Source organism: Deinococcus maricopensis DSM 21211 (assembly GCF_000186385.1).
GTDB classification, from domain to species: Bacteria; Deinococcota; Deinococci; order Deinococcales; family Deinococcaceae; genus Deinococcus_B; species Deinococcus_B maricopensis.
Window position 1 is genome coordinate 1282501 of sequence record NC_014958.1, and the last position, 111909, is coordinate 1394409.

A 111909-nucleotide genomic window follows, 5' to 3' on the forward strand; every position below is an offset into this window, starting at 1 on the left:
GCGCTGAGGGCCGCGCCGCCGCGCGCGTCGCCGTCCATCTTCGTGATGATCAGGCCGGACAGGCCGATGCGGCTCTCGAACGTTTCGGCGACGTTCAGGGCCTCCTGGCCGGTCATGGCGTCCACGACGAGGAGCGTTTCAGTGGGGGAGAGGGCGCCCTTGAGGTCCGCGAGCTGGTCCATGAGCGCTTCGTCGATCTGGAGGCGGCCGGCGGTGTCCACGATGATGAGGTCGCGGTAGTCACTCTGGAGGTGCGCCTCGAGTTTGCGTTTGGTTTCGGCGGGGGTTTCGCCGTTGGCGACCTCAAGGACGGGCACGCCGACCTGCTGGCCGAGGATCTTCAGCTGGTCGCGCGCTGCGGGACGCTGGGTATCGGCGGCGACGAGCAGGACGCGGCGGCCTTTGCTTTTGTAGTACTGCGCGAGCTTGCCGGTGCTGGTGGTTTTGCCGGCGCCCTGCAGGCCGACCATGAAGAAGATGTTCCCTTCGTTCTTCAGGGTGGGTTGCTTGGCCTGCCCGCCGAGCGTTTCGATCAGTTCGTCGTTGACGATCTTCACGACCATCTGGCCGGCGTTGAGGCTGCCCATGACTTCCTGCCCGACGGCCTTTTCAGTGACGCGCGCGACGAAGTCCTTGGCGACGCTGAAGTTCACGTCCGCTTCGAGGAGCGCCATGCGGATTTCGCGCATGGCCGCTTTGACCTGCGCTTCGGTGAGTTTGCTTTCGTGGCGGAGTTTATCGAGGATGTCTTGCAGTTTGTTGCCGAGCGATTCGAACATCGTCACGCTTTCGTGCCTCCACGGGCCCGGGGGCCCTTGATGTTGGTGCTGCGGCCCGTGCGGGCCTATCTCTCTACGCTAGCACGGGGGGATTTTGCGCACTGAGCGGGTCGTCACTCGCCTTTGCGGGGGCGGCTGGCGAGCAGGCGCGCGAGGGCCGCTTCGGCGCGCGTGAGGCCCTCCAGCGAAGTGGGGAGTCGGTTGGCGCGCGGCTCGAAATCGTCCAGCACCCGCCCTTCGGCGTAGCGGTCGAAGATGACCGGGCAGACGTAGTGCGCGCGGACCACGGCGGGCGTGTTGCCGAGGTCCTCCGCGACGGCTTTCACGCACTCGACGATGCCTTTGCGGGCGTCTCGTTCCGTGGCGGGCGCGCCGAGTTCCGCGAGGTACTCCGCGGCGAGCAGCGTGCCGCCCCACGTCCGGAAGTCCTTCGCGGTGAACGGGCCCATGACGTCTCGCAGATAGGCGTTCACCTCGGGCGCGTGAATGCGGCAGGGCGTGCCGTCCGCCTGCACGGCCTGGAAGAGGTGCGGGCCAGGCAGCTCCAGCAGGCGCTCGACGGCGCTCGCCACCGTGCGGTCGGTGATGAAGCGGTGCTGCTGCACGCCGTGTTTGCCCTTGAAGTTGAATTCCACGGTGGTGCCGTCCACGCGGACGTGGCGTTTGAGCAGTGTCGAGAGGCCGTACGTGCGGTGCGCGCGCGCGTACGCCTCGCTGCCCACCCGGAAGCGCGCGACGTGCAGCACGCGCGTCATGATGGCTAACACCTTGCGTTCCGGCAGGCCGGTGCGGCGCAGGTCCGTGGTCGTGGCGGTCCGGAAGGCCGGCAGGGCCCGCGCGAAGCGGCCCAGGCGCGCCCACTTGCGGCCGGCGCGGGCCTGCAGGAAGTCTGCGTGGTACCGGTACTGCAGGCGCCCGGCGGCGTCCCGCCCAAACGCCTGCAGGTCCGCGTCCGCGTCGGGGCTGACGTACACGTCCTGGTAGCCGGGCGGAATGGCGAGCTTCGCGATGCGCGCGAGGCCGGCCTCGTCGGTGTATGGGGTGCCGTCGGGGTGGGTGTAACGGAAGCGGCAGGGGTGATCGCCTGCGCGGCGCAGGTAGGTGTCTTGCAGCAGGGTGGTGGCGGACGCGCTCATGCCTGCAAGGTACGGGCGGCGGACATGAAGGACCGTGCTTTCTGGTGCGAAAGGGCGTCACGTTACCCTGAGCGCATGTTCATGAATCTGCTGCTGCTGTTCGTACCAGTGTCACTGGTGCTGGAGTACGTCGTGCACGCGCCGCCGCTGTGGGTGTTCATCACGTCCACGCTGGCGGTCGTGCCGCTCGCGGACTGGTTGCGCAAGGCAACGGAGCACGTCGCGCATCACGCGGGCCCGACCATCGGGGGCCTGCTGAATGTGACGTTCGGGAACCTGGCGGAGCTGATCATCGCTATTTTCGTGTTGATCGAGGGGCAGCAGGCGGTCGTGAAGGCGCAGATCACCGGCAGCCTGATCGGCAACGCGCTGCTGGGCCTGGGCCTCGCGATTGTGGTGGGCAGCTTCGGGCGGCACAAGCAGACGTTCAGCCGCGAGAACGCCGGGCAGCTGAGCGGCATGCTGTTTCTGCTGGTGGTGGCGTTACTGCTCCCGGCGTTTTTCGATTACACGGAGCGCCTGCCGGGGTTCACGCCGAGTGACGCGGCGGAGCGCGCGCGCCTGAACGACGCGCTGAGCCTGGGCGTGGCGGTCGTGCTGATCGCCGTGTACCTGCTGAACCTCGTGTACACGCTTGTCACGCACCGCGACGTGTTCGCGTTGGACGGCGGCGAGGAGATGCACGGCAGGCCGTGGCCGCTCGCGCGTGCCCTCGCGGTCCTGGTGGGCGGCACGGCCCTGATCGCCCTGGAATCCGAGATGCTGTCCGGCGCGCTGGAGGCGACGAGCAGCACGCTGGGCCTCAGCCCGTTCTTCTTGGGGATCATCGTGCTCGCGGTCGTGGGGAACTTCGCGGAGTACCTGGGCGCCACGTACTTCGCCCGCAAAGGCCAGATCGGCCTCGCGGTGAGCATCGCCGTGGGCGCGACCGTCCAGGTGGCGCTGCTGACCGCGCCGCTGCTGGTGCTGATCAGCCATCTGCTCGGGAAGCCCATGAACCTGATCTTCACCAGTCCGCTGGAGTTGGTGGCGATCGTGGCGGTCGCGTTGATCGTCACGGCGGTCACGAAGGACGGCGAGACGACCTGGTTCGAGGGCGTCATGCTGATCGCCGTGTATATCCTGCTGGCCATCGCGTTCTATTTCGTCACGCCGCACGAGGCGCCTGACCACCGTACGGGCGCCGTTCTGGCGCCGCCCGCTGTGACGCAGCGGGCCTGAACGAACAGGGAGGAGGGCGGGACACTTGGTCCCGCCCTCCTCCTTGCCAGGGGGCGGCGCCCTCAGTACGTGTAGAAGCCGCGGCCGCTCTTGCGGCCCAGCAGGCCCGCCTGGACCATCTTGCGCAGCAGCGGGCTGGGGCGGTACTTGTCGTCGCCGAGGCCGCGGTGCAGCACCTCCATGATCGCGAGGCACGTGTCGAGGCCGATGAAGTCCGCGAGCGTGAGCGGCCCCATCGGGTGGTTCATGCCGAGCTTCATGATCCCGTCGATCGCTTCGGGCTCCGCGACGCCCTCCATCACGCACTGGATGGCCTCGTTCAGCATGGGCATCAGGATGCGGTTGCTCACGAACCCCGGGAAGTCGTTGCACGACAGGGGCGTCTTGCCCATCTTGCGGGCGGTGCTCTCCACGAACGCGGCGGTGTCGTCGCTGGTGCTGTACCCGCGGATGACTTCCACGAGCTGCATCAGCGGCACGGGGTTCATGAAGTGCATCCCGATGAACCGCTCCGGGCGGCCGCTGGCGGTGGCGAGACTCGTGATGGGGATGCTGCTGGTGTTGCTCGCCAGGATGCCTTCCGGCTTCACGATGCCGCCCAGGTCCCGGAACAGCTGCGCCTTCACCCCCTCGTTCTCCACGATGGCCTCCACGACGAGGTCGCAGTCCGCGAACGCCGCGAGGTCCGTCGTGAATGTCATGCGGCCCAGCACCTCCTCGGGCGTGCCGTCCAGTTTGCCTTTCTCGCTGAGTTTCGCGAGGCTCCGCTCGATCACCTGACGGCCGCGTTCCAGGAAGCGGTCCTCCATGTCGCGCAGCACGACCGTGAAGCCACTCTGCGCCGCCACCTGCGCGATGCCCGCGCCCATCTGCCCTGCACCGATTACACCGAACTTCATGCGTTGCTCCTTACCGTGCGGAGGCGCCCCGCGGGGCGCCTCCGCGTCACTGTTACTGAACGAGAGGAATGTCGTCGAGGTGCACGGCCGCGCCGCGCTTCACGGGCGTGAATGCCGTGATGGTGTACGCCGCGCAGCCTTCCAGCACGAACGGGTCGTTCGCCATGAGCGCTTCGAGCGCCTCGCGGCTCTGCGCGCGCGCCACGATGACGCCGCCCGTGGGCGGGTCCTGGCGGCCTGACACGAGGAACGTGCCGGAGCGGTAGTGGTCGTCCAGCCACGCGCGGTGGCGGGGCGTGACCACGTCGACGTCGGCCTGGGGTTTCAGGTACTGGCTGATCAGCACGAACAGGTTCATGCGCGCACCTTACCCCAGGCGCCGCACGGCGAGCGCGAGGCCGTTGCCGCCGCCCATGCACAGCGTCGCCACGCCTGTTTCCTGCCCGCGCGCCTGCAGGGCGTGAAGGAGCGTCACGAGGATACGCGAGCCGCTGTTGCCGATGGCGTGCCCGAGCGCGACGGCGCCGCCGTTCACGTTCACGCGGGCGGCATCGAGGTCCAGTTCGCGCATGACGGCGAGGGCCTGCACACTGAACGCCTCGTTTAGCTCCCACAGGTCTACGTCGGCGGCAGTCCACCCGAGGTTCTTCAGGAGCTTCTGGGTGGCTGCGACGGGCGTCATCATCACCCATTCGGGGTCGAGGCCGCCCGTGGCGTACCCGACGACTTCCGCGAGGGGCGTGAGGCCGTGCGCGCGCGCGGCGTCCTGACTCATGATCAGCAGGCTGCTCGCGCCGTCGTTCAGGCCGGGGGCGTTCCCAGCGGTGACGCTGCCGTCCGCCTTGAAGGCCGGTTTGAGTTTCGCGAGGGCCTCGGCGGTGGTGTCCGCGCGGATCGCTTCGTCCTGCGTGACGACCAGGTCGCCCTTGCGGCCAGGGACGGTGACGGGCACGATTTCCGCGTCGAACGCGCCGCTCGCCTGCGCGGCGGCAGCTTTGCGGTGCGAGTCGGCGGCGTACGCGTCCTGCTCCGCGCGGGTGATGCCGTACTTGTCGGCGACGCGCTCGCCGGTCAGGCCCATGCCTTCGTTGTTGATGCTGCACCACAGGCCGTCGAGGGTGTTCGCGTCGAGGACTTCCGCGTGTCCCAGGCGGTAGCCGAAGCGTGCGCGGGGCAGCAGGTGCGGGCTGTTGCTCATGCTTTCCATGCCGCCGGCGAGCACGGCCGTCTGGTCGCCCGCGCGGATGCTCTGCGCGCCGAGGATCACGGCCTTGAGGCCGCTGCCGCACACCTTGTTCACGGTGAGGGCGCCGGCGCTGCTGGGGACGCCCGCGTGGATGGCGGCCTGGCGGGCGGGGTTCTGGCCGCTGCCGGCCTGAACGACCTGACCCATGATGACGTCGTCGATGAGGTCGCCGTTCAGGCCGGCGCGCTGGAGGGTTTCGCGGAGGGTGAGGGCGCCGAGTTGCACGGCGCTCACGGGGGCGAGGGCGCCCATGAATTTTCCGACGGGCGTCCGGGAGGCGGACACGATGACTGCCTTCATGCGTGCAGTCTACCGTGAGCGAACAAACGAGCGTTAGGGTGTCCCGTCCGCTGGTAACACCGACAGGAACGCCGGCGGCACAGTGTCCGTCAACCACACGCCGTTCTCGCTGCAGTAAAACCGGTGCCCGGCCGCGTGCATGCCGGCGGCGTCAACCCGCAGCACCACAGGGCGGCCCCGGCGCGCGCCCACCCGCACCGCTGTCGCCGTGTCCGGCGACAGGTGCACGTGATGCCGCGCCATCGGCCGCAGCCCCTCCCGAAAAATGTCCCCTGTCGCCGCGCGCACCGTGCCGTGGTACAGCGCGTCGGGCGGCACGCTGGGCGTCAGCTCCAGGTCCACCGGCACGCTGTGCCCCTGATTCGCGCGGATCCGCTCGCCCGCGCCGTCCAGGCTGAACCGCCGCTTGTCGTTCGTGCGCACCACTGTCTCCACAGCCTCGCGGGTCGCCGCGACGCCCAGGCGCCGCAACCCCGCCAGCAGGTCATCCACGCGCACCCACCCGCCCGGCTCCAGCGTCAATCCCGCCTCGTGCGGCGCGTGCCGCAACAGGTACGACAGGCGCCGACTCAATTTCGTCTGCAGATCGTTCATGCCTCCAGCCTGCCGCGCCACCCCACACCCCCGCATCCGCCGCGTGGCGGAACGCCGCCGCGCATCACCGCGTACCGTAAAGCGTATGTCCCTGGCGTTCCTGGTCTTTCTGGTGGTGTGGCTGATCGGGCTGGTCGCCACCTTTATTCCCGTCCTGCCCGCCACCTTCATCATCTTCGTCGGCAGCGTCGTCGCCACCTTCCTTGACGGCTTCCAGGTCTGGCCGGACCTGCCGTTCCTGATCACGCTTGGCGTCGTCACCATCCTTGTCGGCTTCGTCGACAACCTCGCGTCCGCGTGGGGCGCGCGCCGCTACGGCGGCAGCAAACAGGCCATCTGGGGCGCCTTGATCGGCGGCCTGGTCGGCATCCTGCCCATCATTCCGTTCGGCCTGATCATCGGCCCGTTGCTGGGCGCCCTCATCGCCGAACTGTTCATCGTCCGCAAGCCGTTCCCGGAAGCGCTCCGCAGCGCCTGGGGCACCCTCATCGGCCTGCTCGCCGGCATCGCCGCGAAGTTCGTCCTGCACGTCCTGATCGGCCTGTTTGAACTGTGGCGCCTGTACGACCCGGCCAAGAGCGTGTTCGCATGACCGCCGCGCCCACGCTCACGCTCTACACCCGCGCCGGCTGCCACCTCTGCGAGGACGCCGAGGCGACCCTCACGCGCCTCGGCGTGCCCTACACGCCCGTGGACGTGACCGGCCACGCCGACCTCGAAGCGCGCTACGGCTGGGACGTCCCCGTCCTCGCGCGCGGCGATCAGGTGCTCCTCAAAGGCGTCCTGAGCGCCGCGCGCATCACCGCGAAACTGCGCGTGCACCGTCTCACCTGAACCTCGCCCGCGCGCGCCGTGCGCCCGGTTACACTGGGGCCAACCTATGGACCCCGTTGCATTTCAGATCGGCAGCTTCACCGTTGCCTGGTACGGCATTCTCATCACAGCCGGCATCCTCCTCGGCAGCTTCGTCGGCACGCGCCTTGCCCGGCAACGCGGCCTGAACGCCGACCTGCTGCAGGACATGATCCTGTGGGCGGTCGTGTGGGGCGTCATCGGCGCGCGCATCGTGTTCGTCGCCACGTCCTGGCACCTGTTCGCCGGGAAGAGCGGCGTGCCGCTGCTGGTGGACATCATCAACATCCGCCAGGGCGGCATCAGCATCCACGGCGGCCTGATCGCCGGGATTCTCGTGCTGATCTACTACACCCGCCGCTACCGCCTGAACTTCTACCAGTACGCGGACCTGTTCGTGCCGGGCGTGGCCTTCGGCATCATCGGCGGGCGCATCGGCAACATCATGAACGGCAGCGACACCGTCGGCCGCGTCACCGGCTGGCCCGTCGGGTACGTCTGGCCGGACAGCGCCCGCGCGTTCCACGACGCCATGTGCAACCCGCAGACCGCGCTGAACCTCGCGCAGTACTGCGTGAACAAAGGCGGGCAGATGGTCATGACCGCGCCCGTGCACTTCACGCAGATGTACGGCGTGATCATCGGCATCATGCTGTCCGTCGCGGCGTTCTTCTGGCTGCGCTCCCGCATTCCCGGCTGGACGTTCTGGCAGTTCTGGCTGTGGTACAGCCTGCTGCGCGCCGGCTGGGAGGAAACCTTCCGCCTGAACCCGCTGCCGCTCAAGTCGTACCTCAGCGAAGGCCTCGACAAACCCGGCATCGGCCTGTGGACCGAAACGCAGCTCATCAGCATCCCCCTGATCCTCGTCAGCATCTACTTCCTCATCACGCTGCGCCGCAAAGCCAGAACGGCTCCCGCCGACAGCGGCCCCACCGATCAGCTCGCCGCGCAGCAGTAACGTGACGCCGCCAGAGGGGGGTGAACGCCGCGCGTTCACCCCCCTCTGCGCACACCGGGCGTTTGTGCCTTGTCTCGCTTTGGGACGCGCCGCCCACCCGCACCCCGCTACACTGAAACCGTACACGCTCACTTGTACGCAGGTAACCCATGACTGAACCCCAACCCAGCACGCGGCGCGTGCCGCTGGACGTCGTGATTCTCGCGGCGGGCCAGGGCACGCGCATGAGAAGCAAACTCCCCAAAATGCTCCACCCCGTCGCCGGCCGCCCCATGGTCGGCTGGAGCGTGAACGCCGCCAAAACGCTCGGCGCGCGCGACATTATCGTCGTTACCGGACACGGCGCGGACCAGATTGAAACGGCCCTCGCGCCCGAAGGGGTCCGCTTCGTCCGCCAGGACCGCCAGCTCGGCACCGGCCATGCGTTCCTCGTCGCCGCGCGCGCCTTGCAGGGCGGCGCGGACGTGCTGCTGCTGTACGGCGACACGCCCATGCTCCCCCCGGAAACGCTCGCGCGCATGCTCGAACAGCACCGCACGCACGGCAGCGCCCTGACGGTCCTCACCAGCGAACTGCCGGACGCCACCGGGTACGGCCGCATCATCCGCGACGAGAACGGCGAAGTGGCGCGCATCGTGGAGGAAAAAGCCGCGAACCCCGAAGAGAAACGCGTGCGGGAATTCAACAGCGGCGTGTACGTCATGGACGACCGCGCGCCCGCCCTCGCGGAACGCATCACCGACGACAACCCCGCCGGCGAGTACTACATCACCGACCTGATCGCCCTGTACCGCGGCGAGGGCGCGCCCGTGCAGGCCTTCCGCATTCCCGACGCGGGCGAGGTCATGGGCGCCAACGACCGCGCGCAGCTCGCTGTGCTGGAGCGCCTGATGCGCGAACGCATCAACGCGCGCCACATGCGCGACGGCGTGACCATCACCGACCCGGCCAGCACGTACATCGAGGACACCGTCCGCATCGCCCGTGACGCCACCATCCAGCCCGGCGTGATCCTGCGCGGCCGCACCGTCATCGGCGAGGACGCCGTCATCGGCGCGTACAGCGTCATCGAGGACAGCGAGATCGGCGCGGGCGCCGTCATCAAGCCGCACAGCATGCTGGAAGGCGCCGTGGTCGGCAGCGGCAGCGACGTCGGGCCGTTCGCGCGCCTCCGCGCCGGCGCGAACCTCGCGGGCGGCGTGCACATCGGCAACTTCGTGGAAGTCAAGAACGCCACCCTGCACGAGGGCGTCAAGGCCGGGCACCTCGCGTACCTCGGCGACGTCACCATCGGCGCAGAAACGAACGTCGGCGCGGGCACCATCATCGCCAACTTCGACGGCGTCAACAAGCACCGCACCGACATCGGCGCGGGCGTGTTCATCGGCAGCAACAGCACCCTGATCGCCCCGCGCGCCGTGGGCGACGCCGCGTTCATCGCGGCGGGCAGCACCGTCCACGAGGACGTCCCCGAAGGCGCCCTCGCCGTCGCCCGCGGGAAGCAGCGGACCGTCACCGGCTGGAGCCGCCGCTACTGGAACGGCGTGCGCGCCCAAGTGGAACGCAAACTTCCGTGGCTGGCCGGTTGGCTCGCCCGCCAGAGCGAGTAACCACCCAGGTGGGGGAGGGGCGGGCACGCGCGCGTGCCCGCCCCTCCCCGCGCCCGTCCGGGCGCGGAGGTTCAGGAACGGCCAGGGTCCGTGCCTCGCGGCACATCCGTCCGGCGAGCCCGCGCGTATAACTTGAACACAAGCGAGCGCGCGGCAAGGCGCTCACGTAAGGAGAACCCCATGGGCATTCTGGAAATTGGTCTGATCATTCTGGTGCTGGTCCTGCTGTTCGGCGCGAAGAAAATCCCGGAAATCGGCCGGGGCCTCGGGCAGGGCATCAAAGGCTTCCGTGAGGAAACCCGCGACGGGCGCGGCGACACCACCGTCGTGACCCGCGAAGACGGCACGCCGCGCGCCTGAACCGGGAGGCGAGTATGGCCAAGGACACCACCGCGCCCCTCCTCGACCACCTGGAGGAGCTGCGTTCACGCATCATCTACGCACTCATCTTCCTGGTGATCGGCGCGGGCGCAGCGTGGACGTACCGCACGCAACTCATCGAACTCCTCAAAGAGCCGCTCACGCACACGCAGCTGTACCAGTCCGGGAAACTGCAACTCGTCGTGATGCAACTCACGGACCAGTTCATCCTCAGCTTCAACGTCGCCCTGTGGGGCGGCCTCGCGCTCGCGCTGCCGTTCATCCTGCATCAGGTGTGGCTGTTCATCGCGCCGGGCCTGTACCCGGAAGAGCGCCGGTGGGCCGCCCCGTTCGTGATGGGCGCGGGCCTGTCGTTCCTGGCGGGCGGCGTGTTCTGCTACTTCGTGATTCTCCCGCCCATGGTCAAGTTCCTCGCGGACTTCCTCGGCGGGCAGGTGGCGGGCATGTTCAACCTCAGCGCGTACCTCTCGCAGATCGTCACGTTCCTCGTGGCGTTCGGGATCTTCTTCGAACTGCCGATCCTCGCCGTGGTCCTCACGAAAATCGGCATCGTGAACCACACCCTGCTCGGCCGCGCCCGCAAGGTCGCGTTCATGGCGATCCTCGTGCTGGCCGCGGTCATCACGCCCACGCCCGACCCGTGGAACATGATGCTCGTCGCCCTGCCCATCTACGCCCTGTACGAACTCGGCGTGGTCCTGTCCCGCATGAGCGCCCCCCGCGAAGCCGCCACCGGCGCCCTCGAGTAACCCATCACCCCCCACGAAAAACGCGGCTCCGAGCCGCGTTTTTCGTGGGGCTGTTAGACATTCTGGCTAGTTCACGCGGACGCGCGCCCCAGCGCAATCACTACACTGTCTCAATGACCAGGATTGATGACCTTCGTCGCCAAGTTGACGACATCAACAAAGAACTGCTGAAGCTGCTGAGTCAGCGCGGCGAGATCGTCGCCGAGATCGGCCGCGCCAAAACGCAGGAGGGCCGACCTAACCACTACGACCCCGCCCGCGAGGAACAGCAGCTCAAAGAGATCGAAGCGCTCAACCGCGGCCCGTTCACGACCGCTGCCGTAAAAGCCATCTTCAAGGAAATCTTCAAAGCCAGCCTCGACCTCGAGGAAAGCAACGACAAGAAGCAGCTCCTCGTGTCCCGCAAGGTGCAGCGCGACGACACCGTCCTGAACATCCGCGGCGTGACCGTCGGCGGCGGCGGCGCGCCCATCATCATCGCCGGGCCGTGCAGCATCGAAAGCGAAACGCAGATGGACACCACCGCCGCGTTCCTCGCCGGGAAGGGCGTGCGCATCCTGCGCGGCGGCGCGTACAAGCCCCGTACCAGCCCGTACGGGTTCCAGGGCATGGGCGTTGACGGCCTGATCCTCGGCGCGGGCGCCGCCAAGGAAAACAACCAGCTGTTCGTCACCGAAGTGATGGACACGCGCGACGTGGAAATCGTCGCAGAATACGCGGACATCCTGCAGGTCGGCGCGCGCAACATGCACAACTTCAGCCTGCTGCGCGAAGTGGGCCGTGCCGGGAAGCCCGTGCTGCTCAAGCGCGGCTTGTCCGCCACCATTGAGGAATGGCTGTACGCCGCGGAGTACATCCTCGCCGAAGGCAACAAGAACGTGATCCTGTGCGAGCGGGGTATCCGCACGTTCGAGAAGTGGACGCGCAACACCCTCGACCTGTCCGCCGTGGCACTCGCGAAGCAGGAAACGCACCTGCCCGTGATCGTCGACGTGACGCACGCCGCGGGCCGCCGTGACCTGCTGATCCCGCTCGCGAAAGCGGCCCTGGCGGTCGGCGCGGACGGCATTCACGTGGAGGTGCACCCCAGCCCCGCCACGGCCCTGAGCGACAACGAGCAGCAACTGGACTTTGCCGGGTTCGAGAAGTTCATGGCCGCGCTCGAACCGATGCTGCGCGCGCCCGTCCGCGCGGGCTGACCAGCACTGAAGCAGGGGGCGCCCGTTTGGGCGCCCCCTGCTCCGTGTATACACTGCATACACGAAGCGGCCGAACGAAGTCACTCCCGTTGAGCAGAACGCTCATGCCCCCTGTGGGTGTGAGCGTTTCTGCATAAATAACGGCCCCGCGTGAGGAACCTAACCGCTTTTCTGGAGCGGTTTTCCTACCATAAGAGCATGTCCCCCCGCCACCTCCTGCCCATCGCCCTGACGGCTGCACTCGCCGCCTGCAGCGCCACCCCCACCCCGGCTCCCTCCGACACCACACATAACGCCGGCGGCACCCCCGCGCAAACCACGCCCGCCACCGCCGAAGCGCAGGCCATCCTGAACCTCGTGAACGCCGTCCGCAAAACCGGCGCCACCTGCCCCACCGACAGCGAACACACCCAGGCGAACTTCGGCCCGGCCACCCCCCTCACCCTCAACGCCAAACTGACGATCGCCGCGCAGCAGCACAGCGACGACATGGCCACGCGCAACTACTTCAGCCACAACAGCCTCGAAGGCGTCACGCCGCAGCAGCGCATGGTCGCCGCGGGCTACACCAACTGGAGCGTCCTCGGCGAGAACATCGCCGCCGGATACGGCGGCGCCCAGGCCACCTTCAAGGCGTGGATGGGCAGCCCCAGCCACTGCCCGAACATCATGGACCCCGACTACCGCGAACTCGGCGTCGGCTACGGTATCGGGCTGACCAGCAGCGGCAATCAACGCGACTACTGGACGCAGGACTTCGGCGCCCGGCAGTAACACCCCAAGAGAAGGGACCGCGTGCATACACGCGGTCCCTTCTCTCCTGCATTTACCTCGCGGCGCGCTGCTGCGCCACGAACGCCAGGAACGCCTCCCGGTCCAGGCTGTTCACCACATCCTCCGGCGTGAGGCCCGCCTTGCGCGCCACCATCACGCCGTACCGCGCGTCCCCCAGCCCCGCCGGCACGTGCGCGTCCGTGTTGATCGCGAACCGCACCCGACCGCGCCACGCCAGCGCCACGCGCCAGTCCACGTCCAGCCGGTACGGACTCGCATTGATCTCCACCACCGTTCCCGCCGCGGCGCACGCCGCCATCACCGCGTCCAGGTCGAGCGCGTACCCGGGCCGGCGCACCAGCAGCCGCCCCGTCGGGTGCCCGAGGATTGTCACGAGCGGATGCTGCGCCGCCCGCACGATCCGCGCCGTCTGCGCGTCCGCCGGCAGGTCAAAGCGCGAATGCACGCTCGCCACCACGTAATCCAGCTCCGCGAGCACGTCATCCGGGAAGTCGAGCGTCCCGTCCTCCAGGATGTCCACCTCGGAGCCCGCGACCAGCGGCACGCCCGCCCGCTGCAGCTCCCGCACCTCCCGCAGCTGCTCGCGCAGGCGCGCGATACTCAGCCCGTTCGCGTAATGCGCGCTCACCGAGTGGTCCCCCGTCCCCAGGAATGCGTGCCCGCGCCGCACGGCCTCCTCCGCCATCTCCCGGATGCCTGCGGTGCCGTCCGACCACGTGCTGTGCGTGTGCAGCATCCCGCGGATGTCCCGCACCGTGATCAGCGCCTCCGCGCCCGGCAGGGCGTCCAGCAGGCCCTCGTGTTCCGGCTCTCGGTACTCCGCGGGTGGGCACGTGCGCCCGAGCGTAGCGAATACGTCCGCCTCCGCGGGCGTGGGCGTCAGCGCGTCCCCGCGCCGCAGGCCGGTGGCGGTCAGCGCGAAGCCCTGGCGGGCAGCGTCCTGCACCAACTTCTCGCGGAACACCCGTCCACCGCCATACAGAACGTCCAGCGCACCCCGCGCGTCCGAAGCCGCGTACCCGACCTCCACCGGCACGCCATCCAGGCGCCCCGTAAGGGCTGGCAGGTCCGGGTGATCGGCCACGTCACTTAGTAGGCCCGTCAGGCGCGCCCGCACGGCCTCGGCGGTGCCCGTCACCGTCACCTGCGCGTCCTCGATCGTCTCCGCCGCGCGCCGCACGCCCCCGGCCGCGCGCGGCTCAAGGCCCGCCAGCGCCTCCGTAAGCGTTTCCACGATCCGGACGCCCACCGACAGGTGCTGCCGCGCCTGCATCGCCAGCGCGAACTCCGCACCTTCCAGCAGCTTCACGGCGGTTTTCGCGCCGAAGCCCTTCAGGGCCGCCAGGCGCCCATCGCGCGCCGCCTCCCGCAACGCCTCCAGCGAATCGATGCCGGCGTCCCACAGGGCCCGCACCTTCTTCGGCCCCAGGCCACGCACGCGCAGCAGCGTCAGCACGCCCGGCGGAATCAAGGCGGCCGCCTCCTCGAACGGCATGAACACGCCCGTCTCCGCGAGCGCCTGCAGTTCTGCGCGCGTGCCCGGCCCGACGCCCCGCACCCCCGCGAACCCCGACGCCAGCAGCGCCGCCCAGTCCTCCTCGGTCGCCTCCAGGCCCCGCACCGCCCCACGGTACGCCCGCACGCGGAACTCCGACTCGCCCAGCAGCTCCAGCACCTCCGCCGTCGCCTCCAGCACGCCCAGCACCTGCTTCTTATCCATCCTGCCGCTCCCGCCCGCGGTACGTCACAACCCGCGCGCCCGCACCACCCAGAATCTCCAGCGCCTCCGCGAACCGGTGCCCGACCTCGCCGGGCGCGTGCGCGTCACTGCCCAGCACGAACGGCACACCGCGCGCTGCTGCGGCCTGCACGAGGTTCACCGCCGGGTACGCCTCCGCCACCGGCTTCCGCCACCCCGCCGTGTTGAAGTCCAGACTCAAGCCGCGCTCCGCCACGACGTCCAGCGCCCGCAGCGCCGCCGTCCCGCCCGGGTCGCGGTGCCCGAACTTCTTCGGGAGGTCCAGGTGCCCGATGCTGTCGAACAGCCCCGACCGGGCCGCGCCCTCCACCAGCGCGTAATACTGCCCGTACAGCTCTCCCAGATCGCGCGCCGCGTACTCCGACTGGAACTCCGGATTATCGAAACCCCACGCGCCCAGGTAATGCACGCTGCCGATCACGTAATCCCACGGATGCGCCGCCAGCACCTCCGCCACGTACCGCTCCGTGCCCGGGTGGAAATCCGCTTCCAACCCCAGACGCACCTCCACGCGCCCCGCGAACGCCGCGCGCGCCTCCAGCACCAACGCCACGTACTCGTCGAGCTGATCGCGGCGCATCCGCCACGGCGCGTCATACCACGCGGGCATCGGCATGTGATCCGTGAACACCACGCCTGCCAGGCCCGCCTCCAGCGCCGCTTGCACGTACGCACGCGGCGACCCGCTCGCGTGCCCGCACAGCGGCGTGTGCAGATGCGAATCGAACAACCCAGCCCGTAACGAATCAGTTCCCATCAGGTGTACTCCATTGGCAGGTCCGGTGCGCCAGGCCCACGGTGCCTGCGCTGACTTGAGCGCGCATGATCGCCATTCCAACACTTCCGCGACATCTGCGAAAGCCTCAGAAGCTCAGACGTAAAGCTCATCAAACGCCGCGTCATCACCCCTCCCACTATCCGCGCCCACCGCAGGGACGAACGCTGCCTGAGCTTCACGCCCGACGGTCGTCACCGATCGCTCCCGCCAGAGCGTCCAGAACTGTCGCCTCAAACTCAGCCGAGATGAGGGCCAGCCCAGGGTAACGCGCGTAGAACGGACGCTGAACCCCATACGGGTTGCGTGGCTGACCCGCCCGCAACGGGTATTCGAGGTACCACGGGTGCTCCGGAACGCGCACCCACCCCACCCGAAACTCCACGAACTGTACACCATGCCAGGTGAGCCGCAACTGATGGAACCACTCCTGCCCCTCCGTGCCGGACGTGATAATTTCGTGCGTCACGCCGAGCGCGTCAAGCCGGGACGCATGAGTTGCGAGGCACCGCTCGAGATCCCTGCGGCTGCGATCTTGTTTCGACTCCCAGAAAAACATGTACTGCCCAGTCTGACGCGTGCACCGGTAGGGTGTCACGAAACAGCCCTCCACCGTGAGCGCCCGCACCGACGCCCCGCCGGGCGAACCGCGGAACACCGTGGTCAGCCCGGCGCCAGTGATCAAGAGCCGCAGCCACCAGCGAGGCGCCGACCACGACTGGCCATCACCCGTCTGCCCAGGACTCCAGGTGCGCCACATCACTGAACGTCACGAGGTCCCACCCGTGCGGCGTGCGGTGCAGCCGCGTGAGGCTCGCATGCGCGATGCGCAGCGGGAACGGGAACGCCGCGCCGCCCCGCGCCGGCACCGGAATGCCCAGCGCCGTGCAGATCAACGCCCGAATGAACACACTGTGCGCGAACGCGATCACACGCTGCCCGGACGGCAGCTCATTCGCCCACGCCAGCGCCCGCGCGCCCACCTCCTCGAAACTCTCACCGTCCGGCATGCGCTCCCGCCAGGGGTCCGCGAGCCACGCCGCCCACCCGGCATGCGCCTCATTCTCCGCCTGCGTGCGCGCATCGAACGCCCCGAAATGCCCCTCGCGCAGGCGCGGGTCCAGGATGATCGGTGCCCCCGGCAGCGCGAGATTCGCCGTGCGCACCGCGCGCTGTAGGTCACTGCAATGCACCTCGTCGAAATCCGACGCGCGCAGGCGCCGCGCGAGCAGCCGCGCCTGCGCCTCACCCTCCGCCGACAGGGGCGTATCGCTGTGACCCTGCCAGCGGCCCTCGGTGTTCCACGCGGTCACGCCATGCCGCACCAGCGTCAGGTGCAGCGGCGCGCCCTCGCCCGCGGACGTCACTGCGCCGCGTCCGCCAGGGGCGCGAGCGGCGGCACCGGCACGGGCCGCCCCTGCGCGTCCACCGCCACGAACACGAAACTCCCACTCGTGGCGAGCTGCTGCTCCCCGCTCGCCAGGTGCTCACGGTACACGTCCACGCGGATCGTCATGCTCGTCCGCCCGACCTTCACGACGTGCGCCTCCAGCGCCACCGCGTCACCGACGCGAATCGGCACGTGGAAATCCACCGCGTCCATCCGCGCCGTCACCACGCCACTCTTGCTGTGCCGAATCGCCGCGACCGACGCGACCTTATCCATCAGGCTCAGCACGAACCCGCCAAACGCCGTCCCGTGGTAATTCGTGTCCTTCGGAAAGACCAATTCCATCATCCGCGCCGTCGCGGGACGCTGTTGTTCCTGCTGTTCAACCATCTCGTTACCCCTGTTTCACCCCTACGCAATGTCGGGGATCAAGTGTTCGAAGCCTGTTGCCACTTGCATCAGGGCCGCTTTGCGGCCTTCCGCGCGACTGTGAGTGTATAGCCTCAACGTAATGGTCGGGTCGGCGTGCCCTACGATGGCCACCACCGTGCGCGGGCCTGCGCCGCTCTCAAGCAGTGGCGTGATGGCTGTGCAGCCCAAGGCTTGCATGCGGCATAGAGAGGGGCTGGGGCAGCGTTCGAGTGCACACTGCCAAGTGCCGCGGACAACGGGTTGCCGTTGCGACGGGGAACGTCCAGGCGCCCCAATAGTGCGCGGGCCGTCATCGGAAGCGTGCTGCTGGTCGAGCGGAGGTACAGGGTGCAGCTCGCGTTGACGGTCTTCCCGCGCATTGAGAAGAGGCAGCTGTTGATCAGCATGAGACCGCCAGCGACAGTGCTAGTGCCCGGGTTGAGGTTCAAGTCACTCTATTGCAAGCCAAGCGCTTCGCCGTGCCACAGGTCCAGCAGGACGATGATGGCAAAGTTGTGCCTGACGCGCCCTTCCGTTCGAGCGGGCGCGGGAGCTTCGGCGACGAAGGCAGGATGGTTTCACTCCACGCCGTCTCCCTGAAGACCCTAGTGATGAAGACGCGCAGGTGCCGGACGGTGGCGGGCACTTAAGTGACGCTGAAGCCCCGGGACCCGTGAGGGGTTCAACCCCACATGAACCTCCCATGCTTTCCTCCAGCACCCTGTCCTGCTGCATGATCTGCCGCCACATCAACGCAACCAGCACCGGCCTTCCACCACGCGCGCACGGACCAGCGTGGGCAGCGCAGGAATCAGGAAGTGCCAGCTCGCGAATCCGGGCCATAGAACCTTCCACCACGACTTCCACCACGAGCGGAACACGGCCGCCTTCATGACGCCTCCAGCAGTTCAGGCAGGAGCATATAACTGCCCATCAACGCCATGGCGCCAATGAAAATGCCCCACGCTTTCCAGGCGGGCAGGGGTCTTTCTCCATGAGGTCATATTGGAGGAGTAGCACACGCCCCCACCAGAGGGGAGCACCTCTGCGCCCACCTTGGGCCCAGGGAGTGGTATGCCCGCTGATGCCGACCACACTGCCGCCCATGACGTGCGCGGGGCCTTACTCGCCCAGCGTGAACGACCATTGGCACAGTCGCCTGCTCATCCCTGCAGACCCCGCACCAGGATAGTTGCTGGGCCGCGCTCACGTTGGGGCGCGCCTCGCCACCCTGGTACACGCTGTGGCTGGAGACAGCACCGTGAGCAGGACATCCGGAACGTACCGTTCGAGATTCGCTGCGTCAATGGCGACGAGTTGACCTGGGAAACCGTCTGCAGGGTGCTCACTCATGACGATGACTTCCAGTGTATGGATTGATAGATCGCGGACCGGCGCCAGCAGGAGAACAGGACTTGACCCCTACCGCTCCGGAACTCTTCAGGGATCGATGGCCCGCTCATGCAGACTGAACCACGCGTGCGTAGGCAATCACGCGGTGCGCACTCCCGCGATGGTGAAGCCCACGTATGCGGAGGTGAGTGGGGCGGTCGGGTTATTCAAGGAGGTTCTGTACCTGCTGGGGCGGAGCTATGGCCTCACGGTGGTTACGCACTCAACATCATTGAGAGGCAACGCCGATCCGCCCTGAGGTTTCACGCGCTCGCTAGCAGGAGTGTGGCCTGCCCTGGGAGGGACTGAGCCGCCCATGAACATGATGGCGTTCGAGCATTGCTGTACGCGGGCGTGCGCAGGGGACACCGCAGGATCCAGGAGGAAGCTCAGCGCGAAGGGGATGCGGAGCAGGCTAGGCCCCAAATAAACAAGGCCCGGTCGCCGGGCTGTGCCATTCGTTGAATTTTCCACAGGTGAGCGGAATTTAAGGTTACGCTGAGCGGGTAATGAAGAAACGGTGGCTTGTCGTGGTCAGCGCAGCACTTCTCCTCACGTCCTGCGCCAACTTCACCCTTCCGTCTCCCACCAGCGTCTGGAACAGCAGTACCTGGAACACCGCCACCTGGCAATAAGGCACCCCATGACCAAAACCCCCTGGATCAACTTCCGCTCCGTCGCGCTCGGCCTGACCCTCGGCCTGGCCGGCGCCTACGCCGCCGGCGAAGCCCCTGCCTTCATCGCGCACGTCTTCAAACCCCTGACACCCATCAGGGCCGACGAAGTCAACCAGAACTTCGCCAACCTCAGCGCCGCCCTCCAAGACACCCGCAACGCGCCCATCACCACCGAGCGTCTCGCGGACGGCAGCGTCACCACCAGCAAACTTGCTGCCACCGCCCCGCAGGACGGCCAGATGCTCGCCTACAGCAACGGCAAACTCCTCTGGCTGCCTGCCGGCTCCGGCGCGCCCGGACCGCAAGGGCCACAAGGTCCGCAGGGTGCCACCGGTCCCCAAGGGGCACCGGGCGACACCGGCCCGGCAGGACCGCAAGGGCCGAAAGGTGACACCGGCGCGCAAGGCCCGGTGGGCCCAGGTGGGACCGGCTCGGTCGGCCCACAAGGGCCCCAGGGCGAAAAAGGCGAAACTGGCCCCCAGGGCGTTCCTGGCCTTCAGGGCCTGATGGGCGCCCAAGGCCCCCAAGGTGAAAAAGGCGAAATTGGGGCTCAAGGCCCGCAAGGTGAAAAAGGGGAGACGGGCGCGCAAGGCCCCATGGGCCTGCCTGGACCAATGGGCATGGCTGGACCCGCCGGCCCGGCTGGCCCCGTTGGTCCAGTCGGCCCACAAGGCCTTCAGGGCCAGGCGGGCGCCGCAGGGCCGCAAGGCCTCAAAGGCGACACGGGCGCGGCGGGAGCCACGGGGCCCGCTGGTGCAACCGGACCGCAAGGCGCCAAGGGGGACACGGGCGCGACCGGACCGCAGGGGCCGAAGGGTGACACCGGCGCGACGGGCGCCACTGGCCCGCAAGGCCTCAAGGGCGATACGGGCGCACAAGGCCCGATGGGCGCCACGGGCTCTACAGGCGCACAGGGTCTCAAAGGCGACACCGGCGCGGCGGGAGCCACAGGGCCCGCTGGTGCAACCGGCCCGCAAGGCGCCAAAGGGGACACGGGCGCGACCGGACCGCAGGGGCCCAAGGGTGACACCGGTGCGACGGGGGCCACTGGCCCGCAGGGCCCCCAAGGCGCGACTGGCCCGCAAGGACCGCAGGGCGCCTCCGGACTGACGGAGCTGAACTCTCGATTCGGCGATGGTGGCGGCCTTCAACCCGGACGGTCCTCGAGCGACTGTGTCCTGGGCGACGTGCGCCTGAGCGCTGCCTCGTACGGTTCGGGTCTGCCCGCCGAAGGTCAGCTGATGAGCATCGCGCAGAACACCGCGCTGTTCTCGCTGCTGGGCACACAGTACGGCGGGAATGGGCAGACGACGTTCCGCCTGCCGGATCTGCGCAACGCCGCGCCGAAATCCGCCACGGGGGGCGTTGTGCGGTATTACATCTGCACGGAAGGCATCTACCCCAGCCGGGACTGACACCCGTCAAACCGAACTGACCGCCCTCAGGGGCGGTTTTTTCATGCTCCGAAAGGCCGCCCACTTGAAATGAGGCGAGATCGCCAGACCCGAAGCCGACGGTCGCTGGAGAAAGACTGGGGCGTTCCTACCCTGTACCAGCCTGCTCTTGGAGAGGCGTTCCATGTGCTGCCGCAAGCTTCCGCGCAAGTGCTCTAGGTCGCGAAGGTGAGCGACCCTGACGCCTAGAGCGTGACCCGAACAGTCCGGGGAACCGGCGGTCCCGACGGCTGAAGCCTGCCGAGGGGGCAGCCCAGAGATCTCCTATCGGTACACCGTCAATGCGGTGGAGTACATCAGCAACGTCATCGGGCCCATCCCATCGACGTATAGCCTGAACGCCAAACGTGACCGTGATCGACGGATGGGCTGCTGAACGAGTTCAAGGTCGGATTAAGGGTGCGTGCCCGATCTAATCCGCTGCTGCCGTCGAGGGCGTATCGGATCTCTGGTTTGAGCGTGCTGTAGTCGGTGGGCCGATTGCTGCTGGCGGTGCTGGACTTCTCGGTACTGCCTTAACTGTCTGGCAAGCCAGGCAGGTTAGAGGCGATTCTGACTGCTCCCGGGGCGGTTTTTCATGCCCGTAAGGACGTGTGCATGCCCAGCGCGCGCTGGGCAACGTGGCGGACGCGCACTGCGGTACGGGTGCCTACGACTGCCGGGTGGAAGCACCCGTGCCTCCATCGTCATAGCTGCGTCCTTCGAAATCTACCGCCAGGATGCGCGCACCTGACCGCCTCGGAACGGGAACACCTAATGCATGGCCTGGGCCGTTTTAATGGGAAGCTCGCGTCACACTGCGTGCGCATCCATAGGCGGCGTACAACGCTCGGATCGTTGCGTGGAGGCTGTCGGTACAGCGCTCTGCACGCATCACCCCTGGCGGGCTGAGAGCCCTGGCTGGGGGCTCATCAGGCGTCAGCGGGCCATGGTTATCAGGCCAGCGCGTGCTACATCACCACGCATGACGAAGGCCCGCCTGGATGGCGGGCCTCGCTGTTGACCACGACCGCGTGAGGGGAACGTCCAGCGCGTCCCTGCGTTCGCGTACCCGCAGGATAGGCACGCGCGCGTCAGTGCCGCATATGCCTTAAGGCTTGCCCAACGCTCAAGGATGCCTCACGGCGCCCCATAGATGTGCACAGCGCATCACCAAGGACATGAGTGTCGGAAAGTCCAACAGCAACGCGGTGGGCGTGCACCGTCTGAGGCTGCCGCAAATCCGTCAGCGCGAGCTTCGCAAAGCCCGCATGGTGGATCCGCGCGGGCACCCCACTCAGCCGCCACAGGCTCCTCAAGCACCATGGTCAGGTCCCCAGGTGATCCCGCGTGTACGTCCGGGCGTGCTACCCGCGAGGGGTGCCCGCGCAAACAAATCATCCGCTGCCGACCCTACTGCGCCAGCGACGTCATGAGGCAAGGTCGGCTTCATCTGCATGAACCGCGTGGCAAGCACATAACGACCAACCAGATGCGTCACCAGTGCTCACGAGCGCAGCGCCGCTCACTTCTGTACCCCCAACTCCGACAACGCGAGGCCAGACCCACCAAAACGCAGGCGCCTTCCGTTCACCCTAAACGTCGTCTACAGCGAAATTCCAGCGTGAGTTTCAGCAGGCCGCACCGTCATGAACTGCATCCTCCGGAAAGACCAGAACCATCATCCGCGCCGTTGTGGGACGCGTGCCCATTGGGTTCTTGCCCGTAGCGGCGCTCCTATAAGGGCCTCGCCCATGGGGGCGCCCCCGGCGTGAGGGGCATGTCCCGCCTGGCCGCTCAGGCGTGCGGGGGGCGGCGCAGGGCGCCGTGCAGGAGCATGTCGAGGTTCAGGCGCCACGCATCGCGGAAGCTCAGGGCGCTGGTGTCGGGGTTCCAGCGCAGGACCGTGATGAGGTAGGAGTCCATCATGGCGGTGCTGACCTGGCGGGGTGAGACGTGCTCTCGCAGCAGTCCCCGTTCGTGGAGGGCGTCGGCGACGACGTTCAGGACGTTCATGAGGGGGGAAGTGGCAGCGCGGCGGAAGGTGTCGCCGGCGTCGGTGGCGAGGACTTCCTGCACGAGCGGGGCGATCAGGGTGCGTTCGCGTTCGCTCGCGGCGGATACCTGGTTGCACAGGGCGTCGAGCACGTCGGGCGGCGCGACGCCCTCGTGGAGCAGGCGTTCTACATGGCGGCGGAGGTCGGCGATGAGCGGCTGCACGTGCGCGAGGATCACGGCGGCTTTGCTCGGGAAGTACTTGTAGAACGTTCCGCGGGACACGTACGCGGCGCGGGCGATGTCCAGGGTGGTGGTCGCGTGGTAACCGAACTGCTGGAAGAGGTTCAGGGCAACGCGGTGAATGCGTTCTCGGCGTTGCGAGATGGCCGCTCGGTACGGGGAGACGTCCAGGTCGCGCATGACGTTCAGTGTGCCTGCGTTTGAGCTTCACGCTCAAGTGTTGTTTGGCCCGGTCGTCCTGAATGACCCTTTACGTGCGCAACATCCCGCGCTCGCGCGCGGCGGGTATCACTGGGGCACAAGGAGGCACCATGACGGACCACGATGCACGCAACGACGACGCGAAAACGCAGGACCTGATCGATCCGAACGGCACGGGCGAGGAGGTGGACCGCGCGCGCGGCGGGAATGGCGCGAACACCGCTGTCGGCGATACCAGCCGTGGGGTGCTGCCGGACGAGGACGCGGTCGAGAATCAGGAGGAGTTCCGGGGCAGCCACTGAGGGCGCGCTCCGCGGGGCCCCGGGCATGCCTTGCCCGGGGCCCCGCGCGTGCGGCCCGGGAAGCTGTTAGGGTGAGCGCATTCGCAGAGGAAGTGACGTGCGCGCCTGCACGGGTGCGCGGGGGGTGACGCATGACGACGGACGGCGCGGACGCCATCGTGGTGGGGGCGGGGCTGGCGGGGTTGGTGGCCGCCGCGGAACTCGCGGATGCCGGGCGGCGGGTGCTGCTGCTCGATCAGGAGGGCGAGGCGAACCTGGGTGGCCAGGCGTTCTGGTCGTTCGGCGGGTTGTTCCTAGTGGATTCGCCGGAGCAGCGGCGCCTGCGCGTGCGTGATTCGCGGGACCTGGCGTGGCAGGACTGGGTGAACACGGCCGGGTTCGACCGGGCCGAGGACCACTGGCCGCGCCGCTGGGCGGAAGCGTACGTGGATTTCGCGGCGGGCGAGAAGGGCCCGTGGTTGCGCGGCATGGGCGTGCAGTTCTTCCCGGTGGTCGGGTGGGCGGAGCGTGGCGGCGCGCTCGCGGGCGGGCCGGGGAACAGCGTCCCGCGGTTTCACATTACGTGGGGGACGGGGCCGGGCGTGGTCGCGCCGTTCGAGTGGCGGGTGCGCGCGCACGCGCTGGCGGGCCGCATTCAGTTGCGGTTCCGGCACCGCGTGACGGGCCTGAGCGTCACGAACGGGGTCGTGGATGGCGTGCATGGGGAGGTGCTGGAGCCGGACGGTGCGGCGCGCGGAGAACGGAGTTCCCGGGTGGTCGTCGGTGAGTTCGCGTTCGGGGCGGGCGCCGTGATCGTCACGAGTGGCGGCATCGGCGGGAATCATGACCTGGTGCGCCGCGTGTGGCCTACGGAGCGGCTCGGGCCTGCGCCGTCGTTCATGGTGTCGGGCGTGCCGGCGCACGTGGACGGCGCGATGCAGGGCGTGGCCGAGCGGGCGGGCGGGCACGTCATCAACCCGGACCGCATGTGGCATTACACGGAGGGTCTGCGGAACCACACGCCGATCTGGGCGAACCACGGGATCCGCATTCTGCCCGGGCCTTCGTCGCTGTGGCTCGATCCGAGCGGGCAGCGGCTGCCCGCGCCGCTCTTCCCGGGGTTCGATACGTTGGGCACGCTGGCGCACATCACACGGCAGGGCTTCGCGCACACGTGGTTCCTGCTGAACGAGCGGATCATCGAGAAGGAGTTCGCGTTGTCCGGGTCGGAGCAGAACCCGGACCTGACGGGCCGGGACGTGCGGGGCGTGCTGGCGCGCGCGCTGCCGGGCGTGGGCGCGCCCGTGCGGGCGTTCATGGAGCGCGGGCCGGACTTCGTGGTCCGCGATGACCTGCGCGCGCTGGTGCGCGGCATGAACGACCTGATCGGCGATGAGGCCGTGCAGTATGAGGTGGTGGAGCGGGAGGTGCGCGCGCGTGACGCGCAGCTCATCAACGGGTTCGGGAAGGATGCGCAGCTGGCGGCGATTCGCTCGGCGCGGGCGTACCTGGGTGACAGGCTGGTCCGTGTGGCGAAACCGCACGCGCTGCTCGACCCGGCAGCGGGGCCCCTGATTGCGGTGAAGTTGAACATCCTGACGCGCAAGTCGCTGGGGGGCCTGGAGACGGACCTTCAGGGGCGGGTGCTGCGGGCGGGCGGGGCGGTGCTGCCGGGCCTGTACGCGGCAGGGGAGGTGGCGGGCTTTGGCGGGGGGGGGATGCACGGGTACCGTGCGCTGGAGGGCACCTTCCTGGGCGGGTGCCTGTTCAGTGGGCGCGTGGCGGGCCGCGCCGCGGCAGCGGCGGTGTCCTGAACCGCAGGGGGGGCAGGGGAGGGGCGAGGCGCACCGGTCCGCAAGGGGGGTGCGCCTCGCCTATGGTTTGCTCGGTGCCCTGATCGCATGAGGTTCTTCTGCATAGGCAAACACGGAAAATCTGCCGAATGAGGTCGAAAATTCGTTACTTGTCGGGCGAAAGTATCCATTTTTGCAGTGAAAGGAAGCAAATGGAAGGTTCAGAAATACATCTAGATGTATAACTTTGAACTTTCGTGTGGGCCCTCAATACTCCACTCGTCAGACCACAACTTCACCTGCGTCAGACCTGGCCTGAACACCACGTGTCCTTGGGAGGGAACACGCATGCACAAACAGCTCACCATGACCGCAATCCTCGGCCTCACGCTCGTCCTCGCCGGCTGCCAGAACACCACCAGCCAGGCGCCCACCGCGACCACCCCGGCGCCCACCACGAACGCCGCAGCCATCCCCGGGCAGTACATCGTCGTCCTGAAGGACGGCGCGAGCAGCGTCCGCGCGCAGAGCGCCGGGCAGCTGGTCAGCGACCTGGGCCTGGAGGCTGCGGGCGTGAGCGTCCTGCAGGTGTACAGCACGGCGCTCAACGGCTTCGCCGCGAAACTCAGCGACGCCAACCTCGCCAAGCTCAAGAGCAACTCCGCCGTCGCCTACGTCGAGCAGGATCAGGTCGTCAAAGCCACCGCCACCCAGACCGGCGCCACCTGGGGCCTCGACCGCATCGATCAGCGCAACCTGCCGCTGAACGGCACGTACACCTACAACTACACCGGCAGTGGCGTCACGGCGTACATCATCGACACGGGGATTCGCACGACGCACAGTGAGTTTGGCGGCCGCGCCTCGTGGGGCACGAACACCAGCGGGGACGGGCAGAACACCGACTGTGCTGGTCACGGGACGCACGTGGCCGGCACGGTCGGTGGCAGCACGTACGGCGTGGCGAAGGGCGTGAAGCTCGTGGCGGTGAAGGTCCTGAACTGCCAGGGCAGCGGGAGCAACAGCGGCGTGATCGCGGGGATCGACTGGGTCGCGCGGAACCACAGCGGTCCCAGCGTGGCCAACATGAGCCTCGGCGGTGGGGCCAGCAGCGCCGTCGACACCGCTGTGAACAATCTGGCGACCGGCGGGGTGACGGTGGCGGTCGCGGCCGGCAACGAGAGCCAGAACGCCTGTAACGTCAGCCCCGCCCGCGCTGCGAACGTCATCACGGTGGGGAACAGTACGCGCACGGATGGCCGGTCGACCAGCTCGAACTACGGCAGCTGCGTGGAGTTGTTCGCGCCGGGGAGCAGCATCACCAGCGCGTGGAATACCGGTGATACGGCCACGAACACCATCAGCGGCACCAGCATGGCCAGCCCGCACGTGGCGGGCACGGCCGCGCTGTACCTGCAGCGCAACCCGGGGGCCAGCTTCAGCGCGGTGCGTAGCGCCATCGTGAACGGCGCCACCAATAACGTGCTCAGCAACATCGGTACTGGCAGCCCGAACAAGCTCCTCTACACCCTTTTCTTCTGAGCGTCATGCGGAGCGGCCCCGGAGTGTTCCGGGACCGCTCCGCTGTGGGGTGGGTTCAGGCGGCGCTTTGGTGCGGGTGGGGGAGGGCGCGGCGTGCCTCGATGGCCTGAATGGCGCGTTCGGCTTCGTCCCAGGCGCGCTGGGTGTCGGGGGTAGGGGCGGTGAGGTGGTCGAATTCGGCGCGCGCGGCGCGCAGGTAGGCGAGCAGCAGTTCGGCGTCCATACCGTATTATGTCTTTTGCATAATAAAAGCGGATGAGTCTGCATAAAGGACAGGTAGGCTGGCACGGTCCCCACCGTCCCACCCTGCTAGCCTGAACAGGTGATCGACCTGTCCACCCGCACGCCGAGCGTTACCCCCGAGGACCTCCTGACCTCGTTCGTGCCCAGCCGCCGCTTCCAGGACGTACGCTTCAGCACGTACCGCCCCAACCCGGCGTTCCCGTCGCAGGCCGCCGCCCGCGACCACCTCACGCAGTTCGTGGACAGCCTGCGCGCCGCCCGCGCCGAACCGCGCGGCCTGCTGAGCTTCCTGCGCCGCCCCCGCCCACCCGAAGGCCGCGGCGTGTACCTCGACGGCGGTTTCGGCGTCGGCAAAACCCACCTGCTCGCCAGCACCTGGTACGCCTTCGAAGGCAAAAAAGCCTTCATGAGCTTCCAGGAACTCCTGTACGCCCTCGGCCTGCTCGGCATGGAACGCGCCCAGGCCGCCTTCGGCGAATTCGAGCTGCTGTGCATCGACGAGTTCGAACTCGACGACCCCGGCAACACGCACATGGTCAACACCTTCCTGGGCGCCCTCATGCCGAACGGGCTGAACGTCGTCACCACCAGCAACACCGAACCTGGCGCTCTCGGGCAGGGGCGCTTCAACGCCCGCGATTTCGCCCGCCAGATTCAGGAAATCGCTTCGCGCTTCGAGACGCTGCGCGTCGACGGCCCCGACTACCGCCAGCGCAGCAGCACCCCCGAAGGCCCCCTCGACCCACCCACCTACGCCGCGTGGAGCGGCGCCCAGGACCCTGCCACGTTCACGGAAAGCAGCGCGAGCGACCTGAACCGCCTGATGCTCACCGTGCACCCCGCCCGCTTCGGCAAGTGGCTGGAGGGCGTGCAGGCCCTCGGCGTCACCGACGTGCAGCCCATGCGCGACCAGAACGTCGCGCTGCGCTTCGTGCACCTGGTCGACAAGGCCTACGACCTGGGGTTGCAGGTGGCGTTCACCGGGGCCCCGCTGGGCACCCTGTTTGCCGAGGAGTACCGGCACGGGGCGTTCGCCAAGAAGTACGCGCGCTGCCTGTCGAGAATGTCGGAGCTGTTGGTGGAGGCGCGGCAGGCTCTGCCCACAACCACCCGCTAAACCCTCGGTGCGCGCCGCACGCTGCCCCTCCTGAAGGGCAGCGTGCGGCGCGGCCACCTATCATTCCTCCTGTAATCCAGGTTACGCTCCCTAAAGACCCGAACGTGACCTGTATCGTTTTTTTGCGTCCTGGTGGGAGCGGTTCCGTATGAGTACATGAAGGGTCCCCCAAGCGGACTGACATGCGCGCATCATCAGACCCCCGTAAGCTTTGATTGTCGCGGTGTAGCACCGAAGCAGGACAGCCGCGCGATACGCCATCGCGCCATCCCACCCTGGAATCCCACACCCAGGGCTGTCCCGCTCCGCCGCGCGGGGGAAACGAACATGAAAAACTGGCAATGCTCCTGGGTGCCCGGCACGATGAACCGCGTTCAGATCAAAGGCGAAAACGCCAGCACCGAAACCACCATCGACAAACTCGTCCGCGCCTTCGGCGCGCCGATCCTCACGGACCTGTACCTCCGGGGCCGCGCGGTCATCAGCACCGAACGCGACCTCCTCAAGATCCTCGCGTAAGCCAAGACCCCACGCCGCCCCGGCCCGCGCCGGGGCGGCGTCGTCATTCCCGCGCGGTACGATGCCCAGCATGACCCGCCCCGACACGTTCGACGTGCCCGCCATGCTCCGCGACCTGCAGACCCTCGTGGAACTCGAATCGCCCAGCGACGACCTCGACGCCGTCATGCGCGTGCAGGACCACGTGGACGCCTGGATGCGCGACCTCGGCGCCGACGTCCACACCCTGCCTGGCAGCACCCGCCGCTACACCCTCGGCCCGCAGGACCGGCCCGTGCTGATCCTCATGCACGCCGACACCGTCTGGCCGCACGGCACGCTCGGCCGCCTCCCGTTCCGCATTGAGGACGACCGCGCGTACGGCCCCGGCACGTACGACATGAAAGGCGGCATCGTCATGGCCGTCCACGCGCTGCGCGCCGTGCGCGGCCAGCTGCCGCACGGCATCGAGGTGCTGCTCACGCCCGACGAGGAAACCGGCTCGGCCAGCAGCCGCGCCCACATCGAGGACGCTGCCGGGCACGCCCGCGCCGTCCTCGTCGTCGAGCCGCCTGTCGCGGACACGCACGCCCTCAAGACCGGCCGCAAAGGCGTCGGCGACTACACCCTGCACCTGCACGGCGTCGCCTCGCACGCCGGCAACCAGCCGAAACTCGGCGCGAGCGCCGTCGCCGAAGCCGCCCGCCTGATCCTGCAGGTCAACGACCTCGGCAACGACGACCTCGGCACCACCGTCAACGCCACCGTCATCCGGGGCGGCACCGCCCGCAACGTCATCCCCGCCGACGCCACCGTCGACATTGACGTGCGCGTGCAGCGCATGAGCGAAGCCGAACGCGTCCACGCCGCCCTGCACAACTTGAAAACCACCGACCCGCGCGTCACGCTCAGCGTCGCCGGTGACATCAACCGCCCCCCCTTCGAGCGCACCGACGGCACGGCCCGCCTGTACAGCCGCGCGCAGGCCGCCGCCCGCGACCTCGGCTTCGAGGTGAGTGAAGCGTTCGTCGGCGGCGGCAGCGACGGCAACTTCACGGCGCCCATCGCTCCTACCCTCGACGGCCTCGGCGCGCCCGGCGACGGCGCCCACGCCGACCACGAGCACGTCCGCATCGACCGCCTCGCCCTGCACACCGCGCTGCTCGCGCGCCTCATCCTCGACCCCGGCGTCGAATCCGCCTGAGGTCCACACCATGTTCTTCAAACGCACCCCCAAAAACCCGTACGTCAAACAAGACGACCAGAACACCTTCCGCGTGCGCCTCCGCACCGCCCGCCACGGCGACCCCATCGAGGTGCGCTTCACCAAAAGCGCCCACATCGGCATCGACGACGACGGCACGTACGTCTTCCGCAAGGGCTTCGTGAGCGACCCGCACTTCGACCGTGGCGAGTTGACGGTCCGTTTCGACCGCAAGTACAACGTCACCAGCGCCGACGCGGACGGCGCGGAACTGCTGCCCATCAGCGACTGGGCCTGACCCTCTCCGGGCGGGCCGATGAGCAACGGATACTCGGCCTGCCCCGCCCCGTACGATCACCGCGGTATGCGAAAACACGCCTCTCTGCTGGCCGCCCTGCCGGTCCTGCTCGCCGCGTGCGGCACGACCACCTCGACCCTCACCACGCCCGCCGTGACGCCCCAGACGCTGAGCGGCGCCGCCACCAACCCGTACGAACGCGGCCCCGCTCCCACCACCGCCCTGCTCGAAGCGGCCCGCGGACCGTACGCCACCGCCTCCACCACCGTGCCGCGCAGCAGCGTCAGCGACTTCGGCGGCGCCACCATCTACTACCCGACTAGCACCGCCGACGGCACCTTCGGCGGCGTCGCCATCTCGCCCGGGTACACCGGCACGCAGGCGAGCGTCGCGTGGCTCGGGCCGCGCCTCGCGTCGCACGGGTTCGTGGTCATCGTCATCGACACCCTCTCCCGCTACGACTACCCCTCCTCACGCGGGGACCAGCTGCGCGCCGCGCTGCGCTACCTCACGACCAGCAGTGCCGTGCGCACGCGCGTGGACGCCACCCGCCTCGCCGTCATGGGCCACAGCATGGGCGGCGGCGGCGCCCTCGAAGCCGCCAAGGATAACCCCGCCCTCAAAGCCGCCATTCCGCTCACGCCCTGGAACACCGACAAGTCCTGGCCGGAACTCACCACGCCGACCCTGATCTTCGGCGCGCAGAACGACAGCGTCGCGCCCGTCAGCTCGCACGCCATCCCGTTCTATACCAGCCTCGCCAGCACGCTTCCCAAGGCGTACCTGGAACTGCGCGGCGCCAGCCACGGCGCCCCCACCAGCACGAACACCACCATCGCCAAGTACGCTGTCGCGTGGCTCAAGCGCTTTGAGGACGCCGACCGCCGCTACGACCCGTTCCTGTGCCCCACGCCCGCCGTCAGCACCCTGCTGTCCGACGCGCGCAGCACCTGCCCGTTCAACTGAGCGGCACCAGGCGCGCGGCCGCCCACCCGGGCGGCCGCGCGGTCCATGACGGGCCACTCCCCGGGTTCACGGCGCGGCCGCGACGGCCTCCACCTCGATCAGCAGCGCCTCGTGCACCAGCCGCGACACCTGCACAGCGCTGCTCGCCGGCGGCGCCGCCGTGTTCACGAACTCGTCGCGCACCTCCCGCATCGCCGCGAGGTGCGCGAAATCCGTCAGGAAGAACGTCAGCTTCACGACCGCGTCGAACGTCAGGCCCACCGCCGCGAGCGCCACGCGGAGGTTCTCGAACACCTGCCGCGCCTGCGCGCGGAAGTCGCCCTCACCCACCACGCGGCCCTGCGCGTCCACCGCGATCTGACCGGACACGTACACCGTGCGCCCACCGCGCACCTCCGCCACGTGCGAGTACCCGGGCGCGCGCCCCAGCGCGGGCACCTGCACCAACCGAACGACCGGCCCTTCAGACGTCATGCTGCATCCTACCCGTCCGCGCCCGCCCCTGCTCTAGCCAACCCACCGGCCCGCTCGGGCGCGCGTGGTACACAGGGGCATGCGCGCGAGCTTCGTGTATTTCGCCTGGTGGTTTACCTGACCGCCGGGAACTGATCCGCGTACCTCGCCTGATCAACGCCGCCCGGACCCACCCCCGGGCGGCGCGTTCTTTTCCTCGCCCTCACCCCAGGAAGGACCCCGCCATGACCACACCGGGAACGCCCACCGAGAACCTCCACGTCACCACCTTCGAACCCGTCATCACGCCGCGGGAACTGAAGACGGCGCTGCCGCTGACGGCGCGCGCGGAACGCACGGTGCTCGCCGCGCGCGACGCCATCCGCGCGATCCTGCACGGCCACGACGACCGCCTGCTGCTGATCCTCGGACCGTGCAGCATCCACGACGAGCACGCCGCCCTCGACTACGCTCACCGCCTCGCGCACCTCCGCGAACGCACCCGTGACCGCCTTGAGCTCGTCATGCGCGTGTACGTCGAGAAGCCCCGCACCACCGTCGGCTGGCGCGGCTTCCTCACCGACCCTCACATGAACGGCGCCTACGACCTCAGCACCGGCCTGCACCGCACGCGCGCACTGATGGGCCGCATCAACGAACTGGGGCTGCCCGTCGCCACGGAACTGCTCGACCCGTTCGTGCCGCAGTACCTGTTCGACCTGCTCGCGTGGGGGTGCCTGGGGGCGCGCACCGTCGAGAGCCAGACGCACCGCGTCATGGCGAGCGCCGTGAGTGCCCCCATGGGCTTCAAGAACGGCACGGGCGGCAGCGTCAAGCTCGCGGTGGACGCCATCACCGCCGCGAAGCACCCGCACGCATTCTTCACCATCACCGAGGACGCCCGCGCGTGCATCGTGCACACCAGCGGCAACCCGGACGGGCACGTGATCCTGCGGGGCGGCACGCCGGGCCCCAACTTCGACGCCCACAGCGTCGCCGACACCGAAGCCCTGCTGCGCGCTGCCGGGCATCACCCCGCCATCCTCGTCGACTGCTCCCACGCCAACAGCCGCAGCGACCACACCCGCCAGGCCCACGTCTGGCGCGACGTCCTTCAGCAGCGCGCCCGTGGCACCACCAGCCTCAAGGGCCTCATGCTCGAAAGTCACCTCCACCCCGGCAAGCAGCCCCTCACCCCCGCCGGTCAACCCCTCCAGTACGGCGTCAGCGTCACCGACGCCTGCCTCGGCTGGACCGACACCGAAGCCCTCGTCTGGGACGCCTACGAAACCCTCCAATAACGGCTACGCGAGAAGGCCCCGCCACTTCTGGCGGGGCCTTCTCGCGCCGGTCAGGGGCGCTCGACGAACAGCGGCCGGTCGCTCGCGCGCGCCACGCCCGCCTGCACCGCGCGGCGGTACAGTTCACGCACGGCCCGCTCCCCCTCCGCGCCCACATCCAGGCTGAAATCGTTCACGTACAGGTCGATGTGCGCCTGCATCACGTCGTCACTCATCTCCAGCGCGTGCTGACGAATGTACCCCTTGGGCTCCTGTGGATGCGCGTACGCGTACTCCAAGCTGGCGCGCACCGCCTCGTTCAGCGCCCACTGCGTCGCGCGCGGCAGGTCGCGGCGTACCAGGATCGCGCCCAGCGGCAACGGCAGGCCCGTCTCGCCCTCCCACCACGCGCCCAGGTCCACGAGCCGCACCAGGCCGTACTCGTGGAACGTGAAACGCGACTCGTGAATGATCAGGCCCGCATCCACCTCGCCGCGCGCGACGGCGGGCATCACCTCGTCGTAGCGCATGCGGACCACGCGCACGTCCGGGTGCCGCACGCGCAGCAGCATCTCCGCCGTCGTGAGCGACCCCGGCGACGCCACCAGCTTCCCGTTCAGGTCGCCGAGCTGCTCGCGCGCCACGATCAGGGGCCCCACGCCCCGCCCGAGCGCCCCGCCCGCCCGCAGTGCCACGTACTGATCCATCACCTCGAAGTACGCGCGGTAGCTGATCTTCGTGATGGGCAGGCGGCCCTCGCGCGCCCAGTCGTTCAGGGTCTGCACGTCCTCCAGCACCTCCCGGACGGGCATGGGCGCCGGCACGCGGCCGTGCGCGAGCGCGTAGAAGATAAACGTGTCGTTCGGGCAAAACGAGTACCCCAGGTCGAGGGACGGTGTGGCGTGCGTCATGGTGTGGTGGGTCCTTTCTGACGGGCGGCGGGCGGCAGGGCCGGCGGGGCGGCGTGACGACGTTCCAGCGTCTGCACGAACGCCGTGACTTCCCGCGCGAGGTCCGCCGTGAAGTGCGCGCCGCCCAGGTGCGCGCCCGTGAGGGTCACGAGGCGGCTGGTGGCGGGCTGCGCCGCGCGCAGGTACAGGCGCAGCCCGTTTTCGGTGAACGGCACGGTGCGGTCGTCGTGACTGCCGATGATGAACAGCGGCAGGCGCTCCTGCGCTTCCGCCTGCACTTCCGCCGTGATGAGCGGGTCGAGGTCCGGCGTGGGTGGGCCGCTCAGGCCGTACGCCGCCTCGATTTCCGCGCGGCGCCCGCCCGGCGCGCCCCACGCGCCCAGCAGGTCCACGCGCCCGTCCAGCAGGATCACGCCGCTCACTGCATACGGGCCGCGCTGCGCGCTGCGCAGCGCCATCAGGCCGCCCATGCTCAGCCCGAACGCGTATGTGCGCCCGTTGAAGCGGAAGTGCGTGACGCTGTCGGCGTGCAGCGCGCCCAGCTCCGCCAGGGCGGCCGGGCTGCCCCATGGGTTCGGGCCGCCGTCGTTGCTGAGCAGCACGGCCATGTTCGCGTTCGTGAGCGCGAGGGTGTACTGACTGACGTACGGGCTGGCGTGCAGCCGCTCCGCACTCTGCCCGCGCGGGTGCGACACGACCACCAGCGGGCACGCGACGTCCCGCACGCACGCCTTGGGCACCAGCAGGAAGGACAAACCGTCCGGGCGGTCCAGGCGGACGGTCTGCACGCGCTCCCACGGCCACGCGAATGCGGGCGCGGCGAGCAGGACAGTGAGCAGCAGAGCGAGGGCGCGGCGCATGCCCGCCCAATGTAGCGACTCGCCCGCGCCCGAAACGGGTCCCCGCTCACTGCCCGCGCGCGCTCACCGGCCGAACAGCAGGGTGCTGACGCGCGTGCCGCGCAGCAGCCGCCCGAACGCCGCCGGCAGCGCCAGCGCCATCAGCGCGTACCCGGCCACGCGCAGCAGGAACGGCGCCGTGCCGCTCGGGAACCCCTCGCGCTCCAGCAGCTGCAGCAGCATGGGGTGAATGAGGTACACCTGAAGGCTGACCGTACCGAGCAGCGCGAGCGGGGCCGTCAGCCATTTCGGGAAGCGCGCGGCGCTCGTGGCCACACCCAGCAGCGTCACCGCCCACAGGGCCGTGTACACCCACGTGAGGCCGCTGTACACAACCGGCGTGACGCTCTCGCCGCGCACGTACGCGAGCGCCACCGGCAGGTACAGCGCGTACGTGACGGCCAGCAGCGGCAGCAGCACCACGCGCCGACGACGCCACCAGCCCGCGAACTCGTCGAACCGCGCACCCACCGCGACGCCCAGCACCACCGGCAGCGCGTACCACAGCAGCGTGCTCGCCGGGAATGGCAGGCGCAGCACCTCGCGGTTCAGGGTGTACAGCGCCAGCTGGAGGGCCAGGCCCGCCACGAGCGCCACGCTGATGCGGGGTCGGCGCCGCGCGAGCGGCAGCAGCAGCGGCAGCACCACGTACAGTTCCAGCGCCACCAGCAGGAAGTACAGGTGGTAGCTGGCCTTGCCGTACAGCAGCCACGTCTCCCAGCGTTTCGGGTCGCTGAGCGTCGCTTCGGGCCGCAACTCCAGCCACACGTACCACGCGGCGTACAGCGCGCTCCACAGCAGGTACGGCCAGCCGCCCCGCACGAGGCGGCGCGGGAAGTACCGCGCGGGCTCGAAGCGTTTCAGGAGGCTGCGCGTGAGCACCACGGCGCTCAGGAACACGAACGCCGGCACGGCGAAGTGCAGCGTGCGGTTCAGGACCGTGAGGAGTTCGTGCGTGGTGCTGCCGGGCGTGACGTGCCGCAGGGCCATGCCGCTGACATGGTGCCCGATGACCTCCAGAATCGTGAGGCCACGGAAAATGTCGATGGTGTTGAGGCGTGCCGGCGCGGGAGTGTGAATCGTCATTGAAGCGCGTCCACTCTAGCCCGCGCTCCCTGAAGGTCGTCTTGGCCTGATGCTCATGTCGGGCGCTTGCACGCGCGCGCCCCGGCGGGAGTATGTTTAGACCGAGATCAAAAACAAGGGCCGGGCGCGCTCGGCCCGCGCAAAGGAGCGCCATGAGCTTCGTCCACGCCGCCCGCACCCCGCACCCCGCATGACGCCGTTCCTGAACCGACGCGACCTGCGCTTCCAGCTGTTCGAGGTTCTGCGCGCGCAGGACCTCACCGCCCGCGAACGCTACCGCGACCACGACCAGGCAACCTTCGACGCCGTGCTCACCCTCGCCGCCGACCTCGCCGAAACGCACTTCCTGCCGCACCGCCGCGACACCGACACCTTCGAGCCGCACATCGTGAACGGCCGCGTGCAGCTCGTCCCCGACGTGCAGAAAGCCATCCACGCCTTCCGCGACGCCGGGTTCTTCAGCGCCCATCACGACGAGGCGCTCGGCGGCCTGCAACTCCCCTGGCTCATCACGCAGGCCGCGCTCGCGTGCTTCCAGGCGGCGAACATTGCCACCAGCGCCTACCCCTTCCTGACCATCGGCAACGCCAACCTCCTGCGCGCCTTCGGCACGCCCGAACAGCAGGAGAAGTACCTGCGGCCCCTGCTCGAAGGCCGCTGGTTCGGCACCATGGCCCTCAGCGAACCGCACGCCGGGTCCGGCCTCGCGGACATCACCACCCTCGCCACCCCCCGCGACGACGGCACGTACACCGTCGCCGGCACCAAAATGTGGATCAGCGGCGGCGAACACGAACTCAGCGAGAACATCCTGCACCTCGTGCTCGCGCGCACGCCCGGCGCGCCCCCCGGCGTGAAAGGCATCAGCCTCTTCCTGGTGCCCCGCTACCGCGTGACCGACGACGGCCGCGCCGGGGCGAGCAACCACGTCGTCCTCGCCGGCCTGAACCACAAACTCGGGTACCGCGGCACCACCAACACCCTGCTGAACTTCGGCGAGGGCGGCGACAGCCTCGGCGAGCTCGTCGGCACGCTCGGCGGCGGCCTGAACGCCATGTTCCACATGATGAACGAGGCCCGCATCGGCGTCGGCCTGGGCGCCACCATGCTCGGCGTCGCCGGGTACCAGTACAGCCTCGCGTACGCCCGCGAACGCACCCAGGGCCGCGCCGCCAGCACCCGCGACCCCAGCAGCCCGCCCGTGCCGATCATCGCGCACGCCGACGTGCGCCGCATGCTCCTCGCCCAGAAGGCCACCGTCGAAGGTGCGCTCGCGCTTGGCCTGTACGCCGCGCGCCTCGTCGACGACGAACGCACCGCCGACACGCCCGAAGAACGCGCGACCGCCACCCTGCTCCTCGACCTGCTCACGCCCCTCGCGAAAGCCTGGCCGAGCAGCCACGTGCAGACCGCCCTCGACCACGCCCTCCAGATTCTCGGCGGCGCCGGGTACACCCGCGACCACCCCGTCGAGCAGCTCTGGCGCGACAACCGCCTCAATCCCATCCACGAAGGCACCAACGGCATCCAGGGCCTCGACCTGCTCGGCCGCAAGGTCACCGCGCACGGCGGCCGCAGCCTCCAGCTGCTCGCGCAGGCCGTCACGCAGGACCTCGCCGCCGCCGAAGGTCTCCCCGACGTGCAGGTCATCCGCGACGCCGTACGCCACGCGCTGACCACCAGCGCCCAGGCCCTCCAGGCGATTCTCACGCAGGCGCCGGACCTCGGCCCGGACCGCTTCCTCGCCAACGCCGACAGCGCCCTCGAAATGCTCGGCGGGACTGTCATCGGCTGGATGTGGCTCCGCCAGGCGACCGTCGCCGCCCGCGCCCTCCCGGACGCCACCGGCCCCGACGCGGACTTTTACCGCGGGAAGCTGCACGCCGCGCAGTACTTCGCGCGCTTCGAACTTCCCCGCGTCGACCACCACGCCCGCCTCCTCGCGAGCGCCGACCCCACCACCTACGACATGCAGGACGCCTGGTACTGAACCCCCAGCCCGACAAGGAGCACCCATGACCACCCCCACCCTCCCCGCCCCGCAGTACGTCACCCTCCCGGACGGCCGCCGCCTCGCGTACGACGAGGTCCGCCCCGACGCGCCACGCGGCACGGTCCTGTTCCTCACCGGCCTGGGCGGCACGCGCCTCGCCTGGCTCCGCCAGCTGCCCGTCCTTGGCCGCACGTACCGCGCCCTTGCCCTCGACCACCGCGACGTCGGCCACAGCGACCCCTACACCGCCGACTACGCCATCACCGACCTCGCTGACGACGCCGCCGACGCCCTGCGCGCCCTGAACGCCGCGCCCGCCTTCGTGGTCGGCATCAGCATGGGCGGCGCGGTCGCCCAGCACCTCGCACTGCGCCACCCGGACCTCGTGCGCGGCCTCGTCCTGCTGTCCACGTCCGGCAGCTTCGTGCGCGGCGAACGCCCCACCCCCGAAGCGCAAGCCGCCCTCGTCCCGGACTTCACCCTCACCCCCGAGGACCGCGCGCGCCGCATGTACGCCGTCCTCAGCGGCCCCGGCTTCGTGGACGCCCACCCGGAAGTCGTCGCGCAGATCGCCGCGCTCGGCGAGCTGCTCCCCGTCCGCCCCGACAGCTTCGTGCGGCAGTACCGCGCCGTCGGCACGCACGACGCCCTCGACGACCTCCACCGCCTTCAGGTGCCCACCCTCATCCTGCACGGCGACGCCGACGCACTGATCCCCCACGCGAACGCCGAAACGCTCGCTGAGCGCATTCCCGGTGCGCGCCTCGAAACGTACCCGCGCGTCGGGCACCTGGCGCCCATCGAGGTGCCCGACCGCCTCACCAGCGACCTCCAGACCTTCCTCGACACCCTCACGGAGACCCCGCAATGACCCTCAACAAGCTCTTCGACCTTACCGGCCGCGTTGCCCTCATCACCGGCGGCAGCCGCGGCCTCGGCCTCCAGATCGCCGAAGCGCTCGGCGAGGCCGGCGCGCAGGTCATCCTCACCGCCCGCAAACAAGACGAACTCGACGCTGCCAAAGCGCACCTCACGGACCTCGGCATGATCGCGCACGTGTACGCCCACGACCTCGGGCAGCTCGACACCATCACCCCGCTCGTCGAAGGCCTCGTCGCCAAGCACGGCCGCATCGACATCCTCGTGAACAACGCTGGCGCCACCTGGGGCGCCCCCAGCGAGGACCACCCCCTCGACGCGTGGCTCAAGGTCGTGAACCTCAACCTCAACGCCGTGTTCGCCCTCACGCAGGCGGTGGGCCGACTCAGCATGATTCCCCGCCAGCAGGGCCGCGTCGTGAACATCGCGTCCGTCGCGGGCCTGCAGGGCAACGACCCCAAAATGATGCCCACCCTCGCGTACAACACCAGCAAGGGCGGCGTCGTGAACCTGACCCGCGCGCTCGCCGGCGAATGGGCGAAGTACGGCATCACCGTGAACAGCATCTGCCCCGGCTACTTCCCCACCAAAATGACCAAAGGCACCCTCGCGTACGCCGAGCAGCGCATCCTCGAACACACCCCCCTCGGGCGGCTCGGCGGGGACCAGGACCTCAAAGGCCTCGCCCTGCTGCTCGCCAGCGACGCCAGCGCCTTCATGACCGGGCAGAACATCGCCGTGGACGGCGGAGCCAGCATCATATGACGCCCCTCACGCCCGCCGACCTGCGCGCCCGCCTCGGCCAGGAGATCGCCACCAGCGACTGGGTCACCGTCACGCAGGACATGGTGAACACCTTCGCGGACGCCACCGGCGACCACCAGTTCATCCACGTTGACCCCGACCGCGCCCGCCAGGGCCCCTTCGGCGGCCCCATCGCGCACGGCTTCCTCACGCTCAGCCTCCTCGCCGGCACCTTCCTGAATGCCGGCGGGTTCCCCACCCTCCAAACGCGCGTCCTGCTGAACTACGGCCTGAACCGCGTGCGCTTCCTCACGCCCGTCCCGGTCGGCGCGCGCCTCCGCAACCACGCCGTCCTCCAGGCCCTCGACGAAGGTGACGGGTACGTGCAGCTCACCGTCCTGAACACCATCGAACTCGAAGGCGCCCCGAAACCCGCCGTGATCGCCGAGAGCATCTTCCGGGCGTACCTGTGACGCCCGCCCGCGCCCTGCCCACGCACGCCCCGGAGGCCCCGCATGTTTGACCACTCGCCGCGCACGCAGGACCTGCTCGGGCGCCTCACGGCGTTCATGGATGAGCACATCTACCCGAACGAGGCGGAATTCCGCCGTCAGGTGAACGCCGGGGAGCGCTGGGCGCACGTGCCACTCCTCGACGATCTCAAGCCCAAAGCGCAGGCGGCGGGCCTGTGGAACCTGTTCCTGCCGCCCCTCACCGACCCCGAGGCGCGCTTCGGCGCGGGCCTCACGAACCGGGAGTACGCGCCGCTGTGCGAGGTGATGGGCCGCGTGTGGTGGGCGCCGGAGGTGTTCAACTGCAACGCGCCCGACACCGGCAACATGGAAGTCCTCGCGAAGTACGGCACGCCCGAACAGCAGGAGACGTGGCTGCGCCCCCTCCTGAACGGCGAGATCCGCTCCGCGTTCGCCATGACCGAACCCGACGTGGCCAGCAGCGACGCCACCAACATCGAATCCAGCGTCGCGCGGGACGGCGACGAGTACGTCATCAACGGCCGGAAGTGGTGGACTTCGGGCGCGGGCGACCCGCGCTGCACAGTGGCGATCTTCATGGGCAAAACCGACCCGGACGCCCCCCGGCACCTGCAGCAGAGCATGATCCTCGTGCCCATGGACGCGCCCGGCGTGACGGTGCAGCGCATGCTGACCGTGTTCGGGTACGACGACGCGCCGCACGGCCACGCGGAAATCACCTTCGAGAACGTGCGCGTGCCCGCCGCGAACCTGCTGCTCGGTGAGGGGCGCGGGTTCGAGATCGCGCAGGGCCGCCTCGGGCCGGGCCGCATTCACCACTGCATGCGCCTGATCGGGCAGGCGGAACGCGCCCTCGAACTGATGGTGCAGCGCGCGGCGGGGCGCGTGGCGTTCGGGAAGCCGCTCGCCGGGCACCAGCACGTCCGCGACCTCATCGCGCAGAGCCGCATCGAGATCGATCAGGCGCGCCTGCTCACGCTGCACGCCGCGCACATGATGGACACCGTCGGCAACAAGGCCGCGCGCGCCGAGATCGCCGCGATCAAGGTGGTGGCGCCGAACGTCGCGCTCGCCGTGATCGACCGCGCCATTCAGGTGCACGGCGGCGCGGGCGTGAGCGGCGACACGCCCCTCGCGGAGATGTACGCGCAGGCACGCACGCTGCGCCTCGCGGACGGCCCGGACATCGTGCACCTCGAAACGGTCGCAAAAGAAGAACTCAGGCGGCAGGGCGTGGACCTGCGCGGAGGGCAACGTGGACGTTAACGGCAAAGTGGTTGTGGTGACGGGCGCAGCGAGCGGCATCGGCCTCGCGCTCGCCACGCGATTCGTGCGGGAAGGCGCCACCGTGATCGCGTCCGACCTGAATGCGGAGGCCGGCGCAGCCAGGGCCGGGGAGATCGGCGCGCGCTTCGTGCCCGCGAACGTGCGCCGCGAAGCGGACATCCAGGGCCTCATTGACGACGTGCTCGCGCGTGAAGGCCGCATTGACCTGTTCTGCTCGAATGCCGGCATTGGTGTTGGCGCGGGCCCGGAAACGCCGGATGAGGTGTGGGCGAAAATCAATGATGTGAACGTCATGAGTCACGTGTGGGCCGCGCGGCACGCGCTGCCGCACATGCTCGCGCGCGGCGAGGGGTACCTGCTGAACACTGCGTCGGCGGCGGGCCTGCTCACGGAACTGCACAGCGCGCCGTACGCCGTCACGAAGCACGCGGCGGTGGCGTTTGCGGAGTGGCTTGCCGTCACGTACGGGGACCGCGGCATCCGCGTGTCGTGCCTGTGCCCGGAAGGCGTGTGGACGCCCATGATTGAGCACACGCCCATCCTGCAGGCGACCGCCATCACCACGGATCAACTCGTGGAGACTGTTCTGGCAGCGCTGCGTGAGGAGCGGTTCCTGATCACCACGCACGAGACGACGCTCGCGTCGTTCCGCGCGAAAGCGAACGACTACGACACCTGGATCAGCAAGCTGCGGCACCTGCGCAAGAAGGCCATGGCGCTGCTGGGCGGCGGGCACGCGTGACCCGCGCCGACACCGCCCCCGTGCGCGCCGGGGAGGAACTCGACCTCGCGGCGCTGCGCGCGTACCTGCACGGCAAGGTCCCCGGTGACGTGAGCGCCCTGGAGGCGGAGCAGTTCCCGGGCGGTTTCTCGAACCTGACGTACCTGCTGCGGCTCGGGACGGCGGAGTACGTGCTGCGCCGCGCGCCGCTCGGCCCAGTCGCCGCGAAAGCGCACGACATGGCCCGCGAGTACCACCTGCTGGGGCGCGTCGCGCCGGTGTTCCCCGCCGCGCCCACGCCGGTGCTGCTGTGCGAGGACGCGGCCGTCATCGGCGCGACGTTCTACCTGATGGAGCGCCGCCGGGGCGTCATCATCCGCACGAAGATGCCACGCGAGTACGCGGACGTTCCCCACGCGGCCCGCAAGGCCAGCGAAACCCTCGTGGACACCCTCGCGGACCTGCACGCCGTGGACATCCACGCCACCGGCCTGAGTGCCCTCGGGAAGCCCGAGGGGTTCAACGCGCGTCAGGTGGAAGGCTGGGCGGGCCGCTGGCGCCGCGCCCGCACCGACGACACCCCGGGCACCGAGGTGCTCGGCGATGAAGCCGTCATCGCGTGGCTCACCGCGCACACGCCCGCCGAGAGCGCGCACACGCTCGTGCACAACGACTACAAGCTCGACAACCTCATGCTGGACGCGCACGACCCCGCACGCGTCGTGGCGCTGCTCGACTGGGAGATGACCACCGTCGGCGACCCCCTCGTGGACCTCGGGCTGACCCTGTGCTACTGGACGCAGCGCGGCTTCCCGGACGGGTTCCGCACCCCCATCGGCGAGCCGGGCGCGGCAATGGGCTTCCTCACGCGCGCGCAGTTCCTGGACCGCTACGCGCAGCGCAGCGGCCGCGACCTCGGGAACATCGTGTGGTACGAGGTGCTGGGCGTATTCAAGCTCGCGGTGATCGTGCAGCAGATCTACGCCCGCTACCACGCCGGGCAGACCAACGACCCGCGCTTTGCGCACCTCGGCCGGCAGGCGCAGGCACTCATCCGCGAGGCGCAGCGGCAGCTGGAGACCTTCTGAGCACGCTGCTGCTGATCCGGCACGGACAGGCCACCCCATTCGAGGCGGACACCGACCGACTCTCGGCGCTGGGGGAGGCGCAGGCGCGCGCCATCGGGACAGGCCTGCGCGCGGAGGGCGTGCGGCCCACGCACGTCCTCGCGGGGCCCCTCGTGCGGCAGGCGAGCACGGCCGCGCTCGCCCGCGAGGGGAACGACTGGCCGGAAATCACCATTGACGCGCGCCTCGCCGAGTACGACGGCGACGGCCTCGTGCGGACCCTCGCGCCGCTCCTCGCGCAGCACGACCCGCACTTCGCGGCCCTCGCGCGGGACTTCAGGGATCGACGTCACGCGCCGGACCGCAACAAACCCTTCCAGGCGATGCTCGAAGCCCTCGCGGACGCGTGGCAGCGCGGCGTCGTCATGCACGACACCGTGGAGCCGTGGGCAGCGTACCGCGCCCGCGTGCAGGCCGCCCTGCACGACCTGCTGACCCTCCCGTCCGGCAGCACCGTCCTCGCGTTCACGTCCGGCGGCGTCATCGGCCTCGCCGTCGCGCTCGCCCTGGACGCCCCGGACGCGTCCGCCCTCAAGCTCAACTGGCGCGTCCGGAACGGCAGCCTCACCCGCTTCACGTTCGGCGCGGGCCGCGTGAGCCTCGACCGCTTCAACGACACCGCACACCTCACCCCCGACCTCAACAGCTGGCGCTGACCCCACCAGGAGGCCCCTATGCCACTCGACCCGCACCTCGTCCCCTTCGTCGGCCTCGCCGCCGCGAACGAGGACGCCGCCCGAAACCTCACCCCGCAGCAGACCCGGCAGGCCGTGGCCGCCGCGAGCGCCCGCCTGCCCGTGCGCCCCACCCGCATTGCCGGCACGCGCAACCTCACCATCCCCGGGCCGGGCGGGGCCCTCCCCGCCCGCGCGTACACGCCCGCAGGGGACGGGCCGTTCCCGGTCGTGGTGTTCTTCCACGGCGGTGGGTTCGTCGCGTACGACATCGACACGCACGACCACGTCTGCCGCGAGCTGTGCCAGGGGGCCGGCGCGCTCGTCGTGAGCGTCGCGTACCGCCTCGCGCCCGAGCATAAGTTCCCCGCCGCCACCGACGACGCCCTCGCCGCCGTCCGCTGGGTGGGCGACCACGCGCGCGACCTGGGCGGCGACCCCGCCCGCCTCGGCGTCGCGGGCGACAGCGCCGGCGCGAACCTCGCGACCGTCACGGCCCTGCGCGTCCGCGACGAGGGCGGCCCGCGCCTGAGCGCGCAGCTGCTCATCTACCCAGCGGTGGATATGGCCGACGAAACGTCCCCCAGCATGCGCGAGAACGCCAACGGGTACTTCCTGACCGAGGAGCGCCTGCGCTCCTTCGGCGACGCGTACCTCCGCACGCCCGACGACGCCCGCCACCCACACGCGTCACCGCTGCGCGCCCCCAGCCTGCACGGCCTCCCACCCGCCCTGATCGTGACCGCAGAGTTCGATCCGCTGCGCGACCAGGGCCGCGCGTACGCGGACGCGCTCAACGCCGCGGGCGTGCCCGCCCGGTACCTGCCCGGCCCGGGCCTGATCCACGGCTTCGCGAACCTCACCGGGTTCGTGCCCGCCGCCGCGCAGGTCATGGACGCCGCAGCCGCGTGGCTGCACACCGCTCTGCACGAGCAGGTCAGCGCGTGAGCACCGCGCTGGACGGCACGCATTACCGCGCGTGTAACCTGTGCGAGGCCATCTGCGGCCTGATCCTCACCGTGCAGGACGGACGCGTCACGAGCGTGCGCGGCGACCCGGACGATCCCCTGTCGCGCGGGCACATCTGCCCGAAAGGCGCGGCGCTGCCGGACATTCACGCCGACCCGCGCCGCCTGAAAAGACCCCTGCGGCGCGACGGCGACACCTGGACGGAACTCGGCTGGGACGAAGCGCTGGACTACGTCGCCACCCGCCTGCGCGACGTGCAGACCCAACACGGGCAGGACAGCGTCGCGGTCTACCAGGGCAACCCGAGCGTGCACAACAGCGGCACCATGCTGAGTTCCGGCGGGCTGTGGCGTGCGCTCGGCACCCGCCAGCGCTACAGCGCCACCAGCGTGGATCAACTGCCGCACCACTACGCGGCGTGGCAGATGTTCGGGCACCCACTGCTGCTGCCCATCCCGGACGTGGACCGCACGCACTTCTTCCTGATTCTGGGCGGGAACCCGCTCGCCTCCAACGGAAGCATCATGACGGCGCCCGGCATGCGCGCCCGCCTCAAGGCGCTCCGCGCCCGCGGCGGACGCGTGGTCGTCGTGGACCCCCGCCGCACCGAAACGGCAGACGTGGCGGACCTGCACGTGCCCATCCGCCCGGGCACGGACGCGCTGCTGCTCCTCGCGCTGCTGCACGTGATCTTCGAGGAAAACCTCGACCAGGGGGGCCGGACCGCCGCCTTCACCGATGGCCTTCCGGAGCTGCGCCGCGCCAGCGCCCCCTTCACGCCGGAACGCGTCGCCGACCGCACCGGCGTGGACGCCGCCACCATCCGTAATCTCGCGCGGGACTTTGCCGCAGCCTCGCACGCCGTGGCGTACGGCCGCATGGGCGTCAGCACGCAGGCCTTCGGCGGGTTGTGCCAGTGGCTTGTGAACGCCCTCAACGTCGTGACCGGCAACTTGGACCGCGAGGGCGGCGCGATGTTCCCCACCCCCGCGTTCGACACGCTCGCCCGCGTCCGCAAAGGCGAGCAGGTCATGGGCCGCTGGCACACCCGCGTCCGCGCCCTGCCTGAATTCGACGGGGAACTGCCCGTCGCGGCCCTCGCGGAAGAAATCCTCACGCCCGGCGAAGGCCAGGTCCACGCGGTCATCACGAGCTGCGGCAACCCGGTGCTCAGCACCCCGAACGGCGCCCAGCTCAAGCGGGCGCTCGGCACGCTCGACTTCATGGTGAGCATCGACATCTACCTGAATGAAACGACCCGCCACGCGCACGTCATCCTGCCGCCCGCGACCGGCCTGGAAACCGAACACTACGACGTGATCTTCCACCACTTCGCGGTCCGGAACACCGCCCGCTTCAACGCGCCCGTGCTGCCCATCGGGGAAGACCAGCGCTTCGACCACCAGATTTTCGAGGGCCTACGCACCCGTCTCGCCGGCAACGATGCCCGCCCCGCCAGCACGCCCACCGAACGCCTCGACTTCGGCCTGCGGCACGGCCCGTACCGCACCAGCCTGGAGGAACTGCGCACCCATCCACACGGCATCGACTACGGCCCGCTGCAACCACGCCTGCCTGAACGGCTCGCCACGACGGACGGCCGCGTGCACCTCGCGCCCCCGCCCCTCCTCGCGGACCTCGCCCGCCTGGAAGTCACCCTCCACAACGACCCCCCGGAACTGCTGCTGATCGGGCGGCGGCAACTGCGCCGCAACAACTCCTGGATGCACGGCGTGCAGCGCCTCACCCGCGGACCAGCCACCTGCACCCTGCAACTCCACCCGCACGACGCCGCGCGGCTGGGCGTGCATAACGGACAGCACGTGCGCGTCGCGTCACGCGTGGGTGCCGTGACCGTCCCGGCCGAAATCACCGACCGCGTGATGCCGGGTGTGGTCAGTCTGCCCCACGGGTACGGACCGGCACACGGCCAGCAAAGCGGCGCGAGTGCCAACGACCTGACCGACCCGGACACCCTCGACACCCTGACCGGCAACGCCGTACTGAACGGCCTGCCCGTGCAGCTCACGGCACTCGCACCAACCTGACCCAAAAGACCGCAGGCGTAACTGCGTGGGGAACGTCTGAAACGGTTCACGTTCCTGCGCGCGCCTGCCGCCTATCCTGCGCTGTTGCGACCGCCCCGCACGCAAAGGAGCCCCCTTGACCGTCCGCGCTGACCCATACGCCGCCCTCCGTTTCCCCGAATTCCGCGCCTTGCTCGCCTCCGGCGTCGCGTCCAGCTTCGCCAGCCGCGCACTCGCCGTCGTCATCGGCTACCAGATCTACCAGCTCACCAAAAGTCCCCTGGCGCTCGGCTGGCTGGGCCTCGTCGAGGCGGCCCCCGCCCTCGGCCTCGCCCTGATCGGCGGGCACGTCGCGGACCGCCGCGACCGAAGGCGCATCCTGCTCATCACCCGCGTCATCATGCTCGTCACCGCCCTCATGATGGCCTTCGTGGGCGGCACCAGCCTCGCCGCGCTCTACACCCTGGTGTTCATCACCGGTCTCGCCCGCGGCTTCGGCGACCCCGCCAGCAGCGCCTTCGAAACGCAGGTCGTCCCCATGGGCGCGTTCGTGAACGCTGGCTCATGGCTGGGCAGTGCCGGTCAGGCCGCCGCCATGGTCGGCCCCGCCGTCGGCGGTTTCGCGTTCGACCTGATGGGCGCGCGCGGCGCGTACCTCATGATTGCCGTCCTGCACGCCGTCTCCCTGGTCACCCTCGCGCTCATCGCCCCGAAACCCCTTCCCGTCATGCCCGGCGACCCTGAACCCATCGGCCAGAGCATCCGCACCGGCGTGCAGTTCGTCGCCCGCGACCGCGTGCTCGTCGGCAGCATGGCCCTCGACTTGTTCGCCGTGCTGTTCGGCGGCGCCGTCGCGCTGCTCCCCGTGTTCGCGCACGACATCCTGAAGGTCGGCGCCACCGGCCTGGGTTTCCTGGTGGCCGCCCCGAGCGTCGGCGCGCTCCTCGCCATGCTGTGGGCCACGCGCCACCCGCCGCTCGCCCGCGCGGGCCTGTCGCTGCTGCTCAACATCGCCGGATTCGGCGTGAGCATCATCGTGTTCGCACTCTCCCGCTCCCTGTGGCTGAGCCTGGTCGCCCTCGCGCTGAGCGGCGCGTTCGACGGTGTCAGCATGGTCATCCGCCGCGCCATCGTCCGCCTGCGCACCCCCGACCACCTGCGCGGCCGCGTCGCCGCCGTGAGCCTGCTGTTTATCGGCAGCAGCAACGAAATCGGCGCGTTCGAGAGTGGCGTCGCCGCGAACCTGCTCGGCACGGCCCGCAGCGTCTGGGCGGGCGGCATCGTCACGCTGCTCGTCGTGGCCGCCACCGCCGGGCTCGTTCCGGAATTGCGGCACCTCAGCCTGATAGAACCCCAGGATGACTAAGCGCTTGCGGACAACACGCGCAGCGTTTCGGAGCGTCAGCGTCAACAACGGTCCATTTTGACGCCGCCGACCGTGTTGTTCGCAGGCGCGAAGACCCACCCTCGGGCCCACGGCTGCGCACGCTGCTGAGACTCGCCCGGCCCTGGCCGCGGGAGGCTGCGCGCTCATGACAGCCACCACTAACCCCCGCAGGCGGTGCTGGACGCTTTGATGGAAGCAGCCATCCGCCATGACGTCAACGCCATGGCCTCCTGCTGGGTGAAACGGCAGGGGGGAGGGAGTGATCGAACAGACATTCGGCTCGCTGTTCAGGGAGGCCCTGCCGGGACAGGCGCGTACGCAGGCGCAGGACGCGCGGCGCTTCAAGTGGACGGTCACGGACCTGAAAACCAGTGGGGCCTTCGCCCACGCGACGGTGCCCCTGCACGTCCCAGCGTCCGGGGGATGGCGCGGCGCGCCGATGAGCTGATGGGGGTGGAGTCCGCGGCGGACGGCTCCGCGCACCTGCCGGAGCGGCGGGCCATGGGCGAGGACGAAGCAGACCGGCGCGGCGGCGGACCCCAGCATGCCTCCACGGAAGTGCCGGGCGCGCGTCGAATGGGTGCAGCGGCATGGGCGGTGGATCATCAACCCGAACGTGCCGCAGAATCTCGCGCTGGTTCGGATCCTGCAGGCGGGGAACACGCGGGCGGAGAACGGGCAGTACCGGCAGCGGCCGTAGAGTGATCGGATGTCCCTTTCCTCGCCGCTGGTGGTGTACGTCGATGTGGATGAGACGCTGGTCCGGAATTACGGCACGGCGCGGATTCCGGTGCTGGCGGTGATCGCGCACGTCCGCGCCCTGTTCGAGGGCGGCGCGGAACGGTACTGCTGGAGTTCCGGCGGGGCGGCGTACGCGCGGGCGAGCGCGCAGGAGGCGGGCCTCGCGGAGTGTTTTGTGGCGTTCCTGCCGAAGCCGCAGCTGCTGTTGGATGATCAGCACGTGCGGGCGTGGCGGCGTCTGCTGCACGTGCATCCGGCGTCGTGTGACGCGGCCGCCACCGTGGAGACGTACCGGGCGGCGCTCAGGCCGGGGAGAGGGGAAGCGGAGAGGGGCGGGCGATGATCGCCCGCCCCTCCTTGGTGTTGTGGTTCAGAAGTTGAAGATGGCTTCGTCGACGGCGAGGGCGTCGTTCCCGGCCTTGATTGTGGCGCTCAGCGCCTTGGTTTCGGGGAAGAGCTTCTCGAAGTAGAACTTCGCGGTGGCGAGCTTCGCGGCGTAGAAGCCGGTCTTGTCGTCGCCTTGCTTGTCGAGGGCGATTTTCGCCATGCGCGCCCAGAGGTACGCGTAGGTGACGTGGCCGACGTAGCGCAGGTAGTCGACGGCGACGGCGTTGGCTTCGTCGGGGTTCTGCATGGCTTTCTGGCCGACGACCATGGTGAGCGTGCCGACCTGCTGCGCGGCGCGGCTGAGGGTGTCGAGGTACGGGGCGAGGTCCTCGTTGCCTTCGTTTTCTTCCAGGAACGTTTCGAGCATGCCCGCGAGTTTCTGGAGTTTGCGGCCGCCGTCCATGAGGACCTTGCGGCCGATCAGGTCGAGTGCCTGGATGCCGTTGGTGCCTTCGTAGATCTGGCCGATGCGGGCGTCGCGGACGAACTGCTCCATGCCCCATTCCTGGATGTAGCCGTGACCGCCGAAGACCTGCTGGGCGAGGACGGCGCTCTGGAAGCCGTTGTCGGTCATGAACGCCTTGGCAATGGGCGTGAGGAGCGCGACGAGGTCGCCGGCTTCCTTGCGTTTGGCGTCGTCGGGGTGGTGGTGTTCCACGTCGAGGCTGAGCGCGAGCCACATGGCGAGGGCGCGGCCCGCTTCGGTGTACGCCTTGGCGGTGAGGAGCATGCGGCGCACGTCGGGGTGCACGATGATGGGGTCGGCGGCCTCGTCGGGGCGGACGCGTTGCGGGGCGCGCATCTGGAGGCGGTCCTTGGCGTATGCGACGGCGTTCTGGTAGGCGACTTCGCCGATGCCGAGGCCCTGCAGGCCGGTGCCGAGGCGGGCGGCGTTCATCATGATGAACATGTGGTTCATTCCCTTGTTGAGTTCGCCGACGAGGTAGCCTTTGGCGTCGTCGAAGTTCAGCACGGCGGTGGCGTTGCCGTGGATGCCCATCTTGTGCTCGATGCTGCCGCACACGACGGTGTTGCGTTCGCCGAGGGTGCCGTCGGCGTTCACGAGGTACTTGGGCACGAGGAACAGGCTGATGCCCTTGGTGCCTTCGGGGCTGCCTTCGAGGCGCGCGAGGACGAGGTGGAGGATGTTGTCCGCCATGTCGTGCTCGCCGGCGCTGATGAAGATTTTGGTGCCGGTGATGGCGTAGGTGCCGTCGCCGTTGTCGCGCGCGCGGGTGCGGATGATGCCGAGGTCGGTGCCGGCGTGCGGTTCGGTGAGGCACATGGTGCCGGTCCACTCGCCGTTCACGAGTTTGGGCAGGTAGGTGGCCTTGAGGTCGTCGCTGCCGACGGCGGCGAGGGCGCTGTAGGCGCCGTGGCTGAGGCCGGGGTACATAGACCAGGCGACGTTGGCGCTGTTCATCATTTCGACGAGGGCGTTGCCGACGAGGTGGGGGAGGCCCTGGCCGCCGTACTGCGGGTCGGCGCTGAGGGCCGTCCAGCCGGCTTCGCGGTACTTCTTGTACGCTTCCTTGAAGCCTTTGGGCGTGGTGACGCTGCCGTCCTCGTGGCGGGTGCAGCCTTCCTGGTCGCCGCTCTGGTTGAGGGGCTGCAGTTCGTTCTCGGTGAAGCGGGCGGCTTCGTCGAGGATCTGGTCGAGGAGGCTGGCGTCGTGCGTCTCGTTCTCGGCGTAGTAGGGCATGGCCCCGAGGACGTCCTGGGCGCCGAGGAGTTCGTGCATGATGAAGCGCATGTCGCGCAGCGGTGCTTTGTAACTGGGCATGGGGTTCCTCCGTGTGGCCGGCGAACGAGGCCCGCGGGGAGCCAAGCGCCAAGAGATTGAACTCAGTCTAAACCTTCAGGATCAGTTTTGCACGCAGTTCAAAAAAGTACCAGAGGGCCGCCGCACAGTGTCCCGGCTCAGGCGCCCGCAGCCACGCCGGCACGCGCCGCAATCGCCCCCGGCGTCACCGGACGCGTCAGCAGCCACTGGAACGCCGACCTGCGGTCCTCCGCCCGGAACAACGCGTCCAGCAGCGTCCCCCCCACGCTGTACGTGAACAGGTACGCGCGGAACATCGGGTTCTGCATGAACGACAGGTTCTTGCGCGCCTGCTCCTCGCTGCGCAGCCCATACGTCCGCAGGTACTCCACGACCTCCTCCTCCGAGGCGCCGTCCGCGTGCAGCCGCAGCGCCGCGTTGCCGCTCACGTGCAGCAGCCCCTGCCGCGCCTCACTCGCCGCGAGGTGCGCGCGCACGTCGTCCGGGTCAATGCCCGCCCGCGCCGCCAGGTCCCCGGTCAGCCACGCCCGCAACTCGTCCTCGCCCATCACGGCCCCCAGCGCGCGCACCGCGATCCCCTCGCTCACCACGCACTCCGGCGCGTTGATCAGCTGAATGCGGAACTCATCCCAGCCCTCACCGTCCGCCAGCAGCGCCTCCTTCACCGCGTGCTCCGTGTGGTGCCCCGGGTACCCCTCGTGCGCCATCAGGTCCGGCAGGGCCGTGAGCAGCACCGGCAGGTCCGTGTTGATGTCAATGCGCGAACGGTAGTGCCCGAGCGGCCAGTTGTACCCGCCCCACGGCTTATCCCGAACCAGCTGCACGCTGAAGTCCTCGCCGTCCGGCAGCGGAAACAGCGCGCGCGCGCGGCCACGCAGCTCCGCGAGCACCACGTCCGCGAGCGGCAGAATCAGGTCCTCGCGCAGCGTCAGGCGTTCCCGCAGCGCCGCCTCACGCGCCGCCAGCGACCCCGCGCCGGGCAGCGCGGCGTCCAGCGCGCGCAGCGCCGCCTCGAACGTCGCTTCCGGCTCGCGCGGCGCGTCAATGTCGAACAGGCCGCGCACCTCGTCCACGTACGGCAGAACCTCGCCGCCCAGCGTGCGCGTGATCGTCACCATCGCGCGCACCTGCGCCGTCAGAAACGCACGCCGCTCCGCGTCCTCCACGCCTGCCACGTCCGCCAGCAACGCTTCCGCCTCGGCGCGCAGCGCGGCCGGGTCACGCGCCGTCCGGTCCGCCCAGGCCTCAGGGCCACCGTACCCGTCGATATACCCGGGGGCGTGCGCATCGATGGCGTGCGCGAGACGCACGTACCGTTCGGCCAGAGCAACTGTCGTCATGCGCGGAGTGTAACAAGCCCGCGGGCGGCCCGGCGGGTCAGACCTCGCCGCCCCAGCCCTGCCCCTCGCGGGCCCACGCGGCGTCCACCTCGGCCAGCAGGTCCGCCGGCAGCGGGCCGGCCGCCAGCGCCCGCGCGTTCCGCTCCAGGTTCTCCACGCGCGCGGTGCCCGCAATGACGCTCGACACGCCCGGCTGGAACGCACTGAAGCGCAACGCGAACTCGTCCCACGGCAGCGCGCGCGGGTCGAGACCGAGGGCCTGCGCGCGTACCCAGTACGTCTCCACGTACTGCCCGACCGGGCGTTCGGCGTGCCGCCACGGCGCGTTCGCGAGCGGCCGTTTCGCGATGACGCCCAGCCCACGCGCCGCCGCGTCCGGCAGGACGTGCCGCGCGCTCCACTGGTCCGCGAAATTCACGCTCGTCTCGACGCTGCCGAAACGGCCGCTCTGCACGGCCCACGCGAGCGCGTCGTTCTCGCCGCTGTACGCGACGACGCGCACCTGACCGGCGTCGCGCGCGGCGTCCAGTGCGCCCAGCAGGTCGTCACGCTGCAGGGTATCCAGCGGGCAGGAGTGCAGGTGGAAGACGTCAATTACGTCAGTGCGCAACGTCCGCAGGGCCCGCTCGATGCCCAGCCGCAGGCACTCCGGCGTCCAGTCCGGCACGCCGTCCACGCCGTACCCGCCTTTCGTGGACAGCACGAACTCATCACGGCGCCCACTCAGGAACCGCCCGATGCGCTCCTCACTGCGGCCGTACCCGCGGGCCGTGTCGATCAGCGTGACGCCCAGATCGAGCGCCCGGTGCAGCAGCCGCTCAGCGTCCGCGTCACTTACGTCGTCCGCACCCACCTGCCCCGCCCCCAGGCCCAGCACGCTCACGGTCAGGCCGGTCGTTCCAAACGTTCTGCGTTCCATGGCGCCATCGTAAACCGCTCACCTCCACGAACCTGACCTCTGGATGAGTGGGATGAGCGGCAGCGGGTGCTACGCTAAGGACATCACGTGCCGAATTCACAGGAGACCAGGGTGTACAAGCTGCAAATCCTCGGCCACGTCCACCTGACCGCCGACGGCCAGCCCGTCCCGCTGTCCGCCAAAGCCCACGCGCTCCTCACGTACCTCACGCTCGAGCGCGGCTCACACCACCGCGAATTCATCGCCGACCTCCTCTGGGACACCCCCGAGGCGCTCGCGAACCTGCGCGTCGAACTCACCCGCCTGCGCCAGAAGCGCCTCCCGTTCTTCCCGGCGCGCACGCCCATGCTGCACGTCAACTGCCCCACCGACCTGCACACCTGGCTGCAGGAAGCCGACCACGTCTCCGACGACGCCGTTCCCCAATGGCTCGCGGCGCTGCGCGGCACGCCCCTGAGCGGCCTGGAGGACCTCGGGTCCGCCGAGTTCCGCGACTGGGTGGAACTGCAGCGCCAGCACCTCGGCACGCACCTCGAACGGGCCCTCGGGCGCGTCTACACGCGCCTCGCGCAGGCCGGGCACACCACGCACCTCGACCTGATCCGCGCGCGCGCCGACCGGCTCGGCCTGGACCTCACCGCGTCCACGCCCACGCCCGCCCCCAGCCCCACCAGCGCCGCGCCCGTCGCGCTGCCCAGCGCGCTCGCGCCCCTGCACGCCGCCCTGATCGGCGCCGCGAACGCCGCGCGGCACGCGCCGCAACTGCTGCTGCTCGGCGCGCGCCTCGGGTCCGGCGAGCGGCAGCACCTCGACGCGACATTCAGCGGCACCGAATGGAGCGTCATCCACATGCACGCGAACAGCAGCCCGCTGCTGTTCATGACGGCCCTCACGCACCAGCTCGCGCGGCTGTGCCCACCGGAACTGCAGGAACGCCTGCTCGGCGCGGTCGGCGGCGGCAGCCACCAGCACGACCTGCAGCGCGTCGCGAGCCTGTTCACGGCCGCACGACGACCGCTGGTGCTGGTCATCCACACGCCGCAGCCGGACCAGACGCTCGTGAACGACGGCGTCCGCTTCGCCCTGGAACTGCCGGTGCCGCTGCTGATCGTCCTCACCGCCACGTCCGCGCTCGGCCTCGACGCCCTGCGCGACGCGCTCGGCCCGATGGACCTCTCACGCGTGCACCGCGTGGACGTGCCGCCCCTCAGCGTCCGCGACGTACGCGCCATGCTTGAGGCGCGCGGCAGCGCGCATGATCCGGACGCCCTGCATGCCCGCGCCGCCCGCATCAACCAGCAGGCCGAAGGGTGGCCGCTCCACGTCGAGGCGCTCATGGACGGCCCCGACCCCCGCCTGCGGCTGCCGCTCCCGCCCGTCGTGCGCGACACCCTCCTCGGCGACCTCGCGCACCAGACGCCGCGCCTGCGCCGCCACCTCGCGCTTTGGAGCCTGGTGTACAGCAGCCTCAACGCCGAACTCGCCGACGAACTCACCCGCACCCTGGGTGGCGACGGCGGCCTCGACACCTTCGCGCAGGCCGTCGCGCTCGGACTGCTGCAACAGGCCACGCCGCAGGAGACGCTGCGTCTCGACACCTTCACGTACCGCACCAGCGACCTCGACACGCACTTCGGCTTCGCGCACGAACCGCTCCGCACCGCCCTCGCCGGGACGCTCACCAGCAGCGAACGCCGCGAACTGCGCGCGCACCTCGCCCGCCACTACCTCAGCACGCACCCGGCCCTCGCGCGCCTGTACGCCGAACACGCGGGCCTCACGGACCTCGCCGCGCAGGCCCGCGCGGCCCTCCCACCCGCCGAGGTCCCGCAAGCGCACGCGGCCCCGCACCAGCTCACGCCACCCCCACGCCCGCGGGACACCGCGCGCCGCGAAACGCGCACCCCAAACGGCTACCGCGTGGCCCTCGACGGCGGGCACCTTGAGGTGAGCCGATACGGGCGGTACGCGCCCGCGCCGACCCTGCGCCTCAGCGGCCCCCCCGTGCGTGGCGGCGCGTGGCACCTCACCGCCCGCATCGACGCGTTCAGCAGCGCCCCCGACCTGGAAGGCGCGCCGCACATGTACCCGCTCGCGCTGCGCACTGCCCCAGATGCGCGCGTCGTGTACTCCACGCAGCCATTCGCGCCATTCACCGAGGACGGCGTCACGCACACCTTCGGCGGCCTCGTCCCCGAAGGCCGCTGGTTCACGCTCAGCGGGCACGGCGATCCCGGCACGCTGGAACTCACGGTGCGCGCCCTGGACGTCGCCCTCAGCGTCGCGCAGTTCACCTGGTCAGGCGCAGACGTCCTCTAAAACGCATTCAGGACCGCCATGCGCCCCGTGCGGACCCCGACTCCACACGCGCGCACGACCTCACCATCCGTGCTGCACCCGCCGCCACTGCACCCTCCCGGGTGCCCTCGACCGCGTGACCCTGCACCGCTGGCTCAGCATTCGCGTGTTGCTGCTGGTGTGCCGCTTCACCTGCCAGATCCCAGCCCATTCGTGGGCCTGATCGGCAGCCCCCGCAGAACACCCTCGCCGGGTGGTCGACGGTGCGGCTCGGCACCATCATTCCCGGCGTCGGCACCGTCCCGAGCTTCCTGTCGGCCCTGTCCCTCAACGACCGTCATGGCCCTGTCGCACTTCACCACCGACACAACCACCGACTCGCAAAGCCCTTGAGAGTGTGGTCACGCTCAGGGCGGGCCTCGCGTTCGTGCTGCTCTACAGGCCGTGCATTGCGACCGTCGGCGCGCTCGCTGCCGAGCACGGCCGCTGCGATGCTCGCCGTGTTCGGCGCGGATGGGTGCAGCTGCGGCGGATGCCGCGCCGCCGACAAAGCCTCCACCCTGCTGCACCTCACGCCGCGCGGCGAGGCGTGAGGTGCAGCGCCACGCCTCCTGCCCGCCCGCGCCCTGGCCAGCGCCGGGCGGGGGAGAGGGCGCACGGCCGCACACCCGAGTGTGCGGTCCTTCATACTGAGCAGGTGCCCACCGCCGACGCTCCACTCATCGTCACCGGCGCGCCCGCGTGGCGCGCCCGCATCGCCGATACCCTGCGCGACGCGGGCCTCCCCACCCCCGATACCCCCACCCCCACTGCCGCCCTCAGCCGCCCCGGCGTCCTGATCACGGACCCCGGCACCCTCGCGCGCCTCACGCCGAACGCCGGCCGCGCCACCCTCGCGCTCGTGCGCCTCGAACGGGACCTCGCACGCGCCCTCGACCTCGGCGCGGACGATGCGGAACTTGAAAGCGCCTCGCCTGCCGCGCTGCGCGCCCGCGTGCATGCCGCCTGCGCCCTCGCTGCCGCCCGCGCGCACCGGCCCACGCCGCTGCACGACGAACCCACCGGCGCATACCGCGCCGACGTGTTCGACTTGGCGCTCGCCCGTGACCTCGCCACCGCCGAACGCCTCGGGCTGCCACTCAGCCTCGTGTGCGTCGCCCCGCGCGACCACGCGCCGGACGCGGCGGCCGTCACGGCCCTCAAGCGCGTCGTGCGCCGCCGCACCGACCTGATTGGCGCGTCCGACACGCACCTCAGCGTGCTGCTGCCGCACACGCCGCACGCCGACGCGCTCCGCCTCGCGCGCGACATGCGCGAAGCCCTCCGCGCCCTCCCCGCCACGCGGGGCCGCCGCGTCACGTACGGCATCGGCGTCGCCACCACTGTCGAGGACGACGCCGCGCGCCTCACGGAACGCGCCCTCGCGGGCTGCCGCGCCTCGCAGGGCGCGCGCGGGCACGTGAACGGCGACAAGCCCCGCTGACTGCCGTTCAGCGGCGCGTGGTTCCGCCGGTCACGTGCAGTTCCGGCTCGTACCGCTGCGCGTACCCGTCCGTCACGAACGAGAAGGTCCCCGCCGCCTCCCGCGCGAGGACGCCCCGCATGGGGCCGCTCACCACCCGGTACGCCGGCGCGTTCCCCCAGGTGCCCACGCGTTGCAGCGGCGCGTCCGACAGGCTTGCCAGCGTGAACTTCGGGCCGTCCACGTCGACGCGCCACGTGGTGGAGCGGGTTTCCGTCTCGTACGTCACCCGCACGGCCCGCCCTGGCAGCGGCGGCTGCCGCGTGAAGATCACCGCTCGGCGTGTGCGCGGCGCGAGGCGCTCCACGCGGTCCGCCTGACGGTCGAAGCTGCCCGCGCCGGTCAGCATGACCTTCCCGGACGTCGTGATCGGCGCGCGCGGCGCGCACGAGAACGTCAGCAGGGCCGTGGCGAGCAGCAGGGGAGCGTGAAGGCGCATGCCCGCACGTTAGCGCGCGCCCCGCCGGGCAAATGCACCATCCGCAACGCCTGGACTGCCCGGCGCGTACTGCAGGGTATGAGCGAGAACCTGCAGGGGCGCGTGGGCGGGCGGCACGTCGGGTACGGCGTGCACGCCACCTGGGACGGCGCGACGCTGAACGGCCGCCTCGGTGGACACTTTCAGGGCAAGGACGTGCACCTGCGCGTGCAGGACGGGCGCGTGCGCGGCCGCGTCGGTGGGCGCATCGACGGGTTCGACGCGCACGGTGAGCTGACGCACGCGGCGCTGCACGTCCGCCTGGGCGGCACCCTCGACGGTGACGACGTGCACGTGCGCGTCACGGGCGCGCGTGCTGAGGGGCGCTTCAGCGGCCGTCTGGACGGGAAGGACGTCCTGATCCTGGCCGCGGGCGCCCGTCTGACCGGCCGCATCGGCGGGCACGTCGAAGGCAAGGACGTCGACCTGAACGCGCGCGACGTGCCGTTCGCGCTGGCGGTCCTCGTCGCCGTGTGCGCCTACAAGGCCCTGGAGGACACCCAGAACGCCGCCGCCAGCAGCAGCTCCTGAGGTGCCTACCCCGCCGTTGACAAGTTCCTCACCCCCCGCTAAACTTAACGCCGCTGAAAGGTTCAACCGGACAGCCACAACACATCTGGTCCGGTAGTGTAGCGGTTAGCATATCTGCCTGTCACGCAGAAGGTCGCGGGTTCAAATCCCGTCCGGACCGCCAGAACCAAGAAGAGCACCCCACGGGTGCTCTTCTTCATGTTGTCCACCCTGACGCGCACCTCACGAACAGGTGACCAACAACCCCCGGCTACGCAGTATGATTTCTTTTGGTTTCGCACGGCGTGTGCCCCCACTTCCGGAGGGCTCCCGCGCGCACGGCGAGCCGCATTCCCGGTCAAGCGACCCTCCCGCCCCACACGCACGGGCGAGCGAGCGGGCTACTGGAATCCGGCCCCACCGGACATCTCGCCCAACCGGCCGCTCTGTTGGGCGCGCACCTCCCGGAGCGCGCAACACCCCCACTCAGCACCCCCGAGGACGCCTGCATTGAAAACCACCCCGTACTCCACCACCGACGCTGCTGAACTCTACGGAATCCCCTCCTGGAGTGGCGGATGGTTCCGCGTCAACGACAAAGGCCACGTAGACGCCACCCCCGCCCCCGGCCTGCACGCTACCCTCCGCGACGTCATCGACGAACTCGTGCAGGAACGCGGCGAGAGCCTCCCCGTCATCCTCCGCTTCCCGCAGATCCTCGCCGGTCGCGTCCGCCAGCTCAACGAAGCCTTCCGCAAAGCTATTCAGGAATACGGCTACACCGGTAACTACCAGGGCGTGTTCCCCATCAAGGTCAACCAGCGTCGCATGGTCGTCGAAACCATCGCGCAGGCCGGGTACGACTACGCGCACGGCCTCGAAGCCGGCAGCAAAGCCGAACTCGCGCTGTGCCTCGCGCAGGACATGCACCCGAACGCCCTGCTGTGCTGCAACGGCTTCAAGGACGACGGCTTCATCAAGCTCGCCCTGTGGGGCCGCACGCTCGGTAAGAACGTCGTCATCACCATCGAGAAGTACAGCGAACTCGACCGCATCCTCAAGCAGGCCCGCGCGCTCGGCGTGAAACCCGCCATCGGCGTGCGCTTCAAACTGCACGCGCGCGGCAGCGGCATGTGGGAAGAGTCCGGCGGGGACCAGGCGAAATTCGGCCTGAACGCCTACGAACTGCTGCGCGTCGTCGAACGCCTCCGCGAAGAGGACATGCTCGACAGCCTCGTCATGCTGCACACGCACATCGGCAGCCAGATCACCGACATCCGCCGCGTCAAGGTCGCCGTACGCGAAGCGACGCAGGTGTACGCCGGCCTCGTCGCCGACGGCGTGCCCCTCAAGTACCTGAACGTCGGCGGCGGCCTCGGCGTCGACTACGACGGCAGCAAAACCACCTTCTACGTCAGCACGAACTACACCATGCAGGAGTACGCCTCCGACATCGTGTACACCGTGCAGGAAACCTGCAAGGCCCGCGAAGTCGCCGAACCCACCATCGTCAGCGAATCCGGCCGCGCCCTCACCGCGCACCACGCCGTCCTGATCGTTCCCGTCGTCGACGTCACCGGCCCCACCCTCGACGTGCAGGCCATCCCGCCCGCCCAGGAAGGCCAGCACCAGGTCGTCACCGACATGGAAGAAATCCTCGGGAACATCAGCGGCCGCAACTACCGCGAGATGTACAACGACGCCGTCGGCGACAAGCAGACGCTCCACAACCTCTTCGACCTTGGCTACGTCAACCTCTACGACCGCGCGCGCGGCGAAGCGCTCTTCAACGCCATCCTCCGCAAGGTCAGCCGCCAGCTCATCGGCGAGAAGTACGTCCCCGACGAGCTCGAAGACCTCCAGAAGGTCCTCGCGGACAAGTACATCTGCAACTTCAGCCTGTTCCAGAGCCTCCCAGACAACTGGGCGATCGGCGCGCTGTTCCCCATCACGCCCCTGTCGCGCCTGAACGAGGAACCCACCCGCCAGGGCACCCTCGTGGACATCACCTGCGACAGCGACGGCAAAATCGAGAAGTTCATCGACCTGCGCGACGTCAAAGCCACCCTGCCCCTCCACGCCCTGGACGGCGACCCGTACTACCTCGGGTTCTTCCTGATGGGCGCGTACCAGGACGTGCTCGGCAGCGCCCACAACCTCTTCGGGAAGGTCAGCGAAGCGCACGTGACCGCCCGCCCCGGCGGGAAGTACCACATCGACCTGTTCGTGCGCGGTCAGAAAGCCCGCCGCATGATCGAATCCATGGGCTACGAGGAAGCCATGCTGCGCGAAAGCATCCAGGAGCAGAGCGCCAAGGCCCGCAAGGGCGGCACCCTCGACCCCCTCCAGGAACACGAACTGCTCGAGGACTACGACGAGGAACTCCTCGGGTACACGTACCTCGAATACGAAAACGAGTAAGCAGGAGAAAATTAAACGAGGAGGGCTCCTTTGGGAGCCCTCCTCGTTTAAAATCAGTGCTTTAGAAATGGTGGATATTCGCAGTAGTGGACCCGATCGTCTATCAGGTCTTGAATCATTTTTAAGAATCCAGGAAGACTGTTTTCTGAAAGTGTTAGATTGCTCCATTTACCACAAATTGAATAATTGATATTGAATTGTGGTGAATAATCTAGCAGAGAATATCCAACCCATGAAGCTTGAACGGTATCTTGAGTGGCCACTTGGTCAGTGTTCATTTGAGGCGGGTAATAATATTTCTGCTGTACATCTAATAATTCCTTAGGTTCATTTTTGCGGTAACCAGTTGGGTCATTGACATGATTTGACGGATAAGAAATCTGGCAATTTACATCAACACCAATAATGCTCAGAGGGTTTTCTGGGTCATTAGTTTGGAGTTTAAATTGTCCTTTTTCGTCACGTAGCGCCCAGGGGCACTCAAACTTCGCTTGAATAGTGGCGCTTTCGCCTGGAAGGAGGCTAGAGGCGTACTGCGTGTTTTGCGGGAAAGTTACGTAGGGCGTCTGATAGGAGAGGAAGGAATACTGCAGCGGAGCTGTACCCGTATTCGTGAACGTAATGTTTTCAGTGGAAGACTCTAGGCCTTGGAGTTGGCGTTTGATGGACAGGGGAGTCGGCCCGGATAAGTGGGGAACACCTTCACACTGGACGGAGACATCGACGTTGGCTGAGGGGCGTTGGGGGTCATCACTGGTGAGGGCCACTTGGTGCTGGGTGGTGCCGGGTTCTTTGCAGAGGTAGCTGACATTGACCGTGGCCGTGTCGCCGCCGGCGAGTTGAGTGGTGGGCGCGCTCGCCTGGAGGGTGGGGCTGCTGACAGTGAAGTTTAAGGGCACTTGAGTGCCGTCGGGCATGGCGTCCGTTTGGTTCTGGAAGGTGAAGGCGCCCTGCGCGGTCTGCCCGACTTTGCCTTTGAGAGCAAGAGGGTTGGGGGTGGGGTCGGTCATGTGCGGGGCGTAGCAGTGCAGGGTGACCGTGAAGGTGGTGGGGTCGGTGTTGCCGGTGGGGTCAACGACATCAAACGTGAAGGGGGTAACGTCTGGGAACGATCCGCACTGGGCTTTGACCGTGATCTGGTTGTTGATGCCTTGGATGGTGGAGGCGCTGGGGGTGACGTTGGCGGTGGGGTTAACCAGGATGCTGAGGGGTTGGATGGAGGATGTGGCGTTGTTGAGGGAGGTGATGATGATGTTGTCTTTAGGCTTGAAGGCGAATTGGCCGGTGGGGGTCAGGGTGTCAGTGAGGACTTGGAGGTTGACGGATTCTTCTTTTACGGCATTGACTTTGTTGTAGATGTCAAGGCTGATGATTTTGAATTGCTGATAAATTTTGAGCGGTGTGCACGTAATTTCAATTTCTATTGGGTATGTGTAGAAGAGTAGGTTTCCGCTCTTGTACAGGTTCTCCCTTTCATATTTTAAGGGAATTTCCTTCGATTGAACGTTGAAGTATTTACCATATTTATCCATGTATTCTTTGTCTTTAGAATCGGCGAAGTCGGCCATGCTAAAGAGTGTTTCATTCAGCGAATAATACAAATTGAAGCTCTTTTTATAAACTGTTGATGATCGGGGATCTCCGTTTGGTTCACAGTGAAAGCTGTATGGAATCTCAGAGCTTTGTCCGCCAGAAAGCGCCCCCGAAAGCATGTCCGTGCTTCCCAAAGGAATTGACCTGTACGTCAATACCGACTTCGAGACTCCTGTGTTTTTCAGCAGGTATTTCCCAGTCAAAGTATCACCGTATTTCCCCAATAGGATGATCTTCTGTGACTTGGGGGGGACATTTGATGAAGCTTCGACTCTCAACGTAAGAGCGGCCGAGTTGTTCGAAGTGGGCTTTACAATATCCTTCGGTTCAGTGCAATCCAAGCTCTTGGCCCGTACAGAATCCCAGGCGACACCTTTTTTGGAGAGTTTCGCGATAGCGTCATTGACCGTGAGTTTCTCGTCGTTGAAACCGACTTTGATGTTGAACCATTTGACGCCCGAGAGCGCAAGAGCGTTATTAGGTTCCACAGACATGTCGACCGTTTTATCCAGTGCTAGGGTCGTCATGAGCTTGATGACCTGATTCGTGCCTTGGAACTTCCAGGTACCGGCCGGGGGGGTGTACACCACTTCTCGGGTGATGAGTTGCTTGAAGGCCGGGCGCGGGGCGGATATGGATCCGAAGATATAGGCTTCCGTGGTGAAGACGAAATGGACTTTGTTGTCCTGAGAGATGTACATGGCGAAGTCTACGGAGGTGTTCGCCGGGATTCTGATAATGTCCGGAATCTTTTCATCTGATTTGGCACCCTTGAGGAATGGCCGCCAGTAGGGGCCACCGTCTTTGATAATAGGATCGCCGTTGAAGCCGGCATCTAATTCGCCCCCATATCCAGCTGTATCTCCGCCGAAATACGCTGATGAGATCGTGCGATTGCGGTATTTAACTGGGTTATCTTTTTCTGGATCTCCCCGTACGATAGGGGCAGGAAGGAAGACCCGACCGGTGATGAAGTTCACCTTCGGTAGCTTCTTTAAATCGGTCTGCTCTCGATAGAGGGGACCTGTAGGGTGCATTTCGCAGGGTATAGGGGTGATATTGGGGCCTAAGTGATCATCGAATTGGCTTCGATCAATTCCAGGCAGATCCATGCCCTCTGTGGCGGCAGGGGCATCCTGGCCCTCCATGAGCGACTCAGAGGCTGGGATGGGAATGTAGGTATTGGGCTGCGAGCAGGCCGAGAGGATCGCAAGGGATGCGATGAGGGGGAGGGCTCTACTGTTAGTGCGTGTTCTTCTGTTCATTGATGATCTTTCCTTTAAAATCGAGTGTGACTTGGTAATTGCATTTATCTAAGGTGCTTTCGAGAATGATATTTCGCCCTGAAACACCCTTAAATCTCATGAAAGAGTTTGAGGATTGCATAGGTTCGCTGCAAAAATTCCCTAAGTTGTTTGATTGAAATCTGAGGAATAGTTGTGGTATGGACTTAAGGACGCCTATTGGTAATCTGTAGAGTTCCAGCGTTTGCTGACTAGGAAGAAGTGTGTCGTTACCCGAGTCGTCATAAATGTGGAAATAAATGTATTTATCATCGTAGAAAGTCAATACGCCATTTTTGGTGTTAAATGCCTCTCCTGAAGAGAACTTGATGCCTGCAATATGTATTCCTCTCTGACTCCGATCATCACAATTCGCGTAAAAAATATCGTCAAAAATAAATATGGGACTATCTTTATCGATGAAGCAGCCTTGTTTGAACCCCCAAATCTGCTTGCCGTCCTTCACGCCGTACAAGCCATACCTATCGCCGTACACTGTGACATCACCCTTGTAAATCTTGAACGTGGTGCCGTACTTCCCCACTTTCACGGACGGGCTCAATGGCCAGCCCGTCCGGAGCCTCCCAGTTTCCGCAGACGCAAACATCAACGCCTGACCAAGGACCCAAGTGATCAGGAAGCCTCTTCTCCACACCATCAACGACCTCCAATGCACCAAACACGAGAACGCTGTGCGTCAGAATGTTGATCTGACGCACCCACTATTGAGTTGCTCTCGGGATGACCGCCGTCACCCCGGAGACCTGCACAGTCTAGACGCGGTCACCCCGCCGCGCTGCTGCACTTCCGCACCCCCCGCCGTGCCGTCCTTGCTATCCTGCCCTCCCTGATGTTCACCCCTCGGGTGCGCTAGCCTGTGCGGGATGCCTGCGGTGACGCTCAAGATTGAAAAACTCGTGGCGGGCGGCCTCGGCCTCGCTCGGGATGAGCACGGCGTGCTGCTGGTGCGCGGCGCCCTGCCGGGCGAGACGGTCCGCGCGGACGTCCGCGAAGCCAAAGGGGTGCGGCAGGGCCGCGTGGTGGACGTGCTGGAGGCCAGCGCGGACCGCGTGCGCGCGCCGGACATGCCGACGGTGGACCTCGCGCACGCCACGTACGCGGCGCAGCTGCGCTTCAAGCGGGATTTCGTGGCGGAGGCGCTCACGCGCATCGCGAAGCTGGAGCACGCGGTGGGGGAGACGGTGCCGAGTCCGCGCGCGTGGGCGTACCGGAACGGCGCGCAGTACCTCGTGACGCCGCGTGGTCTGGCGTACCGGGAGCGGCGTGGGCATGAACCGCTGACGTTCACGCGTGACCCGCTGGTGATGGAGGCGGTGCAGGACGTGACGGTGCGGGTGGACGCGGCGTTGCTCGCGCCGGCCACGGAGGTGGCGTTCCGCGCGAGTCGCGATACCGGTGAGGTGGTGGCGGCGCTGATCGGCGCGGGTCGCCCGGCGGAGCACCTGCGCGCGGCGGATCACCTGATGGACGCGGGCGTGGTGGGCGTGAGTCTGGCGCAGCCGGCGGGGCGGCGGTTCAGTGCGGGCGTGAAGTTGATTGCGGGTGAGGGGGAGGTTCGGGATCATTTCGGGCGGGTGACGTTGAGCGTGAGCGCGACAGGGTTTGCGCAGGTGAATCCGGAGGCGGCGGGGTTGGCGTACGGGCGCGCGGCGGAGTTGGCGGGGCGCGGGCGAATTGCGCTGGACCTGTACGGTGGGAGTGGCGCGATCGGGCGGCACCTGGCGGGGCAGTTCGAGCGGGTGGTGGTGGTGGATGTGGCGCAGGAGGCGTTGGCGCGTGGGCGGCGGGACGCGCAGTTGGAGGGGTTGCGGAACGTGTCGTTCCGGCACGTGCATGATGCGGCGTTCCCGGACGCGGACGTGATTGTGGTGGATCCGCCGCGTGCGGGGTTGGACGCGGCGACGCGGGACGGCATTGATGGGAGTGTGGCGGGTCGTTTGGTGTACGTGAGTTGTGATCCGGCGACGTGGGCGCGTGATGTGGGGGATCTGGTGCGGCGGGGGTGGCGTTTGGGTGAGGTGACGCCGCATGATTTCTACCCGCAGACGAGTCACGTGGAGGTCGTGAGTGTGTTGTCGCGTGGGTAGGGTGGGTTGATGAAGGGGACGCCGCTGCTGTTCGGGGCGGCGTTCATGTTTTTGTGGTGCTGGACGCTAGGGTGGGGCGATGACGGGTGTGCGGGTGTGGTGGGGCGTGGCGGGCGCGGTGGTGGTGGCGCTGGGGGCGTCGTGGGTGGGGATGGAGCGGCGGTTGGATGAGCAGGCGCGGACGATTACGCAGTTGCGGTCGACGGTGTCGGCGTTGCGTTCGCAGGTGGCGGCGCAGGATGCGTCGAGGGTGACGGCGCGGGCGTTGGGGGAGAATTGCGCGTTTGAGGTGGTGCGGGATTTCGAGGAGGTGCGTGAGGGGACGGGGCGGTATCCGGGGGTGGCGGAGGTGTCGTTGCCGGAGGCGTGCCGGGAGGTGCGGGTGCAGTGGGTGATGTTGGAGCCGCGGGCGTACCGGTTTGTGGTGGAGGATACGCAGGGTCGGGTGTTGGCGAAGGAAGGCCGACCCTGACCGAAAACTTAAAGTACTTTGCCGAACAAAGTGATCTAATTGTTGATCGGTTTTATCCTTTTTTGTTACACTGTTCCTCGTTGCCTGCCACCCGAGCAGGCCAAAAGGAGAACCTCATGCGTCACCAACGCACCCTGATGATCGCCGCGCTCGCCCTCATCACCAGCGCCAGCGCCGCCACCCTCGAAAAAGGCGTCCTGAAAATCGGCATGGAAGGCACCTACCCGCCTTTCACCTACAAAGACGAACAAAACCAGCTCGTCGGCTTCGACGTCGACATCGCCAAAGCGGTCGCTGCGAAACTCGGCCTGAAAACCGAATTCGTCCTCACCGAATGGAGCGGCATCCTCGCCGGCCTCCAGGCGAACAAGTACGACGTCATCGTCAACCAAGTGGGCGTGACCGCCGAACGCCAGAAAAGCATCGCGTTCAGCACCCCCTACGCCTACAGCAGCGCGCAGATCATCGTCCGCAAGAACGACAACGCCGCGTACAAGACCCTCGCGTCCCTCAAAGGCAAACGCGTCGGTGTGGGCCTCGGCAGCAACTACGAGAAGATGCTGCGTGACGCCGGCGGCATCAACGTCGTCACGTACCCCGGCGCCAGCGAGTACCTGCGTGACCTTGCCGTCGGCCGCCTCGACGCCGCCCTCAACGACCGCCTGATGGTCGGCTACTTCGCCAAGAGCCAGAACCTCCCGGTCAAGGGCGCGGGCGTCATCGAGGACCCCCAGGCCATCGCCATCGCCCTCAAGAAGACCAACACGGACCTCAAAGCCAAGATCGACCGCGCGCTGCTGCAGCTCAAGGCCGACGGCACGTACGCCAAAATCAGCCGCAAATGGTTCGGGCAGGACGTCAGCAAGAAATAACGCGCCCCACTCAGCGAAGCGCCCCCCCGTCGGGGCGCTTCGCTTGCTGAACGTGGCACTGTAGGACTGGAGGTCCGCGTGAACATCACCCAGAGCATGATCGACGCCCTGCCCGTCCTGCTGACCGGCGCGCGCATCACCGTGCTGTACGCCGTCGGCGCCATGCTGCTCGGCCTGCCGCTCGCCTTCCTCGTGGCCCTCGGCCGCTCCGCGCCGTGGCCGCCCGTGCGGTGGCTGCTGGACCTCTACGTGTCCTTCATTCGCGGCACGCCCCTGCTGGTGCAGATCTTCGTGCTGTACTACGGCCTGCCAGGCCTCGGCGTGACCCTCGACCCGGTCACGAGCGGCGTCGCGGCCCTCAGCCTGAACGTTGCCGCGTACATGAGCGTCACCATCCGCGCGTCCCTTGACGCCGTCGGCCGCGGGCAGCGCGAGGCCGCACGCAGCCTCGGCCTGAGCAGCAGCCAGACCATGCGCTTCGTGGTGCTGCCGCAGGCGCTGCGCATCGGGCTGCCCAGCCTCATGAACAGCCTGATCGGCCTGATCAAGGACACGTCGCTGGTGTCGGTCATCACTGTCACGGAACTGCTGCGCAGTGCCCAGCTCGTGATTGCGCGGACGTTCGAGCCGTTCGGGCCGTACCTCGCGGCGGCGCTGATCTACTGGCTGATCAGCAGCCTGCTCGGGTTGGTGCAGAGCCGCCTGGAGCGCCGCCTGCACCGCCCTGGGCCCGCCTGAGTCCTGGCACACCAGGGGCCCGGTGCCGTACAGCACCGGGCCCCTGGTGTGTCCTGAGCAGGCTGCCCTAGGAGCGGGCAGCCCCCAAACATGAGCATTAAGTTAAGGCCCCTTCATGTTGAGCGCTGACTTTCGGCAGTAGGCGTCCTGACACGCGCGGCATACTGTAGGCACAGACCAGCACCGCAACCAACGCCAATCCGGGGGGAGGGGCCAAGCAGGGTGCTGCGCACCACGGCACGCGCACGCGTCCGTCCCCTCGGCATTCCCACACCCAGGACGGACCCATGCCCGAACTGCCCACGCCCAACGCCGAACTCCGCACCATCATCCGCTGGACGGGCCTGGCCACCTGGGTCGCCGTCATTGCGCAGGCCCTCCTCGCCCTGCCCGCCAAACCCGGCCGCCTCACCCCGGACGAAGTCCTCCCCTGGACCCTGTGCCTGCTCGGCTTCGCCGGCGTCTTCCTGCTCGCCACCCGGCCCTGGCGTGGCCGCGCCGCGCACCTCACCCCCCTCACGCTCATCAGCGTCGAAGTGCTCCTCGCGCTGCTCGCCAACCACATCTTCAACGGCAACAGCCTCCTGTCCGGCCTGCTGCTCGTTACCGCCGCGCAGGTGGGCCTGCTGCTCCGCCTCGGCCACTCGCTGCTGTGGGTGCTCGCGCAGACCGCCGGCCTCGCCGCCGTCCTCCTCGGCAACTGGCCCGCCCTGGACGCGTGGGCGTACACCAGCGGCATGCTGTGCTTCCAGGGCTTCGCGGTCGCCAGTGCCCGCGTCGCCGCCCGTGAGGTGCAGGCCCGTCACCAGCTCGCCGCCGTCGTCCGCGAACTCCGCGCGACCCGTCAGCGCCTCGCCGACGCCAGCCGCAACGCCGAGCGCCTGCACATCGCCCGCGAACTCCACGACCTGCTCGGCCACCACCTCACCGCCCTCACCATGAACCTCGAAGTGGCCGCGTACATCACCCAGGAGGACCAGACGCGCACGCACGTCATGCGCGCCCAGGCCCTCGCGAAACTCCTGCTCGGCGACGTCCGCGAAGCCGTGCAGTCCATGCGGGACCGCGCCGCCCTCGACTTCCGCAGCGAACTCACCCTCCTGACCGACGCCGTCTCCACCGTGCAGGTCATCGTCGAGTACCCGGACGGCCTGCCCGAACCGGACGACGTCCGCAAACAGGTCCTGCTCCGCTGCGTGCAGGAGGTCCTCACGAACACCGTCCGGCACGCAGGCGCGGATCACCTGTGGCTCACGTTCACCGACACGCCCGGCGGCCTGGAGTTCCGCGCGCGCGACAACGGCCGCGGCGCCGCCACCCTCCGGCTCGGCTGCGGCCTGCGCGGCATGCGTGAACGCCTCGAAGCCATCGGCGGGCATCTGAACATCGAAACGCTCGCCGGTCGCGGCCTGCGCCTGCACGCCACCCTCCCACACCGCCTGGAGCACCCGTGATTCGCGTCGCGCTCGTCGAGGACCAGACGCTCGTCCGTCAGGGCCTGCGCAGCATGTTGGACCTCGCCGGCGACATGCAGGTCATCGGTGAGGCCGAGGACGGCGTGCAGGCTACCGAGCGCCTCCCGGAGCTGCGCCCGGACGTCGTCCTGCTCGACCTGCGCATGCCGCACCTCGACGGCCTCGGTGTCCTGCAGCGCCTCAGCGCCCATGGCACCCTGCCGCCCACGCTGGTCCTCACGACCTTCGACGACGACGAACTGATCCTGGAGTGCGTGCAGGCGGGCGCGCGCGGCTACCTGCTCAAGGACGTCGCCCTGCCGCAGCTCCTCCAAGCGATCCGCACCGTCGCGGGCGGCGGACGCTGGCTGCAACCCGCCGTGACGCAACGCGTTCTGCGCGGCCTCGAGGCGTTCCGACCCGCCGCGGAACCCTTCACGCCGTGCGACGCCGTGACGCTCACGGACCGCGAGTGCGACGTGCTGCGCCTGCTCGCGGGCGGGTACAGCAACCGCGAGATTGCGGGCGCGCTGCGCACCACCGAAGGCACCGTGAAAAGTTACGTTTCGAACGTCCTCTCGAAACTCGGTGTCCGCGACCGCACCCGCGCGGTCCTGAAAGCCCTCGAGCTCGGCGTGCTGTAACGCCCGCTCAGGCCCGCGCGAACGCGCCTGCCTGTGCGAGCAGGCGCTCCAGGTATACGGCGACGCCGTCCTCCGCGTTCGTGCCGGTGACGGCGTCGGCCGCGGCGCGCGCTTCCGGGTGCGCGTTCCCCATGGCGACGCCCGTGCCCGCCCACGTGAGCAGCTCCACGTCGTTCGCGGCGTCCCCGAACGCGAGGACGTCCGCCGCGCCGAACCCCAGGTGCGTGCACAGCTGCGCCACCCCCCACGCCTTCGTCACGCCGGGCGCCATGACCTCCAGGAACGGCGCGCCGCTGTGCGTCATCTCGAAGCCGCGCACGCCCAGCGCGCGCACCTCGGCCATCAGGGCGCGCGGGTCGAGGGTGGCGTGCCGAAGGATCAGCTTCAGGCTGGGCGCGTCCGTCACGCCGAGCGCGTCCGTGAGGGTCATGTCGTGCGGGTGGCGTTTATGGTCGCTGAACACCGCGAGCTGCTCGTACCCGCGCTGGGCGACGAACGTTTCCCCGGCGTCGCGGATGCTGACGCACAGCGCGTCCGGCACGCGCGCATGCAGGGCCGCCACGAGGGCGCGGGCCGTGTCGGCGCTCAGGTGCGCCTCGAACAGCACCTCGCCGGTGCGCAGGTGCAGGCCGTGCGCGCCGTTCCCGCACAGCGCGTACCCGTCGAAGCCCGCGTCGGCCTGCAGGAGCCGCAGGCCACGCGGCTGCCGCGCCGTGACCGGCACGACGAGCACGCCGTGGGCGCGCAGGGCGTCCAGCGCGGCGCGCGTCCGGGCACTCACCGTGCCGTCGGGACGCAGCAGCGTCCCGTCAAGGTCCGTCGCGATCAGGCGGGGCAGGCCGGTCATGCGCGCGCCTCCAGCACCACCACCGCCGACGCGTGCTCGTTCGTGTGCGTCAGCGTGAGGTGCGCGACCCAGCCGCGCTCGCGCATCTCCTGCGCAATCACGGGCGCGAAGCCGAGCGTGGGCGGCGAGAACGGAAACGGCCCGTCGGGCGTGCGGTCCCGCTCGACCCACACGTCCTGCCAGCCATGCGGGCGCGGCCAGACCTTCTGGAACGCCTCCTTGGCCGCGAAGCGTGCCGCGAGACTCGGCGCGGGGTCCGCGAAGCGCGCGGCGTACGCCAGTTCGGTCGGCGCGAACAGCTTGTTCGCGCGCGCGCCCTCCCGCGACAGCAGGCCGCGGATGCGTTCGATCTCAATCAGGTCATGGCCGACAGCGACGATCACGCGCCCATTGTGGCACGCCCCTCCCGCTCCGCTATCTTGAACGCGCATGACGATTCCCGGCCCGCGCCTCGCCCTGATCGCCGCGCTGCTCCGCGAGCGGGCGGCGGACGTGCGCGCCCTCGGGGTGCGCCGCGTGCGGGTATTCGGGTCGGTGGCGCGCGCGGAGGCGACAGCCGCGTCGGACGTGGACGTCCTCGTGGAGTTCGCGGAGCCGGCCGGGCTGCTGACGCTGGTGCGCGCCGAGGCGTGGTTCGAGGGCGCGCTCGGGTACCGCACGGACACCGTCACCGAAGGGGCCCTGAAGTCCGCGTTGCGCGGGGACGTCCTCGCGGACGCCGTCGACCCGCTCACGGGGGAGGCGCCGGGGGCCGCGCCGCGCCGGAAGCGCTGGCGGTGGCGCGCCGCGGAAATGCTGGACGCGATCGACCGCGCGGAGCGGTACACGGACGGATTGACGCTGGCGGCGTTCCGCGCGTCGGACCTGCACGTGGACGCGGTGCTCCGGCAGCTGATCCGGCTGGGGGAGACCAGCAAGTTCGTGCCGGACACCGTGCGGGTGTTCTACCCGGACGTGCCGTGGGCGGACCTGCGCGCCATGCGGAACCTGATCGCGCACGACTACTTCGGCGTGGACGTGGCGCTGGTGTGGCACACCGCCCGCGTGGAACTGCCGGCGCTGCGCCCGGCCCTGCGCCCGCTGGTGGCGCCGGACGACGCCTGAACGCCCGCGAACAGGGAAGAGGGCGACGCGCTGCGCGTCGCCCTCTTCCCTGGAGGAGTTACTGCGCCTGGCCTTTGAGCTGCTGCGTGACCTGCACGAGGCGGCGCGCCTGGTGCTGGATGCTGGCGAGGTCCTGCTCGCTGAGGGCGCCGCCGGTGGCGGTAACGCTGGCGCCGTAGGGGTTCCCGCCGGACGCGAAGATGACCGGGTCGGTGTAGCCGGGGGGGACGATGATGGTGCCCCAGTGCATGGCGGTGACGTAGAGGGTCTGCAGGGTGGTTTCCTGGCCGCCGTTGGGGTTCTGGGCGCTGGTCATGGCGCTGAAGGTTTTGTTGGCGAGTTTACCGGTGGCCCACAGGCCGCCGAGCGTGTCGATGAACGCGCGGATCTGGCTGGCGGTGCCGCCAAAGCGGGTGGGGCTGCTGAACAGGTAGGCGTCGGCCCATTCCATGTCGGCGGGGGTGGCTTCGTCGATGTGCGCGGTGCGTTCCTGCTGCGCGAGCCAGGCGTCCTGGGTGTTGATGACGTCCTGCGGGGCGGTCTCGCGGACTTTCAGGACGCGCACTTCTGCGCCGGCTTCGCGGGCGGCCTGGGCGGCGGCTTCGGCCATGGCGTGGTTGGTGCCGTAGGTGCTGTAGTAGACGATGGCGAGTTTGATGGGGGTCATGGCTGGAGCGTACACCGAACGGTCAGATAATTCAACATTAAACGATTGTCATGTGTGAATTTCCCTGCGACGACACCCCTGCAGGCCTTCGTGGTCCCGAGACACGCCACCCTCAGGCGCCCCGACCGCACACGCCACCCGCACCCCCACCTGAGATTCCACCCTGCCCCGGCAGGCACGAAGTCCATATGCCACACTGGCTCTGTGTCACCGACCTTCCTGGACACCCTCACGGGCCTGCCCACCCGGTCGGACTTCCAACACGATCTGCGCACCCACCTGCACGAGGGCGCCTGCACCCTGATCCTGTGCGACCTCGACCACCTCAAACTCATCAACGACACCTTCGGCCACCGCGCCGGGGACGACGCCCTGCGCGACCTCGGCCTCACCCTCACCGCGCACCTCCCCGCCGGCTGGCACGCCTACCGCCTCAGCGGCGACGAGTTCGCGCTGCTCACCCGCGCGCCCCTCGCCGACGTTCCCGCCTGGGCCGCCACGCTCCTGAACGCCCTGGCCGCGCGCCCACACCCGCTGCGCGTCAGCATGGGCGCCGCGCACGCCCCACAGCACACCCCGCCCGACACCCTGTTCGACGACGCCGACCGCCGCCTGTACAGCGCCAAACGCGGCGGCCGCGGACGCGCCGTCATCGACGACGCCCCCCACACCCCCCCGCCACGCAGCCGGGGCGCCTGCTCGAACGCGACGACGCACACACGCACGCCGCCACGTTCCTGAACGCCCCCACCCCTGGCGAACTCCGCGTACACGCGCCGCCCGGCGCGGGCCTCAGCGCGTACCTCTGCAACCTCGAGGTGCTCGCGCAGGCCTGCGGATACGTCACCGTCCGGGTCCCCGGGCACGACGTCAGCGCCCGCCGCGAAGGCGGCGCGTGGGCGCACGCCACCTGGAACGGCGAACCCCAGAGCGCCCCGCCCGAAGCCCTTCTTGAGCGCCTGCGGCCCGGCGATCGCCTCGCCGTCATCCTCGACACGCCTGAACGCTTCGACCCGCACACCCGCGCGCTGCTCGGCCCGCTGCTCGCCCGCGCGGACGCCACCATCACGGGCAGCGCCACTCCCGCTGCGGCACCCACGCCCGGCCCGCGCACCGTGATCCTCGCGCCGCTCAGCGCCCAGGGCGCCCGCAGCCTCGCGGAGGCGCGTGCAGGCCGCGCGCTCGCCACGCCCGTGCACACCTGGCTGGCCGCGCGGGCCGCGCACCTGCCCGGCCCACTCATCACCTGGACCGACGCGCTGCTGCTCGAAGCGCACCTGCGCCGCCTCGACCCGGACGATCTGCCCACCGAACCGGACCCCGCCTGGGAAGCCGCCGTGGCGCAACACGTCACCCTCGCCGCCCGCGCCCTCCCACACCTTCCGTACCTGTACGGCCGCGCGCACGAACTGCGCGCCGCGCGCGACGTCCTGCACCGCCAGCCCATCCTGACCTTCACCGGCCCGAGCGGCCGCGGGAAAACCCGCCTGGCCCTGCAGCTCGCCGGCGAGGCCCGCCCGGACTTCCCCGGGGGCGTGCACGTGGTCTCGCTGGCGGGCGTGCCGTCCACGGACGTCGCGCTGGTGCGCATCGCCGAGGCGCTGCTCGGCACGCCCCCGCCAAGCGCCGACGCCGCCAGCGTCGCCCGCCTGCTCGCGCGCCGCCCGACGCTGCTGGTCCTCGACGCGCCCGAAGGGCACCTGCTGAGTGCCCCCCTGCTCGAACACCTCCACCACCTCAGCCCCTCCATGCGCCTGATTGTGACGGCGTCCACCGCGCTCGGCGCGCGCGGCGAGGCACTCCTGCCGGTCCCGCCTCTCCTGCCCGCCGCGGTGCGCGCGGCCCTGCACGACCAGACCCGGGACGAGCCCGCGCCCGACGAGGCCGACCTCGCCCGCCTGGTGGACCTGATCGGCGGTGAGCCCTTCACGCTGGAACTCGCGGTGCCGCTCGTGGTGACGCTCGGCGCGCGCGGCGCCGCCCAGCACCTGGAGCGCGTCCCACCCGCGGACCGCGCGCCCGTCACGTCCCTGTGGCGGCAGCTCGGCACGCACGAGCAACGCGTCCTCACCGCCCTCGCGACGTTCGACGGGCCGTTCCACCCGCAGTGGGCCGAGCGGGTCGCGCAGGCCAGCACCTTCCTGCTGTCCGCGCTGATTCACCACCGGCACCTGCACGCGGTCGGCGGCGGCCTGTACCGCTACCCGGGCGCACTGCACACCTTCGCGCGCGCGCAACTGCACCACCAACCCGCCTGGCGCGCCCGCGTGCAGGGCCGCGTGTTGCGCGAGGTGCAGGCGACGCTGCGCGCCGCGCCCACCGGCACGCCCGCGTGGTTCGCAGCCCTCGACGCTGCCTACCCGACGGTGCGTTCCGCTCTCGGCGGGCTGCTCGCGCACCCGCCCGCGGCGCCCACCCTCAGTGAGGCGCTGGTGGACCTCACCACGTACCGCGTGGCGCGCGGGCACCTGTATGACGCCCGCGAGGACCTGCGCCGCGCGCTGCGCGCCGAGCCGCCGGACGCCCCGCGCCTGCAGCTCGCGCTCGCGACCGTGCTGCAGCACCTCGGGGACCACGAGGCGGCGCAGGCGACGGCAACAGCGCTGCGGGACGCGGCGGAGCGCGCGGGCAACCCAGCGCTCACGGCGCACGCCCTGATCGTGGAAGGCCGGGTCCTGCACCGCCGCAGCCGCTACCCGGAGAGCCGGGCGCGGTTCGAGCAGGCGCTGGGGCTGGCGCGGGCACTGCGGGACGTACCGCTCGCGGTGCGGGCGTTGGACGGCGTGGCTCGCAGCGCGCTGTACTTCGGGGCGCTGGACGCCGCGCGGCAGGCGGCGGCGCGCACGGTGCGGCACGCGGAGCGGCTGGGCGCACCGCTGCTGCTCGCGGACGCGCTGAACACGGCCGCGCTCGTCGCGACGGACGAGCGTGACCTTCCGCGCGCCCGTGAGCTGTTCACGCGGGCGCTCGCGCTGCACGCGGCGTACGACGGCGTGACTGGTCTGACCCTGAACCGCACGGGCCTGGCGTGGGTGATGCTGCTGAGCGGGGACCACAGAGGCAGCGCGGCCCTGAGCCGATTGGTGCTGCGGCAGGCGCAGGACACCGGGAGTGCCTGGGAGGTCGCCAATGCGCTCGTGAATTTCGGGCATGCGACGGCACGGGCCGGGCAGCTGGACGTGGCGAGGCGCGCGCACCTGGAGGCGGCGCGTCTCGCGCAGCGCTGCGACGCGCCGTCAGTGCTGGCCGAGGCACTGGGCGGCGTGGCGGACGTGCTGGCGCGGCTAGGGCAGCGGGGTGCGGCGCGCACGGTGTTCGGGGTGGCGCGCGTGCATCCGGGGGCGAATGCGGAGTTCCGGCAGTTCTTCGCGCCGTTGCGGGTGGAGTTGCGGGGGGTGCCGCCGGAAACGCCTGACGCAGACGTGCAGGCGTTGTGTGCGGAGGTGCGGGGGGCCCGGCGGGGCCGCGCGCAGGCCTCCACAACCTGAGGGTGCCTGCCGGGGGGATGGCGGGCGCCCTCAGGATGGGGGGGCAGATTCAGGGGACCAGCAGAAGGTGCGGGCGGGCGAAGCGCACCTGAAAGACGTCGCTGCGCGGGTCGGCCTGGCCGGTGATCCACCAGAAGCCGGGGGGCAGGGTGGGGCCATGCAGGCGCAGGACGTCGCGGCTTTCCGTGAGGCTGGTGCCGCAGGGGAGAACGTGGATGAGGAGGCTGTAGAGATTGCCGCCGAGGGTGGTGGTGAGGCTGGGGGCCAGGCGGGTATCGCCGCGCTGGCGGGCGTTGTGCAGGTGGATGGTGGGGCCGTTCGGGGTGTAGCGCAGCAGCCCCCAGAGTTCGAGGTCCTGACCGTCGAGCAGAGGGCGGTCGAAGGTCGTGCCGTGCACGCGGACGTGGTGGGTGGGGGTGTGGAGGGTGCCGTCGGCGCGGGCGGGGTCGGGGGTGTGGCGGGTGTAGTGACCGCTGATCAGGACGGGGGTGCGGTCGGGGAGGTCAGGCAGGAGGTGCAGGGAGGTGGGGGTGTAGTGGGGAGCGGGCATCAGAGGGGACGGTGACGTCATGGGGCAGTGACCTCGGGCCGCGGGGGCGGCTGGAGTGCGGTGGGGTGGGGATTGGCACCGTCTGGCGGTGGTGTGTTCAGGGTAGAAGATGCCTGGGATAAAGTTGGATAAAAAGGTGTGGCAAAATGAGAAGAACCGCCGACAGGACAGGCCAGTCGAACCGTGGGCGAGGGTGCTGACAGCACGCCGGGCATTTGCTAAACTTGTACTCAGTACAAATTTGGCACACTGTGCTACGGAGGACGCATGAAGATTCTGACCCTGGTACGCCAGGTCCCCGACGCCGAAGCCCGCGTACGCGTGCAAGGCACCACCGTGGACCTCGAAGGCACCACCCTCGTCATGGACGGCATGGATGAATACGGCGTGGAGGAAGCCCTGCGCCTGCGTGAAAACGGCGCGAACGTCGAAGAGATCGTCGCCCTCGCCGTCGGCCCCAAACGCGTGGAGGACGCCCTGCGCACCGCCCTCGCCATGGGCGCCGACCGCGCCATCCACGTTGAAACCGACACCCCCCTCGACCCCATCGCCCTCAGCCAGGTCGTCGCCCAGGTCGCCCAGACCGAAGGCGCCCAACTGATCCTCGTCGGCGGTCAGGAAGCCGACTGGGACAGCCAGGCCCTCGGCGCCGCCACCGCCGAACGCCTCGGCTGGCCGCAACTCACCTGGACCAACGAACTCAACGTCGACGGCGACACCCTCACCGGCCGCCACGACGTCGACGAAGGCAACGAAAGCTTCCAGGCCACCCTGCCTGCCGTCGTCACCACCCAGCAGGGCCTCAACGAACCCCGCTACCCCACCCTGCCGAACATCATGAAGGCCAAAAAGAAGGAACTCCGCAAGGACGACCTCGGCCAGTACGGCGCCACCCCCAAAGTCCGCGTCGTCAGCGCCGAAATCCAGACCCGCGCGCGCCTCAACAAGGTCATTGACGGCAAGGACCCGCAGGCCGCCGCACAGGAACTGCTCGGCCTGTTGCGCAACGAAGCGAAGGTGATCGCGTAATGATCCTGATCGTCGCCGAACACACCAACGGCAAACTCAGCAAAAGCACCCTGGAAATGGTGAGCGCCGCCCGCAGCGCCGGCCGCGAGGGCCCCATCACGGTCCTCGTGCTCGGCCAGGGCGTCGCGGCCATCGCCAACGAGGCCGCGCAGGTCGCCGACCAGGTGCTCGTCGCGGACCACGCCGCGCTCGCGCAGTACAACGCCGAGCTGTGGGCCGCCGCCACCACCCAGATCGCGCAGGAAGGCGAAGCGCACACCATCCTGATCGGCGGCAGCCGCTCCGGCCGCGAGTACGCCCCCCGCGTCGCCGTGAAGCTCGACGCGCCGTACCTCGAGGACGCCATCAGCCTGCAGGCACAGGGCGCCGCCCTGCGCGCGCAGCGCTACACCTACCTCGCGCGCGTCACCGAAACCGTCGAGGCTGAAGGGGCCGTCGTGGTGGTCAGTGTGAAGCCCGGCAGCTTCCCCGCTGCCGAAGCGACCGGCGCTGCCGGCGAGCAGTACGACGTGGACCTCGACCTGCCCGCCGCGCGCGTGCAGGTGACGGGCAAGACCGTCGAGAAGACCTCGCGCGTGCCGCTCGGCGAGGCGGACGTCGTCGTCACGGGTGGCCGCGGCGTCGGCAGCCCCGAGAACTTCAGCAGCCTCGTTGAGGGCCTCGCGGACGCCATCGGCGCCGGCGTGGGTGCCACGCGCGCCGTTGTGGATGCCGGATGGCGCCCCTACGCCGAGCAGGTCGGGCAGACCGGCAAGACCGTGCAGCCCAAGGCGTACATCGCTGTGGGCGTGTCCGGCGCCGTGCAGCACCTCAGCGGCATGGGCAAGAGCAAGTACATCGTCGCGATCAACAAGGACGCCGAGGCGCCGATCTTCAAGGTCGCCGATTACGGCATCGTCGGGGACGTGAACGTCATCGTGCCCGCCCTGATCGAAGCGGCCCGCAAGTAACGCAGGTCGGCCAGGGGCGCCCCCCACACTGGGGGGGCGCCCCTGGCCATTGAAGGGGTGGTGGGCGGCGCTGGCGCGGGGTGGAAGCACGTTCCAGCACGTGGTGTGGACATTTACCTACCTAGACAGGTGGTGAGGAATTCGTGTGTTTTCTCCCTCTAGAATCCCCTCAAGCCCCTCACACCCCCACTGGTCATGATGGCCCCACCGGACCGGACCCGCCACCCACACCGTGAATCACCTGACGCCCCCCACCCCCGACAGCGACGCCTTTCAGGCGTCGTACGACCAGGCCATTCACCACCGCGACCAGAACGCCGGCGTCGCCCGCCCCCACGCCCTGCGCGCCCTCGACGCGGCCCTTGACCTCAACGACCCCCACCGCACCGTCCTGGCCCTGAACGTCCTCGGCGTCATCGAATCCCGCCTCATGCACCACCAGGAAGCCCTCACGCGTTTCTCGGTCGCGCTCACCCTCGCCCGCGAACACCGTGACCTCGACGGCCAGGCCCGCGTCCTCAATAACCTCGCGCTCACCAAACTCGCCTACGGTGACGAACAGGGCGCCTTCGAGGACCTGCGCGCCGCCGACGACCTCCTGCGCGACCACGACGGCATCGTCCGCGACACCATCCTCGTGAACCTCGCGTACCACGCCAACGCCCTCGGCCACCACAAGGACGCCCTCCACCACCTCCACGTCCTCGAAGAAACCCTGCACGCCCGCGGCGACACCGACCCCAACATGCGCGGCTACCTCCTCGCCAACCGCCTGCGCGCCCTCGTCGGGCAATTCGAGGACGCCACCAGCCGCGGCCGCACCGAACAGGCCACCCAGGACCTCCGTGACGCCCGCACCACCCGCAGCGCCCTGCTCACCACCCTCGCCACCCAGGAGGACCGCGTGCTCGCCACGCTCGCCTGGCACGCCATCGCCGGACTCGAGCGCGCGCAGCAGCACCTCAAGGCCGCCCTCAACGCCGCCCGCCGCGCCGTGCGCATGAGCCGCGCCTCCGGCGACCGCGGCCTCGAAGGGGTCGCCGTGGCCGACCTCGCCCGCAGCTACGCCGCCCTCGGCGACCGCCAGCGCGCCACCGAGCAGTACCACGCCGCGCGCACCCTGTTCGAGCAGCACGGCGCCCGCCGTGACGTCCTGAACCTCCTCGCGGAACTCAGCGACCTCCACGAACGCAGCGGCGACCACCGCGAAGCCCTGCGCGTCCACAAGGAACTGCTGGCGCTCACCATCGAGCAGCTCGAAGCGCACGCGCGCCACCGCGCCGTCATGCAGGACCTCAACGCCGAAGCCGACCGCATCCGCGCGGAAGTCAACGCCCTGCGCGACCGTAACGCCCTGCTGAACCTCCAGGCCGAACGCTACGCCTTCCAGGCCCGCCACGACCCCCTGACCGGCATCATGAACCGACGCGGCGCCGAGGACGTCCTCGCCACCCTCCCGGCCACCACTCCGTCCGCGCTCGCGCTCGTGGACGTCGACCATTTCAAACGCGTGAACGACACCTACGCCCACGCCACCGGCGACGCCGTCCTTGTCCGCGTCGCCCACGCGCTGCAAAGCGCCATCCGCGCCGGCGACACCGTCGCCCGTTACGGCGGTGAGGAATTCCTGCTGATCCTGCCCGGCACCGCCCACCCCGAAGCGGACATCCTGTGCGAACGCCTGCGCGCCCACATTGAAACGCTCGAACTCACGGACCTCGGCGCGGACCTGCGCGTCACTGTCAGCATCGGCTGCGCCAGCGGTCAGGGCGACCCGGCCGCGCTGCTCAACCTCGCCGACGACCTGCTCTACACCGCCAAGCACGACGGGCGAAACCGCGTCGTCGCCCGGCCCCTCCTGCCGTCCACCACCCCGGAAATCCCCTGACGTCCGGCGCGGCCGCCTCGTGCGCGCCGCGCCTACGCGAACTCGAGCGTCACCGGGTGATGCAGCCCCAGCGTGCGCGCCGCCGTGAGCGCCGCCCGGCGGTCCCCACGACCGACCGCCGCCATGAACGCCTCATCGAGCGCCAGCGTCGTGAGCGTCCAGAAATCCCCCCAGACCTCTACCCCCCACGCGCGCCGCATCGCGCGTGACGCCGCCGTCCACACCGGCTCGCTCATCTCTTCGAGCGGCGCGATGAAATGCGTCTCGCCGTCCGTGCCGGGCGTGCGGCGTACCTCCGCACGGTACGCCCGGCGCTCCCCAGCATTCATGCCCTCCCACACGCCCACCGTGCAGAAGCGCGCGCTCATAGCGCTGAACGTATCCCGGCAGCGCGTCGGGCGCACCGCGTACTGCGTGCACTGCCCACTCTCGCGGTCCAGCAGCGGGCAGTACGACACGTCCTCGCGGTGCCCCTGCACGTACTCGTCATCGTCACGCGCGGCGCGGGCGTTGCGCGCCACCTTGCGGGCGTGCGCGCGCACCGCCCGGACCTGCGCGGGCGTCAGGGCGCGCGCCACCACCAGCGCTTCTGCCAGACTCACCCGGATCGGCATGTCGCAGCAGTGGTAGCAGCCGGCGCCACACGCCACGCGCCCGCCGGCACGCGTGAACTCCGTCAGCCACGCGCCCGCCCGCGTTCCAAACCGCGCGTACGCGCTCTCCACCGCCGCCGTTACCGCCGCCACACCGTCACTCACCCGCGCAAGATAGCGCCCGCACCCGGCGCGGACCGTTCGCGCGCTCACCAGCGCACGCGGAAAACTTCCAGTCGCGCGCCGTGAGCGCGCCGTATACTGAACGGACCGTGTTCAGGCGCCCCCAGCAGAAACCGCCCACGCCGGCCCCCAGCAGCCAGGCGCCCACCCCGTCCACGCCCAGCGCGCCGGACGACGGCAAGCTCCTCACGCACCTCCTGGCGCGTCCCACCCTGGACGGCATCATGGAAGCGGCCCTCGCGCACGCCGCGACCCTGGTGGGCGGCACCTCTCGCGGGTACGCCGTCGTGCGCCGCGGCCAGGACCGCGTGATCGCCGTGTACAGCTACGACCGTGAACTCGTCGGCGTCGCCCTGAGCGGCCCGTGGTCCGCCGGGCGCGCCCGCATCACCGACGGCAGCGGCGAACTGCTCGGCGCGAACCCCCCTGAAGTGCGCGCCAGACTCGACGTGCTCGGCATGCACGAAATCCGCCACAGCCTCATCGTGCCCCTCAAGGACAAGTCGCGGCAGCTCGGCGCGTTCGTCCTCGACCGTTACACCAACGAGGGCTTCACGCCCACCCAGCAGGAAAGCGTCGCCCGCTGGGCCAAGGCCGTCGCGCCGCTCGTCAGTCTGTTCGACACCCGCGACGACTGGCGCGAAACGTCCCGCCAGCTCACCACCGCCCTCGTCGAGGCGGTCGAAAGCCTCGATTTCGACGCGGTCGGTCACGCCCCCACCGTCGCCAGCCACGCGCAGAAACTCGGCCGGGCGCTTGGCCTCAGTGAACGCGAACTCGAGGAGGTCTGGTACGCCGCCATGCTCCACGACGTCGGCAAGATCGGCGGCGAACCCGGCCACGCCCTGATGGGCGCGAACTTCCTGCACGGCGCCCCCACCCTCACGGAAGTGCAGAAGGCCGTGCGGCACCACCACGAACGCTGGGACGGCCAGGGCGAACCTGACCACCTCACCGCCGAGGACATTCCTCTGTACGCGCGCATCATCGCCGTGGCGAACACGTACGTGCGCGTCGGCGACGTCGCCCGCCTCCAGCAGCAGGCCGGTAAGGCCCTCGACCCGCGCCTCGTCACGCTGTTCGAGAAGATCCTGCAGCAGGAACACGACCGGGCCGCCCCGCCCGCCGACGAGTAACGCCCGACCTCCCCCCGGACGGCGCACGCGCGGACGCTATGATGAGCGCCGTGACGCCCGCGACCTTCCCGACCCTGCAGGCGAAATACGGGCCGCTCACGCCCGTCGACGCAGGCATGCAGTCACGCGTGTACGCCGCCGGCGACGTCGTCGTGAAGGTGTACCGCAACCAACGCGGCGAGCACCGCACCGAAGCGGCCAACATGACCTACGCCGGCTTCCGCGACCGCATCATCGACGTGCTCGAAGCGGACGGCGTGGAGGTCCTCGTCACGCGCCGCTTCCCCGGGCACGCCCTGCGGCCCGACGACGTGCCCCGCGCGCACCCGCACGTCGCCGCGTTCATTCGGGGGCTGCACGCGCACCGCGAAGGGCCCGTGGATCTCGCGCGCCTCCACGAGCGTCTCCGCCGCTTCCGCAGCGCCCTCGCCCCCTACCCCCTCGACGACCTGTTCGACGCCATCGAGGGCCCCCTCGCGCGCGGCGTGCTCGACGTTCCCGCCGCGTTCTGCCACCTCGACCTGTGGCAGGACAACATCCTGATCAACGACGCCACCGGCGAGGTCCTGATCATCGACTGGACGCGTGCCGCTGCCGACGACCCGCTGCGCGACATCGCCCTGTACAAGACCGGCACCCTCGACCTGCTCCCGCCGGACGACAGCCTGCGCCTCGCGACCCAGCTCGTTCCGGACGAACCGCACGCCCTGCTGCGCCTGCGCGCGTACCTCGCGCACACGTACCTGCACGACCTGTACTGGTTCCTGATGAACGAACCGTACGCCTTCGAGCCGCAACTCGGCGAGAAGGTCCCCCGCGCCCGCCACGCCCTCGCCCGCCTGCCCGAAGAGTAAGCGCGGCTGGCCACCGGCGTCGCTGCGCGCCCAGGGACCGGCGTAGGCCGGACGCGCACCCCAGGCTGCGGAGCCTCACTCGCGTTGCCGGGACGCCTGGAGCGGCGGGCCATGCCAGGACGGTATGTTGAGGGTCATGAAGGTCACCGTCGTTCAACACCCGCTGCTGCAACACAAACTGACGCTGATGCGCGACCGCGAGACGGGCGTGAAGGAGTTCCGAGAGCTGGCCTCGGAGATCAGCATGCTCCTGGCGTACGAAGCCATGCGCGACCTGGAAACCGAGCCGGTGCGACTGCACACGCCCATCGCCGAAGCGGACCTGCCGATGCTCAGCGGCAAGAAGCTCGCGCTCGTGGCGATCCTCCGCGCGGGCCTCGTCATGACGGACGCCGTCGTGCGCCTCGTGCCCGCCGCGAAAATCGGTCACCTGGGCATGTACCGCGATCCGGAAACGCTGGAGCCCGTGGCGTACTACAGCAAACTCCCGCACGACATCGCCGAGCGGCGCGTGTTCCTCACGGACCCGATGCTCGCCACGGGCGGGAGCGCCGTGGCCGCCATCGACACGCTCAAGGCGGCGGGCGCGCAGAGCATCAAGCTCATGACGATCCTGGCGGTGCCCGAAGGCATCCGCCGCGTGCAGGACGCGCACCCGGACGTGGAGATCGTCACGGCGGCCGTGGATGAACGCCTGAACGACCACGGGTACATCGTGCCGGGCCTCGGTGATGCCGGGGACCGCATTTACGGCACCAAGTAACTGGGGATACGGCGTGGGCGAGGGGCGGACGCTCAGGTGTCCGCCCCTCGCCCACGCCCCCTCAGGCCTTCAGTTTGGCTTCGGCGGGCGCGTCGGGCACGTCCACGTGCCCGCTTACGCGCTGCGCCGCCTGCTTCTCCAGCTGTGCCGGGGTCTTCTCAGTGTCGTCTGCGCGGGTGTCGCGCAGCTGCTCCAGGCTGTGCGCCGCCGCGTCGCGCACGTCCCCGGCCTTCTCGGCGATGGTCGCGCCAGCCTGCTGCGCCGCTTCGCGCACCTGCGCGGTGGCGTTGCGCGCGGCGTCACGCAGGCCCAGTTCGTCCATTTTCGCGTTGAGGGCCGCGCGGGTCTGCTCGCGCCCCAGGTAGTACGCGGCGGCGCCCAGCAGCGCGCCCAGCAGCAGCAGGCGCAGGGTCGGAATGGAACGGCGGTCGTGGGTCATGGAAGCTCCTCTCGTGGCGCGCGGGGGCGCACCAGCATCGCCTCAGGGTAGGTGGCGCCACGTGGAGCGGGATGAGGTGGCCTTAAAGGAGGTTCAGGCGGCGCGCGAGCGCTTCGGTCAGCAGGTACTCGTCATCGCCGACGTGCAGCGCCACGCAGCCGCGGTCCAGGTAGAACGCGCGGATCTTGCGCCACGCTTCGTCCTCGTCGGCGGCGGTTTCGTCGAGGTCTTCCAGGGCGTCCCACAGGTCCCCGTCGATGTCCTCGGTGCGGAGGGCTTCCACGTGCCCGCTCAGCACGTAGGCGTCGACGGTTTCGCTCGGAAGGACGTGCGTGGTGTCGGCGCGCAGGCCCAGGCGGTCGTCGCGTTCGTAGAGGCTGTTCAGGAACGTTTCGAACTCGGCGGGAGTCAGGTGAATATCCACGCCCCAGTGTAGCGGGGCGTTGTGGAGCGCCGTCAGGTCGCGTTCACGCGTCCTTGAAGTCACGCTGCGTCCGAAAGGGCGGCGACTACAGTGGGGGCATCATGGTTCGTTTCGTGCACCTTTTCGTGGCGCTGGTCATCACGCTGGGCAGCTTCGCGGCTGCGCAGTCCGGGGGTGGGTTCGGCGGTTCCAGCAGCGGGTCGTCCGGTGGCGGGTACTCCGGCGGGGGCGGCGGGTATTCGGGTGGCGGGTCACGCGGCGGGAGCTACAGCGGGGGCGGGTACATCCCGGTGCCGGTCGGCCCAGGGTACGGGTACGGGTTCGGTGGCGGGTTCGGGGTGGGCGGCATTGTGCTGTTCCTCGTCATTTTCGGGGTGCTGAGCGCCATGCGGCGAAGCGCGCGCAGTCGCGGCTTCGCCGGGAGCGTCTCGGGAGACACTGCCGAGGCCGTGATGGTGCAGCTGCTGCTCAACGAGGGCGACGAGGTGAAACGCGCGCTGCAGCGCGTCGCGCAGGAAGGCGACCCGGACTCCGACGCGGGCCTGGCCCGCATGCTGAACGAGGCGGCCCTGGCGGTGCTGCGCCACCCGGAACGCTGGACGTACGGTCAGGTGCGCCGCGCCGAGGGCGGCGCCGCGCAGGTCGCGGCGCAGGTGGGGGCGTGGGCCACCCAGGCGCGCGCGGCCTTCACGGAGCAGACGACCAGCAACTACCAGAACCGGGACGTGCACAGCGGGTACGCGCACCGCACGGATTACGAGGCGACGCGCGGCGGCCTGTACCTCGCGGTGACGCTCGGCGTGGCGGCGCGCGCCCTGCCGCCCCTCCCGGCGGAGGGCGCACCGAACGCGCAGGCGGCACGCGCGGCGCTGGAGGCACTGAGCAGCGTGACCGGCGAGAACCTGCTGCGCGCCGAGGTGATCTGGAGTCCGGACGCAGAAGGCGAGTACCTGAGCGAGGACGACGCCATCCGGAAGTACCCGGACCTCACGAAGCTCTGAAGGTCCCCTGGGAGCGGCCCCACGTGCGTTGGGGCCGCTCCGGCGTTGCGCTCGGGGGTGCGGGCCGCGAAGCGTGAACTTCGTCTAAGGGGAGATTGCGGCAACAGCCGTTGCATTTTGTCGGTGCAGGCCCCACACTAAGGGCGTTCCATGCAGATGAAGTTCACGGCGGTGCACGGTTCTGTACGTGCACCGCTTTTCTGCTGGTAAAGGAGTTGAGTATGGCTGTTGGTAAAGTGAAATGGTTCAACGCGGAAAAAGGCTTCGGCTTCATTGAAGTGGCGGGCAGCCCCGACGTGTTCGCGCACTTCAGCGCGATCAAAGGCACGGGCTTCAAGAAACTGAACGAAGGCGACGAAGTCGAATTCGACATCGAAGAAGGCCAGCGCGGCAAGGGCCCCCAGGCCGCGAACATCGTCGTGACCAAAGCGGCGCCGGAAAGCGGCTACAACAGCCGTCCCCAGCGCAACGACCGCTGGTAATCACGAACGTGTGAACGCCGCGCCCCCGGACGGGGGCGCGGCGTTCGTTCAGGCGTGGATCGCCTGAACAGGTAACGCAGGGCCCCGGAAGTCCCGGGGCCCTGCGTTACCTGGGTGTTACTCCTTGGGAACCTTGATGGTGCCGTTGATGATGAGGCGCTGCACGGTTTCGAGCTGCTTCTGCAGGCTTGCGGGGATCAGCGCTTTGTTGTAGGTGTCGAGCGCGTACTCGACGCCGTCGTTCTGGAGGCTGAAGCCGCGCTCGCCGGTGCGCCACGTCTGGCCGCGCACGGCGTCACGGATCAGCGCGTACACCGCGTTGTCGACGCGCTTGACCATGCTGGTCAGGCCGTGGTTGAGGGTGCTGCTCTTGGTGTCGGTGTCGCCCAGGTAGTTCTGGTTGCTGTCCACACCGATGAAGAACATCGGGCGGCTGTCGTCACCGCACGCGGCCTGGTAGCTGGCGCTCTTGGGGACGTTCGCGAACTGGTCGTTCTTGAAGAGCATGCCTTTGGGCAGCTCGCTGCGCTTGAGGCACTGCGTCTTGTTGACGTAGTCGATGACGCCCTTGCCGCTGCCGCCGGCCGCGGCGAAGATCACGTCGGCGCCCTGGTCCTTCATGTTGTCGGCGATGTTCTTGGCCTTGTCGGGGTTGTTCCACGCGGCAGGGGTGTCGCCGATGTACTTCACGAGGACCTTGCAGCTGGGGCAGCTGAACTTCACGCCCGCGCGGAAGCCCGCTTCGAACTTGTGGATGACCGGGACGTCCATGCCGCCGACGAAGCCGACGACGCCGGTGCTGCTGCTGCGCGCGGCGATGTAACCCACGAGGAAGCTGCCTTCCTGCTCGCGGAAGCGCAGGCCCGCAGTGTTGCCGCCGCTGGGGAGGTCGTCCACGACGGCGTAGCGGCTGCTGGGGTGGCTCTTGGCCGCTTCGGTGATGGCGGCGTTGCTGGCGAAGCCCACACCGATGATCAGGTCCTTGCCGGCGTTGCTGAACTTGTTGATGCCGGGGGTGGATTCGGCGCTCTTGGCCGGCTCGTAAATGTCGAGGGACACGCCGAAGTCACGCTTGGCGCGCAGGGCACCCTCGTAGGCCGCCTGGTTGAAGCTGCGGTCGTTTTTCCCACCGGAGTCCAGCACGAGGCCGACGCTCAGTTTGCTCTGGGCGGAGGCGGTCGCGAGGAGGGCGGCACACATCAGGGTGATGGCTTTCTTCATGCGCGTAGCCTACGGGGTGATCTGTCACAACAGACTTACTGCGGAAGTGCGAAAAACCTCACACCAGACGCGGATTTCCGCGTTGACCTTCCCCTGACGCCCCCTTGACGCTCCCCTGACGACAGCACCTGAAAGCCGTCCGTAAAGGCACGCCGAAAGGGGCTTCACCACGCGGTGAGGCCCCCTCCAGCAGCTATGGATGACTGCCGCTCAGTCGTGCGACAACGCGAACTGCTGCGCCTCGGTGCTGCCCGCGAGCGCGGTCGTGCTGCTGTGCCCGCCGCCCGCCGCCGTCGCCACGAGGTCGAAGTACCCGGTGCCGACCTCCCGCTGATGCTTCACAGCCGTGAACCCACGCTCCTGCGCCGCGAACTCCCGCTCCTGCAACTCCACGAAGCTGGTCATCTGGTTGCGGGCATACCCGTACGCCAGGTCGAACATGCCGTAATTCAGGCTGTGGAAGCCGGCGAGCGTGATGAACTGGAACTTGTACCCCAACTCGCCCAGTTCCCGCTGGAACCGCGCGATGGTCGCGTCGTCCAGGTTCTTGCGCCAGTTGAAGCTGGGGCTGCAGTTGTACGCGAGGAGCTTGCCCGGGTACTGCGCGTGCACCGCCTCCGCGAACCGGCGGGCGTCCTCCAGGTTCGGGACGCTCGTTTCGCACCACAGCACGTCCGCGTACGGCGCGTACGCGAGGGCGCGGCTGATCGCCTGCTCAATGCCCGGCCGCACGTAGAAGAACCCCTCGGGCGTACGCTCACCTGTCAGGAACGGCCGGTCGTTCTCGTCGATGTCCGCCGTGAGGAGGTTCGCGGCGTCCGCGTCCGTGCGGGCGATCAGCACCGTTGGGACGCCCTGCACGTCCGCGGCGAGGCGCGCGGCGTTCAGGGTGCGGATGAACTGGCTGGTCGGCACGAGCACCTTCCCGCCCAGGTGCCCGCATTTCTTCTCACTGGCGAGCTGGTCCTCGAAGTGTACGCCCGCCGCGCCCGCCTCAATCATGGCCTTCATCAGCTCGAACGCGTTCAGGGGGCCCCCGAAGCCTGCTTCGGCGTCCGCGACGATCGGCGCGAACCAGTCAATGCTGTCGTCCCCTTCGGCGTGATGAATCTGGTCCGCGCGGCGCAGCGTGGCGTTGATGCGCCGCACGACGTCCGGGACGCTGCTCGCCGGGTACAGGCTCTGGTCCGGGTACATCTGCCCGGCGTTGTTCGCGTCCGCCGCGACCTGCCAGCCACTCAGGTAGATGGCCTTCAGGCCCGCCTTCACCTGCTGCATCGCCTGGTTGCCGGTGAGCGCGCCGAGGGCGTTCACGAACGGCTCCTCGCGCATCAGGCGCCACAGCTTCTCCGCGCCACGCTTGGCGAGGGTGTGCTCGATGTGCAGGCTGCCGCGCAGCTTCACGACGTCTTCGGCGCTGTAATTGCGCTGAATGCCCTGCCAGCGACTTTCGGTCATCCAGGTCTTTTCGAGGATCTCGGCGTGCGTACGGGGCGTCTGCGTCATGGTGGTGCCTCCTTGCGGGAATGGGTGGGGCGCGGCGCGGGCCAGGGCCTGCGCCGGTGAGCAACTGAACGGGCGGAACGACAGGGGAGAGGCCGGACTTACGCGCCGCACCGCGCGGCACCGCCACGCCTCACTGGAGGCGTGCGTATCCGGGCAGCGTCAGGAACTCCTCGAACGTGTCACTCGTGATCAGCGGCTTCAGGAGCTCCGCGGCCTCCGCGAGGCGCGCGGCCCGCTCCGGCTGCTCCGCCTGCAGGCGCGCGAGGTGCTGATCCACGAGGCGCGTCAGGCCGTCCGGCGTGATGGGCGTGCCGTCGTCCGTGCGGACGTCGTACCGCGCCCACTGCCACAACTGCGCGCGGCTGATTTCCGCGGTGGCGGCGTCCTCCATCAGGTTGTGGATGGGGACGGCGCCGCGCCCGTCCAGCCACGCTGCGAGATACTGCAGGCTCACGTCCACGTTCGTGTTCACGCCCGCTGCCGTGACCGACCCTTCCGGCGGCGTCAGCAGGTCAAGAGCCGTCACGGTCAGGTCCGCCTGCTTGCCGCTGCCGATCTGGTTCGGCTCGGGCATCAGGCGGTCGAACACCTCACGGGCCAGCGCGACCATACCCGGGTGCGCCACCCACGTGCCGTCGTGCCCGTTCGTCGCCTCCCGCTCCTTGTCCGCACGCACCTGCGCGAACGCGCGCTCGTTCGCGGCTCGGTCGTTCTTCACGGGAATGAACGCGCTCATGCCGCCAATGGCGGGCGCGCCGCGCTTGTGGCACGTCTGCACCGCCAGTTTGCTGTACGCGAGCATCATGGGCGTGCCCATCGTGACCTGCGCGCGGTCCGGCAGGAGCCTGCCCGGATCACTCCGGAACTTCTTGATGTAACTGAAGATGTAATCCCAACGGCCGCAGTTCAGGCCGGCGGAGTGCGCACGCAGCTCGTACAGGATCTCGTCCATCTCGAACGCCGCGAGGATCGTCTCGATCAGCACGGTCGCCTTGATGGTCCCGCGCGGAATGCCGAGCGCGTCCTGCGCGTACTCGAACACGTCATTCCACCACCGCGCCTCCAGGTGCCCCTCCAGCTTCGGTAGGTAGACGTACGGCCCGCTGCCGCGCGCCAGCAGCTCGCGGGCGTTATGGAAGAAGTACAGCCCGAAGTCGAACAGGCTGCCGCTCACCGGCTGACCGCCGAGCGTGGCGTGCTTCTCGTCGAGGTGCAGGCCACGCGGGCGAACGATCAACGTGGCGACCTGGTCGTTCAGGCGGTACGTTTTGCCGCCGGCGTCCAGGGTGATGGTGCGGCGCACGGCGTCCTGCAAGTTCACCTGCCCCTGCACGCAGTTGTCCCAGGTGGGACTGCTGGCATCCTCGAAGTCCGCCATGAACACGTTCGCGCCGCTGTTCAGCGCGTTGATGATCATCTTGCGGTCCACGGGCCCGGTGATTTCCACGCGGCGGTCCTGCAGGTCCTGCGGAAGTGGGTTGATGCGCCACTGCCCCTCGCGGACGCCGCGCGTGGCGGCCAGGAAATCCGGCGTTTCACCGGCGTCCAGGCGCGTCTGACGTTCCTGGCGCGCGTCGAGCAGGTGGCGGCGGCGCGTGCCGAAACGCGCTTCGAGCGCTGTGAGGAATTCCAGCGCGTCCGGCGTGAGCACGCGGGCCGCGAGGGGGTGCGCGGTGGTGGTGATGGTCTGCGTTTGCGTCATGTGCCCTCCCTTGATTGAGGGCATTGTGGTCGCCGCCGAGTTTCAGGCGCGCGGTGTACCCGGCTGAATGGCGTAGGGGCCGGAAACGCGGCGTACACCACCACGGAGGTATACCGAGCGGAAAAGTACACCACGTAGCCTCTCTGAACACGGCGAGCGCTGCGCGTGCCTGCGCCGGTCCTCCGCTGGTGCCGCGCACAGCCCCGCCGATGGCCCACAGCTTGTTCGTGTCCTGCCCACGAGGTTTCGGCACGTCACCGCACGGGCTGCTGCTCCGCCCGTGCGGTGCCCATGCCCGCCGCGAACCGCAGCGCGTCCGGGAGGCGCGGCACGTCCGGGAGGTGCGGGAACGTCGCGCGCGCGGCCGCCCAGCCGGCTGCTCCGTAAGCTTCCAGCGCCACGCCCACCTCGCGCCACACGCCCGCGCGGAACGGCGCGAGCGCGTCGCCACTCAGCGTCTCGTGCAGCCACGCGACGGTGTGTTTCGGGTCGTCACCGTCGCGCATGAGGGCCCGCGCTTCCAGCGTCAACAGGTTCGCGGTGAGGCCCGGATCGGGCGTGGCCTGCTCGCCCACCAGACCGGCCGTGACGCGCCGCGCCAGTGCGTGCGCGCGGTTCACGAGGGCGAGCGTGCCCGCTGCGTCTCCGGCGCGCCAGCGTACGTCCGCCATGGCGGCGCGCGCCTGCGCTTCCGCGTACGGCTGGTCCGCGAGGTCCATGGCGGCGTCCACGAACGACGCGGCGCGCGCCGCGTCCGGCTCGGCGAGCGCGCGCGACAGCAGCGCGTCCAGCCTTAGCGTCCGGTCGCGGTCCGCGTCCCCCCACGGCAGTGCGAGGTGCGCGTCCAGCAGCGCCCGCGCGGCCTGCAGGTCCGGATGGTCGCTGAGCGCCCCGGGAAAGGGATTCAGGTACGGCACGTTCATGGCGCGCGTCAGGTACGCGAGGGCCATGCGGTAGCGCGTGCGGCGCGCGCGGTACGCGGCCTCGTCCGGCCGGAACGGTGCGTCCGCGAGACGCGCCAGGGCGCGCGTGGCGCTCAGCAGCGCCTCGTCTGCCTGACCGCGCGCCAGCAGGAGCGGCACCGTTTCGCTCTCGATGCGCGCCATCAGCACCGGGTCGGTGTCCTGCGCGAGGCGCGTGGCGTCCTGCAGGCGCGGCCACGCCTCGTCGAGGCGCCCGACGCGCCGGAGGGCCGTGCCCAGCCGCGCCGTCACGCGCGCGCGTTCTTCGGCCGCGGCGTGCGCCGCTTCGAGCATGCCGAGCGCTTCGCGGAGCGCCGCGAGCGCCGCGAACGGCTGCCCGAACCTCAGGCGCAGGTCGCCCGCCTGGTACAGTGCCCGCCCGCGGCTCAGCGGGTCCCGTTCCGCCACGGCGGTCAGGTCCGCGACGGCTGCCGGGTAGTCCCCGCGGTCCTTGGCGATCAGGCCGCGCCACAGCAGCACGCGCGCGTCCAGCGGTGCGGGTGCCACGCGCGTGGCCTCCTGCACGGCGCGCGTGGCGCCCGGCAGGTCCCCGCGCCAGCGCAGCACCGCTGCGCGCACGAGGGCGGCGTCCACGCGGGCTCCGCGCGCCCAGGCGTCCTGCCCGCCGGGCGGCACTTCGGCGTCGAGTGCGGCGAGTTGCGCGTCCGCCGCGTCGAACGCGCCGCGTTCGACGGCGCTCTCCGCGAGCTTCACGCGCGCCCAGGCGCGCACGGCCGACGCGGGGTGTTCCAGCAGGACGCTCAGCGCCTCGCGCGCGTCCGGGTGGTCGTACTGCCCGAGGCGCGCGTGATGCCGGACGGTTTCGCGCGCCAGCACCTCGCGCGCGGCGCCCTGCGCGGTGCGGCGCGCGAGGCTCCACGTGCGCGCCGCGAGCGCTTCCGGGGTGCTGTGCAGCGCCATGGCGTTCACGGCGCCGTCCCAGTCGTTGAGGTGCGCGAGGTGCAGCACGGCCGCTTCGGTGCGCGCCGCGTCCGGGGTGCCTGCCAGGAGCGCGGCGGCGGCGCGTCGGTGGGTGGTGTGCAGTTCGCTGCTTTTCAGGTGCGCGCGCAGTGTCGGCACGAGCGAGCGCGATACCGGGCGTGGCGCGGCCTCGTTCACCTCGTCGAGCAGCTGGCGTGCGTGCGGCGGCAGGTCCGCGATGGGTCGCCCCAGCGCGGCTTCCAGGTGCCAGCGGGGCACGCTGATCGCGCCGTCCGGCAGCGTGACCGCGAGCGCTGCGATGAGGGCGCGGGCGTGCGTGTCCCGCAGCAGCCGCGCCGCGCCCTGCGCGTCCCCGCTTTCGAGGCCGCGGACGCTCGACAGCAGCGCCAGCCGGTCGAGGTTGCGGCCGGCGGCGCGCAGCAGCGTGTCCGCTTCGCCCGGCGCGAGCGGCAGGCGCGCCATGAGGTAGCGCCGCGCTTCTTCGGCGGTGGGTGGTTTCAGCGGCAGTACCTCCGCGGCGGGGCTGACGAGGTCAACGGCGTCATCGAGAGCGAGCAGCGCGGCCACGTCATCCGGCAGGCCCCGCAGCAGGTGCTCGTGCGCCCACACGCCCAGGCTCGTGGCGGCGCCGCCGGGCAGTCGGGGCGGCACGCCCGCGAACGTCCCCTGCGTGCCCGCGCGGATCAGCAGCACTCCCCGGACCCTGCCGCGGAGGGCCCGCGCGGCTTCCGCCTGCCATTCGGCCTGCACGGCGTACGGGAGGCGTTCATGCAGGCGCGCCAGTGCCCCGCCGTCGCCGCCCACGCGGTCGAGTGCGGCCTGCAGGGCCGGGGCGGATTCGCCTTCCAGCAGCAGCCGCGTGACGCTCGGTGCGCCGCGCAGCCGCGCGATTTCCCGTTCCAGGTGCTCGATCAGCAGCGTTTTGCCGACGCCGGCGCGTCCCGTGACGATCAGGCGCGGCGCGCGTCCGGCTTTCAGGGCGGACATGAACTGACGGAACGCGAGGCGTTTGCTGCGCCCCAGCAGTTCCACGTGGGCCACGCGGTCTTCGAGCGGCTCGGGCGCGTCGGGGGTGGGCAGGCCCGCTTCGGCGTGCAGTTCACGCAGGAGTTCGAACAGGGCGCGCTTGTCGCCGCCCGTGCCGACGCCGCGGTACAGGACGTTGCGGACGGCGTTGGGGTTCGCGCCGCGCTCGCGCATGGTGTGTTCGAGCCAGCGCAGGCTGCCGCGCATCAGGCCCGTGGCGGGGTCCGGGGGCAGGCGCCCTCGCAGGGCGTCGAGCAGAGGACGCCACGCGCTCAAGACCTCACCACACCACGAACCCGCGTGCGCGTCATGTCTGGGTTATAGCAGGCGGAAGCGCGTCCACGCGTGCCCGTCGGGCCGTCAGGTTCCGAACAGATCCACGGTGTATACTCACGCCTAAACCAAGTTCAAAATTCCCCTCCCGGAGGTACACTCATGCGCCACTTCTTGACCCTCACGCTCGCCGTGTCCGGCCTCGCTTTCGCTGCCAGCGCCCAGGAAGCCAGCACCCTGCTCGACCAGGGCAACTGGAAAGCCGCCGCCGACATGGCCCTCGACCTCAAGACCAGCGACGGGTACACCATCGCCGCCAAGGCCACCACCCTCGGCGCCAGCCTCAGCCCGGACAACCAGAAGAAAACGATGCTGGAAGCCGCGCAGAAGTACGCGAAGCAGGCCATCGCCGCGAACGCGAACAACGCCGACGCGCACTTTGAACTCGCTCGCGCCGACGGTCGCCTCGCGCAGTACAGCGGCATCCTTCAGAGCCTCGGCCTGGCCGGCGAAGTGAAGAAGAGCCTCGACACCGCCATCAAGCTCGACCCGAAGATGGCCGGCGCGTACGTTGCGCTGGGCCTCTGGAACGCCGAACTGGCCAGCAAGGGCTTCATCGCCACGGCCAGCACGGGCGCCAGCAGCAAGAACGTCGTGCCGAACTTCGAGCGCGCCATCGCCCTGGAGCCGAGCAACCCCACGCACCGCCTCGAGTACGCCAACGCCCTCCTGAAGCTCGACAAGAACCGCAACAAGGCCGCGGCGCTCGCGCAACTCCAGAAAGCCGTCAGCCTCAACGCGGGCACGTACTGGGAGAAGCAGGACCTCGCTGCCGCGCAGAAGCTCCTCGGCACGCTGCGCTGACCCCACCAGAAGGAGGCCCCGTGCATCACGGGGCCTCCTTCGCATGAGGAACCTAAGGAAGCTCCCCGTTCTTCTCATTTGTCTCGTATAACCGGGATATGCCGAAGACCCAGCTCAAGCACCTCCTGGAATTCCTCCACGCCAACCAGCCCGAAGACGGTCAGGAACTCAGCTTCACGCTGCCCAACGGCGGCACCCTGATCATGGCCCGCAGCGGCGCTCTGCGCCGCAGCGTGGACGGCAGCGCCCCCGAGCAGCAGGTCACCCACATCACCCTGACGCTCGTGGAAGCCGTGTCCGGCAGCCGCGGCGAACACATCGAACCCGACCCTACGTAAGACTCGGGTTCAGGCCCAGGCGGCGCTCCTGCAACGCGCCGCTCAACAGCCGTTCCATCAGCAGAGGGCTCGGGCCCTCTGCTGACGCATTCAGCTCTACCGGCAACGCCCACGAGGACACCAGCGCCGACACCGCCGTCCGGATGTTGTTCGAGCACCCCGGGTGCGCCACGACCGCGCGGAGCATCTCCGCGGCCCCCGCAGTATTCCCCCGGAACAGCTCCACCTCCGCCAGGCCAGTCAGGCAATCCAGCAGCAACCCCACGGAATCCACCTTTTTCGCGGTCTTGAGGTTCAGCTCGAAAATCTTCGAGGCGTTGCCGATGTCGCCGTCCAGCAGCTTGGCGCGCGCGTACGTGTCCATGATGTAGTAGATGATCGTCTTGTCCTCAATGGCGTCACTCAGCCGGATGGCTTCATCGCAGAACTTGAGGGCCTCCGCGGCGTTTTTCATGCACAGCGACAGGTACGCGAGGTTGTTGAGAATCTGAGGTTTGATGCTGGGGTTGCTGTGCCGGTCCGCGTAGCTCAGGGCCTCCAGGAACCCGGCGCGCGCCTCCGGGTACTTGCCGTCGTCCTGCAGCAGCAGGGCGTAGTTGCTGATGGAGCTGGAGATCTTGTCCGGGTTGTCGAGCGCCTTGAACGCCTCGGCAGCCCTGAGCGCGTGGTCCTGCGCCCGCGGAAAGTCCCGCCTCTTGCGGTGGATGGCCGCCAGGTAATCATGAATCAGGGCCACGTCGGACAGCTGCTCGAACGCTTCGGCCGCGGGCAGAAGCGCGGAAAACAACTCGGCCGCCGCCTCAAGGTGGTTCTGGCGCTTGAGCAGCATCGCGCGGGTCAGCTGACCGACGTACGGCGTCCACTCGTCCTCGGGGGTGACCTCGCGCAGGACGGTCAGCGCCGCGTCCAGACGCTGCCGGACGTCCTCCAGCGCCCCCCGGCGCATCCGCAGGCCCGCTTCGTAGATGAATACGGTCGCCTGCTCCACCGCGCCGTGGAAGCGGCTGCGCGCGTCCTCGAACCACGCGATGCCTTCCGTGAGTTTGCCGTTGCACATGAAGTAGTTGCGCAGTTCACGCGCGGCGCCCCGGACCTCCGCGAAGGCCCGCGCCTCACAGGCCCGCAACCACGCCAGGTGCAGGTTCGCATGCTCGTCCTCCAGCTGCCGGAGCACCTCACGCTGCCTCGCGCCGCTGAGCGCGCCCGCGTGGGTCCGCAGGACCTGAAGGTAATAGCTGCGGTGCTCGTCGCGCGCGCTGTTCAGGACGTCCTCAGCGGCGTTCAGGCGGACGTACTGCCGGATCAGCGGATGGAAGTCGTAACGGCCCGGGTGGCGCAGGTGCAGCAGCGTCCGGTCGGTCAGGCGCACGAGGTCCGGGAGGGTCGCGCGGGCGATGCGGGCGGCCGCTTCACGACTGAACCCGCCTTCCGTAACGCTCAGGCGTGTGAGCACCGCCCGCTCGCGGTCCGTGAGGCGCGCCCACGTCTGGTCGAACACGGCGCGCATGCTGCGGTGGTGCGACGTGACGCTCGCCGGGTCGTCCAGCAGGTCGGTGCTGCGCTGCAGCTCCGCGAGGATTTCCGTGGGCGTCAGGACGCGCGCCCATGACGCGGCCAGTTCAATCGCGAGCGGCAGGCCGCCGGTCAGGTCGCACAGGTCCAGTACGGCCGGCCATTCGTCCGGCGGGAGCGTGAACGCCGCGTTTGCGCGGCGCGCGCGGCTGAGGAACAGCTGCGCGGCGGCGGGCAGCTCCAGGTGCGTGCCGTGCGGGTGCGCGGGCGTGACGTTCAGGCCGCTGAGCGGCAGCACCCATTCCTCGTGCAGCCCGAGAGGCTCCCGGGACGTGATGAGCGTGCGGACGTGCGCGGTATGCCGCAACAGGTCCGCGATGACCGGCGGAAGGTCAGGCAGGTGCTCGGCGTTGTCGAGCACGAGCAGCACGCGCGCGTCCTGCAGCTGGGCGTGGAGGGCGGCGCTGGGGTGCGCGTGCTCCGCGGTGCCCGTGAGGGTCTGCACCAGCCGCGCCGTGACGGCCGCGGCGCTGGTGAGGTCCGCGAGTTCAATGAAGTGCACGCCGTCCGGGAAGAGGTGCGCGGCCTGGGCGTGGTGCGCCGCCTCGATGGCCAGGCGGGTTTTGCCGGTGCCGCCCAGGCCCGTGAGGGTAAAGCAGCGGCAGGTGAGGTCCTGCACGCGTTCCGCGAGCAGGTCGAGTTCACGTTCGCGGCCCACGAAGTACGTCGCGGCGGGCAGCGGCGCAGGCGTGACCCGGGCGGGCCCGGTGACGGGCTCGCGGGGCGGCGTAGGTGTGAACAGCGCCCTCGCGTCGTCCGGCGTGACCGGCAGCGTCAGGTCGTACGCGGCGGCCTCGCGGCGCACGTCGGGCGCGTGGACGCTGTCGCCGGCCAGCAGCAGCGCGTGCAGGCGCCGCAGGTCCTCCGGTTCCGGTTCGGGCGCGCCGGGCAGCAGGTACGCCGTTTCCGCCTGACGCGCCGCCGCGCGGAACTCCCCGTGCCGGGCCTGCGCCTCCGCGAGGTGCAGATGCGCGTCGCGCACGCGCGCGGCGAGGATGTCACGTGTGCCGTACAGCCACTCGCTCAGCTCCTCACCGAGGTCCGGCAGGTCCACGCCCGCGAGGAACGCGCCCGTATGTAGGCGGACGACCTCGTCGTACCGGGCGTGGTCGTGCGCGTCGAGCAGCGCCTGCGCGTCGCACGGCGCGGCGGCGCGCAGGCGCGTGCCCTCCACGTGAACGGCGTCCGGCAGGCCCTGCCGGAGCCGCCCCAGCGTGACGCGCAGGTGCGCGGCGGCGTTCTCGTCGCCGGGCCAGAACAGGTCCCGCAGGACGCGGCGTTCCTGCGCCCCCTCCAGCGCGAGGTACGCGAGCAACAGCAGCGGCTTGGGCCGCTGGAAGTCGCTCCCCACGATGCCGAGCCCCCCCAGCGTGCGAAGCATGCCTCTACTGTACACGGGCGTATCCGCCCCGGATACGCCCCGGCGACGCCCCCACGTGCAACCTATGGGCACGAGGAAGGCGAGGCACGCCAACCTCGCCCACCACAGGCCCGAACTTCATTCCGCACAAGGAGCACCACCATGAAAACCCCCAAAGTGATCGCCGCCCAGTCCGCCGCCCTTCTCGGTCTCGTCCTCACGCTCGGCGCCTGCGGCGCCACCGCCACCGTCCCCCAGGACAGCAAAGCCGCCGAAGCGCAACCCGCGAAGGCCACCCTCGCGGCGCAGAACGTCACGAACTACCGCGTGCGCGTCGTCGTCGACAGGGTGTACTGCAAGGACACCGAGGACATCACCGGCGCCGACGAGTTCTACGCCGGCGGGGACCTGGTCGTCAGCAAGCCTGACGGCACCAAGAAGTCCGTGCCGTTCCTGATGTCGCCCCCGGTGGACCTGAACAACAAGATGACCTGGACGGCCAGCTACACCGTGCTCGATGAAGTCGTTCCCGCCGACTCCGACGTGGTCGGGAAGCTCGTGGCGTACGACGAGGACGCCGGCAAGGACTGGAGCAACGTCGGGCCGAAGTTCATGGAAGCCGCGCGCGTCACCGGCGAGGAACTCATCAAGACCGGCAACAGCAAGGCCGCCATCGCCGCGGGCGCCCTGAACGCCGGCATGAGCATTCTCGACGCGGCCATGAGCGCCGACAAGGACGACGTGCTGGGCCTGTTCGGCTTCCAGGGCACCACCATCAACAGCAGCACGCCCACGTACATCTCCCGCAGCCAGCGCATGTACAAGACCAGCACGTGGGGCTGGAGCACCTGGGACTACACCATGTACTACCACCTGGAAATCGAGCCGACCACCGCGGCGCCCACCCTCTAACCCCCGCACGTGCGGGCGGCGCGCCCTCCCCCCGTCCGGACAAGGCCGGCCACGCTCCTGCGTGGCCGGCCTTCGTAGGTGAAGCGGGGCGTCAGTGCGGCAGGGACAGCAGTTGCAGGGCGCCCGGCAGGATGCGGGCGTGCAGCGCCGTGACCTCCCCGGCGAGCTCACCGTCCACGTGCGCGTGCATCGGCTGCGCCCACGTGACCTGCACCTCCCGGCCGTGCCCGTGCACGACGCGCGCATCGTGGAGGTGTGTGCCGCGCAGCACCTTCGTGAGCAGCGCGAGCAGCGTCACGCGCGTCAGTGCCCGGCCGAGCACGACGTTCAGCTGCCCGTCCTGCACGTCCGAGGTGGGGCTGATCCGGAACCCGCCGCCGTACCGCACGCCGTTCATGACGGCCACGAGGCACGACGGGCCGACGTACACCTCGCGGCCGTCCACGTGGACGCGAACCTGCCCGGTCCGCAGGTCCCGCAGGCCCGCCAGCACCGCCCAGAAGTACCGCCCGAACCCGGACAGCCGCGCGGGCGCGCGTTTCATCAGCGCGGACACCTGCGCGTCGAACCCCATGCCGAGGCCGTTCAGGAGGTGATGCGTGCCGAGCGGCGTGCGCGCCTCCAGGAGGTCCACGGCGCGCGCTGCGCGCGTCACGCGGTCCAGCGCGGCGTCCACGTCGCCGGAACGCAGGCCGAGCAGGCCCGCGAAGTCGTTGCCGCTGCCGAGCGGAACGATGCCGAGCGCCCGCCCGGTGCCGACGAACGCCGGCAGGACGCCGTGCACGGTGCCGTCACCGCCAGCCACCAGGACCGCCACGTCCGGCGGAAGGGCCCGCACGCGCGCGCACGCCTCGTCGGCGCTGCGGGTGCGGATCACCTCGTACTTGAGGCCGCGCGCGCGCATGGCCGCTTCCAGGCGCGGCCACGCACGCGCGGCGAGCCCACGGCCCGCCCCATCATTCACCACGACCGCGAAGGCGTGCGGTCCGTCCACTGCTGTGCTCACGTGCGTGCAGGATACCGCTCCGCCGCACCATGAGAAGCGGGCAGGGCCGAAGCGCGCTTCGGCCCTGCCTCCGGTCGGCGTTTACGCCCAGTCGTCCGGGCGGGGTGCGAGGCCGAAGTGCCACGCGACCGCCTGGGCGATGCGCACGCTCGCCTGCCCGTCCCCGTACGGGTTGCGGGCCGCGCGCATCCGCACGAGCCGCTCCGGGTCGCCCAGCAGCGCCAGCAGCTCGCGCTGCGCGCGCGCGCCCTCGTTGCCCACGAGCGTGAGCACACCCGCGTCCAGCCCTTCCGGGCGCTCGGTGACGTTGCGCAGCACCGCGACGGGCACGCCCAGCGCCGCGCCTTCCTCCTGCAGCCCACCACTGTCCGTGATGAGCAGTTCGCTGACGCGCATCAGCGGCGCCATGTTCGCGTAATCGAGCGGCTCCGTCAGTTCCACGTTCGGCAGTTGGCCCAGCACCGGCACGACCGCGTCGCGCACGGCAGGGTTCAGGTGCATGGGGTACACGAAGTGCAGCTCCGGGTGCGTGAGCGCCACGACGCGCAGCGCCTCGGCGAGCTCGGTCATGAACGGCAGGTTCTCGCGGCGGTGCATGGTGATCGTCACGAGGTGCTGCCCGGCATCCAATTTCGCCTGCCACGCGGGGTTCAGCGGCACGCGCTCCGCGACGCTGCGCACGGCGTCCACGGCCGTCTGCCCGGTCACGACCACGCCGTCCGCCACTTTGCCTTCGCGCAGGATGTTCGCCTTGCTGAGGCCCGTCGGCGCGAAATCCAGCGTGGTGAGCACGTCCGTAAGCTTGCGGTTGGCCTCTTCCGGGAACGGTTCGCGCATGCTGCCGCTGCGCAGGCCCGCTTCCACGTGCCCGACCGGAATGCCTTCGTAGAACGCGGCGAGCGCCACGCAGAACGTCGTGCTGGTGTCGCCGTGCACGAGAACCATGTCGGCGTTCATCTCGCGGAGCTTCACGGCGGCCTGCGGGACGATGCGGCCCGTGAGTTCCGGCAGGGTCTGCCGGTGCGTCATGACGTTCAGGTCCTCGTCGGGCGTCAGGCCGAACACCGCCAGCGCGGAGTCGAGCTGCTCACGGTGCTGCCCGGTGCTGAGGATCAGGGGCGTCAGGCCGGACTGCGCCTGAAGGGCGGTGTACACGGGTGCCATTTTGGTGGCTTCGGGGCGCGTGCCGAACGCGAGCACGATGCGTTTCATGCAGGTCAGGGTCCTTTCCGGGGCGGGGGAGGGCAAAAGGGGGGCGCCGCACTCGCGGCGCCCGTCGGTCAGGGGGCGGTGCTCGGCCCGGGTGGGCGCTCGCGCTCCACGGCGCGCACGCGGCGGTACGCTACCCACGCGAGGCACACGACGACGAACACGACCATCCCGAGAATTGCGGGGAACGCCACGCGCTGCGCGAGCATGCCGAGCACGCCGAACGCGAGCGCGACGCTCCACAGGATGATGGCGGTGCGGCGCGCGCTGGCGGTGCGCGCGAGGACGCGGTGGTGCAGGTGCGTCTTGTCGGGGTGGCCGAGCGGGTTGCGGATGCCGCGCGCGAGGCGGCCGATCACGACCTGCGTCGTGTCGAGGATCGGCAGGGCCATCACGAGCAGCGGCACCAGCACGGACGCGCCGACGCTGAACTTCAGCGTGCCGAGCATGCTGACAGCCGCGAGCGTGTACCCGATCAGGTACGATCCGGCGTCCCCCATGATGATGCGGCTGGGGTTGAAGTTGTGCCGCAGGTACCCGAGCGCGGCGCCCGCGAGGCCCGCGAGCAGCACGACGGCCGCGGCGCGGTCCGGGAACTGCGCGGCGGTGACGAGCAGCACGACGCTCGCCACGAACCCGACGCCGCCCACCACGCCGTCCACGCCGTCGAGGAGGTTCACGGCGTTCGTGAGGCCCACCACCCACAGGACCGACACGACCACGCTCAGCGGCGCGTTGATGGCGTCCGGCAGGACCGGCAGGAACGGCATGGCGTTCAGGTCGAGGTGCAGGCCGTTCACGACCAGCAGCACCGCTGCGAGCGCCTGCACGATCAGGCGGAACAGCGGCGACAGGCCGAACTGGTCATCGATGAAGCCAGTCAGCACCAGCACCGCGCCGCCCAGCAGGATGGCGAGCACCTGAATCTGCACGCTCTCGATGATGATGGGCCGCAGCGCCCAGGCGACCACCACGCTCAGGATGAACCCGGCGAAGATCGCGAGGCCGCCCGCGTTCGGAAGAGGCTCCTTGTTGAGGCGGCGTTCGTTCGGCTGGTCCGCCCAGCCGACCTTTATGGCGAAGGCGCGGACGCGCGGAATGAACCGCCACGTGAACACCGCGGCGGTCAGGAAGGTCAGGACGACACTCAGGAATCCACGGCCCCACAGGTCCGCGATACCGAGCGCTTGAGCGAAAGAGTGCAGGGTCTCCATAACGGTCTTAGCCATCCCGATTGTACGCGCGCGTGCGTGAGGAAGGCCGCGCCCCTGCGGATGTACCCCTGGATTACTGCTCTTCGGGGACGTAGCCGTGCAGGGTGGTCCGCACGAACCGGACTTCCAGCGCGGTCACGTGCGCCTCGATGCGCTCCAGGAGGGTGCGGCCCGGCGGCAGGAGGTGCGTGGCGGCCGCCTCGAAGGCGCGCAGGTGACGCGCGTGCCACGGCGCGCCCCACGCGAGCGGGTAGAGTTCCACGCCGAGGACGATCACGACGTCCGGTTGCGCTGTGACGAACTGGCACTGGCGCGGGGCGATGGACGACCAGCGCAGCAGCGGCAGCAGCACGTCAGCGTGCTGCGGGTGCCGTTGCCGCTGGAAGGCGAGCGTGAGGCGGGCGATGGGCTGGGGAACGCGGCGCCGCGCGAACCGCGCGTTGTGACGCCAGGTGTCCAGCACCCGCTGTTCCTGGGGGGTGGGGGGGAGCGTGGGCATAGTGGGGGGCGTGCAGCGCCCGGGCGCTCACGTGCTGCTCATGATGCGCGCCTGACTCTTCCGCGGCTCTTACAAGCCCACGCCACCCCGCCGCCCAGGCCTCCGAAACAGGGGAGAGGGCCGCGCCCGGCGCGGCCCTCTCCCCTACAGATGCCTTAGAGGTCCACGCGCTCGTTGCGGCCCATATCCTCGGCCTCGGTGGGTCGGCCCGTCAGCGCCGCGCGCGCCATATGGAAGAGCTCCTTGGCCTTCCCGTCACTCTCCCAGAACTCCGCGCCCTGGGCCTCCACCTTGATCAGCTGGATGTTCGGGTCATCCACGCCCTCCGGGAAGTACGCCTTATAGAAATCCGTCCAGAGTTCCTCCACCTTCGCGCGGTCCTCCAGCAGGAGCGCGCGCCCCTCGATGCTCACGTACGCACCCTTCCCGGGATCCGCGAAACCGACGTTCACGTTCGGGCGGGCGCGCATGTTCCGCACCTGCTCGGTGTCCTTGCCGCCCAGGAACCACAGGTCCCCGTCGAACTCCGCTTCCTGCGTCGTCATGGGGTGCGACTTGAGCTTCCCGTCGTCGGTGATGACGGTCAGCATGGCGAACTTCAGGTCCTTGATGATCTTGGTGATGTGCTGCAGGCTCTGCTCACGGGTCATCTCACTCATGCCCGCGATGCTGACACGCCCCACCGCGCGCGCTTTGCAGGGAAGCACACCGGGTGAAGGACGACTTCAGGAACCGTAACGAAACCCGCAGGGGAGGAAGCTCAGGGTTTGTAGCGCGCCGCCCGAACCTCCGAGCGGCTTTACACGAAGTTCACCAACCCCGCACGACCCGCGCGAAAGCTGAGTGGCGCGAAAGGAGTTCCACCATGCCCGACCAGCAGCAAACCGTCACCCCCCTGCCCGAACCGCAGGACTACCGCCACCGCGGCCGCCTGGAAGGCCGCGTCGCCATCGTGACCGGCAGCGAGTCGGGGATCGGGCAGGCCACCGCCGTCGAGTTCGCCCGCGAGGGTGCGGACGTCGCCGTCACGTACTTCAAGGACGAAGCGGGCGCGCAACAGACCCGCGCGGACATCGAAGCGCTCGGGCGGCGCGCCATCGTCGTGCACCTCGACCAGCGCGACGAAGCGAGCGTGAAGGCCCTGTTCGACCAGACCGTCCGCGACCTCGGCACGCCGGACATCCTCGTAAACGACGCCGGCATCGACGCGACTGGGAAGCAGGTCGCGGACATGACCGCGCAGGAATGGGACGACCGCATCCGCACGAACCTGTACGGCCCGTTCTACGCCTGCCAGCAGTTCATCCGGCTGCGCCGCGTCGCGGGCGGACGCGGGAAGATCATCAACGTCACCAGCGTCCACGAGGACATCCCCCGCGCCGGCGCGTCCGGGTACGACAGCAGCAAGGGCGCCCTGCGCAACCTCACGCGCACGCTCGCGCTGGAACTCGCCCCGGACCTCATCAACGTCAACAACCTCGCGCCCGGCATGGTCCTCACTCCCATGAACCAGGAAGCCATGGACGACCCGAAGGTGTACGCGGAGCAGGTGCAGAGCATCCCGTTCAAACGCGCGGCGCAGCCGTGGGAGATGGCACGCCTCGCCGTGTACCTCGCGTCCGCCGACGCGGACTACGCCACCGGGCAGACCTTCACGCTCGACGGGGGCCTCACCATGAATCAGGGCCAGGGGGCCTGAGCGCTTGCACGACCCGGACGCCCCGCGCGTGCCCCTGCGGGACCTCGCGCTGATCAGCGACCGCCGCACCGGCGCGCTCATCACCCGCGACGCGCAGGTCCTCTGGTACGCCCCGGACCGCTTCGAGGCGCCCACCCTGCTGGCCGGGCTGCTCGACGCGGACCAGGGCGGCACCTGGACGCTCCACGCTGACGGGCTCACCCCCGAGCGCCGCGCGTACCACGCCGACAGCGCCGTCCTGCACACGCACCTGAACGGCCCGCACGGGCCGCTCACCATCACCGACTTCCTCCCGTATGCCCCCGGCACCCCCCGGGGCCTCGCGCGCCTGCTCAGCCCCGCCCCCACGCCCCTGACCCTCACCCTGCACGCCGCCCCGAACTACGCCCGCACCCCCGCCCACCCGCGCCTGCTCACCCCGCACGCCGCGCACCTCCACGGGAACCTGCACCTGTACGCCTCGCACCCGCTGCGCCTCGACGGCCCACGCGTCCACCAGGACGTCCCCGCCGGCGAGCGCGGCTGGGCGTTCCTGGCCACACGCCCCACAGCGCACATGGACGGAGCGCAGCTGAACGCCTGGCACGACGCCACCGTGCGCGCCTGGGCCGCGCTCGGCACCACGCCCGACCACGGCGCCTACACGGCCGCCGTTCGCGCCGCCCTGCGCGCCCTGCGGATGCTCACCGACGAGGACAGCGGCGGCGTCCTCGCCGCGCCCACCTTCGGCCTGCCCGAAGTGCCCGGCGGGCCCGCCAACTGGGACTACCGCTACGTGTGGCTGCGCGACGCCGGCATGATCGTCAGCGCCCTCACCCGCCTCGGCGCCCCCCGCGAAGGTGAACGCTTCCTCGACTTCGTGTGCGGCCACGTGCCCGAAACGCGCGACCTGCCGCGCGCGCCGTTCACGACCGCCAGCGGCCAGCCCGTCCCCACCGAACAGACCCTGCGCCTGCGCGGGTACGCCGGCAGCCACCCCGTGCGCGTCGGCAACGACGCCCGGCAGCAACTGCAACTCGACGCGTACGGCAACGTCCTGCTCGCCGCGAAACTCGTGTACGAACGCACCCCCGACCGACCCCACTGGGGCGTCGTCCGCCGCCTCGCGCGCTTCCTCGCCGACCACTGGCACGAGGACGACGCCGGCATCTGGGAGGAACGCACCCCCCGGCCGTACGTCGCCGGAAAGGTCATCGCCGCGTGCGCCCTCGAACGCATCGCCCCGTACAGCACCGACCCGCACGAACGCGCCACGTGGCAGGGCGCCGCGCGCGCCATCCGCACGTGGGTCGCCACGCACGGCCTCACCCGCGACGGCGCCTACGCCTACGTCGCCGGGCAGGACCACGTCGACATCACCGCCGCGCTCTACCCTGTGTGGGGCTACTGCGCCCCTGACACGCCCGAAATGCTCGCCACCGCCGAGGCACTCGAACGCGACCGCCAGCGCGGCCACCTGTACTGGCGCACCATCCACGACGACGCGTACCAGCAGCAGCACGAAGGCGCGTTCCTCGCCGGCACCTTCTGGATGGCGCAGTACTGGGTCATGCGCGACCCGGCGCGCGCCCGCACCATCATCGACGCCGCGCTGCGGCACGCCAGCGACCTCGGCCTGCTCGCCGAGGAAGCCGACCCGGACAGCGGCGCGCTGTGGGGCAACTACCCGCAGTCCTTCGTGCACGCCGCGCTGATCGGCGCCGTCATTGACCTGCGCGCCGCCGAAGCGCGCGGCGCGCACCCCACGCCCTCCTAAGCAGCGGGGGCGCCCACAGGCGCCCCCCGAGCCCGCGCGGCTACTTCACGCCGCGCACGCGCGTCACCAGCAGCATCGCCAGCACGAAGAACGACGCCGCCACGCCGAACACCAGCGTGTACCCGAGGTTGTGCCCGTGCGCGTTCCCCCAGTCGAGCAGCAGGCCCTGCGGCGCGCTGATGAACTGCGGCGCCGTGAACGCCACGTGCCACACGCCCATGTCACGCGCGTAACTCGCGGCGCTCGGCATCGCGTCACTGCCGAGCGCCCAGTCGACGCTCGTGAACGCCCCGAACCCCAGCCCGAACACCACTGCGAGCGCCAGCACCACCGGCAGGTTCGGCGCGAACAGCAGCGCAACCGCCGCGACGGCCATCAGCGTGCCCGCCACGTAGATGACCGGCTTGCGGCCCACCCGGTCCGACACGCGGCCCGCCAGGAGCGTGCTGGCGATGCCGCCCGCCACGATGGCCAGCAGCATCACGCTGTTCGCCGTGACCGCGTTCCCGAGATCCACGCCGCCCAGGCGGAAGTTCCCGATGACGTCCCGCAGGTAGTACTGCAGCAGCGGCTGCACGCTGTACTGCCCCAGCCCGAACAGCGCGCGCGTCACGAACACCCAGAAGAACGGCCCGTGCCGGAACAGCGCCAGCCAGTTGACGCGCGGCGCGGCCGGCCCGGCGGGCCGCGCGGGCGGCTCCGGCACGAAACGCACCGTGAGGGTGCTCGTGAACAGCAGCAGCGCCGCGATGAGGATGAACGTCACCTCGCGCGGCAGCAGCTGGAAGCCGACCAGCGCGCCCACCACGCCGCCCAGCAGCTGCCCGGAGAGCTGCAGCAGGCCCATGACGCCGCTGTACCGCCCGCGCTGCTCCGGCGGGACGACCTGCGGAATGAGCGCGCTATACGGCGCGGTCGCGGCATTGTTGCCGATCTGCAGCACCAGGAAGCCCAGGCCGTACACCCACACGTTCGGCGCGAACGCCATGATCAGCAGCCCCACGACGTTCACGACGACGCTCCACTGAATCAGCGACAGGCGCCGCCCGACGCGGTCGCTGTACGCGCCGACGATGGGGGGAAGCAGCATGGCGATGGCCGCGCCGAGCGCGATCAGCAGGCCCTGCGACTTACCTTTGTCCGCCTCGCCCACGAAGCGCAGCATGTCCGCGGGAATCAGCACCGCGAACAGCAGCAGCCAGTGGAAGGACGTCCCGAACCAGAAACCAGAGAGCGCCCAGGGGTTCACGCGCGGCGGAGCAGTAGTCGTCATGTCCCGGCGAGTATACTGGCGCGCCCCGCGCGCGCCGGACGCAAAAGCGAACCACCCGCACATATGTGCGGGTGGTGTCTTTGGTGGAGCTGAGCGGGATCGAACCGCTGACCTCGTCATTGCGAACGACGCGCTCTCCCAGCTGAGCTACAGCCCCATTTCCTTGTGCCTTTGGGTGTTCCCCTTGGGCGAGACAGAGATTACCACGCACCTCTGAAGAGCGCAAGAGGGCCCACGCGGTGCATACAGGGGTGCATAGCGTTCCAGTCCGCCGCGCGGCCCTGGGGTACACTGGGCGACCATGAGTGGCGACCGTTTCGCGTACAAATTCGGCCAGGAAGGCATCACCTTCGACGACGTTCTGCTTCTGCCTCGTTACAGCGAGGTCCTCCCGCACCAGGTTGACCTGGGCGCGCAGCTCACCCGCCGCGTGCGCCTGAACGTCCCGTTCGTGTCCGCCGCCATGGACACCGTCACCGAAACCGCCATGGCCATCGCCATGGCCCGCGAAGGCGGCATCGGCGTGATTCACAAGAACATGCCCATCGAACGCCAGGCGGAAATGGTCCGCAAGGTCAAACGCAGCGAAAGCGGCATGATCGTCGACCCCATCACGCTGCCCGTGACCGCCACCGTCCGCGAAGCCGACCAGATGATGGCCGAATACAAGATCAGCGGCGTGCCCATCACCGCCGACGACGGCAAACTCCTCGGCATCATCACCAACCGCGACATGCGCTTCATCGAGGACCTCAGCGTCCCCGTCGCGGACGTCATGACCAAGGACCAGCTCATCACCGTGCCCGTCGGCACCAGCCTCGAAACGGCGCAGGAAATCTTCAAGCAGCACCGCATCGAGAAGCTCCTCGTCACCGACGACGCCGGCTACCTCAAGGGCCTTATCACCATCAAGGACATCGCCAAGCGCGTGAAGTACCCCAGCGCCGCCAAGGACGACCTCGGGCGCCTGCGCGTCGCCGCCGCCATCGGCGTGAGTGCGGACCTGATGGACCGCGCGGCCGCCCTCGTGCAGGCCGGCGCGGACGTCCTCGTGCTCGACAGCGCCCACGGCCACAGCAAAGGCATCCTGAACGCCGTTCGTCAGGTCAAGGACAGCTTCGACGTGGACGTCATCGCCGGGAACATCGCCACCGCCGACGGCGCCCGCGCCCTCATCGACGCCGGCGCGGACGCCATCAAGGTCGGCATCGGCCCTGGCAGCATCTGCACCACCCGCGTCGTCACCGGCGTCGGCGTCCCCCAGATCAGCGCCGTGTTCAACGCCGCCGAAGTCGCCCTGAAAGCCGGCGTGCCCGTCATCGCTGACGGCGGCATCAAACAGACCGGCGACGTGCCCAAGGCCCTCGCCGCCGGCGCGAACGTCGTGATGGTCGGCAGCATGCTCGCGGGCACCGACGAAGCCCCTGGCGAGGTCGTCCTCCGCGACGGCCGCCGCTACAAAAGTTACCGCGGCATGGGCAGCCTGGGCGCCATGGACCAGGGCAGCAGCGACCGGTACTTCCAGACCGGCACGCGCAAATTCGTACCCGAAGGCATCGAGGGCATCGTCGCGTACAAGGGCGCGGCAGGCGAAGTGCTCTACCAGCTGGCGGGCGGCCTGCGCAGCGCCATGGGGTACTGCGGCGCGCCCAGCCTTGAGGACCTGCGGGAACACGCGCAGTTCGTGCGCATCACCGGTGCGGGCCTGATCGAAAGCCACCCGCACGACGTGACCATTACCAAGGAAGCGCCGAACTACACCAAGTAAAGGCCTCCGGGCGCGGCCACGTCGGCAGTTCCGGTGCCGACGTGGCCGCGCTTTGGACCCCGTTCACCACAACAGTTCCTCACGGGTGCGGCGCCTAAGCTGGAAGGGTGAAACGCCTCTACGCTGCCCTGCGCGAACCCGTGAACAGCCTCACGCACTGGGCCGGCGTCCCGCTCGGCGCCGCGTTCCTCGCCGTCCTGCTCGCCTGGGCCCACGCCCGCCACCTCCCCTTGTGGCCGTTCGTGGTGTTCGGCCTGAGCTTCATCGCGCTGTACGCCTCCAGCGCCACCTACCACTCCCTGCGCGTGTCCGAACGCGCCCTGCTGTGGCTGCGCAAACTCGACCACAGCGCCATCTTCCTGCTCATCGCCGGAAGCTACACCCCGATTGCGTACTTCGGTCTGCACGGCGACTGGCGTTGGCGCGTGCTGTGGCTCGTGTGGGGCATCGCCCTGGCCGGCATCACCCTCAAGCTCGTCACCATGCGCCTGCCCCGCTGGGTCAGCACCGCGCTGTACCTCGGCATGGGCTGGATCGCGCTCGCGTTTGTGCCGCAACTCGCCCGGAACCTCCCCGTGGGCGCCATGGTGTGGCTCGGCATCGGCGGGCTGCTGTACACGGTCGGCGCGGTCATCTACGGCACCAAACGCTGGAACCCCCGCCCGGGCGTGTTTGGCTTCCATGAGATCTGGCACCTGTTCGTGCTCGGCGGCAGCACCGCGCACTTCGTCATGATGCTTAACCTCCGCTGAGCCACAAGGAAGGCGGCCCCACGAGGTGTGGGGCCGCCTTCCTTGTGGCCCGTCAACCCAAGCCGATGAGGCGCAGTACGAACCCCTGCACGGTCCCCAGGATGTCCCCGATCGGGCCGCGGGCGATGTAGATGAACACCATCACCAGCACGAAACTGAACGGCATCGCCTCGAACTCCATCAGGCTGCGCCCCAGCGTCCGCGGGAACAACGCCGCCACGATGCGGCTGCCGTCCAGCAGCGGAATCGGCAGCAGGTTGAAGATCGCCAGCACCAGATTGATGCTCAGCACCGTCAGCAGCACCTGCAGCGACAATTGCGTGTGCGGCAGGACGTACAGCAGCACCGTCGTCACCACCGCAATCAGGATGTTCGACAGCGGCCCCGCCGCCGCGACCGCCAGGCCTCCCCAGCGGCTCAGGTTGTTCATGTTCACGGGAACGGGCCGCGCGAACCCGAAGCCCGCCACCAGCAGCAGCAGCGCCCCGAACGGATCCAGGTGACGAGCGGGATTCAGCGTCACGCGCCCATACCGGCGCGGCGTCGGATCGCCCAGGCGATCCGCCACCCAGGCGTGCGCGAACTCGTGGAAGGTGAGTGACAGGACCAACGCGCCCGCAATAATCACGAACGCCAGCGGGTCGGACGACAGCAGATTGATCAGGCCCATGTGCGGCCATTGTACGGGCCGCGCGCCCGCCCACCTGTGTGACCCGCCGGGATTGCGGTTACCAGGGCAGGCGCGAGATCAGCCACTGCAGGCCCGCCCACAGCGGCGCCGCCACCTGCACCAGCACGTTCGAGAGGTACAGCACCACCCACACGATGTACGTGACGAGCACGCCCGGCCCCTCCAGGTGCGCGAGCGCGCGCCGCGCCCCGCGCGGCCCCGCCAGGAACACTAGGCGCCCCCCGTCCAGGTGGGGGAGGGGCAGCAGGTAGAACACGGCGTGCAGCGTCGAGGCGTACGCGGCGAGGCCGAGGGCCTGCCCGAGCACGTCCGCGCCCGCGAACGCGTTCTGCTGCGCGCGCTGCAGCACCAGTAGCAGCAGCGCCCACACGAGCAGCGTCAAGGGCCCGGACACCAGCGCGTACACCGCGCGTCGCCCCCGCAGCGTCAGCGGCACCGGCCGGGACAGCGCCACGCCCAGCAGGACGTACAGGGCCGCGCCGACCACGTCGAAATGCACGGACGGCTCGGGCACGCCGTACCCTTCCTGGCGCGCGCTGTCGTCCCCCAGGCGCGCGGCCACGTGCGCCTGCACGACGCCGCGCAGCATCACGCCCATCAGGAACGTGACGACCAGCAGCACGAACACCAGCGGGTCGCGGCCGATCAGCGTCAGCGGTCCGAACACGTGCCCTCCGTCAGGTACGCGCGCAGCGCCGCCTGCTCCTCCTCGCGCGAGCGGACCACGCCGGCCCGCCGGAGCTGCGCGAGGTGCCCGAGGGCCCGCCCGACCGCGGGGCCGGGCGGCACGCCGAGCGCCGTCACGTCCCGCCCCGTCAGGGGCGTGTACGCGTCCGGGCGCAGGCGGGCCCGCAGTTGCGCTTCCGGCGTGCCCGGCGGGAAGGGCCGCTCGCCCAGGGACCGCTGCAGCAGCGCGCCGGGCCGCTCACCCAGCCCGAGACGCGCCGCGAGCCCCGCCGGGTCCGGGGCCGCGGCAAGCAGCGCGGCCGCGTACACCACGGGCGGCACGGCCTCTCCCGCGTCCTGCCGAGCATCCAGCGCTTCGAGGTGCTCGGCGGCGCCGTCCGGCAGGAGCGACCCGGCGCCCCAGGCGTGCAGGGTGCGCGCCGCCCGGCCCGGCCGGGGCTCCTGCAGCAGCAGGCGCAGTTCCGCGTGCAGGCGCGGCGTGCGCTGCGCGAGGTCGAGGGCGTCCGGCACCTGCGCGAGCAGCTCCGGGTGCGCCGCGAACCCCAGCCGCGCGCCCAGGCGAGCGCCGCGCACGAGGCGGCTCGGGTCCTCCCGGAAGCTGCGCGCGTGCAGGGGCCGCAGGGTCCGTGCCTGCAGGTCGCCCAGGCCGCCGTGGAGGTCCAGCAGGCCGTCCTCGCCGGCGGGAAGGGCGAGGGCGTTCACGCTGAAGTCCCGCCGCGCGAGGTCCTGCGCGAGCGTCCCGGGGCGCGGCTCCGGGTTCGCGCCGGGCATCGGGTACTGCTCGGTGCGCGCGCGGATCAGGTCGAGGGTCCGCTCGCCCGGCAGCGTGAGCGTCGCGTTCCCGAACG

108 protein-coding genes and 2 tRNA genes (2 of these 110 cut by a window edge) are annotated in these 111909 nt (G+C 69.4%); 63 read left to right on the top strand and 47 right to left on the bottom strand.

The annotated features are described in order from the left end of the window. Positions 1 to 779: the 5' portion of a signal recognition particle protein gene (gene ffh, locus DEIMA_RS05985; protein ID WP_043817139.1), read on the bottom strand. 565 nt of this gene lie to the left of the window's left edge; only the first 779 of its 1344 coding nucleotides appear in the window; the start codon lies at positions 777 to 779; its stop codon lies beyond the left edge, outside the window. A gap of 113 nt (positions 780 to 892) precedes the next feature. After that, positions 893 to 1915: a DNA topoisomerase IB gene (locus DEIMA_RS05990; protein WP_013556336.1), complete on the bottom strand. Its 1023-nt coding sequence runs from the start codon at positions 1913 to 1915 to the stop codon at positions 893 to 895. Between the two features lie 75 nt (positions 1916 to 1990). On the opposite strand from DEIMA_RS05990, the gene cax reads away from it, so the two are divergent. Beyond that, positions 1991 to 3136: a calcium/proton exchanger gene (cax, locus tag DEIMA_RS05995; RefSeq protein ID WP_043816503.1), complete on the top strand. Its 1146-nt coding sequence runs from the start codon at positions 1991 to 1993 to the stop codon at positions 3134 to 3136. Positions 3137 to 3198: 62 nt separating this feature from the next. Here cax and DEIMA_RS06000 read toward each other — a convergent pair whose 3' ends face one another. From DEIMA_RS06000 to DEIMA_RS06015, 4 genes are read right to left on the bottom strand one after another with little or no spacing between them, the layout of a single operon-like run. Further along, entirely contained in the window at positions 3199 to 4035 is an 837-nt protein-coding gene (locus DEIMA_RS06000) for a 3-hydroxyacyl-CoA dehydrogenase family protein (protein WP_013556338.1), read from the bottom strand. Between the two features lie 52 nt (positions 4036 to 4087). Further along, positions 4088 to 4393: a YciI family protein gene (locus DEIMA_RS06005; protein WP_013556339.1), complete on the bottom strand. Its 306-nt coding sequence runs from the start codon at positions 4391 to 4393 to the stop codon at positions 4088 to 4090. Positions 4394 to 4402: 9 nt separating this feature from the next. Continuing rightward, entirely contained in the window at positions 4403 to 5581 is a 1179-nt protein-coding gene (locus tag DEIMA_RS06010) for a thiolase family protein (RefSeq protein ID WP_013556340.1), read from the bottom strand. 33 nt (positions 5582 to 5614) lie between these two features. After that, positions 5615 to 6175 carry an RNA 2'-phosphotransferase gene (locus tag DEIMA_RS06015; protein WP_013556341.1) on the bottom strand — a complete coding sequence of 187 codons (561 nt, stop codon included), beginning with the start codon at positions 6173 to 6175 and terminating at the stop codon, positions 5615 to 5617. A gap of 85 nt (positions 6176 to 6260) precedes the next feature. Between DEIMA_RS06015 and DEIMA_RS06020 the strand changes: the two genes are divergently transcribed. From DEIMA_RS06020 to DEIMA_RS06055, 8 genes are all read left to right on the top strand, one after another. Then, positions 6261 to 6767, top strand: a complete 507-nt coding sequence (locus tag DEIMA_RS06020) for a DUF456 domain-containing protein (protein WP_013556342.1) — start codon at positions 6261 to 6263, stop codon at positions 6765 to 6767. After that, on the top strand, positions 6764 to 7009 hold the full coding sequence (locus DEIMA_RS06025) for a glutaredoxin family protein (protein WP_013556343.1): 246 nt from the start codon (positions 6764 to 6766) through the stop codon (positions 7007 to 7009). The genes DEIMA_RS06020 and DEIMA_RS06025 overlap by 4 nt, the downstream gene beginning before the upstream one ends. A 46-nt stretch (positions 7010 to 7055) precedes the next feature. Then, positions 7056 to 7985 (top strand): prolipoprotein diacylglyceryl transferase, encoded by a 930-nt coding sequence (gene lgt, locus DEIMA_RS06030; protein WP_013556344.1) that lies wholly within the window; start codon positions 7056 to 7058, stop codon positions 7983 to 7985. Positions 7986 to 8134: 149 nt separating this feature from the next. Next, positions 8135 to 9595: a bifunctional UDP-N-acetylglucosamine diphosphorylase/glucosamine-1-phosphate N-acetyltransferase GlmU gene (gene glmU / locus DEIMA_RS06035; protein WP_013556345.1), complete on the top strand. Its 1461-nt coding sequence runs from the start codon at positions 8135 to 8137 to the stop codon at positions 9593 to 9595. A 180-nt stretch (positions 9596 to 9775) separates the two neighbouring features. Further along, positions 9776 to 9955 (top strand): twin-arginine translocase TatA/TatE family subunit, encoded by a 180-nt coding sequence (tatA, locus tag DEIMA_RS06040; RefSeq protein WP_013556346.1) that lies wholly within the window; start codon positions 9776 to 9778, stop codon positions 9953 to 9955. Positions 9956 to 9969: 14 nt separating this feature from the next. Next, complete coding sequence (tatC, locus tag DEIMA_RS06045) at positions 9970 to 10725, top strand: twin-arginine translocase subunit TatC (protein WP_013556347.1); 756 nt, start codon at positions 9970 to 9972, stop codon at positions 10723 to 10725. Between the two features lie 113 nt (positions 10726 to 10838). Then, positions 10839 to 11924, top strand: coding sequence for a bifunctional 3-deoxy-7-phosphoheptulonate synthase/chorismate mutase (locus DEIMA_RS06050; protein WP_013556348.1), 1086 nt, complete (start codon positions 10839 to 10841; stop codon positions 11922 to 11924). 198 nt (positions 11925 to 12122) lie between these two features. Then, positions 12123 to 12698: a CAP domain-containing protein gene (locus DEIMA_RS06055; protein WP_013556349.1), complete on the top strand. Its 576-nt coding sequence runs from the start codon at positions 12123 to 12125 to the stop codon at positions 12696 to 12698. Positions 12699 to 12750: 52 nt separating this feature from the next. Here DEIMA_RS06055 and DEIMA_RS06060 read toward each other — a convergent pair whose 3' ends face one another. From DEIMA_RS06060 to DEIMA_RS18475, 7 genes are all read right to left on the bottom strand, one after another. Then, positions 12751 to 14439 (bottom strand): helix-hairpin-helix domain-containing protein, encoded by a 1689-nt coding sequence (locus DEIMA_RS06060; RefSeq protein ID WP_013556350.1) that lies wholly within the window; start codon positions 14437 to 14439, stop codon positions 12751 to 12753. Next, entirely contained in the window at positions 14432 to 15235 is an 804-nt protein-coding gene (locus DEIMA_RS06065; protein ID WP_013556351.1) for a histidinol-phosphatase HisJ family protein, read from the bottom strand. Before DEIMA_RS06065 ends, DEIMA_RS06060 begins: the two co-directional genes overlap by 8 nt. Before the next feature lie 196 nt (positions 15236 to 15431). Next, the gene (locus DEIMA_RS06070; protein ID WP_148234915.1) at positions 15432 to 15812 is read right to left on the bottom strand and encodes a hypothetical protein; all 381 of its coding nucleotides are present in this window, start codon (positions 15810 to 15812) and stop codon (positions 15432 to 15434) included. A gap of 166 nt (positions 15813 to 15978) precedes the next feature. Next, a complete protein-coding gene (locus DEIMA_RS06075) occupies positions 15979 to 16620 on the bottom strand; it encodes a histidine phosphatase family protein (RefSeq protein ID WP_013556352.1) in 642 nt (213 codons plus the stop codon). Continuing rightward, positions 16617 to 17033, bottom strand: a complete 417-nt coding sequence (locus tag DEIMA_RS06080; RefSeq protein WP_013556353.1) for an acyl-CoA thioesterase — start codon at positions 17031 to 17033, stop codon at positions 16617 to 16619. Before DEIMA_RS06080 ends, DEIMA_RS06075 begins: the two co-directional genes overlap by 4 nt. A 770-nt stretch (positions 17034 to 17803) precedes the next feature. After that, a complete protein-coding gene (locus DEIMA_RS18205; protein ID WP_013556354.1) occupies positions 17804 to 17947 on the bottom strand; it encodes a hypothetical protein in 144 nt (47 codons plus the stop codon). A gap of 992 nt (positions 17948 to 18939) precedes the next feature. Beyond that, complete coding sequence (locus tag DEIMA_RS18475; protein WP_218915639.1) at positions 18940 to 19437, bottom strand: hypothetical protein; 498 nt, start codon at positions 19435 to 19437, stop codon at positions 18940 to 18942. A gap of 873 nt (positions 19438 to 20310) precedes the next feature. Here DEIMA_RS18475 and DEIMA_RS18480 point away from each other — a divergent pair. Continuing rightward, positions 20311 to 20538 carry a phage tail protein gene (locus DEIMA_RS18480; RefSeq protein ID WP_245528374.1) on the top strand — a complete coding sequence of 76 codons (228 nt, stop codon included), beginning with the start codon at positions 20311 to 20313 and terminating at the stop codon, positions 20536 to 20538. 1815 nt (positions 20539 to 22353) lie between these two features. On the opposite strand, the gene DEIMA_RS06100 is transcribed toward DEIMA_RS18480, so the two are convergent. Then, a complete protein-coding gene (locus DEIMA_RS06100) occupies positions 22354 to 22974 on the bottom strand; it encodes a TetR/AcrR family transcriptional regulator (RefSeq protein ID WP_013556356.1) in 621 nt (206 codons plus the stop codon). 131 nt (positions 22975 to 23105) lie between these two features. Between DEIMA_RS06100 and DEIMA_RS06105 the strand changes: the two genes are divergently transcribed. The 3 genes from DEIMA_RS06105 to DEIMA_RS06115 all read left to right on the top strand — a co-directional run bounded on the left by DEIMA_RS06105 (position 23106) and on the right by DEIMA_RS06115 (position 26611). Next, positions 23106 to 23297, top strand: coding sequence for a hypothetical protein (locus DEIMA_RS06105; protein WP_013556357.1), 192 nt, complete (start codon positions 23106 to 23108; stop codon positions 23295 to 23297). Between the two features lie 131 nt (positions 23298 to 23428). After that, entirely contained in the window at positions 23429 to 25090 is a 1662-nt protein-coding gene (locus DEIMA_RS06110) for an FAD-binding dehydrogenase (protein ID WP_013556358.1), read from the top strand. Between the two features lie 327 nt (positions 25091 to 25417). After that, positions 25418 to 26611 carry a S8 family peptidase gene (locus tag DEIMA_RS06115; protein WP_013556359.1) on the top strand — a complete coding sequence of 398 codons (1194 nt, stop codon included), beginning with the start codon at positions 25418 to 25420 and terminating at the stop codon, positions 26609 to 26611. A 55-nt stretch (positions 26612 to 26666) separates the two neighbouring features. On the opposite strand, the gene DEIMA_RS18210 is transcribed toward DEIMA_RS06115, so the two are convergent. Continuing rightward, positions 26667 to 26834, bottom strand: a complete 168-nt coding sequence (locus tag DEIMA_RS18210; RefSeq protein ID WP_013556360.1) for a hypothetical protein — start codon at positions 26832 to 26834, stop codon at positions 26667 to 26669. 99 nt (positions 26835 to 26933) lie between these two features. On the opposite strand from DEIMA_RS18210, the gene zapE reads away from it, so the two are divergent. From zapE to DEIMA_RS06145, 5 genes are all read left to right on the top strand, one after another. After that, a complete protein-coding gene (gene zapE / locus DEIMA_RS06125; RefSeq protein WP_013556361.1) occupies positions 26934 to 27971 on the top strand; it encodes a cell division protein ZapE in 1038 nt (345 codons plus the stop codon). Positions 27972 to 28298: 327 nt separating this feature from the next. Beyond that, complete coding sequence (locus tag DEIMA_RS17815) at positions 28299 to 28490, top strand: hypothetical protein (protein WP_013556362.1); 192 nt, start codon at positions 28299 to 28301, stop codon at positions 28488 to 28490. Positions 28491 to 28551: 61 nt separating this feature from the next. Then, positions 28552 to 29673: a M20 family metallopeptidase gene (locus DEIMA_RS06135; protein WP_013556363.1), complete on the top strand. Its 1122-nt coding sequence runs from the start codon at positions 28552 to 28554 to the stop codon at positions 29671 to 29673. A gap of 10 nt (positions 29674 to 29683) precedes the next feature. Continuing rightward, positions 29684 to 29971 (top strand): hypothetical protein, encoded by a 288-nt coding sequence (locus tag DEIMA_RS06140; RefSeq protein WP_013556364.1) that lies wholly within the window; start codon positions 29684 to 29686, stop codon positions 29969 to 29971. Between the two features lie 66 nt (positions 29972 to 30037). Continuing rightward, on the top strand, positions 30038 to 30937 hold the full coding sequence (locus DEIMA_RS06145) for a dienelactone hydrolase family protein (RefSeq protein WP_148234917.1): 900 nt from the start codon (positions 30038 to 30040) through the stop codon (positions 30935 to 30937). Between the two features lie 66 nt (positions 30938 to 31003). Here the strand turns inward: DEIMA_RS06145 and DEIMA_RS06150 are convergent, their stop codons facing one another. Further along, positions 31004 to 31411 (bottom strand): RidA family protein, encoded by a 408-nt coding sequence (locus DEIMA_RS06150; RefSeq protein WP_013556366.1) that lies wholly within the window; start codon positions 31409 to 31411, stop codon positions 31004 to 31006. Between the two features lie 224 nt (positions 31412 to 31635). On the opposite strand from DEIMA_RS06150, the gene DEIMA_RS06155 reads away from it, so the two are divergent. After that, the gene (locus tag DEIMA_RS06155) at positions 31636 to 32691 is read left to right on the top strand and encodes a 3-deoxy-7-phosphoheptulonate synthase (protein ID WP_013556367.1); all 1056 of its coding nucleotides are present in this window, start codon (positions 31636 to 31638) and stop codon (positions 32689 to 32691) included. 50 nt (positions 32692 to 32741) lie between these two features. Here DEIMA_RS06155 and DEIMA_RS06160 read toward each other — a convergent pair whose 3' ends face one another. From DEIMA_RS06160 to DEIMA_RS06170, 3 genes are all read right to left on the bottom strand, one after another. Further along, positions 32742 to 33581 (bottom strand): menaquinone biosynthesis family protein, encoded by an 840-nt coding sequence (locus DEIMA_RS06160; protein WP_013556368.1) that lies wholly within the window; start codon positions 33579 to 33581, stop codon positions 32742 to 32744. Then, entirely contained in the window at positions 33578 to 34441 is an 864-nt protein-coding gene (locus tag DEIMA_RS06165) for an alpha/beta hydrolase (RefSeq protein ID WP_013556369.1), read from the bottom strand. Before DEIMA_RS06165 ends, DEIMA_RS06160 begins: the two co-directional genes overlap by 4 nt. Positions 34442 to 34504: 63 nt before the next feature. Then, positions 34505 to 35566, bottom strand: a complete 1062-nt coding sequence (locus tag DEIMA_RS06170) for an acyltransferase (RefSeq protein ID WP_013556370.1) — start codon at positions 35564 to 35566, stop codon at positions 34505 to 34507. 190 nt (positions 35567 to 35756) lie between these two features. On the opposite strand from DEIMA_RS06170, the gene DEIMA_RS06175 reads away from it, so the two are divergent. The 14 genes from DEIMA_RS06175 (at position 35757) to DEIMA_RS06235 (ending at position 48952) form a co-directional block, all read left to right on the top strand. Then, positions 35757 to 37556, top strand: a complete 1800-nt coding sequence (locus tag DEIMA_RS06175; RefSeq protein WP_013556371.1) for an acyl-CoA dehydrogenase — start codon at positions 35757 to 35759, stop codon at positions 37554 to 37556. A gap of 25 nt (positions 37557 to 37581) precedes the next feature. After that, positions 37582 to 38430 (top strand): alpha/beta fold hydrolase, encoded by an 849-nt coding sequence (locus DEIMA_RS06180; protein ID WP_013556372.1) that lies wholly within the window; start codon positions 37582 to 37584, stop codon positions 38428 to 38430. Continuing rightward, positions 38427 to 39203, top strand: coding sequence for an SDR family oxidoreductase (locus DEIMA_RS06185; protein ID WP_013556373.1), 777 nt, complete (start codon positions 38427 to 38429; stop codon positions 39201 to 39203). The genes DEIMA_RS06180 and DEIMA_RS06185 overlap by 4 nt, the downstream gene beginning before the upstream one ends. Continuing rightward, positions 39200 to 39655, top strand: coding sequence for a MaoC family dehydratase (locus DEIMA_RS06190; RefSeq protein ID WP_013556374.1), 456 nt, complete (start codon positions 39200 to 39202; stop codon positions 39653 to 39655). Before DEIMA_RS06185 ends, DEIMA_RS06190 begins: the two co-directional genes overlap by 4 nt. A 42-nt stretch (positions 39656 to 39697) precedes the next feature. Continuing rightward, positions 39698 to 40942 carry an acyl-CoA dehydrogenase family protein gene (locus DEIMA_RS06195; RefSeq protein ID WP_013556375.1) on the top strand — a complete coding sequence of 415 codons (1245 nt, stop codon included), beginning with the start codon at positions 39698 to 39700 and terminating at the stop codon, positions 40940 to 40942. Continuing rightward, positions 40932 to 41705, top strand: a complete 774-nt coding sequence (locus DEIMA_RS06200) for an SDR family oxidoreductase (RefSeq protein ID WP_013556376.1) — start codon at positions 40932 to 40934, stop codon at positions 41703 to 41705. The genes DEIMA_RS06195 and DEIMA_RS06200 overlap by 11 nt, the downstream gene beginning before the upstream one ends. Then, complete coding sequence (locus DEIMA_RS06205) at positions 41702 to 42772, top strand: phosphotransferase family protein (protein WP_013556377.1); 1071 nt, start codon at positions 41702 to 41704, stop codon at positions 42770 to 42772. The genes DEIMA_RS06200 and DEIMA_RS06205 overlap by 4 nt, the downstream gene beginning before the upstream one ends. Next, positions 42769 to 43467, top strand: coding sequence for a histidine phosphatase family protein (locus DEIMA_RS06210; protein WP_013556378.1), 699 nt, complete (start codon positions 42769 to 42771; stop codon positions 43465 to 43467). Before DEIMA_RS06205 ends, DEIMA_RS06210 begins: the two co-directional genes overlap by 4 nt. 18 nt (positions 43468 to 43485) lie before the next feature. After that, positions 43486 to 44433, top strand: a complete 948-nt coding sequence (locus DEIMA_RS06215; RefSeq protein WP_013556379.1) for an alpha/beta hydrolase — start codon at positions 43486 to 43488, stop codon at positions 44431 to 44433. Then, the gene (locus DEIMA_RS06220) at positions 44430 to 46502 is read left to right on the top strand and encodes a molybdopterin-dependent oxidoreductase (protein WP_013556380.1); all 2073 of its coding nucleotides are present in this window, start codon (positions 44430 to 44432) and stop codon (positions 46500 to 46502) included. Before DEIMA_RS06215 ends, DEIMA_RS06220 begins: the two co-directional genes overlap by 4 nt. Positions 46503 to 46617: 115 nt before the next feature. After that, a complete protein-coding gene (locus tag DEIMA_RS06225) occupies positions 46618 to 47847 on the top strand; it encodes an MFS transporter (protein ID WP_013556381.1) in 1230 nt (409 codons plus the stop codon). 280 nt (positions 47848 to 48127) lie between these two features. Then, on the top strand, positions 48128 to 48316 hold the full coding sequence (locus DEIMA_RS06230; protein WP_043816507.1) for a hypothetical protein: 189 nt from the start codon (positions 48128 to 48130) through the stop codon (positions 48314 to 48316). A 96-nt stretch (positions 48317 to 48412) separates the two neighbouring features. After that, the gene (locus DEIMA_RS18215; protein ID WP_169311926.1) at positions 48413 to 48568 is read left to right on the top strand and encodes a hypothetical protein; all 156 of its coding nucleotides are present in this window, start codon (positions 48413 to 48415) and stop codon (positions 48566 to 48568) included. Positions 48569 to 48577: 9 nt separating this feature from the next. Then, positions 48578 to 48952: a hypothetical protein gene (locus DEIMA_RS06235; RefSeq protein ID WP_013556382.1), complete on the top strand. Its 375-nt coding sequence runs from the start codon at positions 48578 to 48580 to the stop codon at positions 48950 to 48952. A gap of 27 nt (positions 48953 to 48979) precedes the next feature. On the opposite strand, the gene DEIMA_RS06240 is transcribed toward DEIMA_RS06235, so the two are convergent. From DEIMA_RS06240 to DEIMA_RS06250, 3 genes are all read right to left on the bottom strand, one after another. Beyond that, on the bottom strand, positions 48980 to 50779 hold the full coding sequence (locus DEIMA_RS06240; protein ID WP_013556383.1) for an acyl-CoA dehydrogenase C-terminal domain-containing protein: 1800 nt from the start codon (positions 50777 to 50779) through the stop codon (positions 48980 to 48982). Positions 50780 to 50916: 137 nt separating this feature from the next. Further along, positions 50917 to 52119 (bottom strand): DUF885 domain-containing protein, encoded by a 1203-nt coding sequence (locus tag DEIMA_RS06245; RefSeq protein WP_013556384.1) that lies wholly within the window; start codon positions 52117 to 52119, stop codon positions 50917 to 50919. A 37-nt stretch (positions 52120 to 52156) separates the two neighbouring features. Beyond that, positions 52157 to 53038 carry an aldo/keto reductase gene (locus DEIMA_RS06250; protein WP_013556385.1) on the bottom strand — a complete coding sequence of 294 codons (882 nt, stop codon included), beginning with the start codon at positions 53036 to 53038 and terminating at the stop codon, positions 52157 to 52159. Positions 53039 to 53149: 111 nt separating this feature from the next. Here DEIMA_RS06250 and DEIMA_RS06255 point away from each other — a divergent pair, with 111 nt between their 5' ends. From DEIMA_RS06255 to DEIMA_RS06260, 3 genes are all read left to right on the top strand, one after another. Next, positions 53150 to 55357 carry an AfsR/SARP family transcriptional regulator gene (locus DEIMA_RS06255; protein ID WP_013556386.1) on the top strand — a complete coding sequence of 736 codons (2208 nt, stop codon included), beginning with the start codon at positions 53150 to 53152 and terminating at the stop codon, positions 55355 to 55357. 428 nt (positions 55358 to 55785) lie between these two features. Beyond that, positions 55786 to 55929, top strand: coding sequence for a hypothetical protein (locus tag DEIMA_RS18220; RefSeq protein ID WP_169311927.1), 144 nt, complete (start codon positions 55786 to 55788; stop codon positions 55927 to 55929). Positions 55930 to 56033: 104 nt separating this feature from the next. After that, positions 56034 to 56819, top strand: coding sequence for a diguanylate cyclase (locus DEIMA_RS06260; RefSeq protein ID WP_013556387.1), 786 nt, complete (start codon positions 56034 to 56036; stop codon positions 56817 to 56819). A gap of 7 nt (positions 56820 to 56826) precedes the next feature. Here DEIMA_RS06260 and DEIMA_RS16835 read toward each other — a convergent pair whose 3' ends face one another. Beyond that, entirely contained in the window at positions 56827 to 57297 is a 471-nt protein-coding gene (locus tag DEIMA_RS16835) for a hypothetical protein (protein WP_013556388.1), read from the bottom strand. Between the two features lie 78 nt (positions 57298 to 57375). Here DEIMA_RS16835 and DEIMA_RS06270 point away from each other — a divergent pair, with 78 nt between their 5' ends. The 3 genes from DEIMA_RS06270 (at position 57376) to speA (ending at position 60267) form a co-directional block, all read left to right on the top strand. Continuing rightward, on the top strand, positions 57376 to 57867 hold the full coding sequence (locus DEIMA_RS06270; RefSeq protein ID WP_013556389.1) for a hypothetical protein: 492 nt from the start codon (positions 57376 to 57378) through the stop codon (positions 57865 to 57867). 87 nt (positions 57868 to 57954) lie between these two features. Further along, a tRNA-Asp gene (locus DEIMA_RS06275) sits at positions 57955 to 58030 on the top strand. A gap of 326 nt (positions 58031 to 58356) precedes the next feature. Beyond that, a complete protein-coding gene (gene speA / locus DEIMA_RS06280) occupies positions 58357 to 60267 on the top strand; it encodes a biosynthetic arginine decarboxylase (RefSeq protein WP_013556390.1) in 1911 nt (636 codons plus the stop codon). 53 nt (positions 60268 to 60320) lie between these two features. On the opposite strand, the gene DEIMA_RS17820 is transcribed toward speA, so the two are convergent. Beyond that, positions 60321 to 62972, bottom strand: a complete 2652-nt coding sequence (locus DEIMA_RS17820; RefSeq protein WP_148234918.1) for a COG1470 family protein — start codon at positions 62970 to 62972, stop codon at positions 60321 to 60323. A gap of 130 nt (positions 62973 to 63102) precedes the next feature. After that, the gene (locus tag DEIMA_RS17825) at positions 63103 to 63801 is read right to left on the bottom strand and encodes a hypothetical protein (protein ID WP_013556392.1); all 699 of its coding nucleotides are present in this window, start codon (positions 63799 to 63801) and stop codon (positions 63103 to 63105) included. A 226-nt stretch (positions 63802 to 64027) separates the two neighbouring features. Here DEIMA_RS17825 and DEIMA_RS06290 point away from each other — a divergent pair, with 226 nt between their 5' ends. The 6 genes from DEIMA_RS06290 (at position 64028) to DEIMA_RS06315 (ending at position 69431) form a co-directional block, all read left to right on the top strand. After that, positions 64028 to 65251: a class I SAM-dependent RNA methyltransferase gene (locus tag DEIMA_RS06290; protein WP_013556393.1), complete on the top strand. Its 1224-nt coding sequence runs from the start codon at positions 64028 to 64030 to the stop codon at positions 65249 to 65251. Positions 65252 to 65330: 79 nt separating this feature from the next. Beyond that, entirely contained in the window at positions 65331 to 65723 is a 393-nt protein-coding gene (locus tag DEIMA_RS16840) for a hypothetical protein (RefSeq protein WP_013556394.1), read from the top strand. Between the two features lie 116 nt (positions 65724 to 65839). Continuing rightward, positions 65840 to 66595, top strand: a complete 756-nt coding sequence (locus DEIMA_RS06300; protein WP_013556395.1) for a transporter substrate-binding domain-containing protein — start codon at positions 65840 to 65842, stop codon at positions 66593 to 66595. A 78-nt stretch (positions 66596 to 66673) separates the two neighbouring features. Further along, positions 66674 to 67333, top strand: a complete 660-nt coding sequence (locus DEIMA_RS06305) for an amino acid ABC transporter permease (protein WP_013556396.1) — start codon at positions 66674 to 66676, stop codon at positions 67331 to 67333. 287 nt (positions 67334 to 67620) lie between these two features. Beyond that, on the top strand, positions 67621 to 68787 hold the full coding sequence (locus DEIMA_RS06310) for a sensor histidine kinase (RefSeq protein ID WP_013556397.1): 1167 nt from the start codon (positions 67621 to 67623) through the stop codon (positions 68785 to 68787). After that, positions 68784 to 69431 (top strand): response regulator, encoded by a 648-nt coding sequence (locus DEIMA_RS06315; RefSeq protein WP_013556398.1) that lies wholly within the window; start codon positions 68784 to 68786, stop codon positions 69429 to 69431. The genes DEIMA_RS06310 and DEIMA_RS06315 overlap by 4 nt, the downstream gene beginning before the upstream one ends. A gap of 7 nt (positions 69432 to 69438) precedes the next feature. On the opposite strand, the gene DEIMA_RS06320 is transcribed toward DEIMA_RS06315, so the two are convergent. Both DEIMA_RS06320 and DEIMA_RS06325 read right to left on the bottom strand, forming a co-directional pair. Next, the gene (locus DEIMA_RS06320) at positions 69439 to 70278 is read right to left on the bottom strand and encodes an HAD family hydrolase (RefSeq protein ID WP_013556399.1); all 840 of its coding nucleotides are present in this window, start codon (positions 70276 to 70278) and stop codon (positions 69439 to 69441) included. Continuing rightward, positions 70275 to 70661 carry a 4'-phosphopantetheinyl transferase superfamily protein gene (locus tag DEIMA_RS06325; RefSeq protein ID WP_013556400.1) on the bottom strand — a complete coding sequence of 129 codons (387 nt, stop codon included), beginning with the start codon at positions 70659 to 70661 and terminating at the stop codon, positions 70275 to 70277. Before DEIMA_RS06325 ends, DEIMA_RS06320 begins: the two co-directional genes overlap by 4 nt. 46 nt (positions 70662 to 70707) lie before the next feature. Here DEIMA_RS06325 and DEIMA_RS06330 point away from each other — a divergent pair, with 46 nt between their 5' ends. After that, positions 70708 to 71382, top strand: a complete 675-nt coding sequence (locus DEIMA_RS06330) for a HepT-like ribonuclease domain-containing protein (protein ID WP_013556401.1) — start codon at positions 70708 to 70710, stop codon at positions 71380 to 71382. 58 nt (positions 71383 to 71440) lie between these two features. Here DEIMA_RS06330 and wrbA read toward each other — a convergent pair whose 3' ends face one another. Next, entirely contained in the window at positions 71441 to 72049 is a 609-nt protein-coding gene (wrbA, locus tag DEIMA_RS06335; protein WP_013556402.1) for an NAD(P)H:quinone oxidoreductase, read from the bottom strand. A 204-nt stretch (positions 72050 to 72253) separates the two neighbouring features. Here wrbA and DEIMA_RS06340 point away from each other — a divergent pair, with 204 nt between their 5' ends. Both DEIMA_RS06340 and DEIMA_RS06345 read left to right on the top strand, forming a co-directional pair. Continuing rightward, positions 72254 to 72790, top strand: coding sequence for a GGDEF domain-containing protein (locus DEIMA_RS06340; protein WP_013556403.1), 537 nt, complete (start codon positions 72254 to 72256; stop codon positions 72788 to 72790). 77 nt (positions 72791 to 72867) lie between these two features. Then, positions 72868 to 75537 (top strand): ATP-binding protein, encoded by a 2670-nt coding sequence (locus DEIMA_RS06345; RefSeq protein ID WP_013556404.1) that lies wholly within the window; start codon positions 72868 to 72870, stop codon positions 75535 to 75537. Positions 75538 to 75586: 49 nt separating this feature from the next. Here DEIMA_RS06345 and DEIMA_RS06350 read toward each other — a convergent pair whose 3' ends face one another. After that, positions 75587 to 76087: a hypothetical protein gene (locus DEIMA_RS06350; RefSeq protein ID WP_043816511.1), complete on the bottom strand. Its 501-nt coding sequence runs from the start codon at positions 76085 to 76087 to the stop codon at positions 75587 to 75589. Between the two features lie 267 nt (positions 76088 to 76354). Between DEIMA_RS06350 and DEIMA_RS06355 the strand changes: the two genes are divergently transcribed. The 3 genes from DEIMA_RS06355 (at position 76355) to DEIMA_RS16845 (ending at position 79954) form a co-directional block, all read left to right on the top strand. Next, entirely contained in the window at positions 76355 to 77116 is a 762-nt protein-coding gene (locus DEIMA_RS06355) for an electron transfer flavoprotein subunit beta/FixA family protein (RefSeq protein ID WP_013556406.1), read from the top strand. Beyond that, complete coding sequence (locus DEIMA_RS06360) at positions 77116 to 78066, top strand: electron transfer flavoprotein subunit alpha/FixB family protein (protein ID WP_013556407.1); 951 nt, start codon at positions 77116 to 77118, stop codon at positions 78064 to 78066. The genes DEIMA_RS06355 and DEIMA_RS06360 overlap by 1 nt, the downstream gene beginning before the upstream one ends. Positions 78067 to 78298: 232 nt before the next feature. After that, complete coding sequence (locus DEIMA_RS16845) at positions 78299 to 79954, top strand: GGDEF domain-containing protein (protein ID WP_013556408.1); 1656 nt, start codon at positions 78299 to 78301, stop codon at positions 79952 to 79954. A 32-nt stretch (positions 79955 to 79986) separates the two neighbouring features. On the opposite strand, the gene DEIMA_RS06370 is transcribed toward DEIMA_RS16845, so the two are convergent. Next, complete coding sequence (locus DEIMA_RS06370) at positions 79987 to 80712, bottom strand: YkgJ family cysteine cluster protein (protein ID WP_245528352.1); 726 nt, start codon at positions 80710 to 80712, stop codon at positions 79987 to 79989. 107 nt (positions 80713 to 80819) lie between these two features. Between DEIMA_RS06370 and DEIMA_RS06375 the strand changes: the two genes are divergently transcribed. The 3 genes from DEIMA_RS06375 (at position 80820) to upp (ending at position 83483) form a co-directional block, all read left to right on the top strand. Next, on the top strand, positions 80820 to 81866 hold the full coding sequence (locus tag DEIMA_RS06375) for an HD domain-containing phosphohydrolase (RefSeq protein ID WP_043816513.1): 1047 nt from the start codon (positions 80820 to 80822) through the stop codon (positions 81864 to 81866). Positions 81867 to 81907: 41 nt separating this feature from the next. Continuing rightward, the gene (locus DEIMA_RS06380) at positions 81908 to 82720 is read left to right on the top strand and encodes a phosphotransferase family protein (RefSeq protein WP_245528376.1); all 813 of its coding nucleotides are present in this window, start codon (positions 81908 to 81910) and stop codon (positions 82718 to 82720) included. 136 nt (positions 82721 to 82856) lie between these two features. Then, positions 82857 to 83483: a uracil phosphoribosyltransferase gene (gene upp, locus DEIMA_RS06385; protein ID WP_043816515.1), complete on the top strand. Its 627-nt coding sequence runs from the start codon at positions 82857 to 82859 to the stop codon at positions 83481 to 83483. A gap of 61 nt (positions 83484 to 83544) precedes the next feature. Here upp and DEIMA_RS16850 read toward each other — a convergent pair whose 3' ends face one another. Together DEIMA_RS16850 and DEIMA_RS06395 are read right to left on the bottom strand one after the other, a co-directional pair. After that, positions 83545 to 83922, bottom strand: coding sequence for a hypothetical protein (locus DEIMA_RS16850; protein WP_013556413.1), 378 nt, complete (start codon positions 83920 to 83922; stop codon positions 83545 to 83547). 82 nt (positions 83923 to 84004) lie between these two features. Then, positions 84005 to 84346 (bottom strand): hypothetical protein, encoded by a 342-nt coding sequence (locus DEIMA_RS06395; RefSeq protein ID WP_148234919.1) that lies wholly within the window; start codon positions 84344 to 84346, stop codon positions 84005 to 84007. 101 nt (positions 84347 to 84447) lie between these two features. Between DEIMA_RS06395 and DEIMA_RS06400 the strand changes: the two genes are divergently transcribed. Beyond that, positions 84448 to 85347, top strand: a complete 900-nt coding sequence (locus tag DEIMA_RS06400; protein ID WP_013556415.1) for a DUF1517 domain-containing protein — start codon at positions 84448 to 84450, stop codon at positions 85345 to 85347. 221 nt (positions 85348 to 85568) lie between these two features. After that, positions 85569 to 85829, top strand: coding sequence for a cold-shock protein (locus DEIMA_RS06405; protein WP_013556416.1), 261 nt, complete (start codon positions 85569 to 85571; stop codon positions 85827 to 85829). A 117-nt stretch (positions 85830 to 85946) separates the two neighbouring features. On the opposite strand, the gene DEIMA_RS06410 is transcribed toward DEIMA_RS06405, so the two are convergent. The 4 genes from DEIMA_RS06410 to DEIMA_RS06425 form a co-directional block, all read right to left on the bottom strand. Beyond that, positions 85947 to 87050, bottom strand: coding sequence for a BMP family lipoprotein (locus tag DEIMA_RS06410; RefSeq protein ID WP_013556417.1), 1104 nt, complete (start codon positions 87048 to 87050; stop codon positions 85947 to 85949). A 210-nt stretch (positions 87051 to 87260) separates the two neighbouring features. Beyond that, a complete protein-coding gene (gene aceA, locus DEIMA_RS06415; RefSeq protein WP_013556418.1) occupies positions 87261 to 88556 on the bottom strand; it encodes an isocitrate lyase in 1296 nt (431 codons plus the stop codon). Between the two features lie 130 nt (positions 88557 to 88686). After that, the gene (gene aceB / locus DEIMA_RS06420; protein WP_013556419.1) at positions 88687 to 90258 is read right to left on the bottom strand and encodes a malate synthase A; all 1572 of its coding nucleotides are present in this window, start codon (positions 90256 to 90258) and stop codon (positions 88687 to 88689) included. A 254-nt stretch (positions 90259 to 90512) separates the two neighbouring features. Beyond that, the gene (locus tag DEIMA_RS06425) at positions 90513 to 93464 is read right to left on the bottom strand and encodes a hypothetical protein (protein ID WP_013556420.1); all 2952 of its coding nucleotides are present in this window, start codon (positions 93462 to 93464) and stop codon (positions 90513 to 90515) included. Positions 93465 to 93623: 159 nt separating this feature from the next. Here DEIMA_RS06425 and DEIMA_RS06430 point away from each other — a divergent pair, with 159 nt between their 5' ends. Continuing rightward, positions 93624 to 94325, top strand: coding sequence for a tetratricopeptide repeat protein (locus tag DEIMA_RS06430; protein WP_013556421.1), 702 nt, complete (start codon positions 93624 to 93626; stop codon positions 94323 to 94325). A 98-nt stretch (positions 94326 to 94423) separates the two neighbouring features. Next, entirely contained in the window at positions 94424 to 94663 is a 240-nt protein-coding gene (locus tag DEIMA_RS06435) for a hypothetical protein (protein ID WP_013556422.1), read from the top strand. On the opposite strand, the gene DEIMA_RS06440 is transcribed toward DEIMA_RS06435, so the two are convergent. Beyond that, a complete protein-coding gene (locus DEIMA_RS06440) occupies positions 94656 to 97616 on the bottom strand; it encodes an AAA family ATPase (protein ID WP_013556423.1) in 2961 nt (986 codons plus the stop codon). The two genes, DEIMA_RS06435 and DEIMA_RS06440, sit on opposite strands and share 8 nt — an antisense overlap. 141 nt (positions 97617 to 97757) lie before the next feature. On the opposite strand from DEIMA_RS06440, the gene DEIMA_RS16855 reads away from it, so the two are divergent. Continuing rightward, the gene (locus DEIMA_RS16855; protein WP_013556424.1) at positions 97758 to 98507 is read left to right on the top strand and encodes a hypothetical protein; all 750 of its coding nucleotides are present in this window, start codon (positions 97758 to 97760) and stop codon (positions 98505 to 98507) included. Between the two features lie 91 nt (positions 98508 to 98598). On the opposite strand, the gene DEIMA_RS06450 is transcribed toward DEIMA_RS16855, so the two are convergent. The 5 genes from DEIMA_RS06450 to DEIMA_RS06470 all read right to left on the bottom strand — a co-directional run bounded on the left by DEIMA_RS06450 (position 98599) and on the right by DEIMA_RS06470 (position 103094). After that, complete coding sequence (locus DEIMA_RS06450) at positions 98599 to 99513, bottom strand: diacylglycerol/lipid kinase family protein (RefSeq protein WP_148234920.1); 915 nt, start codon at positions 99511 to 99513, stop codon at positions 98599 to 98601. An 81-nt stretch (positions 99514 to 99594) separates the two neighbouring features. Then, positions 99595 to 100725 (bottom strand): non-hydrolyzing UDP-N-acetylglucosamine 2-epimerase, encoded by a 1131-nt coding sequence (wecB, locus tag DEIMA_RS06455; RefSeq protein WP_013556426.1) that lies wholly within the window; start codon positions 100723 to 100725, stop codon positions 99595 to 99597. A 68-nt stretch (positions 100726 to 100793) separates the two neighbouring features. Further along, positions 100794 to 101951 (bottom strand): MraY family glycosyltransferase, encoded by a 1158-nt coding sequence (locus DEIMA_RS06460; protein WP_013556427.1) that lies wholly within the window; start codon positions 101949 to 101951, stop codon positions 100794 to 100796. 58 nt (positions 101952 to 102009) lie between these two features. Next, on the bottom strand, positions 102010 to 102435 hold the full coding sequence (locus DEIMA_RS06465; protein WP_013556428.1) for a hypothetical protein: 426 nt from the start codon (positions 102433 to 102435) through the stop codon (positions 102010 to 102012). A gap of 155 nt (positions 102436 to 102590) precedes the next feature. Further along, positions 102591 to 103094, bottom strand: coding sequence for a pyridoxamine 5'-phosphate oxidase family protein (locus tag DEIMA_RS06470; protein WP_013556429.1), 504 nt, complete (start codon positions 103092 to 103094; stop codon positions 102591 to 102593). A 206-nt stretch (positions 103095 to 103300) separates the two neighbouring features. Here DEIMA_RS06470 and DEIMA_RS06475 point away from each other — a divergent pair, with 206 nt between their 5' ends. Next, on the top strand, positions 103301 to 104134 hold the full coding sequence (locus DEIMA_RS06475) for an SDR family NAD(P)-dependent oxidoreductase (RefSeq protein ID WP_013556430.1): 834 nt from the start codon (positions 103301 to 103303) through the stop codon (positions 104132 to 104134). 4 nt (positions 104135 to 104138) lie between these two features. Continuing rightward, a complete protein-coding gene (locus DEIMA_RS06480) occupies positions 104139 to 105890 on the top strand; it encodes a glycoside hydrolase family 15 protein (protein ID WP_013556431.1) in 1752 nt (583 codons plus the stop codon). A gap of 40 nt (positions 105891 to 105930) precedes the next feature. Here the strand turns inward: DEIMA_RS06480 and DEIMA_RS06485 are convergent, their stop codons facing one another. Beyond that, positions 105931 to 107163 (bottom strand): MFS transporter, encoded by a 1233-nt coding sequence (locus DEIMA_RS06485; protein ID WP_013556432.1) that lies wholly within the window; start codon positions 107161 to 107163, stop codon positions 105931 to 105933. 81 nt (positions 107164 to 107244) lie between these two features. Continuing rightward, positions 107245 to 107320 (bottom strand) — tRNA-Ala (locus DEIMA_RS06490). A gap of 144 nt (positions 107321 to 107464) precedes the next feature. Here DEIMA_RS06490 and guaB point away from each other — a divergent pair. Then, positions 107465 to 108931, top strand: a complete 1467-nt coding sequence (gene guaB / locus DEIMA_RS06495) for an IMP dehydrogenase (protein ID WP_013556433.1) — start codon at positions 107465 to 107467, stop codon at positions 108929 to 108931. Positions 108932 to 109038: 107 nt separating this feature from the next. Next, positions 109039 to 109683, top strand: a complete 645-nt coding sequence (gene trhA, locus DEIMA_RS06500) for a PAQR family membrane homeostasis protein TrhA (protein ID WP_013556434.1) — start codon at positions 109039 to 109041, stop codon at positions 109681 to 109683. Positions 109684 to 109735: 52 nt separating this feature from the next. On the opposite strand, the gene DEIMA_RS06505 is transcribed toward trhA, so the two are convergent. The 3 genes in view from DEIMA_RS06505 to DEIMA_RS06515 are tightly spaced (at most 58 nt apart) and all read right to left on the bottom strand, a layout consistent with a single transcriptional unit that may run on beyond the window. Beyond that, positions 109736 to 110353: a site-2 protease family protein gene (locus DEIMA_RS06505; RefSeq protein ID WP_013556435.1), complete on the bottom strand. Its 618-nt coding sequence runs from the start codon at positions 110351 to 110353 to the stop codon at positions 109736 to 109738. Between the two features lie 58 nt (positions 110354 to 110411). Continuing rightward, positions 110412 to 111041 carry a zinc metalloprotease gene (locus DEIMA_RS06510; RefSeq protein ID WP_013556436.1) on the bottom strand — a complete coding sequence of 210 codons (630 nt, stop codon included), beginning with the start codon at positions 111039 to 111041 and terminating at the stop codon, positions 110412 to 110414. Further along, positions 111026 to 111909, bottom strand: the 3' portion of a protein-coding gene (locus tag DEIMA_RS06515) for a CCA tRNA nucleotidyltransferase (RefSeq protein ID WP_013556437.1). 541 nt of this gene lie beyond the right edge of the window; the window shows 884 of its 1425 coding nt (coding positions 542-1425); the start codon falls outside the window, past its right edge — the gene reads right to left on this strand; it ends in the stop codon at positions 111026 to 111028. Before DEIMA_RS06515 ends, DEIMA_RS06510 begins: the two co-directional genes overlap by 16 nt.

What these genes read in the sequence shown, in the direction of transcription:
- DEIMA_RS06010 (WP_013556340.1), bottom strand. Translation starts at nt 5,581, where the DNA reads ATGAAGGCAGTCATCGTGTCCGCCTCCCGGACGCCCGTCGGAAAATTC.
- DEIMA_RS06355 (WP_013556406.1), top strand. Translation starts at nt 76,355, where the DNA reads ATGAAGATTCTGACCCTGGTACGCCAGGTCCCCGACGCCGAAGCCCGC.
- DEIMA_RS06350 (WP_043816511.1), bottom strand. Translation starts at nt 76,087, where the DNA reads ATGCCCGCTCCCCACTACACCCCCACCTCCCTGCACCTCCTGCCTGAC.
- DEIMA_RS06065 (WP_013556351.1), bottom strand. Translation starts at nt 15,235, where the DNA reads ATGGGAACTGATTCGTTACGGGCTGGGTTGTTCGATTCGCATCTGCAC.
- DEIMA_RS06015 (WP_013556341.1), bottom strand. Translation starts at nt 6,175, where the DNA reads ATGAACGATCTGCAGACGAAATTGAGTCGGCGCCTGTCGTACCTGTTG.
- DEIMA_RS16850 (WP_013556413.1), bottom strand. Translation starts at nt 83,922, where the DNA reads ATGACCCACGACCGCCGTTCCATTCCGACCCTGCGCCTGCTGCTGCTG.
- DEIMA_RS06250 (WP_013556385.1), bottom strand. Translation starts at nt 53,038, where the DNA reads ATGGAACGCAGAACGTTTGGAACGACCGGCCTGACCGTGAGCGTGCTG.
- tatA (WP_013556346.1), top strand. Translation starts at nt 9,776, where the DNA reads ATGGGCATTCTGGAAATTGGTCTGATCATTCTGGTGCTGGTCCTGCTG.
- DEIMA_RS06270 (WP_013556389.1), top strand. Translation starts at nt 57,376, where the DNA reads ATGAGCGAGAACCTGCAGGGGCGCGTGGGCGGGCGGCACGTCGGGTAC.
- DEIMA_RS06025 (WP_013556343.1), top strand. Translation starts at nt 6,764, where the DNA reads ATGACCGCCGCGCCCACGCTCACGCTCTACACCCGCGCCGGCTGCCAC.
- DEIMA_RS06110 (WP_013556358.1), top strand. Translation starts at nt 23,429, where the DNA reads ATGACGACGGACGGCGCGGACGCCATCGTGGTGGGGGCGGGGCTGGCG.
- wecB (WP_013556426.1), bottom strand. Translation starts at nt 100,725, where the DNA reads ATGAAACGCATCGTGCTCGCGTTCGGCACGCGCCCCGAAGCCACCAAA.
- DEIMA_RS06185 (WP_013556373.1), top strand. Translation starts at nt 38,427, where the DNA reads ATGACCCTCAACAAGCTCTTCGACCTTACCGGCCGCGTTGCCCTCATC.
- DEIMA_RS06020 (WP_013556342.1), top strand. Translation starts at nt 6,261, where the DNA reads ATGTCCCTGGCGTTCCTGGTCTTTCTGGTGGTGTGGCTGATCGGGCTG.
- DEIMA_RS06310 (WP_013556397.1), top strand. Translation starts at nt 67,621, where the DNA reads ATGCCCGAACTGCCCACGCCCAACGCCGAACTCCGCACCATCATCCGC.
- DEIMA_RS06190 (WP_013556374.1), top strand. Translation starts at nt 39,200, where the DNA reads ATGACGCCCCTCACGCCCGCCGACCTGCGCGCCCGCCTCGGCCAGGAG.
- DEIMA_RS06000 (WP_013556338.1), bottom strand. Translation starts at nt 4,035, where the DNA reads ATGAAGTTCGGTGTAATCGGTGCAGGGCAGATGGGCGCGGGCATCGCG.
- DEIMA_RS06150 (WP_013556366.1), bottom strand. Translation starts at nt 31,411, where the DNA reads ATGACGTCTGAAGGGCCGGTCGTTCGGTTGGTGCAGGTGCCCGCGCTG.
- DEIMA_RS06435 (WP_013556422.1), top strand. Translation starts at nt 94,424, where the DNA reads ATGCCGAAGACCCAGCTCAAGCACCTCCTGGAATTCCTCCACGCCAAC.
- DEIMA_RS06505 (WP_013556435.1), bottom strand. Translation starts at nt 110,353, where the DNA reads ATGGGCCTGATCAATCTGCTGTCGTCCGACCCGCTGGCGTTCGTGATT.
- DEIMA_RS06465 (WP_013556428.1), bottom strand. Translation starts at nt 102,435, where the DNA reads ATGCCCACGCTCCCCCCCACCCCCCAGGAACAGCGGGTGCTGGACACC.
- DEIMA_RS06240 (WP_013556383.1), bottom strand. Translation starts at nt 50,779, where the DNA reads ATGCCCAGTTACAAAGCACCGCTGCGCGACATGCGCTTCATCATGCAC.
- DEIMA_RS18215 (WP_169311926.1), top strand. Translation starts at nt 48,413, where the DNA reads ATGCCTCCACGGAAGTGCCGGGCGCGCGTCGAATGGGTGCAGCGGCAT.
- DEIMA_RS06360 (WP_013556407.1), top strand. Translation starts at nt 77,116, where the DNA reads ATGATCCTGATCGTCGCCGAACACACCAACGGCAAACTCAGCAAAAGC.
- DEIMA_RS06215 (WP_013556379.1), top strand. Translation starts at nt 43,486, where the DNA reads ATGCCACTCGACCCGCACCTCGTCCCCTTCGTCGGCCTCGCCGCCGCG.
- DEIMA_RS06055 (WP_013556349.1), top strand. Translation starts at nt 12,123, where the DNA reads ATGTCCCCCCGCCACCTCCTGCCCATCGCCCTGACGGCTGCACTCGCC.
- DEIMA_RS06290 (WP_013556393.1), top strand. Translation starts at nt 64,028, where the DNA reads ATGCCTGCGGTGACGCTCAAGATTGAAAAACTCGTGGCGGGCGGCCTC.
- DEIMA_RS06405 (WP_013556416.1), top strand. Translation starts at nt 85,569, where the DNA reads ATGGCTGTTGGTAAAGTGAAATGGTTCAACGCGGAAAAAGGCTTCGGC.
- DEIMA_RS06400 (WP_013556415.1), top strand. Translation starts at nt 84,448, where the DNA reads ATGGTTCGTTTCGTGCACCTTTTCGTGGCGCTGGTCATCACGCTGGGC.
- DEIMA_RS06475 (WP_013556430.1), top strand. Translation starts at nt 103,301, where the DNA reads ATGCCCGACCAGCAGCAAACCGTCACCCCCCTGCCCGAACCGCAGGAC.
- cax (WP_043816503.1), top strand. Translation starts at nt 1,991, where the DNA reads ATGTTCATGAATCTGCTGCTGCTGTTCGTACCAGTGTCACTGGTGCTG.
- glmU (WP_013556345.1), top strand. Translation starts at nt 8,135, where the DNA reads ATGACTGAACCCCAACCCAGCACGCGGCGCGTGCCGCTGGACGTCGTG.
- DEIMA_RS06430 (WP_013556421.1), top strand. Translation starts at nt 93,624, where the DNA reads ATGCGCCACTTCTTGACCCTCACGCTCGCCGTGTCCGGCCTCGCTTTC.
- DEIMA_RS17825 (WP_013556392.1), bottom strand. Translation starts at nt 63,801, where the DNA reads ATGGTGTGGAGAAGAGGCTTCCTGATCACTTGGGTCCTTGGTCAGGCG.
- DEIMA_RS06165 (WP_013556369.1), bottom strand. Translation starts at nt 34,441, where the DNA reads ATGCGCCGCGCCCTCGCTCTGCTGCTCACTGTCCTGCTCGCCGCGCCC.
- DEIMA_RS16855 (WP_013556424.1), top strand. Translation starts at nt 97,758, where the DNA reads ATGAAAACCCCCAAAGTGATCGCCGCCCAGTCCGCCGCCCTTCTCGGT.
- aceA (WP_013556418.1), bottom strand. Translation starts at nt 88,556, where the DNA reads ATGACGCAGACGCCCCGTACGCACGCCGAGATCCTCGAAAAGACCTGG.
- DEIMA_RS06135 (WP_013556363.1), top strand. Translation starts at nt 28,552, where the DNA reads ATGCCCAGCATGACCCGCCCCGACACGTTCGACGTGCCCGCCATGCTC.
- tatC (WP_013556347.1), top strand. Translation starts at nt 9,970, where the DNA reads ATGGCCAAGGACACCACCGCGCCCCTCCTCGACCACCTGGAGGAGCTG.
- DEIMA_RS06105 (WP_013556357.1), top strand. Translation starts at nt 23,106, where the DNA reads ATGACGGACCACGATGCACGCAACGACGACGCGAAAACGCAGGACCTG.
- DEIMA_RS06460 (WP_013556427.1), bottom strand. Translation starts at nt 101,951, where the DNA reads ATGGCTAAGACCGTTATGGAGACCCTGCACTCTTTCGCTCAAGCGCTC.
- DEIMA_RS06300 (WP_013556395.1), top strand. Translation starts at nt 65,840, where the DNA reads ATGCGTCACCAACGCACCCTGATGATCGCCGCGCTCGCCCTCATCACC.
- DEIMA_RS06180 (WP_013556372.1), top strand. Translation starts at nt 37,582, where the DNA reads ATGACCACCCCCACCCTCCCCGCCCCGCAGTACGTCACCCTCCCGGAC.
- lgt (WP_013556344.1), top strand. Translation starts at nt 7,056, where the DNA reads ATGGACCCCGTTGCATTTCAGATCGGCAGCTTCACCGTTGCCTGGTAC.
- DEIMA_RS17820 (WP_148234918.1), bottom strand. Translation starts at nt 62,972, where the DNA reads ATGGATCTGCCTGGAATTGATCGAAGCCAATTCGATGATCACTTAGGC.
- DEIMA_RS06050 (WP_013556348.1), top strand. Translation starts at nt 10,839, where the DNA reads ATGACCAGGATTGATGACCTTCGTCGCCAAGTTGACGACATCAACAAA.
- DEIMA_RS17815 (WP_013556362.1), top strand. Translation starts at nt 28,299, where the DNA reads ATGAAAAACTGGCAATGCTCCTGGGTGCCCGGCACGATGAACCGCGTT.
- DEIMA_RS06410 (WP_013556417.1), bottom strand. Translation starts at nt 87,050, where the DNA reads ATGAAGAAAGCCATCACCCTGATGTGTGCCGCCCTCCTCGCGACCGCC.
- DEIMA_RS06175 (WP_013556371.1), top strand. Translation starts at nt 35,757, where the DNA reads ATGACGCCGTTCCTGAACCGACGCGACCTGCGCTTCCAGCTGTTCGAG.
- DEIMA_RS06245 (WP_013556384.1), bottom strand. Translation starts at nt 52,119, where the DNA reads ATGACGACAGTTGCTCTGGCCGAACGGTACGTGCGTCTCGCGCACGCC.
- DEIMA_RS06470 (WP_013556429.1), bottom strand. Translation starts at nt 103,094, where the DNA reads ATGAGTGAGATGACCCGTGAGCAGAGCCTGCAGCACATCACCAAGATC.
- DEIMA_RS06080 (WP_013556353.1), bottom strand. Translation starts at nt 17,033, where the DNA reads ATGGTTGAACAGCAGGAACAACAGCGTCCCGCGACGGCGCGGATGATG.
- DEIMA_RS06100 (WP_013556356.1), bottom strand. Translation starts at nt 22,974, where the DNA reads ATGCGCGACCTGGACGTCTCCCCGTACCGAGCGGCCATCTCGCAACGC.
- guaB (WP_013556433.1), top strand. Translation starts at nt 107,465, where the DNA reads ATGAGTGGCGACCGTTTCGCGTACAAATTCGGCCAGGAAGGCATCACC.
- DEIMA_RS06145 (WP_148234917.1), top strand. Translation starts at nt 30,038, where the DNA reads ATGCGAAAACACGCCTCTCTGCTGGCCGCCCTGCCGGTCCTGCTCGCC.
- wrbA (WP_013556402.1), bottom strand. Translation starts at nt 72,049, where the DNA reads ATGACCCCCATCAAACTCGCCATCGTCTACTACAGCACCTACGGCACC.
- DEIMA_RS18205 (WP_013556354.1), bottom strand. Translation starts at nt 17,947, where the DNA reads ATGAAGGCGGCCGTGTTCCGCTCGTGGTGGAAGTCGTGGTGGAAGGTT.
- DEIMA_RS06320 (WP_013556399.1), bottom strand. Translation starts at nt 70,278, where the DNA reads ATGACCGGCCTGCCCCGCCTGATCGCGACGGACCTTGACGGGACGCTG.
- DEIMA_RS06380 (WP_245528376.1), top strand. Translation starts at nt 81,908, where the DNA reads ATGAGCGCCGTGACGCCCGCGACCTTCCCGACCCTGCAGGCGAAATAC.
- upp (WP_043816515.1), top strand. Translation starts at nt 82,857, where the DNA reads ATGAAGGTCACCGTCGTTCAACACCCGCTGCTGCAACACAAACTGACG.
- DEIMA_RS06485 (WP_013556432.1), bottom strand. Translation starts at nt 107,163, where the DNA reads ATGACGACTACTGCTCCGCCGCGCGTGAACCCCTGGGCGCTCTCTGGT.
- DEIMA_RS06440 (WP_013556423.1), bottom strand. Translation starts at nt 97,616, where the DNA reads ATGCTTCGCACGCTGGGGGGGCTCGGCATCGTGGGGAGCGACTTCCAG.
- DEIMA_RS06005 (WP_013556339.1), bottom strand. Translation starts at nt 4,393, where the DNA reads ATGAACCTGTTCGTGCTGATCAGCCAGTACCTGAAACCCCAGGCCGAC.
- DEIMA_RS06140 (WP_013556364.1), top strand. Translation starts at nt 29,684, where the DNA reads ATGTTCTTCAAACGCACCCCCAAAAACCCGTACGTCAAACAAGACGAC.
- DEIMA_RS06070 (WP_148234915.1), bottom strand. Translation starts at nt 15,812, where the DNA reads ATGTTTTTCTGGGAGTCGAAACAAGATCGCAGCCGCAGGGATCTCGAG.
- DEIMA_RS06235 (WP_013556382.1), top strand. Translation starts at nt 48,578, where the DNA reads ATGTCCCTTTCCTCGCCGCTGGTGGTGTACGTCGATGTGGATGAGACG.
- aceB (WP_013556419.1), bottom strand. Translation starts at nt 90,258, where the DNA reads ATGACGCAAACGCAGACCATCACCACCACCGCGCACCCCCTCGCGGCC.
- DEIMA_RS18210 (WP_013556360.1), bottom strand. Translation starts at nt 26,834, where the DNA reads ATGGACGCCGAACTGCTGCTCGCCTACCTGCGCGCCGCGCGCGCCGAA.
- DEIMA_RS06060 (WP_013556350.1), bottom strand. Translation starts at nt 14,439, where the DNA reads ATGGATAAGAAGCAGGTGCTGGGCGTGCTGGAGGCGACGGCGGAGGTG.
- DEIMA_RS06160 (WP_013556368.1), bottom strand. Translation starts at nt 33,581, where the DNA reads ATGACGCACGCCACACCGTCCCTCGACCTGGGGTACTCGTTTTGCCCG.
- DEIMA_RS06330 (WP_013556401.1), top strand. Translation starts at nt 70,708, where the DNA reads ATGACGATTCCCGGCCCGCGCCTCGCCCTGATCGCCGCGCTGCTCCGC.
- DEIMA_RS16835 (WP_013556388.1), bottom strand. Translation starts at nt 57,297, where the DNA reads ATGCGCCTTCACGCTCCCCTGCTGCTCGCCACGGCCCTGCTGACGTTC.
- DEIMA_RS06155 (WP_013556367.1), top strand. Translation starts at nt 31,636, where the DNA reads ATGACCACACCGGGAACGCCCACCGAGAACCTCCACGTCACCACCTTC.
- DEIMA_RS05990 (WP_013556336.1), bottom strand. Translation starts at nt 1,915, where the DNA reads ATGAGCGCGTCCGCCACCACCCTGCTGCAAGACACCTACCTGCGCCGC.
- DEIMA_RS06115 (WP_013556359.1), top strand. Translation starts at nt 25,418, where the DNA reads ATGCACAAACAGCTCACCATGACCGCAATCCTCGGCCTCACGCTCGTC.
- DEIMA_RS16840 (WP_013556394.1), top strand. Translation starts at nt 65,331, where the DNA reads ATGACGGGTGTGCGGGTGTGGTGGGGCGTGGCGGGCGCGGTGGTGGTG.
- DEIMA_RS06170 (WP_013556370.1), bottom strand. Translation starts at nt 35,566, where the DNA reads ATGACGATTCACACTCCCGCGCCGGCACGCCTCAACACCATCGACATT.
- DEIMA_RS06195 (WP_013556375.1), top strand. Translation starts at nt 39,698, where the DNA reads ATGTTTGACCACTCGCCGCGCACGCAGGACCTGCTCGGGCGCCTCACG.